The organism is Pseudomonas entomophila (genome assembly GCF_029478665.1).
GTDB classification, from domain to species: Bacteria; Pseudomonadota; Gammaproteobacteria; order Pseudomonadales; family Pseudomonadaceae; genus Aquipseudomonas; species Aquipseudomonas entomophila_F.
Window position 1 is genome coordinate 56,256 of the sequence record NZ_JARPQB010000015.1, and the last position, 115,343, is coordinate 171,598.

Consider the following 115,343-nt stretch of genomic DNA (forward strand, 5'->3'; position numbering starts at 1 on the left):
TGGTCGTGACCAATGACGACGAAATGTCCGAGTTGGTGCAGACACTGAAGAACCTGGGTTACCAAGTTCCCATCAATCCACTTTGGAGCGAGCAACTGACGCGTATTCGCCGCGACGATTTCAATTCGGTGAGAGACATGTTCAACCAGATGAACAACGCTGATAACCGTGGTGAATAGCATGCACGCTGTCGGCCATCCCGGTTCAGCCCCCTGCAACTATTGCGAACGGCGGCAGCACCACAGCCCTTTTCTTCCTGGCGGTGCCTTGCGCGGAATTACCCTGCCTTGATGGGTTCTGGAGCAAGTCGGCCGCACCGGCCGACTTTTCGACGAAAGGCTTCTGCTCAGCGTGCCGCCATCAACGCCATCGCCCGGAAATCCTTCGGCGACTGCTCGAACTGCTTCTTGAACGCCCGGCTGAAATGCGCCGAATCGGTGAACCCCCACTTGTAGGCGATGGAGGTGATCGACTCGCGCTTGAGGAACGGGTTGGACAGATCATCCGCGCTGCGCTTGAGCCGTGAACGCTGGATATACCGGCAGACGCTGTCCCCCTCCTCCTCGAACAACCGGTACAGGTGCCGCACCGAGATGCTCAGGCGTTCGGCCAGGTTGGCAGGCGTCAGGCCGGGCTGGCCCAGTGACTCGTCTATTACCTTTTGCACATAACCGCGCAGGTTGTCGCCGCTCAGACCCGACAACGCCCCAGGGTTGTCGTCGGCCCGTTCGAAGCCCGGCTCCAACAGGGCAATGAAGGCCGCCTGCAGGGCTTCGCCTTGCGTGCCACCCGCGTCGTCCCCCTCACGGCACAGCTGGTCCATCAGCAGGTGCAGCATGCGCCCGCAGGCGTTGGTCGAGGAGATCTTGCCGAAGGTCGCTCCCGGCCCGGTCACGTGTTTGCGCACCTGTTCGCGGGACAGCGCCAGCGACACATGCTCGATCAGCCCGAACGGGGTGATTTCGCACGGTCCCACCGAGTCCATCAGCAGCAGCTCGCCGGGCGACAGCTGGATGCTCACGCCACCCTGGGTGATCTGCGAGTAGCCCATGCGCTGGCTGACCAGGAAACAGTGCTGGTCGTCGTCGCGGTCAGGGTTGTCGCCCAGGCGGCGGATATTGCCGGCGTTGGTGCGCAGGTTGGCCAGGGCCAGCCCGGCGCGGTTGAAGGTCGAGACCTCGCCGATGAACAGCGAGCGGTTGAAGGCGAGCTCGGTCTGGAACTGGCCACAGACCTGCTGCATGGCCATGGTCCAGCGCTCCAGGCCGTCGTGGGCCGGGTTTGCGCGATGCACTGAAGCGGACTGGGGCAAGGACATGACAACCTCCACTCGCAACGATTGTTGTTATGGAGGCAATTGTTAACATGTTATCAATGAACGTACAACTGTCATCTCTTGTAGGAGCGGCTTCAGCCGCGATGCCGGTATCGCGGTGCCTGCCACCCGCTTTGCGGGTGATCGCGGCTGAAGCCGCTCCTACCCAGAGGGCGTTGGATTCAGAGGCCGCGCAGGGCGTGCGCGAGGGCGTCGAAGGCCTGCCAGAGGTGACAGGACTGCTCGCCAGAGAGGGGGATGTAGCGACGGAAGGCCGGCATGCGGTTGACCACCTCACTGGCGCCCATGTGCTCCAGGGTCACCTGCCATTGGCCATCGCGGCACTCGATGGCCAGGCGCTTGAAATCCAAGGGCATCAGGGTGGCGTGTGCCTCTTCGAGGCGTGAATCGAGCGCCTCGAACAATCCCTGGTCGCCGCCACGCCGTCGGCACGCCAGGCCAGTGCGGCGCAGCACGCCCGTATGATGCAGTTCGGCCCGCAGCGTGCCCTGCCCCAAGGCCGGCACGCGCAGGATGAACTCGCACATCACCAGATGCATCAGCAGGTGACTCTCGGTACGCTCGCGCACTTCGATCCGCGGGCCACCCTCGCGGTAGGTAAACGATGCTGCGGATTGCAAATCCGTCAATCCCAGGTTTCGCCACAGCCGCTGCAAGGTCGCCCCCGGCCGGTAGCCAGCCGGGGCACGCGGCCCTGTCAGGCGCTCAAGCCAGCTTGCCGACATGCCGCACCTGCTCGCTGTGGGATTGGCCGGGTTCGGCGGCGAACTCTTTCTCCAGCACATCCTCGACCCGCGCCGGCTTGAACGGATTGACCTTCTGCACGCACAGGGTCCAGAACAGCGCGTAGGCTGCCGTGGCGCCAAGCATGGCCGCAAACGGCACATACACCTCGGCGGGGTTCATGCCCGGTGGCGTAATGAACCACATGCCCAGCAGGATACCGATGCTGGAGACGATCTGCGGCAGCGGGAACAGCGGCGAACGGTAGGCGCGCGGCAGGTCGGGGCGACGGATGCGCAGGATCACCACCGACAGGGTCACCAGCAGGTAGGCCGTGCTCCAGGCACACACCGCAGCCAGCACCAGGTGCAGGATATTGTCGGTGTTGCCGCCCAGGTACCAGGCGTGCAGGCACGGGATCAGCGCCACCACCAGGATGCACAGCAGCGGCGTCTTGAAGCGCGGGTGCAGGTAGGTGAAGACCTTGGGCAGGGCGCCGTCCACGGCCATGCCGTAGAGGATCCGCGGCACGCCGGCCATCAACGTGTTGATGGTGGCGGCCCCGGCGAACAGGAAGCCGATGCCCAGCCACACCGGGCCGATATCGCCCATCACCTGCTCGGCGAAGCGTGGAATGGCCATGGGCGTGTCCAGCAGGTGCACGCCGCTGGCCGCGTCGAGCACCACGTTCTCCACCTGGCGCTTCATCGCCGCGCCATAGATGAACATGCAGCTGGCCACACCAAACAGCCCGAGGGCCATGGCCTTGGGCATGACCCAGGCCGAGCGGCGCAGCTCAGGGGCCAGCGGGGTGACGAACTCGCAGCCGACGAACATGAACATGGCCATGCCCACCAGCGACAGGATGGTCATCAGGTCGGTCCCCACCAGCGACACCCCGAACGGCCCCTCCAGCTCGACGGCCGGCGCGGCGATCAAGCCAAGCACGCCGAATACCATCAGCGTGGTCCACATACCGAAGGTCAGCACCACCTCGGCGCGGCCGAACGCGCTGACGCCGAAGGCGTTGAGCACGCCGAACACCAGCACGAAGCCCACCCCCAGCAGCCACGAGCCACCGGCCGATTCGGCGAGGGTATTGAGGTGCTCGAAGTTCACCAGGGCCATCACTCCGGACAGGATGGTCTCGGCGGTGCCGGCGAACACATGCACGATCAGGTAGGCCGACAGGGTACCGGTGATGGCGAAGAAGCGGCCCAGGCCGCAGTTGATGTAGTCGTACACGGAGCCGGTGGTCGGCAGGATCGCCGCGGCTTCGGCGAAGGTGGTCGATTGCGCGAGCATCATCACCGCGGCGATCACCATGGCCACGGCGAAGGCGCTGCCGCCGATGCCGAAGCCCATGGTCGCGGTGAGGATGACCGGGCTGGCCATGATCAGGCCGACGGTGCTGGCCAATGCGGTGGGGAATCCGACGGTGCCGCGGTTCAGGTGCTCGGTGAGCTTATTGTTGATTGTCATGGGCGGGCCCTGGCTGGACGAGGAAGGTGCTATGCCGGGTTACTGTGGCCTGTGTCCATGGCGCTGTCTTGCTCCTGCCTGCCGCTGGCCTTGCAATTCTCTGCCAGCGTCGGCGAAAACCGATGACTCATCGATATCGCTCACCGCATTGCCTGGCACCGGCCTTGCCGGTGTTCGCCAGCAAGGCTGGCTCCTACAGGTTTACAGCCAGGCGCAAGTTGCACGGGATACCTGTAGGAGATCATTCCAGATCAACGGGCAATGATCGCCTTGAGCACGGTCTTGAAGGTCTCCAGCTGTTCGTGGCTGAACTGGCCGAACACTTGTTCCTGCTGGGCCTGGGCAATACCCCACAGCCCCTCGGTTGCCTCACGACCGTCCTCGGTCAGACAGACCCGGCCATTATCCTCAGCCACCAGCCCCTTGCGCGCAAGGTTGGCCACGGCTTCGCCCACCTCGCGCTCGGGCATCGCCACTTCCCGCAAAAGGTCGGCTGGCGACAGGCCTGCGTCGTGCTCCAGCACCAGCAACATACGGGCCTCGCTGGTGCGCAGGCCGGTGGCCAGTTGCCGGGGTTGGTAATCACCCTGGTAAGCGCGTAGCGCCTGGGTCATCAGGTAGTACAGGTTGTGTTGCAAGCGGCCCTGGAAATGACTGCGGCCATCGCCACGCGGGGCCATGCGCGGGTGTGGCAGGACCATGGAATAGGCGCCCTGGTGATAGAGCAAGGGCGAGCGACCGAGGTCGTCGAACGCCAGGACCCTGCCCACCAGGATCCAGTGGTCGCCGCCATCGAGTTGCTGGAACGTCTGGCACCGAAAGCGCGCCGCACAGTTCGCCAACAGCGGTGCACCGCCCTCGCCCACTTCGTACTCGATACCGGCGAAGCGGTCATCGCTGGGGCGGGCGAACGTGTTGGACAGATCGATCTGATCGGCGGCCAGCACATTGACCGCGAAGTGCCCGGCGGCCTCGAACACGGCATGGCTGCTGGAGCGCTTGTCGATGCTCCAAAGGACCAGCGGTGGGTCGAGGGACACCGAGTTGAAGCTGTTGGCGGTGACACCGACCTTGCGGCCAGCGGCATCGGCGGCGGTGATCACGGTCACGCCGGTGGCGAAGTTGCCCAAGGCGCGACGGAAGGCGCGCGAGTCGAACGAGGTAGTCATGCAAGGCTCCGGATTCATTGTTGTTCTAGGGCTCAGGTCATTGCCGGGTCCGGCTCCAGCCCCATCAGCTCACGGCCGAGGATCTGTGCGCAGACGTCGTAGTCGGTGTAGGCATGGGCACCAGTCATGTGGGCGTCGCGGAACAGCCGCTGCAGTTCGCTGCTGTCGAACCAGGCGCCACCACCGGCGGCTTCCATCAAACGGTCCACCGCCTGGATGCACAGTTTCACGGCATACCCCTGGTGGGTGCGCCAGAACGCCAGTTCCATGCGCGTCGGGTACTGGTGGCGGGCGCTGTAGTCGGCGATCTGTTCCCAGCTTTTTTCCAGCAACGCCCGGGCCGCGGCAACCTGGTGGGTGGATTCGGCCAGGCGCATCAATGCCGGCGTGGCGGCACCGACGGCGGCACCGGTGTAGGCGCGCACGCGGTGGCGGGTCTTGTCCTTGAACGCTTCAAGCATCCTTTCAGCGATGCCCAGGCTGACCGTCGAGAAACCGCTGGCGAAGTACGGGCGGTAAGGGTTGAAGTAGAGGGCGCTGTCCGGGTACAGGCCGAACCCCGCCGACTGGCCCTCCATCATGTCCCGGGCCTTCTGGATGCGATGCTCGGGCACGAAGGCGCGGTCGACCACCAGGGTGCGGCTGCCACTGGCGCGCATGCCGGCCGCGAACCAGTCGTCGCGGATCTGGTAGTCACTGCGCGGCAGCACGGCAAAGCAGTAATCCTGCCCGCCCTGCGGGTTGGCCCGGCGAAAGCCCATGATCGCCCACTCGGCGTGGTCGCAGCCGCTGCTCCAGCCCATCTCGCCACTGAACAGCACACCACCCTCCACTTCTTCGGTGCGGCCGAACGGGGCGATGCTGCTGCTCGCGGTGGCGTCCGGGTCGTCGCGCCAGAGCTCATCCTGCAACCTGGCCGAAAACATCGCCAGCTGGTGGCTGTGGGTGCACAGCAGGCTCATGGCCCAGGCCGTGCTGGCGCAGGCGCCGGCCAGGGCGGCGATGCATTCGGCGAACTGCGGCAGGCTGATTTCCAGGCCGCCGTAGTGCCGGGGCTGGAAGGCCTTGTGCAGGCCAATGCCCTTGAGCAGGGCGATGTTCTCGGCGGGCACGCTGCGCTCGCGCTCGGCCTGGTCGGCGCGGGCGGCGATGGCGGGCAGCAGGGGCTTGAGGTCTTCGAGCAGGGAGTTTGGCTTTTTCATGGTCTGGCTCATTGTTATTGGACCCTGGCGAGCGCGGCCATCAGGTGGCGGCTCGCTGATGAATGCCGGGTCAGTATGGGAGCCGTGCCGCGGCCGGAAAATGCAACTTCCACACCTCGAATTGCATTTTTCGTGGGTTGTTTCGGGCTGGCAGGCTGGGTCATGCGGGTGGCATGGGCAGACAAGATTGCGGCGGCTCAAGCGCATTAAGCTCGGACACCGCCGCCCCTCCTGTAGGAGCCAGCTTTGCTGGCGAACCGTGCCACGAAAGCGTCAGGCCAAGGTTCGCCAGCAAAGCTGGCTCCTACAAGGGGCAATCATTGCCCGGAGCCGAAGCATGAGCGACATCCCACTCCTTTCCTGCGTCACCGCGTTCCTCGCCCGCGACCACCGCCTGTACATCCATGGCCAGGCCGTCGCCAGCCAATCCACCGCACGCATCAGCGTGGTGAACCCCGCCAACGGCGAGCCCATCACCCAGGTCGCCGACGCCAATCAGGCTGATGTCGAGCAGGCCGTGGCCTCCGCCCGCCAGGGCTTCCTCACGTGGTCACGCACCAGCCCCGCCGCCCGCGCTGCGGTATTGTTCAAACTGGCCGACCTGCTCGAAACCAATCGCGAGGAACTGGCCCAGCTGGAAACCCTGCAGTCGGGCAAGCTGATCGGCATCGCCCGCGCCTTCGAGGTCGACCAGGCCGCGCACTTCCTGCGCTACTACGCCGGCTGGGCGACCAAGATCAGCGGCCAGACCCTCACCCCGTCGCTGCCCTCCTTCGCCGGCGAGCGCTACAGCGCCTTCACCCTGCGCGAGCCGGTGGGCGTGGTGGTGGGCATCGTGCCGTGGAATTTCGCGACGATGATCGCCATCTGGAAGCTGGCCTCGGCGCTGACCACCGGTTGCAGCATCGTGCTCAAGCCCAGCGAGTTCACCCCGCTCACCCTGCTGCGCATCGCCGAGCTGGCCGGTGAGGCCGGCCTGCCGCCGGGCGTGCTCAACGTGCTCACCGGCGGCGGCCTGGTGGGCAAGGCGCTGGTCGAGCACCCGGGCACCGACAAGGTGTCGTTCACCGGCTCCGTGGCCACCGGTATTGCCGTCGGCCAGGCCGCCATGGGCGCCAAGCTGACCCGCGCCACCCTGGAGCTGGGGGGCAAGAACTCGGTGGCGTTCCTGCCCGACGTGGGCATCGACAAGGCGGTCGACGGCATCATCGAGGCCGGTTTCCTGCATTCGGGGCAGATCTGCGCCGCGGGTGAGCGGTTCTTCGTCCATCGTTCTCGGATCGAACCGCTGCTCGATACCCTGACGCAACGCCTGGCCCAGCTCAGGACCGGCTCGCCGCTGGACGAAGCCACCCAGTTCGGCCCTGTGGCCAACAAGCCGCACCAGCAGAAGCTCGCCGAGCTGTTCGCCCTTGCCCGTGCCGAGGGCAGCCAGATCATCCACGGCGGGCGCATCGGCGAAGGCCCCGGCTGTTTCGTCGAGCCCACGGTAATCCTCGCCAACTCGGCCCAGGACAGCTTGCTCAACCAGGAAACCTTCGGCCCGGTGGCGACCTTCCTGCCCTACGACGACGAAGACGAGCTGCCACAACTGATGAACGCCACCCCCTACGGCCTGTCCGCCAGCCTGTGGAGCAATGACCTGGGCAAGGTCATGCGCCTGATCCCGGAGGTCCAGGCCGGCACCTTGTGGGTGAACATGCACACCCTGCTCGACCCCGCCGTGCCGTTCGGCGGCATCAAGGCCTCCGGCATCGGCCGCGAGTTCGGCTCGGCCTTCATCGACGACTTCACCGAGCTCAAGTCGGTGATGATCCGCTACTGACCATGACCAACGCCCTGGACCCGCTGGGACGCTACTGCCTGCTGGCGTTCAGCCAGCAGGTGCCGGCGTCCCTGGCGGCGTTCTACCGCATCGACGCCGGGCAGCAGGCTTGCGACTTCCTGCTGCAGGACCTGCAAGCGCCCATGCACGCACGCTACCTGGCGCGTTACCGGGCCTTCGACCCACTGCAGCCCGGGCGTTGTCTGGCCATCGGCAGCCCCGTGGTATCGCTGCGCCAGGGCCTGGCCCACCTGCCGCAGGACCAGGGCCGCACCTATCGCCAGTTCCTGGCAGAGCATCAGGTGGTGGATGTGGTGGAGATCATCGCCCAGGTGCGCGGCCAGCCTCGCGCGGGCGTTTCATTGCTGCGCTGCGCCAGCCTGGGCGAGTTCCGTGACGTCGAGCTGCAACGGCTGCTGCCGTTGCATGGGTTGATGCAACTGGCGGTGGCCAGCCAGCCGCTGGCGGAGAACGCCGTGCCCAGCGCACTCACCCCACGGGAGCGACAGATCGCCGAGCTGCTGCGCCAGGGCGCCAGCAACAAGCTGATCGCCCGGGCACTGGGGGTTGGCCTGCCAACGGTGAAGACCCACCTGATCAACCTGTTCCGCAAGCAGGGGGTCAGCAACCGCACCGAACTTGTGGCCAGCCTGTTCCTGTGACTCAACCTTCCGGTTGATACCGGGCCTTTGCGTGGCAATGCACCCTGTGGCCAAGCCAACCACAGGAGTCACCACCATGAGCAAACCCGCCGACTGGATCACCGTGGGCGCCCTCGCCGAGGGCTTCGCCCCGCAAGCGTTCATCCTGCCGCAACGGGCCGACCTTGCCGGGCGCACGCTCACCCTGCACTTCGCCAATGGCTGGGTCATCGAGCACCGCTTCGATGCAGACCAACTGTACTGGCACGCCGCCGACGGCCACAGCAGCGGCACTGCCAGCTACCGCGCCACGTCGGTGCGCGATGGGCTGTACCTGGTCGATTTCATCAAGCACGAAGGCGACCGGGCCTGGTCGATCTCACTGGTGCTCGACACCCTCAGCCAGGCCTTCACCGCCGTGCTCGGTCGCTTGCCCGACCAGGCGCAGGCCGAACGCGGCCTGTACACCCGCGCCCTGGCCGGCGAACCCTTGACCGGCGTCGAGGCGACCTTCCTCCACGGCACCCTCGACCGCCCCTGGCAGGACGGCGCCTGCCCCCACGCGCCGACCACCGAGCTGGTGGGGCTGCGCAATCATTACCGCTACAGCCCGACCGAGGAGTACGAGCATCTCTACCTCAACGCCGACTACTACAGCTGGCAGTGCCTCAAGGGGGTCGAGCAAGGCCTGTGCGACACCGACCGCGCCTACTACTACAAGATCGCCGAGCAGCTGTACCTGTTCGTCTGGTGCGAGAAGATCGTGCCGACCCTGGGCCTGGTGATGATCGACCTGCTGCAACACCGCAGCGACGGCAAGATCTTCGGCTACGCCGGCGCCGGCTTCGATACCCTTGCCAACTTCCCGGTGTCCTCGTACTGCCGGGTGGTCAACCGCACGGAGTACCCACGGTGAGCCGCCGCGTGCTGGTCACCGGTGCCGGCAGCGGTATCGGCGCGGCCTGCGCCCTGCGTCTGGCGCGCCAGGGCTGGCAGGTGGCGCTGGTGGGGCGGCGCCCGGCGGCGCTCGAACGGGTCGCCGAGGCAACGGGGGGCCTGGTGCTGGCGGGCGATGCGGCAGACAGCGCCACCTGGGGCGGCTTCATCGAGCAGGTCGAGGCGCGCTTCGGCGGCCTCGACGCGGTCATCGCCTGTGCCGGTGGCCACGGCCTCGGGCGTGCGGGCGACACCAGCGACGACGCCTGGCGTGACGCACTGCGCGGCAACCTCGACAGTGCTTTCCACACCGCCCGCGCCTGCCTGCCAATGTTGCAGGCCAGCCGGGGCAGCCTGGTGCTGCTCGGCTCGATCGCCTCGCTGGCGGCCGGGCCCGAGGTGTGCGGCTATACCACCGCCAAGCATGCCCTGGTCGGCCTGACCCGCTCCCTGGCCCGCGACTATGGCCCTTCGGGCGTGCGGGTCAACTGCGTGTGCCCGGGCTGGGTGCGCACCCCGATGGCGGACGCGGAAATGCAGGCGCTGATGGCCCACCACGACGAGGACCTGGAGGCCGCCTATCGGCGTGTCACCCGCGACGTGCCGCTGCGCCGCCCCGCGGACAGCGACGAGATCGCCGCCGTGTGCCAGTTCCTGGTCAGCGCCGAGGCAAGCATCGTCACGGGCGCGGTGCTCACCGCCGACGGTGGCTCGACGGTGGTCGATGTGCCGACCTTGGCCTACGCCCGCCTGGAGCCCCAGCCATGAGCGCACGCTATGACTTCGTCGGGCGCACGGTGCTGGTCACCGGGGCGGCCCGGGGCATCGGCCAGGCCATCGTCGAGGGTTTTGCCGGCAATGGCGCGCGGGTGGTGGCCGTCGATGTCGAGCCCGTGGCGCTGGCATCCATGGTCGAGGCGCAGCGTGCACGGGGCCATGACGTGCAGGGCCAGTTGCTCGACCTGGCAGACGACCAGGCCATCGGCTCAATGCTCGAGGCGATGCCGCGCCTGGACGTGCTGGTGCACAACGCCGCGTACTTTCCGCTCACGCCATTCGCCGAGATCACCCCGGCGCTGCTGCAGCGCACGCTCGCCGTGAACCTTGGCGCGCTGTTCTGGCTCACCCAGGGCGCCTTGCCGCTGTTTCGCCAGCAGGCCGGAGGCTGCGTGCTGGCGACCTCGTCGGTGACCGGCCCACGGGTGGCCTACCCGGGCCTTGGCCATTACGCCGCGTCCAAGGCCGGGGTCAACGGTTTCATTCGCAATGCCGCGCTGGAGCTGGCGCCGTTGAACGTGCGGGTCAACGGTGTCGAACCGGGCATGGTGCGCACGCCGGCCATGGGCAATCTCGGCGATGCCGCGCTGAATGCGCGGATTGGCGCAGGGGTACCGCTGGGACGCCTGGGTGAGCCGGCCGATATCGCTGCGGCGATGTTGTTCCTGGCGTCCGATGCAGCCAGCTACATCACCGGCCAGACCTTGATCGTCGATGGGGGCGCCACGTTGCCGGAACACAACAGCGCCGACTGATGCGAGCCGGGCACAAGCCATGGGCCCATTCGCCGGCAAAGCCGGCTCCTACAGGTATATCCACAGCCACACGTCCGTGGCGGCCAGGTGCAAGCGCGCTGGCAGCCACGGGCAAGACCCTCCCCCCTGTTCCACGCGCTAATGCCCCAGTCGCCCTGCGACACCTGCCTCCACAACGACGCGGCCCCAAGACCGCACATAACGAACGAGGAACGATCCATGCGTCTCACCCCACGCCGTACCGTCCTGGCCCTGACCTTGCTGGCTTCGACCCAGGCCACGTCGGCCCACGAGCTGTACGCCGACGACGACACCCACCTGAACGCCGACCTGCTCGCGGTCTGGGGCATGTTCAACAGCCGCCACAACTATGACGGCACGCCCGGTGGCTCGACCTGGCGTGAGGGCTTCATCAAATACGGCCTGAGCGGCGACCAGGGCCTGGCCGGCAATGGCAGCCTGTATGGCACGCTGAACTGGGTGAGCTCCGGCGCCTGGGGCGACGGCGATGCCGGGGGCAACCAGGATGGCTCCGAACGCACCACCAAGATCGAGGACGCCTACCTGGGCTGGCGCTCCGGCACGCTGTTCCCGTTACTGGGCCAGGATGGCGTGGACATTTCCGGGGGGCGCCAGGTAATCCGTCTGGGCAGTGGTTTCCTGATCAACGACGATGGCCCCAACCTCGGCAAAGGCCCGGCCGAGGGCCACCTCAACCGCGGCGGCGGTTTCTACCTCGGCGCCCGACATGCCTTCGACCGCACGGCGGTGCTGCGCCTGGGCGGCAAGGAGGGTTTGCACGGCAGCGTGCTCTGGCTCAAGTCCGACAACCGCGCCCAGGCCGAGACCGAACTGGCCGCCGGCACCCTGGACTACACCCATGTGCTCGGCACCCTGGGCCTGACCTATATCCACGGCATTGACGTCGCAGACCCGTGGGCCAGCGACTTCCAGAAGGCCCGCGAAGGCATGGATGTGTACAGCCTGCGCGGTGAGGGCAACGCCGGCTTGGCCAATACCCGCCTGGCCTTCGAATACGCCTGGCAGGACAAGCGTGGCGGCCGGGAAACGGCCTGGTACGCCGAGGCCGGCTACACCTTCGCCGAAGCGCCGTGGGCGCCGCAGCTGACCTACCGCTACACCCGCTACTCAGCGGGTTGGGACCTGCTGTTCACCGGCCTGTCCGGCGGCTACGGCACCTGGATCCAGGGCGAGGTGGCGGGCAACTATGCCGGGCCGTTCAACACCAACAGCGGCATCCACCATGTCGGCCTGAAGGCCACGCCACGGGACGACGTCACCCTGGGTGCGCTGTTCTTCGACTTCAATACCGTGCGCACCCGCGACACCCTGAACCTGGATGCCCAGGAACTGGACCTGTATGTGGAATGGGCGGTGAACGAACACCTGATCGTCACCCCGCTGCTGGGGCTGTTCAAGCCGCGCAAGGATCAGAGCAATGGCGGCAATCAGGTGGGGAGCGGGACCAATGTGTACAGCCAGCTGACGGTGGCGGTGCCGTTCTGAGCAGCGGTTCGCCAGCAAAGCTGGCTCCTACAGGTTCATGCGTACGTGTAGGAGCCAGCCTTGCTGGCGAACCGGCCGCAACTAGCCCAGCAGTAGTTGCAGGTCAGCACCCGCCTCGCTCAACGGCGGGCACCAGTAGTACCCCCCGCTCAGCGGCCGGCTGAAACGGTACAAACCATCGATCACACCATCTTCCAGCCCGCTCATACGGCGCAACTGCACCTCGAACGCCTCGAACGAATACCCCAGGGCCACGAACGCAAGACCCGCGCCACGCTCGTCGGCCCAGGCCAGCGAACGGCGGACGATGAACGCCTCGGGCTCGAAACTCTCCTGGGCGGTGCGCTTGACGTGGGCCGACTCCGGCGCGTCGTCGAGCTCTTCGTTGTCGCTCAGGCGGCGGCCGATGATGTTGTCCTGTTCTACCTGGGGCAGCGACTTGAAGTAGTTCAGGTCGTGCTTCCACAGCTGGAAGGCGGCAAAGCTCGAACCCGCCAGGCCAGGCACATCGCCCGGCACGATGGCGGCGGCGACGGCGTCTTCGTCCACCGGGTTCTCGGTGCCGTCTTCGTAGCCGGTCAGGTCATGGCCACCGCGGTGCAGGAAACCCTCGACGCTGTCCACCAGGCGCAGGGCCGGCGCCAGGGCCTGTTGCAGCGCCTGGGCGCGCAGGAACAGCTCGCCGCGCTCCTCGCCGCGCAGCCACAACCACAGGGCGTGCTGGGTGGCCGGGTTCTCCACCACCGCGTCCAGCTGCGGGAAGCTGCGCAGGCCAGGTACTTCACGGCCCAGGGCCTTGGCCAGCGGCGCGCCGACGGCGAGGACCAGGGTCTTGCCGTCGACCTGCGGCAGCAGTTGGTCCAGGACGGCGGGCAAGGCCTCGACCGCGTCGAGGGCGAAGAACAGGTGGCGGGCATGGGCCGGCACCGGTGTGGCAAGCAGACCTGGCTGGAACGGCATGGCAGGCTAATCCTCGGCAAAAGCGGGAATGCTACTGCGCCGGGCGCGGCATCGCAACGCGACCCGGGGCCGCTGCTCTCGCTGGGCTTAGTAACAAACGGTTACCAAGAAAGGCCTATTGCGATTAGCTATCGTTCCAGTGCCACCTAGACTCCCGGGATCCTTCGCCCGAGAGACCGCCCATGACCGCCTCGCCGCTGCTCACCGCCGTCCTGCCCCTCGCCCTGGGCATCATCATGCTGGGCCTGGGGTTGTCGTTGACCCTGGCCGACTTCGCCCGGGTGGTCAAATACCCGAAACCCGTGGTGATCGGGCTGACCTGCCAGATCCTGCTGCTGCCGCTGGTGTGTTTCCTGATTGCCAACGGTTTCGGCCTGGAGTCGGCGCTGGCGGTGGGCCTGATGCTGCTGGCGGCCTCGCCGGGCGGCACCACCGCCAACCTGTTCAGCCACCTGGCCCATGGCGACGTGGCGCTGAACATCACGCTTACCGCCGTCAACTCGCTGATCGCCATCCTCACCATGCCGCTGCTGGTGAACCTGTCGCTGGCCTGGTTCATGGCATCCGACCAGGCCATCCCGCTGCAATTCGCCAAGGTCATGCAGGTGTTCGCCATCGTCCTGCTGCCGGTGGCGCTGGGCATGCTGATCCGACACTTCGCGCCACGGTTCGCCGCGCGCATGGAGAAGCCGATGAAGCTGGTGGCGGCATTGTTCCTGGCCTTCACCATCGTGCTGGCGCTGGCCAAGGACTGGCAGACGGTAGTCGAGTACGCGCCGGTGGTGGGTGGCGCCGCGCTGCTGTTCAACCTGCTGAGCCTGGGGGTGGGCTACTGGGTGCCGCGGCTGCTGAGCATCCCCCGGCGCCAGGCGATCGCCATCGGCATGGAGATCGGTATTCACAACGGCACCCTGGCCATCGCCCTGGCCCTGAGCCCGACGCTCTTGAACAACGCGACCATGGCGGTGCCGGCGGCGATCTACAGCCTGATCATGTTCTTCACGGCGGCGGGGTTTGGCTGGTGGGTGAGCCGCGGGCAAAAGGCCGGCAGCACCGTCGCTCGGTCTCTGTAGGAGCGGCTTCAGCCGCGATACTGGCAACGCGGTGATGGCACCCGCTTCGCCGGTGTTCGCGGCTGAAGCCGCTCCTACAGGCCCCTGCGCCGCTTCAGCTGTTGCTTCAACACCCGCAACGGTGGCGCATAGAAGAAGCCGAACGACACACTGCCCTCGCGCCCCTTCACCGCGTGGTGCAGCCGGTGCGCCCGGTACAGGCGCCTGAGGTAGCGATTGACCGGCTTCGGCGCCCGTGGCCAGTGGCGGTGAAAAAAACCGTCATGGGCCAGCACATAGGCCACGCCATACCCGGCCACGCCGCCGCCGACCCACTGCAACGGCGCATGCCCGGCCTTGCCCAGCGCTACCAGCGCCGTGGCGATCAGCCCCAGGGCGACGAGATACAGGTCGTTGGTCTCCAGCATGCCGAGGTGCGGTTCATGGTGCGAGCGGTGCAGCCACCAGCCCCAGCCATGCATGACGTACTTGTGGGCCAGCGTGCCGACGCCTTCCATGGCCACCAGGGTGCCGAACAGGATGGCGAGGTTGAACAACATGAGACGATCCGGGGGGTTGGCAACGAAAGGCGCAAGGGTAACATTGCCGGCAGGTCATTCGGAGGGATTTTCCATGAAGGATGTACACGCCTCGGTCAGCACCGGCTACACCCGCCAGTCAGGCAACTACGAGCAGGGCCGGCCGGACTACCCCATCGCACTGCTGGGCTGGCTGCGCGACACCCTGGGCGTGAGCAACGGCACGACAGTGCTGGACCTGGGCGCCGGCACCGGCAAGTTCACCCGCCTGCTCACCCCGCTGGCGCCCCGCCTGACGGCGGTGGAGCCGGTGGCCGCCATGCGTGAGCGCTTCCATGAGCAACTGCCCGATGTACCCGTGCTCGAAGGCTCCGCCCAGCACATGCCGGTGGCCGACGCCAGCCAGCAGGTGCTGGTTTGCGCCCAGGCCTTCCACTGGTTCGCCGACACCATCGCCCTGGCCGAGATGCACCGGGTGCTGGCACCCGGCGGCCGCCTGGGGCTCATCTGGAACGTGCGCGACGAAACGGTGGACTGGGTGGCGCGCATCACCGAGATCATCACCCCCTACGAAGGCGACACGCCACGCTTTCACACCGGCCGCTGGCGCGAGGCTTTCGACGGCCGCTGGTTCAGCGCGCCAACCCTGACCACCCTGCCCCATATCCACGAAGGCAGCCCGCAGACCGTGATCATCGAACGGCTGCGCTCGGTCAGCTTCATCGCCGCCCTGCCCCAGGCCGAACAGGACGAGGTCATGGCGCGCCTGCAGGACCTGATCGACCACCACCCCGACCTCAAGGGCCGCGAGCGCATCGCCTTCCCCTACCAGACCCAGGCCTACCGCTGCCAACGCCTGGATTAACCGGATTGTCATGTTTCGCGCCTTGACCCGATGGCGGTCGAGGCGTATGGTCCGCCGCGCACTCAAGCATCCCCTCAACAGGAGTCCCCTGCATTGGACAGTAGCCCCAGTCGATTGCGACAGGCCCACACGGCGAGCTAGTCCGGCAGCGTTCCTGCCACTGTCTCGCCGCACACGGTAGACGGTGGTTTCCTCCAGCCCTCCACGGCTGAGCATCCCCCTTCCCCAGCAGCGTTGCCATCCGGCATCGCGCGTGGTCCTGCGCATTCCTCGTTTTCAATCGCGCCGCCTTCGGTTGGCGCCAGTGCGGGCCATCGCCCGCGCAACGGAGTTCGCTATGGATTGGAAAATCTTCCTGCTGCGCGTGAGCGTGGCCCTGCTGCTTGGTGCCGTGATCGGCGCCGAGCGTCAACTGCGCCAGCGCCTGACCGGCCTGCGCACCAACGCGCTGGTGAGCACCGGCGCCTGCCTGTTCGTGCTGATGACCCAGGCGGTGCCGGGCATGGCGCCCACCGATGCCTCGCGCATCGCCGCCTACGTGGTGTCGGGCATTGGCTTCCTCGGTGGTGGCGTGATCATGCGCGATGGCTTCAACGTGCGCGGCCTGAACACCGCCGCCACCCTCTGGTGCACCGCGGCGGTGGGGGTGCTGTGCAGCCTCGGGCTGCTGCTCGAGGCATCGCTGGGCAGCCTGGTGGTGCTGTGCGCCAACATCCTGCTGCGCGATATCGCCCAGCGCCTGGACCGCCAGGACATGGTGCCGGCCAGCGAGGTCGAGCAGCGCTTCGAGGTGCGCATCGTTTGCCGCGCCGAGGATGAGATCCAGGTGCGCAGCCTGATGCTGCACAGCCTGAGCGACCCGGGCCTGCGCCTGCAGTCGCTGCACAGCGAGGACCTGGCCGACCCCATGCGCCTGGAAGTGCGCGCCGAGTTGCTCGGCACGCCCCAGGCGCCGACTTCGCTGGAGCGCCTGGTCAGCCGGGTCAGCCTGGAGAAGGGCGTGAGCTCGGTGCGCTGGCAACTGCAGCGCCCGGTGCTGGAGGCCGACTAGCCGTCGCTGCGCAGGTGGCGCTCCCTGAGTTCCTGGCGCTCCTTGGCCTCGATGCTCAGGGTCGCGGTGGGGCGCAGCAGCAGGCGGCGCAGGCCGATGGGCTCGCCGGTTTCGGCGCACCAGCCGTAGTCGCCCCGGGCCAGGCGTTCCAGCGCCTGGTCGATCTTGTCGAGCAGCTTCTTCTCGCGCTCCAGCGAGCGCAGTTGCCAGTGGCGTTCCTCTTCGGCGCTGCCCAGGTCAGCCGCATCGCTGTGCACTTCCTGTTCACGCAGGGCGCGGAACTCCTGTTCGATGCGCGCTTGCAGCTCGCGCCGTTGGATCAGCAGCAAGTTACGGAAGAACTGGCGCTGGGGTTCGCTCATGTAGGCGTCGGTGGGTTGGTGTAGCAGTTGGTCTTCGGTCATGGTGGTTCTCCTGGCGGGTTCGCCGGCAAGCCGGCTCCTACAGAGGGCGGGGACGATCAAACATCAGTGGCAGGCCCTGGCAATGTGGTTGCACGCGTCCTGCATGCCAAGCCAGTTGCCCGGACACCACGGTGCTGCGCACCACATGGTGGAAGCCGCGCGCCTGGAACGGCGTCCAGCCGCAACGGGCCAGCACCGGGTCGTCGGCCACCGCGCGCGGCGTGTCCAGGCGCTCGACCAGGGCAAGGTCCGCCCAGTAGCCCTCGCGCAAGAAACCACGCTCGCGGATGGCGAACAGCTCGGCCACCGCGTGGCTGGTCTTGGCCACCACCTGCGCCATGCTCAATACGCCTTCACTGACCAGCTCCAGCGCCGCCGGCAATGCATGCTGCACCAATGGCAAGCCGGACGGCGCGCGGCTGTAGCGCTGGCGCTTTTCCTCCAGCGTGTGCGGCGCATGGTCGGTGCCGATCACATCGATGCGATCGTCGACCAGGGCCTGGCGCAAGGCGTCACGGTCGCTGCGGGTCTTGATCGCCGGGTTGCACTTGATCAGGTGGCCGAGGCTGGCGTAGTCGCCGTCGTCGAACAGCAGGTGATGCAGGCACACCTCGGCGGTGATGCGCTTGCCCGCCACCGGGCCCGGCTGGAACAGTTCCAGTTCGCGCGCGGTGGTCAGGTGCAGCACATGCAGCCGCGTGCCGAAACGCCGGGCCAGCGCGACCGCCAGGCTGGACGAGCGATGGCAGGCCTCGGCGTCACGGATCAACGGGTGCGCCGCGGGCGGGATGAACTCGCCGTGGTGCGCCTGCCACCTGGCTTCGTTTTCCAGGATGCTCGGGGTGTGCTCGCAGTGGGCGAGCAGCAGGGTCGGGGTATGGATGAACAGCTTTTCCAGCACCTGCGGGTCATCCACCAGCATGTTGCCGGTGGACGCGCCCATGAACACCTTGACCCCGGCCACCTCGCGCGGGTCCAGCGCGGCGATGGTGTCGAGGTTGTCGCGGCTGACGCCGAAGTGAAAGCCATAGTTGGCCAGGGAACTGGCCGCCGCCCTGCGCTTCTTGTCCGCCAGGGCTTCGAGCGTCAGGGTCGGTGGATGGGTGTTGGGCATGTCCATGAAACTGGTGATGCCCCCCGCCACCGCCGCCCGCGACTCGCTGGCGATGCAACCCTTGTGCGGCGCGCCCGGCTCACGAAAGTGCACCTGGTCGTCGATCATCCCAGGCAGCAGCCAGGCGCCCTTGGCATCGATCTCGCAACGCGCCCGGGCGCCTTCCAGGCTGCCGGCGATGCGCTCGATCCGGCCATGGCGCACCAGCAGGTCGCCTTCGAACTCACACCCTTCATTGACCATGCGCGCATTGCGCAGCAACAGCTCGTCCATGGTCAGAACTCGTTGCGCAGGGCCTTGTAGCCCTGCACCAGGTCGATATTGGTGCGCGCCACGTCCTCGGAGAACTCGGACGCCGAGACGCTGACCGGTGGATAGCGGCCCAGATCGGTATGCGGCCCGATATGCTCGGTGGGCGGTACGTAGAAGCGGGCGGGCAGGTCACGGCCATCGACCACCGAGTTATGCCGCACCACGCAGCCATCGCCGACCTGGCAGTTGAACAGCACGCTGTTGAAGCCGATGAACACCCGGTCGCCGACCTGGCAAGGGCCATGCACGATGGAACGGTGGGCGATCGAGCTGAACTGGCCGATACGCACCGCCGCGCCGGACTTGGAGTGGATGACCACGCCGTCCTGGATATTGGAGTTGGCGCCGATGACGATCGGCTGCATGTCGCCGTCGGCATCCACCTCGTCGGCGCGGATCACCGCGTAGGGGCCGACGAAGACGTTGTCGTGGATGACCACCTTGCCGCAGATGATCGCGGTCGGGTCGATGTAGGCCGACTCGGCGATGTCGGGGAGATGGCCGGAGGGGTTTCTGCGGATCACGGGAGAAGTCCTGAGGCAAAGAAAGACAATTTATTGTTATATTATAACATTTAATTTACAAGCATCTTTGCCCTCTGTAGGAGCGGCTTCAGCCGCGATAAAAGCACCGCGCTGCCTGGCACCCGCTTGGCGGGTGATCGCGGCTGAAGCCGCTCCTACAGGGGGGGGGCGTATCAGATCAATTGCGTGCCTGCGAACATCGGCCACTCGCTTTGCGGCACAATCGCCAGGCAATCCCGTGCCCACGTAGCGAGTACCGTTCATGACCATCCGCCCCACCCTCGCCCAGGAACTACCCTTGCTCCCCGCCCTCGAGCGCTCCGCCGCCCAGGCGTTCAGGCAATACCCTGCCCTGGCCTGGCTGGCTGACAGCGAAGTGATGGATGAGACGGAACATGCACGATTCCAGACCGCGGGCAGCAGTTGGGTCGCGGTGGATGAGCACGACCAACCGCTGGGCTTTATCTGCGCCGCCGTGGTCGGCGACACCCTGCACATCCACGAACTGTCGGTGTGCCAGGAAGCCCAGGGCCAAGGGCTCGGCCGGCAATTGCTCGACCAGGCGATCCAGACGGCCCGGGCAGCCGGATTGCGTGCGGTGACCCTGACCACCTTCACCGAGGTGCCCTGGAATGGGCCGTTCTATGCCCGCCTTGGCTTCGAGGTGCTGACGGCCGGGCACCTGGACGAGCGCTTGACCGCGATCCTTGCCGAGGAACGCGCGCACGGCCTGGAGGGGCGCTGCGCCATGCGCCTGCCCCTCGGCATCTAGGGGCTGCTGCGCCCCCCGACCTGCACACTCCCAGCCACGCAGTACCGATCCCGCCCCTGGCGTTTTGCCGTGTACAGCGCCTCGTCCGCCGCCGTGATCAGGTGCTCCGGGGTGACGCTCTCCAGCGAGGGCGCCACCACCGCGATACCGGCGCTGGCGGACACCCGCCCCAACGGGCTGCCCAGGTGCTCGATGGCCGCACGGCGCAGCGCCTGCAGGATTTCCTGGACGATCAGGCCGGCGCCCTGGGTGTCGGTGTCCGGCAGCAGCAGCGTGAACTCCTCCCCGCCATAGCGCACCGCCAGGTCGCCCGGGCGCTTGAGCGACTGGCGCAACAACTCGCCGAAACGCCGCAGGCAAGCATCCCCCGCCGGATGACCATAACGGTCGTTGTAGGGCTTGAAGTGGTCCAGGTCGAGCATTACCAGCGCCAGTGAATGCCCCTGGCGCCGCGCACGGCGAATCTCGGGCTCGAGCACCGCATCAAGCCGACGCCGATTGCCCAGGCCGGTGAGGCTGTCGGTCAGGGCCATGGCCTTGAGCGTCTGGTGCGCCTGGTGCAGGGCGCGCTCGATGGCGATCCGCTCGCGCAACTGACGCAATACCACCCAGCCAAAGCCGGCCAGGCCGATCAGCAGCAGCACCAGCACCGCCATCGACTTGAGCATGTCGTGGCGCCAGGGGGCGATGATCGATTCACGCGACAACCCTGCTTCCACCACCAGCGGATAGCTCGACAACACACGGAAGGCATACAGCCGCGGCGTCCCATCAACCACCGCCACCGCCTCGGCCACGCCTTCGCTGGCATAGGGCAAGTGATTGCGGAAGATCTCGCTGGCCGCCAGGCTCCTGCCGATCACCTGTTCGACGAACGGCCGGCGCACGAGGATGGTGCCGTCGCGCATGGCCAGCACCAGCGCGCCGCGTTCGTCGATCTTGAAGTCGCCGTAGTAGCGCACGAACCAGTCGACCTTGATGGTGCCCAGCAGCACCCCGGCGAAACTGCCGTCGGGGTAGTCCAGGCGCCGCGAGATGGGGATGATCAGGTCGCCGGTGGAGCGGCTGCGCACCACCGAACCAATGCGCACCTCGCGGTCCGGGTGGGTGCGGTGGTAGATGAAATAGTCGCGGTCGGCGTTGTTGGCGCCGGGGGGCACCGCGTCCTTGTCGGTGACGATCCAGCTGCCGTCGGGGGCGTAGACGAACAACCCGTGCAGTTGCGGGATGATCGCCGCCTGCTGCTTGAGCAAGGCATGCAGCCGGGGCCGGTCGATATGCTCGAAACCATCGCCCTCCAGGCGTTCGGCCAACGCGGCGGTGATGGCGTCGACCTGGCGGATGGCATCCTCGGCGTGCTGGGCGGTGGCCCGGGCCAGGTTGGTCACCGCACGGTCGGCGTTGATGAACGCCTGGCGATAGTCGCGCCAGATCCGCCAGCCCTCGATCAGCACGAAGGCCAGCATCACCACCGCCATGAAGCACAGCACCAGGCGGAACAGCGCCGTCGCCCTGCCCTCGCTGGTCACCGCATAGACACCGTCCTCGGTCGTTTTCCTGGCTGCACCCATTGAAATCCCTTGCCCTCTCGCATTTGCCGCCCCTGACTATAGTCCAGGCGCCCGAGGGAAAAAAAAGCCCCGGGACACGCGGTCCAGGGGCCGAGGTGGCTGGAATGCCCAACCAAAGGAGGTCTTCAGGGCGATGCCCTTGACTGTCTGTAGGAGCCAGCCTTGCTGGCGAACAGACCGTACCGGCGACCGGCAAGGCTGCGCCTTGCATCGCCAGCAAGGCTGGCTCCTACAGGTTTTGCGTTGGCCAGCCGCCGCCCAGGGCGCGGAACAGGTCGACCAGGGCCAACTGGTGCTGGGTGCTGGCCTCGATGTAGGTCGCCTCGTTCACATAGTTGCTGCGCTGGGCGTCGAGGTAGCGCAGGTGGTTGTCCACGCCGCCCTCGTAGCGCGCCTTGGCCAGTGCCAGGGTGGCCTGGCTGGTGTCGGCCAGGGCCCGGCGCGCGGCCTCTTCGCGGCGCAGGGTGTCGGTGGCGGCCAGGGCGTCGGCCACTTCGCGGAAGGCGGTCTGGATGGTGCCTTCATAGGCGGCCACCGCCGAATCCTTGCGCGCCTCGGCCAGGCTCAGGCCGGCCTTGTTGCGCCCGGCGTCGAACAGCGGCAGCGACAGTTGCGGCATGAAGCTCCAGCTGCGCGAGCCGCCATCGAACAGGCCGGACATCTGCGCACTCGAGGTGCCGAAGCTGCCAGTCAGGCTGATACGCGGGAAGAACGCCGCCCGCGCCGCGCCGATATCGGCGTTGCGCGCCCGCAGCCGGTGTTCGGCGGCGAGGATGTCCGGGCGCCGCTCGAGCAGCGCCGACGGCGCGCCCGGGGCGATGTCCTGCAGCACCATGGGCGCGGCGGAACGTTCGGCCGGTATGGCCTTGGCCGCGTCGCTGCTGCCCAGCAACAGCACCAGCGCGTTGAACGCCTGGCGCTGCTGGCGCACGGTGGTTTCCAGCTCGGCCCGCGACTGCTCGACCAGACCCAGGGCTTCCTGGTGGTCCAGGGCGGTCGCGGTACCGGCCGAACGGCGCTGGCCGACCAGGGCCAGCGAGTCCTCGCGGCTGGCCAGGGTCTGGCGGGTCAGGGCCTGGCGGCGTTCGGCGCCGTCAAGCGTCAGGTAGGCCTGGCTGACTTCGGCGACCAGGGCGACGCGCGCGGCACGCCCGGCCTCTTCGGTGGCCAGGTACTGCTCCAGCGCCGCGTCACTCAGGCTCTTCACCCGGCCGAACAGATCCACCTCGTACTCCGGCAGCGACAGCCCCACCTGGTAGGTGCTGCTCACCCCTTCGCGGCCATTGCTGGCCAGCTCCGCCGGCAGGTGCTGGCGGTTACCCGAGGCCCCGGCGTTCAGGCCCGGCACCCGGTCGGCGCGCTGGATACGGTACTGCGCGCGGGCCTGCTCGATGTCCAGCAGGGTCTGGCGCAGCGAGCGGTTGTTGTCCAGCGCGGTGGCGACCAGCTGGCGCAAAGTCGGGTCGACGATGAACGCCTGCCAGTCCAGTTGCTCCACTGCCCGGCCCTGATGGGCCGCCGCGTCGCCCCACTGGGCCGCGACCGGCGCCTCGGGGCGCTGATAGGTCGGCGCCAGCGAGCAACCGGCCAGGGCGAAGGCCAGCGCACAGGGCAAAACGAAATTACGCATGTCCATCACTCCACGGCCTCGACCGCATGTTTCACAGGGGCAGGCTTGCGCTTGAGCAGCGTCAGCACGAAGACGAAGCAGATCGGCACGAACACCACGCCCAGCAAGGTGGCGCTGAGCATGCCGCCGATCACCCCGGTACCGATGGCGCGCTGGCTGGCCGCGCCGGCGCCGGTGGCGATGGCCAGCGGCACCACGCCGAGGATGAAGGCCATGGAGGTCATCACGATCGGGCGGAAACGCAGGCGCGCGGCCTCGATGGCGGCGTCACGCAGGCTGTAACCCTTTTCCCACAGTTCCTTGGCGAACTCGACGATGAGGATGGCGTTCTTCGCCGCCAGGCCGATGATGGTGATCAGGCCGACCTTGAAGTACACATCGTTGGGCATGCCGGTGAGCATCACTGCCCACACCGCGCCCAGGGCACCGATTGGCACGATCAGCATCACCGTCAGCGGGATCGCCCAGCTTTCATACAGCGCCACCAGCAGCAGGAACACCACCAGGATGGCCAGGGCGAACAGGCCGGCGGCCTGGCCGCTGGAGACCTTCTCCTGGTACGACAGGCCGGTCCAGGCATAACCGATGCCAGGCGGCAGCTCGCTGACCAGGCGCTCCATCTCGGCCATCGCCTGGCCAGTGCTGGAACCCGGGGCGGCGTCGCCGGCGATACGGATCGACGGGTAGCCGTTGTAGCGCACCAGTTGCACCGGGCCCTCTTCCCACTTGGTGGTGACAAAGGCGCTGAACGGCACCTGCTCGCCACTGGCGTTGGGCGCATACAGGCGCAGCACGCTTTCCGGGGTCATCCGCTCGCCTTGCTCGGCCTGCACCACCACGCGTTGCTGGCGCCCGGCATTGGTGAAGTCGTTGATCACCGCCGAACCGAAGGCGGTGGCCAGGGTGCTGTTGATGGTTTCGAAGCTCACGCCCAGGGCGCGGGCCTTTTCACGGTCGATCTGCACCCGCAGCTGCGGCGCCTCGGCCAGGCCTTCCATCATTGCGTAGAGGATCACCGGGTTGCCGTTGGCGCGGGCCAGCAGTTGGTCACGGGCCGCCAGCAATGCTTCGCGGCCCAGGCCGCCCCGGTCCATCAGGCGCAGGGCGAAACCGCCGGAGTTGCCCAGGCCGTCGATCGGCGGCGGCATGACCGCGGTGATGGTGCCGTCGCCGTTGGCCGCGAACTGGGCGTTGATCGCCGCGGTTTCCGCCTCGGCCGACTGCTCCTGGCCACGCACGGACCAGTCTTTGTAAGTGGGGAATGCCAGCGCGGCGTTGTCGCCCTGGCCCGAGAAACTGAAACCGCTGACGATGAACGAGCTGGCCACCGCCTCGCGGGACATCAGGAACTTCTCCAGGCCTTCGGCGGTGTGGTCGGTACGCACCCGGCTGGCGCCCGGTGGCAACTGCACGTCGACGATGCTGTAGCCCAGGTCCTCGGATGGCACGAAGGCCTCCGGCAGGCGCAGGTAGGAGTAACCAAGCACCACCAGGATGCCGACGTAGGCCAGCATCCAGCGGCCGGCGCGGGCCACCAGGGCGCTGTTCATCACCGAGTAGCGCTCGGTCACGCGGGCGAAGGCGCGGTTGAAGGCACCGAAGAAACCGCCCTTCTCGTGGTGGCCGTGGGGCACCGGCTTGAGCAGCGTGGCACACAGCGCCGGGGTGAAGGTCAGGGCCAGGAAACCGGAGAACAGGATCGACACCGCCAGCGACACGGAGAACTGCTGGTAGATCACCCCCACCGAACCGGACATGAATGCCAGCGGCAGGAACACCGCCGCCAGCACCATCGTGATGCCGATGATCGCCCCGGACACCTGCCCCATCGCCTTGACCGTGGCCGCCCCCGGCGACAGGCCTTCCTCGGCCATCAGCCGCTCGACGTTCTCCACCACCACGATGGCGTCGTCCACCAGGATGCCGATGGCCAGCACCATGCCGAACATGGTCATCATGTTCACCGAGAAGCCGAGCAGCTTCATCACCATCAGCGTGCCCAGCAGGCACACCGGCACCACGATCGACGGGATCAGGGTGTAGCGCACGTTCTGCAGGAACAGGAACATCACCAGGAACACCAGCACCATGGCTTCGATCAGGGTGTGGATCACCTTCTCGATGGCCACGTCGACGAAGCGCGAGGTGTCGTAGGGCACCGAGTACTCGACGCCCTCGGGGAAGAACTGCGACAGCTCCGCCAGGCGCTCCTTGACCAGCGTCGCGGTCTGGATGGCGTTGGCGCCGGGCGCCAGCTGCACCGCGCCGGCCACGGCCGGGTGGCCGTCCAGGCGCGAGGACAGGTTGTAGTTCTCGCTGCCGATGGCCAGGCGCGCGACATCACCCAGCAGCACGCGGGAGCCGTCCGGGTTGGCGCGCAGGACGATGCCGGCGAACGCCTCGGGGGTGTCGAGGGTGCCCTGCACCGCCAAGGTCGCGGTCAGCTCCTGCTCGCTGGCCCCCGGGGTGCTGCCGAAGCTGCCGGCCGGCACCTGGACATTCTGGCCACGGATCGCGTTGTTGATGTCGTCGATGGACAGCCCGTAGCCCACCAGCTTCTGCGGGTCGACCCAGACCCGCATGGCCGCCTCTGAAGCGAAGAACTGCAGCTTGCCCACACCGGGCACGCGCCGCAGTTCGTTGTTGATATTGCGCGCGGCGTAGTCAGCCAGGGCCGTGGTGTCGCCACTGTCGCTGGACTTGCTGGTCAGGGCGTAGATCAGCAGGAACCCGGCGCTGGCCTGCTCGACCTTCAGGCCCTGGGACAGCACAGCCTGGGGCATGCGCGCCTCGGCCTGCTTCAGACGGTTCTGCACGTCCACCTGGGCCATGTCCGGCTTGGTGCCGGGCTCGAAGGTCACCAGCACCTCGGCGACGCCGTTGGAGTTGTTGGTGGACTCGTAGTACAGCAAACCCTTGGCGCCGTTGAGCGACTCTTCGATGATGCTGGTCACCGACTCCACCAGCACCTTGGCCGAAGCGCCCGGGTAGCTGGCGGTGATGGAAATCTGTGGCGGTGCCACGCTAGGGTACTGGGCCACCGGCAGCGCCGGGATCACCAGCAGGCCGGCCAGGGAAATGAACAGCGCCATGACCCAGGCGAAGTTCGGCCGATTGATGAAGAACTTGGACATCTCGCTACCCTCGCCTTATTGCGCCGCGGCCTGTTGTGCCTGGGCCAGGCTGACCGGCGTGCCCGGAACCAGGCCCGCCGGGCTGCCGACGATGACCTGGTCACCGGCGCGCAGGCCCTCGGTGATCTGCCAGCGCGCGCCCTGCATCACGCCGGTGCGCACGCTGCGCGCCTCGGCCAGGTTGCCGGTGCCCACCACCATCACCCGCGCCTCGCCATCGCTGCCGCGCTGCACGGCGCGTTGCGGCACGAGGATGGCCTGCTGATCGGTGCCCTGGGGGGTGCGCACGCGCACGTACATGCCGGGCAGGAGAATGCCGTCGGCGTTGTCGAAACGACCACGCAGGCTGACCTGGCCGGTGCCACGGTCGACCGCCACGTCGGTGAACATCAGCGCGCCCTGGCGCTGGTAGTCGGTGCCTTCGACCTGGGCCGTCAGCGCCTTGTCGTCGCCACCGGCCAACGCGCCGTCCTTCAAAGCCTGGCGCAGGCGCAGGGCATCGGCGGCGGACTGGGTGAAGTCGACATAGATCGGGTCGAGCTGCTGGATACGCGCCAGCAGCGTGGCATCGCCCTGCCCCACCAGCGCCCCTTCGGTGGCCAGGGCGCGGCCGATGCGCCCGGAGATCGGCGCGGTGACCGTGGCGTAGCCAAGGTTCAGGCGCGCGGTCTGCACGTCGGCCTGGGCTGAACGCACGGCGGCCTGGGCGCTGCGCAGCTCGGCGGTGGCGCTGTCGAAGTCCTGCTGGCTGACCGCTTCGATCTTGACCAGCGGCGCGTAGCGCTTGACCCGCGCCTGGGCTTCCTGCTGCACCGCCTGGGCACGGGCCTGGTCGCCCTCGGCCCGCGCCAGGGCGGCCTTGAACGGTGCCGGGTCGATCTGGAACAACACGTCGCCGGCCTTGACGTCGGCGCCCTCTTCGAAGCGCTTGTGCAGGACGATGCCAGCCACCCGCGCGCGCACCTCGGCGACCCGCATCGGCTCGACCCGGCCCGGCAGGGTCGAGGCCAGGGCCAACGGCTCGCCAGCCACGGTCACCACCTCCACCGGATACACCACCTCGGCCGCAGCCTGGGGCTGATCCGCCCCGTCGCAGCCCGACAGCGCGATCGCCGCCGCCAGCAGGCCGACCACCCCAATTGCACGCAAGTTGCCCATGAATTTCACCCGAGCCTTTGATTTGAAAACGGCGCGAATGGTACTCACGAAGCCTTATTGAGTCAATTTAGTCTCATTTGATTCTCTTGTTAAAGATTGTAATCACGGTAGCCGGTCGTCACCTCGTGGCACCCTTGACCTTGGGCAGGCGTCAAATGAGCACACTGGATTCAAGGAGAACGCCCATGGCCCTGCACGCCGTCGCCCCCCTCGCCGAGTTGAATGAACAGCGCCCGCTACGGGTCCAGGCCGGCGCCGAAGAAGTCATCCTGGTACGTCACGGCGACCAGGTGCGCGCCTACCAAGGCAACTGCCCCCATGCCGGCGCGCCCCTGGAGGAAGGGGTGGTCTGCGCCGGCCTGCTGGTCTGCCCGTGGCACAAGGCGGCGTTCGCCGTGGACGAAGGCGCCGTGTGCGAGCCTCCGGCGCTGGTCGACCTGCGCCGCTACCCGGTGCAGGTCAAGGATGGCCAGGTCTGGGTGGACGACCAGCCGCTGCCCAGGGCAGACCCACCCCTGCACAGCGATGCCCGCACCTTTGTCGTCATCGGCGCGGGCGCGGCGGGCAGCGCCGCCGTGGCGACCTTGCTCGGCCATGGCTTCGGCGGGCGGCTGGTGTGGATCGACCATGAGCCGCAAAGCGCCTACGACCGCACTGCCCTGAGCAAATTCGTCATTGCCGGGCAGATGCCCCCCGACGAAGTGCCTTCGTTGCTGGAGCCTGACGCTCTGCGCCGGGGCCAGTTGCAGCGCCTGCACGCCAAGGTCCGCTCATTGGATGTCGACAAGCGCGAGATCGCACTTGCCGACGGCAAGTCGCTCAAGTACGACGCCGCCTTGCTGGCCACCGGTGGCAAACCCCGGCGCCCGGACCTGCCTGGCGTCCAGTTGCCCGGCATCTGCGTGCTGCGCTCGCGGGAAGATGCCGCGCGCCTGCTCGACCTGGCCGAGCCCGGCCAACCGGTGGTGATCGTCGGGGACGGGTTCATCGGCCTGGAAGCCGCCTCGGCCCTGCGCAAGTACGGCTTGCAGGTGCATGTGGTCACGCGCCATCCGGTCCCGCTGGCCAAGCAACTGGGTGAGCGCATTGGCCGAACGCTGCGTGAGCTGCATGAACGCAAGGGCGTGGTGTTCCACGGCCCGACCGAAGTGACCGCCTTCGAGGGCAAGGAACGGGTCGAGGCGGTAGTGCTGGCCAATGGCGAACGGCTGGCCACCCCGCTGGTGCTGCTGGGCACCGGCGTCGCCCCGGCCACGCGCTATGTGCAGGGTTTGCCCCTGGGCGAGGACGGTGCCATCGAGGTCGATGCCCATCTGCAAGCCGGCGACGGCCTGTGGGCGGCCGGCGACATCGCCCGCTTTCCCCTCGCCGGCCGCACGGTGCGCATCGAGCACTGGCGCCTGGCCCAGCAGCACGGCGTGATCGCCGCCGCCAACATGCTCGGTGAGCGGCGCCGCTATGACGACGTGCCGTTCTTCTGGACCTACCAGCACGGGCGCACCTACGAGGTGCTCGGGCATGGCCGCTACTGGAACCGCATCGAGTTCGTGGGCGAGCCGGAACAGGGTGACTTCATCGCCTTGCAATGCATCGACGACGAGGTCGAGGCGGTGATCGCCAAAGGTTACTCGGATGCCATGGCCAAGTTGTCGCAGCGGATGAAGCGACCGCTGTCGAGCCGCGAAGCCCGCGAACTGATCGACACCGCTCAATCGTAGGAGCCAGCCTTGCTGGCGAACACCGGCCACGCCGGTGCCAACCACCGCGGCGCCTGCTTCGCCAGCAAGGCTGGCTCCTACAGAACGGTGGCCCTTTCAAACAGGGGCGGTTATGTGTAAAACCACTGGTTCACATCGCCTGACAAGGACCCGCGAGCATGATCTACCGCCCCCTCGGCCACTCTGGCCTGCAAGTCTCGGCCCTCACCCTGGGCAGCATGATGTTCGGTGAGCAGACCAGCACCGAAGACGCGCTGCGCATCATCGACAAGGCCTGGGACCAGGGCATCAACTTCATCGACACCGCCGACGTGTACAACGGCGGGCGCTCGGAAGAGATCGTCGGCGAGGCGGTGGCGCGCAACCGGCAGGACTGGATCGTCGCTTCGAAAGCCGGCTACGGCCCGGCCGATGGCGTACCCAACCGCAGCGGCCTGTCGCGCAAGCACCTGTTCAATGCCCTCGAAGCCAGCCTCACGCGCCTGGGCAGCGACTACCTGGACATCTACTACCTGCACCGCGAGGACCACGCGGTGCCACTGGAAGAGACCGTGCGCGCCATCGGCGACCTGCTGGCCCAGGGCAAGATCCGCTACTGGGGCGTGAGCAACTTCCGCGGCTGGCGCATCGCCGAGATCTGCAACGTCGCCGAGCGCCTGGGCGTGGCCAAGCCGGTGGTCAGCCAGCCGCTGTACAACATCGTCAACCGCCAGGCCGAGCCCGAGCAGCTCACCGCCGCCGCCTACCACGGCCTGGGCGTGGTGCCGTTCAGCCCCCTGGCCCGAGGCGTGCTCAGCGGCAAGTACGCGCCGGGCTCGACACCGGATGCCGGCAGCCGCGCCGGGCGCCAGGACAAGCGGATCCTGGAGGTGGAATGGCGCCAGGAGTCGCTGGCCATCGCCCAGAAGATCCACGCCTACACCGAGGCCAAGGGCGTTGGTATCGTCGAGTTCGCCATTGCCTGGGTGCTGAACAACCGCCTGGTCAGCTCGGCCATCGTCGGGCCGCGCACCGAAGCGCAGTGGGACACCTACGCCGGCGCGCTGGAGGTCAAGGTCACGGCGGAAGATGAAGCCTTCATCGATTCGCTGGTAACGCCGGGGCATGCCTCGACGCCGGGGTTCAACGACGTGGCGCATTTCGTGACCGGGCGCTTGCCGCGGGCATGAGGCTTACGCAAGACCTGTAGGAGCGGCTTCAGCCGCGATGCGGCCGTCGCGGTGTGTGGCACCCGCTTTGCGGGTGATCGCGGCTGAAGCCGCTCCTACAGGGGCCACGCCAATTGGGGAGCCATGCGCCGGGGTATCGGTCCCCCCTTTCCCCAATCACCTCGGTATCGTGCGCACCATCGAATCACCTTTCCGATGGAGCCCCGATGAAACTCTTCGAACCCCTCAAGCTCGGCCCTCTGACGCTGCCCAACCGGGTGTTCATGGCCCCCCTGACCCGCCTGCGCAGCCTGGAACCCGGCGATGTGCCAACACCCCTGATGGCCGAGTACTACCGCCAGCGCGCCAGCGCCGGGCTGATCATCAGCGAAGCCACGCAGATCTCCTTCCAGGCCAAGGGCTACTCCGGCTCGCCGGGTATCCACACCCCCGAGCAGATCGCCGCCTGGCGCCAGGTCAACGAAGGCATCCATGCCGACGGCGGCCACAGCGCGGTGCAGGTCTGGCACACCGGCCGCGTGTCGCACACCTCGCTGCAACCGAACGGCGACGCGCCCGTGGCGCCTTCCGCGCTGCCGGCCAACGCCCGGACCTCGCTGCGTGACGAAAACCGCAAGGTGATCCGCGTCGAGACCTCCACGCCACGCGCCTTGAGCGAAGCCGAAATCGCCGCGATCATCGCCGACTTCGGCCAGGCCGCCGCCAACGCCCGCAAGGCCGGCTTCGACTTCATCGAACTGCACGCCGCCCATGGCTACCTGCTGCACCAGTTCCTCACCCCCAGCGCCAACATCCGCGACGACCGCTACGGCGGCAGTGTCGAGAACCGTGCGCGCATCGTGCTCGAAGCGGTGGACGCCGCCATCGCCCAATGGAGCGCCGACCGGGTGGGCATCCGCATCTTCCCGCTGGGTGGTTTCAATGGCGTCGACAACGGTGAAGATCAGGAAGCTGCCGGGCTGTACCTGATTGGCGAGCTGGCCAAGCGCAACCTGGCCTACCTGCACCTGTCCGAACCGGACTGGGCCGGTGGCCAGCCGCTGCGCGAGGAATTCCGCGAGGCGATTCGCGCGGTGTATCCAGGGGTGATCGTGGCGGCGGGCGCCTACACGGCCGAAAAAGCCGAAGACCTGCTCAGCCGTGGGCTGATCGACGCGGTGGCATTCGGCCGTGCGTTCATCGCCAACCCGGACCTGGTGGAACGCCTGCGGCTGCGGGCGCCGCTGAACGAACACCGGGCGCAGTTCGACTATTCCAATGGGGCCGAGGGGTATACCGACTACCCCGTGCTGAAACAGGCTTGAATGCAGCAAGGGCGCCGCAAGCGCCCTCTTCTCCTCAGCCTTGCGCGACCTTTGTAGGAGCCAGCCTTGCTGGCGAACACCGGCAAGGCCGGTGCCAACCGTGGTGAATCTGTCAGATTGCTGGCATTGTGCATCTTTCCCCGCGCAAAGGACGCGCTCCATGGCCCTGCACCTCTGGTTGACCTTCTCCTTCGCCTACCTGCTTACCTCGCTCATCCCCGGCCCCAACGTCCTGCTGACCGTGCGCAACGCCCTGCGCTACGGCCCCTCCGGTATGGGCATGACCCTGTTCGGCAACCTTACCGCGCAACTGCTGACCATCACCGCCGTGGCCATGGGCGTGGGTGCCCTGCTGATCTCGCTGCCCACGGCGTTCCTGGTGCTGAAGCTGGCCGGCGCCGGCTACCTGATCTACCTCGGCCTGCGCCAACTGCTGACACCCAGCGGCCCCGCCGCCGCGGCCACCTCCACGGTCGCGACGCCGCCCCAGACGCAATGGCGCATCGCCGTGGAAGCCTTCCTGGTGTCGGTGAGCAACCCCAAGACCCTGGTGTTCTTCTGCGCCTTCCTGCCGCAGTTCCTCGAGCCTGGGCGGCCGCTCTTCGGCCAGTTCGCGGCGATGTACCTGAGCGGCTCGCTGATCGTCTGCCTGGTGCATTCGTTCTACTGCTTCACCGCCTACCGCTTCGGCCTGCGCCTGAAGGCTTCGCCCCTGGCCGCCTGGATCAAGCGGGCCACCGGCGCGCTGTTCATCGGTTTGGGCGTGCGCCTGCTCAACGTCAGGGCGGTGTAGCCCCACTGGCTCGCTCAGCAGACTCAAGCGTCAATGCAGACGAGGCTCGTCGACAACAACGATATTGACGGCGTACCACAGGCCATCCGCGCCTTGCACCAGCTCATAGCTGACATGCTGGCCTTCGCGGATGATGGAGGTACCGTCACCCACCGCGCCCTTGAGAAAAGCCACTTCACGCTCGCCTGGCGCGGTGAACTCAGGGTCGGCTTGGGCAAGGATGGCAGGGGGTTGATGCCGAGATTTTCTGGTCATGAATAGCGCTTCCCAATAGGTATAGGCAGGCTTCATGCCGCTTCGATACAACGGCAGCACAGGCGGGTATGGTTGAATTTGCTCACCTGAACAGGCCTGAACTGGTGGACAGTTCAGGCCGCGATGCAAGGGCTTTCCGCCGGGTCAGATAATTTGCACTTCTTCGGCTTGCATACCCTTTTGCCCTCTTACGACTATGAAGCTGACTTGCTGACCTTCTTTCAAACTCGTGAAGCCATCCGCCTGGATCGACCTGAAGTGAACGAACAGGTCATCGCCACTTTGCGGAGTAATGAACCCAAATCCTTTTTCATCGTTGAACCACTTCACGGTTCCTGTTTGTCTATTGGACATGCTCTGAATCCTCGCTCGTTAACGGCGTGCTTTAGGACGGGTCCTGCTGGTGGACAGCCCCCGGTAAGATGCATGTTGCGCCCGTCCGGATAAGGGTTCCACTGGCATTTTTACCAGTACCGCCAACCGTGGCGGCCCTGCACGAACAGTCAACTCAAATGGGGGAAGCTGCGCTGTCGCGCAGAAATCAACGCCCCCTGTAGGAGCGGGTTCACCCGCGAAGCAGGCACCACCGTGGATGGCACGGGCTTCGCCCGTGTTCGCGGGGCAAGCCCGCTCCTACAGGGGGTTGCGCAGGTTTCAGATAGGCGAGCAAGGCATCCTGCTAGACCTCCCAGGGTACACCGCTCTCCCAGCGCGCAACCAACAGGTCGATAAAGCCACGCACCCGCGGCGACAGGTGCCTGCGGCTCGGGTAGACGATACGGATCGGGTCCGCAGGCGGACGGAAGTCGTGCAGCACCTCCACCAGCGCCCCGCTGCGCAGGTCGTCCCCGGTGATGTAGGTCGGCAGGTGAATCAGCCCGAACCCCGCTCGCGCGCCTTCGAGCATTGCCTCGGAACTGTCGATATTCAGCCGCCCCGGCTCTTCGCACAGGTGCAGGCCTTCCTCGGTGCGAAAGCGCCAGGGGCTGGCCTTCTCCCCCGCCAGAAACGCGATCTTGTCGTGCCCGTACAAGTCCGCCGGCACCTGCGGCGTGCCATGTTGACGCAGGTAATCGGGCGAAGCGCAGGTGACGAACTGCTGCCAGGCCACGGTACGGGTCAGCAGCTGCGAGTCCTCCTTGGGCGCGCAGATGCGCACGGCCACGTCAATGCCCTCCTCGACCAGGTCGACGAAGCGGTCGGTGAAGCGGATATCCGCGCGCAGCTGCGGCCACTGCTTCAGGTAGGCATCGAGAATCGGCAGCACGTGGCGTTGGCCGAACGACAACGGCGCGGTCAGGCGCAGGGTGCCGGTGGGCTGGCTGCGGCGCTGGGCCATGGTGGTCTCGACCTCGTCCAGGTCGTCGAGGATCTGCCGCCAGCGCTCGAACGCCACCTGCCCCTCGTCGGTCAGGCTCAGCTTGCGCGTGGTGCGGTTGAGCAGGCGCACCGCCATGCGCGCTTCCAGGCGAGCGATGCTCTTGCCCACGGCCGAGCGAGTCAGCCCCAGGCTCGCCGCTGCCGCGGTGAAGCTGCCGGCCTTCGCGGCGCTGACGAAGGCGGCGATATCGCCGAAGCGGTTGGGTTCCATGCTGGGCTCCTGGACAAGACAAGGCCTGCTAGATGGGTGCGCTTGGGCCTATTGCAAGGGCTGGTGTGTCTGGGACAGGTATTTTTCCATCCAGCTGGCCAGCGGCAACGGCGGTTGCGGCTCGAGGATGCGCCGCCAGATCAGCTTGAGGTCCTCGGCATTGAACATAGAACTGACCCCGGCGCCCGTCCACGGCCGTGGCTGGATCGCGGCCCACTGCCCGGCCCCGTCGCGGCGGGCCATCTCGAAGCGGAAGCTGTAGTTGCCGGGGGTGCCCATGCGCAGGTCACTGACCACCAGCGAGTCGCCCACCATGTCGTAGCGTAGCCAGTTGCCGGTGAACCAGCGCAGGCGTTCATACAGTGGTACGCCTTCGAGCACCTTCGCCGCCGCCAGGTTCAGCGGCTGGCGCTGCATCTCTGGCGGCGCACGGTCGAACCAGCTGCTCACGCCCTCGTAGTAATCACCGTCCGGCGTCTTCGCCAGCACTCGCCAGATCAGGCTGTTGAAGGCGAGTGGCACCGCGCGTACTTCGCTCACGGCGATACCCTGCTGGACTAGCGCCTGCTGGAAGCGATGCTCGGCGACGACGCGCCCGGCCAGGCCGAAGCCCAGGTAGGCGGTGCTGAAGGCCAGTGCCAGCGCCAGCATCGGCATCGCCCTGCCGGCCAGGCCGCGAACCAGCGCGTAGCCTACTGCCAATAGCAACGGCACGGTGTAGACCGGGTCGATGATGAACACTGCCGCCCAGCTTGCCGGTATCGGCTGCAACGGCCAGAACAGCTGGGTGCCGTAGACGGTGAATGCGTCGAGAATCGGGTGGGTGACCAGCACCAGCCAGAACGCCAGGAAAGCCCTCGGCCAGGTGTAGCCCTTTTCGGGCCACCGTCTCTGCCCCAGCCAGGTGACCAACAGGGCCAGCAGCAGCGCAAGGCCGGTGAGCACGAACAGCGAATGGGAGAACCCGCGGTGATAGGTCATCCGTGACACCGGGTCGGCATAGCGGATGACTACGTCGAGGTCCGGCAGGGTGGCCAGGGCGGCGCCGTAGAACAGCGAGCGACGGCCCTGGATGCGGCCCAGCACGGTGCCCTGCAGGGCGGCGCCGAGGACGGCTTGGGTGAGTGAGTCCAAAGGGAGGCTCCACGACAATGATTCGCGGAACCTACCTGCATACCGCCAGCCAGTGCAAATCGGGATGCCTGCGCCGGCCCTGTTCGCCGGCAAGGCCGGCTCCTACAGAGATAGCACCAACCTCTAGACCAACGCCGTACCTGTAGGAGCCGGCTTTGCCGGCGAACAGGGCCGGAGGGGTCAGAACAACTGCCAGGTGTACACCAGGATCAGCCGGTTCTCGTCGATATCACTGCGGTAGTTCGACCGCGCCATGGCGTTCCTCACCCGGATCCCCAGCCCCTTGAGCACCCCGCCCTGCACCGCGTAGCCCAGGTCGATGTCGCGCTCGCGGTCCTTGCCCTCGAAGCCCTGCCCGGTGTCGACGTTGTTGCCGGTGATGTAGCGCACCGTCGCCGTCAGCCCGGGGATGCCCAGCGCGGCGAAGTTGTAGTCGTAGCGCAACTGATAGGAGCGCTCGTCGGTGTAGGCGAACTCATACGTCGGCACTTCGTTGCCCAGCGGCGTGATGTTGGCGAACACCCGAGGGAACGGGCTGTCGCCGTACATGGCCTGGTAGCCGGCGCCGAAGCTGTGGCCACCAAGCCGGGCGGTGAACATCGAGAAGAACGCCTGGTTGTCGATATTGCCCAGCAGCGCATCGCCGTCTTCGCGGGCGCTGAAGTAACCGAGGTTGGCGCCCAGTACCCAGTCGCCCAGCGCCTTGCTGTGCTTGAGGCCGACGAAACCCTGCTGGTAGATATCCTCCAGCTGGCCATACCACAGGCTCAGGCTGCTCTGGCTGGCGTTGAAGGCATAGTCGCCGCCCACATAGTTGAAGGCATCGCTGGCGACCTGGCGCTGGGGCACATGGCCGAGCATGGCGTTGAGCTTGCCGTCGCCCGCTTCATTGCGCAGGTGGCTGGAACTCAGGTGACCGGTTTGCAGGGTCAGGCCATCGAGTTCAGCGGAACTCAGGCTCACGCCCTGGTAGGTGGGCGGCAGCAGGCGGATATCGCTGAAGGTCAGCACCGGCAGGTTCGGTTGCAGCTCACCGACGCGCAACTCGGTTTTCGACAGCCGCGCCTTGAACGTCGGCGCCAGGCGGCTGTACTCGCCAGCGGCGCGGCCATCGCCATGCACCGGCAGCAGCCCGGTATTGACCCGGTCAGGGCTGCTGTCGAGCCTGATCCCCAGCAGGCCCAACGCATCCACGCCAAAGCCGACGGTGCCCGGGGTATAGCCGGACTTGAAGTCGAGGATGAAACCTTGGGCCCACTCCTCGGCCTTGGATTGCCGATTGGCGCCGACGATATCCGAGAAGTCCCGGCTGAAGTAGTAGTTGCGGGCGCTGAGGCTGGCCTTGGCGTCCTCGAAAAAGCCGCCGTCGGCGGCCAGCAAAGGTTGGCTGAGCAGGCTCAGGCCGATGGCGACACAAGGGGTATGGTTCATTCCGAAGCTCTCTGATCTTGTTGTTATGTGATGAAGCACTGAACCGTGGGGGTGATGCCGAAGTGGGACTCCTTACTTGGCGGTTGCGGCTTGTGCTCGAGGGCGACGCAGGCTGCCCAGGGCATGGGCCAGCAGCCCGAACAGCAGGCCCCAGAACGCCGCCGACAAGCCGAGGAAGGCCACGCCCGAGGCCGTGACCAGGAAGGTGAACAACCCGGCATCGCGTTCGCCGGGGTCGGCCAGGCTGCGTGTCAGGGCCTCGCTGATCGCGCCATACAGGGCAAGGCCGGCGAGCGTGGCCACCAGCGCGGCGGGGAACGCCGCGAACAGCGAGATGAGGGTGGCGCCGGCGATGCCCAGCACCAGGTACAGCACGCTGCCCGCCACCGCGGCCACATAGCGGCGGCGCGAATCTTCATGGGCCTCGCGCCCCGTGCACAGGCTGGCGGTGACGGCCGCCAGGTTCAGCCCATGGCAGCCGAACGGCGCAAGCAAGGCGCCCACCACCGCGCTGGCACTGATCAAAGGGCTGGCAGGCGTGCCGTAGCCGGCGTTGCGCAGCACCGCCATGCCCGGCATGAACTGGCCCGTGAGCGCCACCAGCACCAGGGGCAAGGCCAGGTTGAGCGTCGCCAGCAGGCTGAACTGCGGCGCGACCCATTGCGGCGAGGCCAGGGCCAGGACCAGTTCGCCGCCATGAAACTCGCCACTGGCCAGGGTCACCAGCGCGCCGACCGCCAGCACCGCTGCCACGGCGTAGCGCGGTTGCGTGCGACGCATCAGCACATAGGTGACAAACATCGCCAGCACCAACAGGGGTTGCACCGGCAATGCACGAAACACCTCGATGCCGAAGCTGAACAGGATTCCGGCCTGCAAGCCGGCGGCGATGGAACCCGGTAGCCGGGCGACCAGGCGGTCGAAAGCACCACTGAGGCCGATCAGCAGCAGTATCAGGTTGGCCACCAGGTAGGCGCCCACCGCCTGCGCCAGGCCCAACTGCGGCAAGGCGGTGACCAGCAACGCCGAACCCGGGATCGACCAGGCGATCACCACGGGAGCCCGGTAGCGCAGGCTGAGCAGCAGGCCGAGCGCGCCGCTGCCCAGGGACACCGCCCACACCCACGAGGACAACCGGGCATGGGACAGGCCGGCAGCTTCGGCGGCATGGAAGATGATCACCAGCGGGCCGGCGTAGGAGATCAGCGTGGCAATGCAGCCGGCGACCACGGCGGACAGGGAGCAGTCCTTGGACAGGGCTTTCATGGCGGCTCGCTTCTCGATTGAATGGCAGGATTCCTTGTTCGCCAGCAAGCCGGCGCCTACACGAAACCCCGTAGGAGCCGGCTTGCCGGCGAACCCACCTCAAGCCTGCTGCAAGGCCCGCGGCCGCCCGCTGCGCTGCTCGGCCTCGCTGCCCTGTGCCTTCTGCAACTGGAAGTCGAACTTGAGCTCGGCAACACGCCCCTGCTCACCGTCACGGAACACCACCTCCCCCACCAGCCCGTCACGGGTGGCATAGGCGAAGTCATCCCACAGGTACTGGTCGCCGGCCAGGTTGATCTGGGTGGTCAGGTGCCGGTGCCCCGGCGCCGAGATGAAGAAGTGGATATGCGCCGGGCGTTGGCCGTGGCGGCCGAGCAGGTCCAGGCATTCCTGGGTCGGCCCCTGCGGATCGCAGCCATACCCCGACGGCACGATGGAGCGCGCGCGGTAACGGCCGTCCGCGTCGGTGACGATGCGCCGGCGCAGGTTGTATTCGGACTGGCTCTGGTCGAAGAACGAGTAGGTGCCACGGGTATTGGCATGCCACAGGTCGACGGTGGCGCCGGCCACCGGCTGGCCGCTGGGGTCGAACACCTGCCCTTCGAGGAACATCAGCGTGGCCACGCCCTCCTCGCTGCCATCGTCCATGCGCGCCTCGCCCTGGGCGATCGGCGCATCGGCCACGTACAGCGGGCCTTCGATGGTGCGCGGGGTACCGCCGGTGAGGCCGGCCTGTGCATCCTTGGCATCCTGCAGCAGGTCGAGGAAGTGCTCGACGCCCAGCCCCGCCACCAGCAACCCGGCCTCGCCGCGCCCGCCCAGGCGGTTGAGGTAGTCGACGGTGTGCCAGAACTCGTCCTCGCTGATCTCCAGGTCCTCGATCAGCCGCGCGGTGTCCTGCAGCACGCGCTGGACGATGCGCTTGAGGCGTGGGCTGCCGTTGTCGTTGCCGAAACCAGCGACCTCTTCGAAGAACGCTTGCACGTCAGGGGTATGGGAAATCTTCACGGTCATGATCAGGTACCTCGTGTTGTTCTTGTCGTATGGGGTTCAGCGGTCGTCGGCGTGGATCGACGAGGGGTGGCGGCACAGGCCGTCGACCTCGATATCCATGTAGGGGAACAGCGGCAGTTGCATCAGGGTGTCGTGCAGGGCCTCGACGCTGGGCACGTCGAACACGCTGTAGTTGGCGTAGTGCCCGGCGATGCGCCACAGGTGGCGCCAGGTGCCTTCCTGTTGCAGGCGCTGGGCCAGAGCTTTCTCGTCGGCCTTCAGTTGCGCGGCCTTGGCCGGGTCCATGTCCAGCGGCAGCTTCACGGTCATCTTCACGTGGAACAGCATGTCTCTCTCCTTGCGTATGTCGTTGATTTGGCGGGCGCCGCGAACACCGGCTGGCCGGTGCCATCCACCGCGTCGTCTGTATCGCGGCTGAAGCCGCTCCTACGGGGGGTCAACAACTGCGGGCGAAGCGCTTCAGTTGCGCTTCGTCCAGGGTCAGGCCCAGGCCGGGCGTGGTCGGTACATGCAGCTGGAAATCGCGATACAGCGGCGGCTCGCAGACAATCTCCTCGGTCAGCAGCAGCGGCCCGAACAGCTCGGTGCCCCAGGTCAGCTGGCGCAACGTGAGGAAGGCGTGGGCCGAGGCCAGGGTGCCGACCGTGCCTTCGAGCATGGTCCCGCCGTACAGGGCGATGCCCGCGGCCTCGGCGATCTGCGCGGTGCGCAGCACGGCGCGGGGGCCGCCGTTCTTGGCGATCTTCAGGGCGAAGATGCTTGCCGCGCCGTCGGCGGCCAGGCTGAATGCGTCCTCGACGCCTTCGATGGATTCGTCGGCCATGATCGGCGCCGGGCTGCGCTGGTTCAGACGGACCTGGCCGGCGCGATTGATCCGCGAAATAGGTTGCTCGATGAGATCGATGCCGTTGTCGCCCAGCACCTGGCAGGCACGGATGGCCTGGGACTCGTCCCAGTACTGGTTGACGTCCACCCGCACGCTGGCACGCTCACCGAGCTCGCGCTTGATCGCCAGCACGTGCCTGAGGTCCTGCTCCAGCGGGTTGGCACCGATTTTCAGTTTGAACACGCGGTGGCGACGCACTTCGAGCATGTGCTCGGCCTCGGCGATGTCCCGCGCGGTGTCGCCACTGGCCAGGGTCCAGGCCACCTCCAGGCTGTCGCGCACCCGCCCGCCCAGCAGCTCGCTGACCGGCAGCCCCAGGCGCTTGCCCTGGGCATCGAGCAGCGCGCTCTCGATGCCGGACTTGGCGAAGGTGTTGCCCTTGGCCAGCTTGTCCAGCGTGAGCATGGCGGCGTTGATATTGCCTGCCGGCAAGCCGACCAGCGCGGGCGCCAGGTAGGCGTCGATGTTGGCCTTGATCCCTTCCGGGCTTTCATAGCCGTAGGCCAGGCCACCGATGGTGGTGGCCTCGCCGATGCCCTCGATGCCATCGCTGCAGCGCAGGCGGATGATCACCAGGGTCTGCCGCTGCATCGTGTGCATGGCCAGCTTGTGCGGGCGGATGGTCGGCAGGTCGACGATGATCGCCTCCAGCCGGTCGATGGTCGGGCTTGTCATGCCAGGCTCCAGTTCAGTCAATGTAAGTTTCAGGCCGCCGCGGCCAGGGCGTGGCGCCGGCCGCTGGCCAGGTGCACGGCCATGGCCAGCGCGGCGACCGCGCCGGGGATGGCGAAGGCGATGAAATTCAGTTGCAGCGGCAGGTTGATGCCCATCAGCGCGCCACCGAGCAGCGGGCCGACGATGGCGCCGTTGCGGCCGATGCCGGAGGCCCAGCCGAGGCCGGTGGAACGCACCGAAAGGCCATAGAGCTGGGCCGCGCCGGCATACAGCAGGATCTGCGTGCCGATGGTGCTGGCGCCGGCGACGAAGATCAGCAGGTACAGCACCGGCATCGGGCTGTTCACCCCCAGCAGGCTGATCGACAGCGCGGCGGCGATAAAGAACGCCACCTTGACCTTGACCAGGTTGTAGCGGTCGCCCAGCCAGCCGCCGAAGATCGCCCCGGCCATGCCGCCGAAGTTCAGCACCAGCAGGAACGACAGGCTCGAACCCAGGCTGTAGCCGGCGTTGGCCATCAGCTTGGGCAGCCACGAGCTCAGCGCGTAGACCATCAGCAGGCAGCAGAAGAACGCCAGCCACAGGGCCAGGGTGCGCACCGCCAGGCCATCGCGGAACAGCGCCAGCACCGTGGTGCCCTGGGCTTTCCTGTCCTGCGCCTGAAGCTGGTCGTCGGCTTGCACGTCGCAGGTCGGATCGAGGCGCTTGAGCAGCGTGCGAGCCTCTTGCTGGCGACCCTGGCGCACCAGGAAACCGATGGACTCAGGCAGGTAGTAGAGGATCACCGGCAGCAACAGCAATGGCACGGCGCCGGCGAAGAACATCGACTCCCAGCCTAAGCGCGGCAGCAGGAAAATGCCGACGCCCGCCGAAAGCATGCCGCCCAGCGAATAGCCGCTGAACATGATCGCCACCAGGGTGCTGCGCAGGCGCTTGGGCGCGTATTCGTTCATCAGCGCCACGGCATTGGGCATCAACCCGCCGCAGCCCAATCCGGCGAAGAAGCGATAGATGCCGAACTCGCTGGGGCTGCTGGCAAAGCCATTGAGGATGGTCGCCCCGGAGAACAGCGCGAAGCAGATGGCGATGCCTTTCTTGCGCCCGATTCGATCAGCCAGGCTGCCGAACGCCAGCGCGCCGAACATCATCCCGAACAGCGCGTAGCTGCCCAGGGCGCCGGCCTGCAACGGCGTCAGTCCCCATTCCTTCATGATCACCGGCAGCACCACGCCATAGATGAACAGGTCGTAGCCGTCGAAGATCAGCAGCAGGCCGCACCAGGCCATGACCATCCAGTGGAAGGGGGTGAAGCGGGCGTTGTCGATGATCGGGTGGACGTCGAGTGTTCGCATGGCATCTGTCTCATTTGTTTTTGTTGTGTGATGAGCAAACCTTGCCGGGGCGGCCTTCAGCCGAGGTCGCCACCGCCCACCGGCAGGGTCACGCCGGTGATGTACGAGGCCTCGTCGGAGGCCAGGAAGAGGATCGCGCCGACCTGTTCGTCGAGGCTGCCGTAGCGCTTCATCAGGCTGCTGGCCACGGTCTGGTCGACGATCTGCTGATACCAGCCCCGCTCCTGTTCGCTCTGCTGGGCTTCGTTGCGGGGAATGCGCCGGGGCGGCGCCTCGGTGCCGCCGGGGGCGGTGGCATTGACCCGGATGCCGCGCCCGGCGGTCTCGAACGCCAGGCACGCGGTAAGCGCGTTGACGCCGCCCTTGGCCGCGCCGTAGGGCACGCGGTTGACGCCACGGGTGGCGATGGACGAGACGTTGACGATGGCGCCGCTGCCGCGTTCGAGCATGTACGGCAGCGCGGCGTGGCAGCACCACAACGTGGGGAACAGCGAGCGGCGCACTTCGGCCTCGATCTGCTCGACCTCATAGTGTTCGAAGGGCTTGGCCCAGATCGTGCCGCCAACGTTGTTGACCAGGATGTCGAGGCGGCCGAAGGTGTCCACCGCGTCGGCCATGACCCGGGCGCAGTCGTCGTGGCGCTCCAGGTCGGCGGTCAGGGTGAGCACGCCTTCGCCGGCCAGCTCGTGGACCAGCTCGGAGCGGTCCACCGCCACCACCTGCGCGCCTTCGGCCTTGAGCCGCCAGCACACGGCGCGGCCGATGCCCTGGGCGGCGCCGGTGACCAGGGCGACCTTGCCTTGGAATCTTGGGTTCATATGTCGTTCTCCATCGCCACGCTGTTGGACCTGCTGGCCTCTTCGCGGATGAATCCGCTCCTACAAGGGCCGCGCCGGCCTCAACCGTAGGAGCCGGCTTTGCCGGCGAATGGGCCCGTGCAGTCAACGCAAGACAGTGGCGTTGTTGCATGAGAAAAAAGAGGCCGCCCTCACCCGCACGATGCGGACAGCCCCGTGAAAACCTCAGGCCGCCGCGGCGAACTTCTCGAAGTAGAAGTTGGCCGGGTTGATGCCCTGCTCGCGCAGGTATTGGCTGACCGCCTCGACCATCGGCGGCGGCCCGCACAAGTACACATCCACGTCGCCGTCGTTGAGGTGGCCCGGCGCGATGTGCTGGGTCACATAGCCCTTCTGCGGGTACTGGCTGTCGGGGTTGGCCACACAGGCGCTGAAGGTGAAGTTGGCAATCCGCGCGGCCAGGGCCTGCAGGCGGTCCAGCTCGACCAGGTCGAAGTCGTTGGTGACGCCGTAGATCAGGTGCAGCGGGTGCGCGCTGCCCTGCTCGGCGATCTTCTCCAGCATCGCGGTGAACGGCGCCAGGCCCGTGCCGCCGGCCAGCAGCAACAGTGGGCGCTGGATCGGACGCAGGTAGAAACTGCCCAGGGGGCCGGCCAGGGTCATGCTGTCGCCGGCCTTGGCCAGGCCGGTCAGGAAGCTGCTCATCAGCCCCCCTGGCACATTGCGGATCAAGAAGCTGACCTCGCCATCCTTCTGCAGCGAGCTGAACGAATAGGCGCGGCTCTGCTCGCTGCCCGGCACCTTGAGGTTGACGTACTGGCCCGGCAGGAACGCCAGCCGGCTCAGCGCCTCGCCCTTGATCGACAGGGCGATGGTGCTCGCCGACAACTGGCGCACGTCGCTGATGGCCGCCTCGAAGCTGGCCTGTTCGGTCTTGCACACTTGCGATGAGGCAGGGATGCGCACCACGCAGTCCGACTCGGCGCGCATCTGGCAGGTCAGCACGTAGCCCTCGGCGATCTCGTCCTCGCTCAGGGCGTCCTCGATGAAGTTGTCGCCCAGGTCATAGCGCCCCGATTCAGCCCTGCACTTGCAGGTGCCACAAGCGCCGTCACGGCAGTCCAGCGGAATGTTGATGCCCTGGCGGTAGGCGGCGTCGGCCACGGTCTCATGGCCGTCGGCGTCGATGAAACGGGTGACCCCGTCTTCGAAATTCAGTGCGATCTGGAAGCTCATGTTGCACCTCGCGGGCGAGCCTGCCCGCGGCGCGCCGCAGGGCACGCCGACAGGCTCGGCCTTGGATCAGATGTGGTAGATGTCGATGACCTGGCGCACGTAGTCGTTCTTCAGCACCACCTTCTTCGCCTTGATCAGTGGCTGCTCGCCGCGCAGGTCGAGGGTGTAGAAACTGCTGCCGAAGTAGCTGTCGGTGGTCTTGTAGCGAAAGCTCAGGGTGTGCCAGTTGAAGCGCACCTGGCACATGCCCTCGCCCGCCTCGACGACCTCGATGTTGCTGAGGTTGTGCGAGGTGCGGGTGTCCGGCACGGTGGCGCTGGAGCGCTCGGTCTTGATGCGGAACACCCGGTCTTCCAGGCCGCCACGGTTGCCGTACCAGATCAGCGAGATCTCGCTCTGCGGGTCCTCGGTCAAGCGGTCGTCGTCATCCCAGGATGGCATCCAGAACGTCGCGTCGCTGGCGTACAACTCCAGCCACTGGTCCCACTGGGCGTCGTCCAGGTAGCGCGCCTCGCGGTAGAGGAAATCGCGCACGGTGTCATGCAGGCTCATTGCACGGCCTCCACGGGGATCAGTCGGGTTTCCTGTTCCAGGGCCTTGAGCATGGTGTCCTGCCAGTACTTGTGCTGCAGCACGAACAGCCCTTCGTCCTCGGTGCGCACACCCGACAGCAGCGGTTTCAGTGCAATCTCGCGGGCCGCCTCGTCGGCGCCCTCGATCCAGTGCCGGGCGCCGCGGGACATGTCGTTCCAGCCGGCGCCCGCGCCGTAACCGGTCTGGCACGAGCGGAACTCCTCCAGGTCGTCCGGGGTGGCCATGCCGCTGACGTTGAAGAAGTCCTCGTACTGGCGGATACGGCTGGCACGGGCCTCGGGGCTCTCGCCCTTGGGCGCGATGCAGTAGATGGTGATCTCGGTCTTGTTCACCGAGATCGGCCGGGCGATGCGGATCTGCGAGCTGAACTGGTCCATCAGGTACACGTTCGGGTACAGGCACAGGTTGCGCGAGTTCTCGATCATCCAGTCGGCGCGGGCCTGGCCGAAGTCGGCGGCCAGTTGCTCGCGGTGCGCGTAGGCCGGGCGATCCTCGGGGTTGGCCCAGCGGGTCCACAGCAGCAGGTGGCCGTGGTCGAAGGAGTAGAAGCCCCCGCCTTGCTTGGCCCAGCCGCCGGCGCTCATGGTCTTGATCTCGTCACCCGCCTCGCGCTGCTTGCGCTGGTTCTGGGTGGCGGCGTAGTTCCAGTGCACGGAGCTGACGTGGTAGCCGTCGGCGCCGTTCTCGGCGGTGAGCTTCCAGTTGCCTTCGTAGATGTAGGAGCTTGCGCCGCGCAGCACTTCCAGGCCTTCGGGGGACTGGTCGACGATCATGTCGATGATCTTCGCCGACTCACCCAGGTGCTCGACCAGCGGCTTGACGTCGGCATTGAGGCTGCCGAACAGGAAGCCCCGGTACGACTCGAAACGGGCGACCTTGGTCAGGTCGTGGGAGCCGTCGCAGTTGAAGCTGTCGGGGTAGCCGGCGTTGCTCGGGTCCTTGACCTTGAGCAGCTTGCCGCTGTTGTTGAAGGTCCAGCCGTGGAACGGGCAGGTGTAGCTGGCGCGGTTGCCGCGCTTGTGCCGGCAGAGCATCGCGCCGCGGTGGCTGCAGGCATTGAGGAAGGCGTTGAGCACGCCGTCCTTGTTGCGCGCGATGAAGATCGGCTGGCGCCCCATGGTCAGGGTGAGGAAGTCGTTGTTCTCGGGGATCTGGCTTTCATGGGCCAGGTAGAGCCAGTTGCCCTCGAAGATGTGCTTCATCTCCAGGTCGAACAGGCGCGGGTCGGTGAACATCTCCCGCTTGCAGCGATAAACGCCCTTCTCCCGGTCATCCTCGAGCAAGGCGTTGAGATAGTCGATTCCCAGGGACATGGCCAGGGCCTCCATTGTTATTGTTCAGGCCGGGTCAGGTTAGGTCCGAGGATGAGGCGCCGATATCCGGATCGTGCAGAGTGCTATCCGTTTTGTGCAGTCATCGCCCAGCACAATCTGTTCTGAACCAACGTCTGCCCCTGTAGGAGCGGCCTTGTGCCGCGAAAGGGCCGCATAGCGGCCCCGGCGATCTTTGCTGGACACTGGAATCCTGGGGCCGCTGCGCAGCCCTTTCGCGGCACAAGGCCGCTCCTACAGGGATCGCGTAAGGCTCAGGGAGAGCGGGTTTACCCGCGAATCAGGTGACACGGTGCAAGAGGCAATCAGCGCGATAGCAATTACCCATTGAACGCCAAGGCCAAGGTGCAGTAAGCTCGGGCACATTCACTGGAGAGCAACATGTCGAAACAAACCCGCAACCACGCCAACCACACCGGTCGCACCGCGCGCCCTGTGCTGGCCGTTGCCGGTCGTAACGCCGTTGCCAGCTTTTATTTTGGGTATTGGTTTAGCCACTAGGCGCCGCTGATACTCAACCGGCGCCCACCTTCGAGGGGCCGCCGAACATGAGAATACTCAAACCCCCGGTCGGCTCCCCGACCGGGGGTTTTGCTTTTCCAGGCCAACGAAAAACACCGATTCAGACTGAGGACCGATTCATGAACTACGCCAACTACTGCTACGCCAACACCTATACCTGGCGATTTAGCCAATCCCGTTCGGGCCAGCCTGCCGCCTCCGTTCGGTCGATTTCCGGTGGCATTGCCGCACAACAACCCCATTTGACGATCAGTCGAACACCTCGATAGGGCCGACCGCGCGGGCCAGAACCCGCCGTCCGCCCAGGGAAATACACGCCATGCAAGCCACCCACCTCGCCCTGCCCCTGACTCAACCGCAAGCGGCCAACACCACCGTCAGCCAACGCTTGCCCAGCCCGCACCTGCTCAAGCAGCAGATGCCGCTGCCCACCGAACTCGCCCAGCAAGTCCAGGCGCACCGCCAGGCGATCCGCGCCATCCTCGAAGGCCGCGACGAGCGCCTGCTGGTGGTCGTCGGCCCATGCTCGATCCACGACCCGCGCTCGGCCCTGGAATACGCCGACCGCCTGGCCGCCCTCAGCCGCGAAGTCGACGACAAGCTGCTGCTGGTGATGCGCGCCTACGTCGAGAAGCCCCGCACCACCGTGGGCTGGAAAGGCCTGGCCTACGACCCGCACCTGGATGGTAGCGACGACATGCACGCCGGCATCGCCCTGTCCCGCGGCCTGATGCTGAGCATGATCGAACGCGGCCTGCCGATCGCCACCGAGCTGCTGCAACCGATGGCCGCCGGCTACTTCGACGACCTGCTGGGCTGGGCCGCCATCGGCGCGCGCACCACCGAGTCGCAGATCCACCGCGAGATGGTCAGTGGCCTGGAGCTGCCCGTGGGCTTCAAGAACGGCACCGACGGCGGCATCGGCATCGCCTGCGACGCCATGCGCAGCGCCGCCCACCCACACCGGCATTTCGGCATGGACGCGCAGGGCCATCCGGCGATCATCGAGACCCTCGGCAACCCGGACACGCATTTGGTGCTGCGCGGCGGCCACCAGGGCCCGAACTACGACGCCACCCGCATCGCCCAGGCGCGCCAGGGGCTGGCCAAGGCCGGGCTGCAGGCGCGGATCATGGTCGACTGCAGCCATGCCAACAGTGGCAAGGACCCGGCGCGCCAGCCGGCGGTGTTCGAGGAGGTGCTGCAGCAACGCCTGGCCGGTGACCGCTCGATCGTCGGCATGATGATCGAGGGGCACCTGTTCGAGGGCTGCCAGGCGCTGGGCAAGGGCGCGCTGAAATACGGGGTATCCATTACCGATGGCTGCCTGGGCTGGGAAAGCACCGAGCACCTGCTCAAGCACGCTGCCGAACAGCTGCGTCGGTAGCGCTACGCGTGCGCAGTCAGTGGCGCCCGTCAGCCGACGCCACTTACTGCACTTCTTGCTCCTCTGGTACATAGGTCACCAGCACATTCCCCGGTGCAGACGGGCGCAAACTCAACACAGGTAAATAGCGCCCAGTCTCCTGCACATATTGGCGCTGGAACTTCCTCGCCCCCACCAGCCCGTTCGCACCAGAGTATACCGCGTCACTATGGATGAACGCCTGTATGGGCAACTGCGCGGGGATGTTCTGCGCCCAGGCCCCGAGCATCAGCTCGTTCCAGCCATAAGCATCGCCTACCCCTGCCGCCCGAGCCTGGTACCGGGTCTCGACGCTCAGCTGGAACTGCGTTTCATCGACCAGATAAGCGCAGCTTTGATACGGCCTGCCTCGATAAGTGGCAAGCCAGCTCTGTGGCTGGAGTGCGCCACAACGTCCACGAAAACTGCAGACTTCGCGATTGAGCCGCGTCCCAGCATCGAAAGGGTACACGCACATCGGCAGAATAGGCGTTGTCACTGGGTACTCCGAGGCGAACAACACAAAGCCTTGTGCCTTGTAGGTCTTGAACACACTCGTGTCGTGGGCGAAATAGGCAAACGACACGCCTTGCTCCTTGGTGAAGTCGGTCGGCACCGGGTTCCAGGCCTTGTACTGGTCGTTATCGACTGTACGCACCCATACGCCGTTGCAGTAGAAGCGGGCACGGCCACCCGCACACACGGTATCCTTACTGGTGTACCTTTCATTGATCGCCTTGGCGACCGCGTAGCCGTTGTACAACTGCTCGCTTTGGGCGAAACCAAAGGGCAAGTCCCCGGCAACATAGCGCAGCACCGGCAACCACTGGCCGGTGGCCTGGAACCAGGCCAACTGGCTGCGCTGCGCACGCAGCAGGGCTTCAGGCAAGCCTGGTTGGTAATAGATAGCCTGCACCGCCAACTGCTTCGGCTGCTTGTCATCCCAGTACGCCACGCGAACCTCGTTGCCCTCGCGCGCGACGACCTGGTACGGCTTGTCCAGGGTCGAGGCCTCAATCCCCGCATGCAGGATATAACCGCTACGCTCGGGATTGGCGACCCCCTTGCCATCCCGGCGCAAGAGCTGGAAAGCCTCGTATTGCTGCCACTGAGCCAGGGAGTCGTGTCGCCAGAACTCGCGCTGATGCGCCTCGCTCATCGGCCGCATCAACACGCCACTGCAGGCGTCCTCTGGGGTATTGTTCATACATCGCTCGGGGGTTGCCGCCACCCGTTGGTTGAGGGCAATAGCGGTTTCCAAACCACTCATGGCATAGGCATCCGGCATCGGCAACAAGCCGATTACCCAGGCCATCGCCGCCTTGCTCAACATTTTGCCAACCACCGTTCTGCAGCGCATGCCTGCACTCCTGATTAGACCAATACACCGCCTACGCCAACGTGTAGGGAACCATGCACACCGCCGCATACTTGGCGCTGATTGCCGGCATCATCATGGCGCCGTCACTCTTGCGTAACGCCACTGCCTGCTTGTAACCGGTGTACTGAGCGGCGGGTTCGCACATCCAGGTATATCCCTGCCCAAGGTAGGGCACCAAGGGGCCATAACGGTGCCGATAGTCGATGTAAGCCGCGTGGCTGAAGTTTGTGCCGCCGCAAGTGCGGCACCAGGCCAGCGCACCTGCAAGGTCGGTCGCTGCGGACCTGACTTCCAGGCGATAGACCTGGGTCACTTCCACAGTGAAACTGACCTGTGTGCCGAGACTGTCGATGATCGAGATCACGGCAGTGCCATTACTCTCGCCAACGACCGTACCCTCGATCACCGAGGCCACAGCCGGCTTGCTGCTGACGTATCGATAGGGAGGCAGCCCACCCACTGCATGCCTCACGGCGCTATTGCCTATCGACTCGTTCAGCGGCTTACCACGTGCCAGGTGCTTGACGGTGATGCCATCAAGCTTCATCAGGCTTGAGTCCACACTCAAGTAGTAACGCACCGCATGCCTGGCGACCGGCGAGTGGCCTATCTCGCGTCCACCTCGTAGGACGCTGTAGTAAAACGCCAGCTCACCGCCGAGGCTGTCCGTCAGCAAGCGTGCGGCAACCAGAAAGCTCAGGGGTTGCCGGCCATCGTAACGCTGCGGTTGACTGTCGTATGGCTTGCCGCCCCGGACATGCAAAGCCACGCTATCTCCGGGCCGTAGGCCTTCTGCCTGATGACCTGCCCGTACGGTAATGCCCTGTGGCGGGGACTTCGACGGATCGAGGCTGCCATCCCCAAGCACTTCCATGACCTGCGGTTTCTCCAGCCGCAACGGCAAACCCGCGGTCAAGGTAAGCGCCAGCCTGACTGACAAGCGTACGCGCTGGTCGGCCGGGCGTGTCACCCGGTAGTACAGCACTGCCCCGCGCTCCAACACCGTGTTCGCGACCTCAGGCGCAATGCTCCAGCTGTTGCCACTGCCAGCAAGGCTGGCGCGAGCGCCGGTATCCGCCACCTCCAAGTAGACTTCGACACCGTCATCGGGCTCGGCCTCTGGGTAATCCAGTTGCACAGCCACGGCCTGGTTAGCGTCAACCCGTACGTCACCCAGCTCATCCCGACCTGCTACCCAGGCAGGTGGCAAGGTCGGTTGCAGCGCCCCCATCCCTAGCCACAGGCGCGGTGAATGGCGTGCAGCAGCCGGCCCGGCACTGGCGATGCGGTAGTGCAGTTGCAGGCTGCCCTGAGCGATAGCCTGGAGATGTTCGCGTGCCACCAGGAACACTTGGCTGCCCTTTTCGGCCGCTGACCGGTTGACAGTGCGCGTCACCTCCCAGACATAAGGTACCCCGCAAACAGAGAGACCATGCCAGCACAAGGTTACCCGCTGGCCGTAAGCCAGGCTGCGATCGCGCACGGTAACGGCCAGACTGGTCCCCATCGAGACGATGCATCCGTCGGTGACAACGCCAGGGTCGGGGTAGGCCAGGCTGGTGACGATGCCCGGCACCTCCAAGTAGCGCGTCGATGAAACTGCCACCACCTCACCGCCGCGCAGCACATCGTAGGCCAGTGACAACCAGCCTGCGGCCAGTTGCGCCAGCCAATCGTCCGGGAGTTGGAAGTAAAAGCCCTTCGCAGTCTCGTCGATCACTTGCTCCAGGCTCAGGGAAGCGGCTTGGGCACTGAAGCCAATACCGTTGACGCGCAACCTGACCCTGTCGCCGATCGCCATCTGTTGCGCCGTCGCCCAAACCAGGACCTGCACCCCCCCCGCCACCAGATCGATCTCCTGCGTCTCGATCGGGCCATGCAACCGGGGGGGATCGCACAGGTTGGCAGGCCCCGATTCCCGGCCCATCTGCGGTGGCACGGCGACCCAGGTGACGGGTGACCACTTCTGCGATGGATCGCCCACCACGTCGATAACCCGATAACGCACCGGTACCAGGCTGGCGCAACCTGCCGCGACGATGCAGGCTTCTGGCACCTTGATTTCCACTGCCCGCCCCACTTCCTCGTCAGTGAAGCGGTACCCTAGCAGTTGGTTACCCCACGCCAGCTGCAACAACCCACCCGCTTGCATGAACAACCACGGTAGTACCCGTACCACGGCCGCCGCACCTGGGGCTACCGATGATTTCAGCTCAGGTGCGGCAAGCCCGCCGTGCCAAGGTGTCTCAGGGGTGGGGTCGGGGCCGCCGGGCAAGCTTGGCTTGCACAACAGCGTCAGCGGCGCCGAGCGCCCCACCTGCTCCTGTTCATTGTTGCGGGTCACTTCGCAATACAGTTCACTGATACCTGTCACCACCTGCTCGGCTGGCAAGTAGAGCGCAATATCGCCACCCTCCTGCTCTGCTGCCACAAGGATTTGATGGATCGCTACAGGTGCTTGGTCAAGCCTTTGGTTGAATACCTTGACAAGATCGCCGGCACGCAGCCGCTCATGGCGCTGTAGCACAGCCACCAAGCCTTGCGGGTGGGGCTGGAGCAAGCTGCTGTAGATGCCCACATCCGCCAGGTGCTCAAGCACCACCGCCCCCGGGATGAACAAGTGCGGCAACGTCAGCGCGTCAACGCCCATGCCGCCCTTCGCCGCAAAACGCTCATTGGAACGCCTGAGCGCCAGCTCCAGGGTTTCTTCGTCGGCCTCTGTCACTGCGATGTCACTGTCCATCTCACACCCCGTTTGCATTTGCAGAAAAAGCCCGCTTGCCCCATCGAGCGACACACGGGCCTCAGTTCATCACACACCCCGGTGGCATCGCCTCCTCCCCCAGGGGCGGGCAGGATTCCGACTTCTGCTGCATGGGCGCACGCTCCTGCAGGTACTGATCATCAGGCAAGTAGCTGAACACCCTGGCCCCAGGGGCCAGGTTGACCTGCACTATCGGCACGCGCTTTTTAGTTTCCCGGAAGTAGTCCCATTGGATGTACTGGGCACCGGCGAGGCTAGGGCGGCTGCCAGTGGGGTAGTAGATTGCCTCGATCGGCAATTTCTCCGGGATGTTCGGCGGCCAGGCACCGATGATGATTTCATTGTGCGCACCGGCACTGGCTCGCACATCGATGTTCAGTTGATACTGTGCAGCGCTGGGCGTGGGTTCCATGCTAAAAGCGCAACTCGACGCTGGGTTTCGGCCGTAGGACCTTTGCCAGGCTGGAACCGTCGTGATGTTCTGCGACAGGCAACTGGCGCGGCAGCTGTTGGGTACACTGTTGGTACCTGCATTGGCGGGATAGGCGCAGCGCATCCTCACCTTGTGGGTGAAGGGTATCTCGAGGCGGTTGAAGATCAACCCCGGTGCATTGCTCGCCAGGCGCAAGATCCCGGTGTCGGCACGTAAATAAGTCCATGACACGCCATCGCGCCGGTTGGAAGCTTCTGTAGGGTTCCACGAGTGGAACCCCGTCGATGCCGAGGTGGCCCGGATCAGCACGCCGTTGCAGTTGTAGCTGGGGCTGCCATCCGCGCATTGGGCCTGGGTGTCGGCGTAGCGCTGGTTGAGCCGGGCGGCCACCCGTTCACCGGTATCCAGTTGCTCAGCCAGGTCGAAGCTGAACATCCTGCCTGGCGGCGAGGCCGAATCGAACCGCAGCACCGGCAGCCAGGTACCGGTTGCCATGAAGTAGTCGCGCTGGTCCTTCTGCGCCGCCGGCAAACCGTTGATATCGCGGGTGGTGTAATACAGTGCCAGCACGGGGATAAGCTGGGGGCGTGAGCTGTCCCAGTTGACCACCTGCAATTCACTGGGTCGATGACTGCCGTCATCGCCCCGGAGCTGGTAGTCCTTGCCCTGGGTCTGCGCCTCGAAACGCCTGGCGAAGATGTAGCCATTGCGCGCCGTGATACCCGAGCCTTGCACATCGTGACGCAACCAGTCGAAGCGCTCCGCGCCCAAGGCAATTGCCTCGGTGCCATGCTCCCAGAACTTCGCAGCCGCGACAGCAGGTTGCTGGCGCAGCATCACGCCGCTACAGAAATACGCAGGGTGATTGTTCAGGCAACGGCCCGCGTCACTCTGCTGCGCCTGGTTGAGGCTTACCGCCAGTTCCGGCCCCGAGATCGCCCAGGCCAGCGCCGGTAACAAGCCCGCGATTGCTATCAGAGAAACACGCAGGTACGCCGAAAGCGCCCGCGCGAGCATATGTGGTGCCGTCATCACAGTGCCCTTGAAGATGGAATTCAGCTTTTGAAACAGATCACCTGGCGCAACAGGTTGGGGTCAGTCGCCTCGGAGGTCACTTCATCGGTGCGGGGGTCGAAGGTGGTCGCAATATTGCTGTTGACCTCGGCCCCCCAGGCCGGGTAGTTAGGCAGTCCCAGGGTACGCATCTGTGCCGGGAACCGTCCCTTTAGATCATTGAAGTCCACCGCTTGCGCCAACCGCCAACCAAGCCTCATGCATTGCGTGCTGGCCTGGTTCCAGGTACTACCGTCACTGGCCACGACGTCGAATTGATGAATGCCCAGCACCGTCAATTGGTAGGCCTGCGCTTGGCCAGCCACTTGGGCGGTAATCGTGGCAGTGCCGTTGCGCAGCGCAGTGACCCGGCCCTGGGTCTTATCGACAACAGCGACACTCTCATCGCTACTTTTGTAGTCCGTCCCACCCGGTGCCTGGCGGACGAAGCTGAATGCCTCACGCTCTGGTCCCTCCTTGGGTAGCTGTATTTCGCCATCGCGATAGACCGCCACCAACCCTTTGCCGGTCAGGTCATGGCTGTAGCTGCCGGCGAAGCCCTGGACCACCCGAAACGACAGTGGTGGGCTGGCCAGCTGGGCGCACACCTGTGCATCTTGCAGCGCAGGACTGCCGACACAGTAGCGAATTTGCATCGGGCTCCCCGCGTGGGAGGCGAAATGAGCCTTGTCCAGCGACAGCCGGATTGGTCGGGTCGACAACCCAACTACGGTGCGCTGACTGACGACCACCGTGCCATTGGCCAATAACTGCAGCACCAAGGCTTGCTGGTTGTATGTCGGCCCACCCGTCATTGTCTCGACGTTCAGCCCATTGGCAGGAATGTCGTTCGGGTCCAGCGTTCCGCCTTCCTTGACCTGCACGGTCGTCGGTGCTGGCAAAGCTGCCCACGCCGGGCCAACAACGGCACTCAACAGCACGCCTGACAGCCATGCCCGGCCACCGTTGGCCAGGCCCAACTTGAATCTATTGCGCATACAGGTTCTCCTCGGCAACCAGGGCCGGCCGGCCCTGGTTGCACGCTTGGACGCAAGTGGGATATCAGCCGTGGCGCAGTTCGTTTTCCGCCGCCACCTTGACGCCAGGCGTGGTGTCCGGATGGCCGGTCACCAGGCGGCCGTGCAGCAGGCGCTGCGCAGCTGAGCTGTCACCGCCGCCAGTGGCATGGCCCCAGGTCACCACTCGGCCGTCCGAAGTCAAAGCCGTGAACCCATTGCTGTTGGCGTAGATCGCCCGCACATTGTTCAACCCTGGTACCTGGGAGACATCGCCCCCTGAATCCGCGTGCCCCCAAGCCACCACGGCGCCATTGCTGCGTAGCGCAGCGAAACTCCAGGCACTGCCCACCACCTGGACGATGTCGCTCAGTTGCTGGATGGCGGCCGGCACTGTGCCGCCATTGTTCCTGTTGCCCCAGGCCACTACTTGCCCGCTGCGTCGGCGGGCGCAGAAGGCATGCCAGGTACTGGTCACCTCGACGATGTCGGTCATTAGCGCGATGTCCGCCGGTACGATGCCGCCATGGCTGTCTGGGCCCCAGGCCAGTACCTGGCTACCCGTGGTCAGCACCGCGAAGGCCCGGGCGGTGGCGCCTTCGAGTGTGGCGATATCCCGACGATTCTTGATCGCCTGCGTGATAACTCCGCCGTAGCCGGTGTTGCCCCAGACTTCCACGCTCATGTCGGCGCGCCGCACCACAAAGGCGGCGTAACTGCCTTTGACATGAATGTTGTCAGTACGGTTGGCGATGGCCGCAGGGATGGCGTCACCATTGCCGGATGCCCCCCAAGCGACCAGGGTACCGTCACGGCGCTTGGCAGCGAACGCCTGGCCCGCGCCGTAGACGTCGACGAAATCACGATTGTTCCTGACGTTATTGTTGAACGAAGCAACATTATGGCCCGTGCCCCAACCCACCAGGCTCCTATCGCTTTCACGGCAACCGACAAAGGCGGTCGAATTGCTGCGCAGGAAGCGGAATCTGGTGCTGTCCCCGTTAGGGTACGCATTACCCTCTGCGGCATTGCCCCAGGTGAGGATGGTTCGGTCGCTCAATATAGCCGCGCAGGCACTGCGGGTCGCACACAAGCCGACCACGTTGTTGGGCGAGCCGCCCGCCGGCCCACGCCCGCCCCAGCCCACCATGCCCCAGTAAGCCAGCGCAAAGCGCCCAGGCGTGCGGGGTTGATTCTCGATCAATGCGACGAATGCCGCCGTGCCGTTGACGTTCGTATCGTTACCGGTGCCGAACACATTGGCGGGGTTGAGCGCTATGGCATCGTCCTGGTTGCGCACCCGCAGCACCTTGTGCGGCTCCTTGTCTAGCCAGCTAGTGCCTGCGATCCAGGTGGTATCGCCCTGGTACTGCCATTCCACCAGGATCGGCCGTGGTTGCGCCTCGGCGCTGTACGCACTAAGCACCCGGGGCGAGCTCGAGGCCCGGTAGGTGGTAGCGTTGTAGCGGGCACCGAACACACGTATCGTGCCTTTGCTGAGTACTCGGCTGACGGTGTAGGGGTTAGACTCCGAAGGCCCCTCCGGCGCACCGGAATCACGGAACAACGTATAGGACAGCTCAATGTCCTGGTTGAGCCATTGCAGGATATCCCGCTTAGGCACGCGGCGTCGCAGTTGTCCGCCCGCTTCATGCGGTTCCACGGTCCACGCGTAATTCTTGCCGGTTCCATTCGAACCCATGACCCTCAGGGTGACCAGATCGCGGTTGCGCAACTGTGCCGCAGCGGCAATCAGCACCGTGGCGCCACCCGGTACAGTCTCCGATACATCCTCCGGTAAATCATCCGGGTTGAGCTTGCCGTTGACCGCCTCGACAAAGATCGGCAGTGGCAGCGTAGAGCCCTGCACCCGCAGCGTGATGGGGTCGGAATTTTGCTCACGGCCGCTGAGCCGGAACACGTTGTAATGCACCACCACATCACCGTTGTTGCTGGCCCTGACGAAGTCCGCCGGGATGGTGTGCTCCCGCGCCAGGCCTTGCTGGCCTTCGATGATGGTCTTCCCATGCACATGAACACTACCCGGATGCTGCCCGGCCCAGTTGATCTCCCACGCGTCGCCGAGCTCGAAGCCGACGGCGGCCACCATCCGCAGGGTGACCGATTGATTGGCCGCGACCGGTGCGTAGGGTTCGGGCCAGAGCTTACCATCGACGAGGATCTGCAGCGGGGGCAGTTTCTGGCTTGGGACTACCCCTATGTTCAGGGTCAGCGGTTCCGAGGTGCCAACCTCCACACCGCCCTCAAGAATCGTGTAGGTGATCTCCACTGTGGAGTTGTCGTTGGCAAGCAACTGCGCCTGGTCGATGTAGAAGTAGGCGGCCTCGCTCAGTTGCGGTTCTTGCACAAGGTCCTCGACCGCGCCTTGCCAGTTGGGCCAATTCAAGCGGATTCGCTTACCCGATGCCGGGTCGGCAAAGAAACTCACCTTAACTTCGATGGCCGCATGGTCCCGCGGATTGACATTGCCGTCGGCAAATACAGGCTCTGTTTCCGGTGCTGGCAAGTCATTCAACCCTCTACCGACCCCCACGAAGGTCGATTCAGACTCCAGCGGTACCGGCAGGCCAGCCCGCTCGACCTGATAGCTAAGCTGCAGGCTGCCGTGATCAAGCGGCGCGAGGTTCCCAGCGACAGGGACGATGAGCAGGAAGTCCTTGCCTACCTGTGCCGGCCGCACTTGGCGACGCTGGGTATAGAGCAGTTGGCTACCATCCGCCCGGGTCCCCTCCCAGCGCAATCTCACCCAATCGCCTGCCAGCAGGCCGACGGCAGCCTCGATAAGCACCGTGGCGGTCTCGCTGTCGGCCTCGACCCTGTCATCCTTGGCCTCGACCAGGATCGGCCTGGCCAACCCTCTGGCCTGGCCGATGAAGGAGACGAACGTGCGTTTGGAGAGAAAGGTCTCGCTGCCTCGGGTGACCTGGTAAAAGGCAATCCCGCTGCCCATCCCCAACGCCAGCAAACGCAGGTTGGGAATGGTGAACTTCAACACATCGCCAATGTGCTTGTCCTCGACCGTTTGTGCCGGGGGCTTAAACTCGAGTAGCTGCCCTGCCGCCGTCATGCCGCGCCAGACAAGCTGTACAACATCATCCAAGGCCAGTTCAAATGTATCGCCAAGTGTATTGACGATGATGGAAAGGTCTGCGGCAGCCAATTTGCCAAGGTCGATCACATCTCGTTGCGGGGGCCTTGGATCCGGGTTCCTGATCAAAGGCGCGCGCAATGAGCCATTGTCAAATTCAACCTTGATGAACGCACGCAGCGACCAATCGCTGGACTGGCGCTGGACCTCATCGGTGATTCGATAGCTGACAATCAGGTTGTCACTCTCACCAGCGTCCCGGATCACCGCCTTGCTTACCGTGATGACCAATGGCTTGCCGACTTCTGCCGGCAGAACCTCACGCTTGACAAATATACCGCCCCAACTCAACACGATGAGGTCGTAAGCCCGCATGTAGAGGTATGGCTTGAGGGTGACCTGGATATCCTGCTTACCCGTCACGCCCCCCGCAGGCACCGCTACCTGGGCTGGCTCCAAGCGGAAATGACCAGGCCTGTCGGGTTCAGGATCAACGCCCCCTGGCTCTACCATTCGGCTCAACACGTTCAAGCGCTTGCTCGATTCGGCGTTCGTCGAACCTAGGCGTTTGACGGTGTACCACAGTTCGGAGACCACCCCTTGAATCTGCTCCGGCGAAGGCGGGATACCGGACCGGACGAACCCCGGGACTTTCTCCGCCGCCACATACAGGAGGAAATGGGCGCCCGGCTGACCGGGATTCGGCGCTTGCCCGTCGGCAGGCGGCGCTGCGACAACGCCGCTGGCCACTTTCAGGTTGCGCCAGAACACATCGATGATATCCCCCATCGCCATGTTGACGTAGGCTTGCACGATGACTTCCAGGCCGGCGATGCCCGCCTTGACCATATGCCAGTTGACCCCGACATCCGCGCCTTCTGTCTTCAAGGGGTATATGTGACGAGGGATATAAAGGCGATCAAGGGTACCCGCATCATTGATCGACGGCGTGAAACGGCGCTTGTTGTAGGCGTCCAGCAGATCCTGCAGAGAATCCTCGCTGTCCTGCGCTGCGCTGATACCCGCCTGTGCATCATTAGCCATGCTCGAACTCCTATGCAAATGGGAGGTTGGGTCTACGGTCACCCGATTGAACGGCAGCCCATAGCGGCGGCACAACTGGTAATAATGCTAGGTCGCGCGCCATGGCCCAGGTGCTGGGGACAGACAGCGCACGCGCTTTGCGCTAGGCTTGCGGCTTTACCTCAAAGGAGCAATATCCATGGCCCGCGCCACTGCCCGCCACATCCTCGTCAGCAGCGAAGACAAGTGCAACGAACTCAAAGCGCAAATCGAAGCCGGTGCCGACTTCGCCGAAATCGCCAAGGCCAACTCCACCTGCCCGTCCAGCCGCCAGGGCGGCGACCTGGGTTCGTTCGGCCCGGGCCAGATGGTCAAGGAGTTCGACACCGTGGTCTTCAGCGCGCCGCTGAACGTCGTCCAGGGTCCGGTGAAGACCCAGTTCGGCTACCACCTGCTGGAAGTGACCAGCCGTCAGGACTAAGTCATCGCCGACGATGACCGCACCTGTAGGAGCGGATTCATCCGCGATAGCGCCGGGTCAGGCAATGTTGTTGCCTGGGAGGGCGCTATCGCGGATGAATCCGCTCCTACAGGGTCTCTTTTGGCTGATGTTGTCGTGCATGGCCAGCGCCGCCCCGACCCACGCGCTCACCGTCTACGGTGAGGCCCCCCGCTACCCCGAACGCTTCCCGCACTTCGCCTACGTCAACCCCGACGCCCCCAAGGGCGGCAGCCTGCGCCGCTCGGCCCTCGAGATCGGCCAGTTCGACCATGTCCTGCCCTACATCGACAAAGGCATCGGCGTCAGCCAGGTCGATGGCTGGCTGTACGCGCCCCTGGCGCTGCGTTCGCTCGACGAGCCCTACAGCGTCTATGGCCTGATCGCCCGGCGCATGGAGCGTGGCCCGGAGGATGCCTGGCTGCGTTTCGACATCGACCCGCGCGCCACCTTCGCCGATGGCAAGCCGGTGCGCGCCGAGGACGTGCGCTTCACCTTCGAGCTGCTGATGAGCAAGGGCAGCCTCAAGTACCGCACCCAATTCGCCGACGTGGCCGGAGTGATGGTCGAGGGCCCGTTGCGCGTGCGCTTTGACTTGAAGCAGCCCCACGGCCGCACCCTGCCGCTCGACCTCGCCAGCCTGCCGGTACTGCCCGAGCACGACTGGCAAGAGCGCGACTTCGCCAACGGCGCGGGCTTCGACAAGCCGGTGGGCAGCGGCCCCTACCGCATCGAGCGGATCGACAACGGCCGCAGCATCACCTTCGCCCGCGACCCGAACTGGTGGGCCAGGGACCTGCCGGCCACCCGTGGCCTGTACAACTTCGAGCACCTGCGCATCGAGTACTTCGGCGACACCGAGGTGGCGCGGCAGGTGCTCAAGGGCGGCGGCTACGACTACAACCGCGAGTTCTCCGCCACCGCCTACACCCTCGGCTACAACGGCGCGGCGCTGGACGACGGGCGCCTGCAACGCGCCCAGCTCGGCCCGGCCAAGCCCCAGGTTGCCCAGGGCTTCGTGTTCAACCTGGACCAGCCGCAGTTCAAGGACCGCCGCGTGCGCCAGGCCCTGGCCCTGCTCTGGGACTTCGAATGGAGCAACCGGCAGATGATGCGCAACCTGTACATCCGCCAGCAGAGCCTGTTCTCCAACACCCCGCTGGCGGCCCGCGCGCTGCCCGACGCGGACGAGCTCAAGCTGCTCGAACCGCTGCGCGGCCAGGTGCCGAAGGAAGTGTTCGACCAGGTGTTCACGGCACCGGTCACCGACGGCTCGGGCCTCATCCGCCCGCAACAGTTGCAGGCTCTCGCCCTGCTTCAGGCAGCAGGCTGGCACCCGGATGGCGACCGCCTGGTCAACGCCCAGGGCGAACCGCTGAGCTTCACCTTCCTCAACGGCCAGTCGGGCATGGAGCGCCTGCTGCTGCCATGGAAGCGCAACCTGGCACAGATCGGCATCGAGCTGAATATCCGCAACGTCGACTCGGCGCAGTACGTCAACCGGCTGATGGCCCGCGACTATGACATGATCGTCGCCGGCTACCCGGTGACCCTGTCGCCGGGCAGCGAGCTGTACAACTACTTCGGTTCGGCGGCGGCCAACGACCCGGGGTCGAACAACCAGATGGTGCTCAAGGACCCGGCCGTGGACCACCTGATCGATGGGCTGGTACGCGCCAACACCCAGGCCGACATGCTGCGCCACGCCCATGCCCTGGACCGGGTGCTGCAATGGAACTGCTACTGGATCCCCAACTACTACCCACCCGGCAGCTCCACCGTGTGGTGGAACCGCTTCGGCCGGCCCAAGGTGCAGGCCACCTATGACGAAGGCCTGGACACCTGGTGGGAAGTCAGCCCCACGGCGCTGACCAACCGGCAGATGGACGCGCTGCGGAACACCTCACCATGACCGCCTATATCCTGCGCCGCCTGCTGCTGATCATCCCCACGCTGCTGGCGATCCTGCTGGTCAACTTCGCCATCGTCCAGGCCGCCCCCGGCGGCCCGGTGGAGCAGGCGGTGGCACGCCTGCAAGGGCTTGGCGGCGGCGCGCCCGGCGCGCGGGTCGAGGCCGTGCACAGCGAGTCCCGCGCTACCCGCGGCCTGGACCCGAAGCTGATCGAAGAGATCAAGCGCCAGTACGGTTTCGACAAGTCCGCCCCCGAGCGCCTGTGGCTGATGCTCGGCCAATATGCGCGGCTGGACTTCGGCCAGAGTTTCTTTCGCGGCGCCAAGGTCACCGACCTGATCCTCGAGAAGCTGCCGGTGACCTTGTCGCTGGGCTTCTGGGCGACGCTGATCACCTACCTGGTGTCGATCCCGCTGGGCATCCGCAAGGCGGTGCGCCATGGCAGCCGCTTCGACGCCTGGAGCAGCGCGCTGATCGTGATCGGCTACGCCCTGCCCTCGTTCCTGTTCGCCCTGCTGCTGATCGTGCTGTTCGCCGGCGGCACCTCGCTGAACTGGTTCCCGGTGCGCGGGCTGGTGTCGGACGACTTCGACCAGCTCAGCCTGCTGGGCAAGCTCGCCGACTACTTCTGGCACCTGGTGCTGCCAGTGGGCGCCCTGGTGATCGGCGGCTTCGCCACCCTGACCCTGCTGACCAAGAACGCCTTCCTCGACGAGATCGCCCGCCAGTACGTGGTCACCGCCCGGGCCAAGGGCCTGAGCGAGCGCCGGGTGCTGTACGGCCATGTGCTGCGCAACGCCATGCTGCTGGTGGTGGCCGGCCTGCCCCAGGCGTTGATCACGGTGTTCTTCGCCGGTTCCCTGCTGATCGAGGTGATCTTCTCCCTCGACGGCCTCGGGCGCATGAGCTACGAGGCGGCGGTGTCGCGGGACTACCCGGTGGTGTTCGGCACGCTGTTCATCTTCACCCTGGCCGGGTTGCTGATCCGCCTGGTCGGCGACCTGTGCTATACCGCGCTCGACCCGCGCATCGATTTCGACGCGAGGGCGCACTGATGCTCTCCCCCATTTCCCTGCGCCGCCTGCGGCGCTTTCGCGCCAATCGCCGGGGCTGGGTTTCGCTGTGGCTGTTCACCGGCCTTCTGCTGCTGAGCCTGGGCGCCGAACTGGTGGCCAACGACAAGCCCCTGCTGCTTGCCTACCAGGGCGAGTTGTACACCCCCGCGCTCAAGCGCTACACCGAGCAGCAGTTCGGCGGCCAGTTGCCGTTCCAGCCCGACTACCGCAGCCAGTACGTGCGCCAGCTGATCGAGGGCCAGTGTGGCTGGATGCTGTTCGCGCCGATCCCGTTCAGCGCCGACACCCCCAACTACGACTTGCAGGTGCCGACCCCGAGCCCACCCAGCGCGAGCAACTGGCTGGGCACCGACGACCAGGGCCGTGATGTGCTGGCCCGGGTGCTGTACGGCACCCGGGTGTCGCTGCTGTTCGCCTTCGCCCTGACCGTGCTCAGCGTGCTGATCGGCGTGACCGCCGGCGCCCTGCAGGGTTACCACGGCGGCTGGGTCGACCTGCTCGGGCAACGTTTGCTGGAAGTGTGGTCAGGGTTGCCGGTGCTGTACCTGCTGATCATCCTGTCCGGTTTCGTCGAGCCGGATTTCTGGTGGCTGCTGGGGATCATGGCGCTGTTCTCGTGGCTCGCCCTGGTCGATGTGGTGCGCGCCGAGTTTCTCCGCGGGCGCAACCTTGAGTACGTGAAAGCCGCGCGGGCACTGGGCTTGCCGGACACCCAGGTGATGCTACGGCACATCTTGCCCAACGCCATGAACGCGACGCTGACCTATATCCCCTTCATGCTCACCGGGGCGATCACCACCCTCACCGCGCTGGACTTCCTCGGTTTCGGCATGCCGGCCGGCAGTGCCTCGCTGGGCGAGCTGGTGACCCAGGGCAAGCAGCACCTGGAAGCGCCGTGGCTGGGCTTTACCGCGTTCTTTGCCCTGGCGCTGATCCTGTCGTTGCTGGTATTCATCGGCGATGCGCTGCGCGAGGCGTTCGATCCACGAAGGTAAGTCGCCTGCACTGGCCCTTTCGCCGGCAAAGCCGGCTCCTACAGAGGATCGCATCAACCTGTAGGAGCCGGCTTTGCCGGCGAAAGGGCCGGCCAGGGCGACACAAAAAGGTATACCCATGCACGACAACCTCAAGGACTACCCCCAGGTCCGCCAACTGGCGATCCGCTCGTTGTTCGAGATCATCGAGCAATCCAGCGAGGGCACGGTGATCGTCGACCGCCAGGCGCGCATCGTCTGGATGAACGAGCGCTACGCCCGGCGCTTCGGCCTGGCCGACGCCGCCAGCGCCATCGGCCAGCCCTGCGAGGCGGTGATCCCCGGTAGCCTGATGCGCGAAGTGGTGAACAACGGCAAGCCCATCCTGCTGGACATGCTCGACACCCCCAACGAACCGCTGGTGGTGATGCGCCTGCCGATCCACGACGACCAGGATAAATTGATCGGCGCCATCGGTTTCGCCTTGTTCGATGAGCTGCGTAGCCTGTCGCCGTTGCTCAAGCGCTATTCGAGCATGCAGCAGGAACTGGCCTCGACCCGCTCGCAACTGCGCGCCCGCCAGGCCCGCTACAGCTTCGCCCAGTTCGTCGGCAGCAGCGCCGCGTGCCTCGAAGCCAAGCGCCTCGCACGCCGTGGCGCGGGCAGCGACTCGCCGCTGCTGCTGCTCGGCGAGACCGGCACCGGCAAGGAGCTGCTGGCCCACGCCATCCACGCCGCTTCGGCTCGAGCACACAAGGCCTTCGTCAGCATCAACAGCGCGGCGATCCCCGAGACCCTGCTCGAAGCCGAGTTCTTCGGCACCGCCCCCGGCGCCTTCACCGGCGCCGAGCGCAAGGGCCGCAGCGGCAAGTTGCAGCTGGCCGAAGGCGGCACGCTGTTCCTCGACGAGATCGGCGACATGCCCCTGGCGTTGCAGAGCAAGCTGCTGCGGGTGCTGCAGGAAAAAGAGTACGAACCGGTGGGCTCCAACCAGATGCTGCGCAGCGACGTACGCATCATCGCCGCCACCTCCATCGACCTGCAGGCGGCCATGGCCCGTGGCACGTTCAGGGCCGACCTGTACTACCGGTTGAATGTGCTGCCGATCGACGTGCCGCCATTGCGTGAACGGCTGGAAGACCTGCCGGCGCTGTGCGAGGCGATCCTCGCCGAGCTGGGCAGCCAGTACGAGCTGGATGCCGAGGCCCAGGCGCTGCTGGGGCGGCATGCCTGGCCGGGGAACATTCGTGAGCTACGCAACGTGCTGGAACGGGCGACGTTGCTGGCGGACCAGCCGCGCCTGGGGGTGCCGGAGCTGACGAGTGCATTGGGGCCGTTGAGCCCGGTGGCGATCGCGGCCGACCCTCTGGACTATCGTGAGGCCTGTGCACGGTTCGAGCGTGGGTTGCTCGTGGATGCCTTGGCGCGGCATGCGGGGAATGTGCCGGAGGCCGCGCAAGCGTTGGGGTTGGGGCGGTCGACGTTGTACAAGAAGATGGTGGCGCTGGGAATTTAGTCTCAATAGTGAGATTTTTATTTCTATTTTGAGATTTTTACCTTGAGAGCTGCAGGGCGTTTGAAATCGAGCGCCGCCCAAGCGGCGTATCGCGGATGAATCCGCTCCTACAGATGCCCGAAAAGCCATGGTAATCCGCGCGACGCGGGCAACCATTCCCTCACAGGTGCGGCACGTTGCAACAAACGTAGGAGCGGATTTATCCGCGATGCGCCGCGCGGGCGGCGCTCGATCTTGAAAGCGCAGCAAAGCTACCGCCAGGCCAAAAAGTCTCAAGTTCGAGACAATATTTGTTTAAACGTCAATATCACCCAATAAAATCAACAACTTAACAATTGGCACGATTCCCGCTATCTCCCCCGGCAACCATAAAAACAATACCCTGGAGACCCTCGATGACCGTGCTCATCGCCCTGGCTGCCCTCGCCCTGCTGATGCTCGCCGCCTACCGTGGCTACAGCGTCATCCTGTTCGCCCCCATCGCCGCCCTCGGCGCCGTGCTGCTCACCGACCCCGCCGCCGTGGCCCCCGCGTTCACCGGGGTGTTCATGGAGAAGATGGTCGGCTTCATCAAGCTGTACTTCCCGGTGTTCCTGCTCGGCGCCGTGTTCGGCAAGCTGATCGAATTGTCCGGCTTCTCGCGCTCGATCGTCGCCGCCGCCATCCGTCTGCTCGGCACCCGCCAGGCCATGCTGGTGATCGTGCTGGTCTGCGCCCTGCTCACCTACGGCGGCGTGTCGCTGTTCGTGGTGGTGTTCGCCGTCTACCCGTTCGCCGCCGAGATGTTCCGCCAGAGCGACATCCCCAAGCGCCTGATCCCGGCGACCATCGCCCTGGGCGCGTTCTCCTTCACCATGGACGCCCTGCCCGGCACCCCGCAGATCCAGAACATCATCCCCAGCACCTTCTTCAACACCACCGCCTGGGCCGCGCCCTGGCTGGGGCTGATCGGCACGCTGTTCGTGTTCTGCACCGGCATGCTCTACCTGCAGCGCCAGCGCAACAAGGCCCTGCGCCGCGGTGAAGGCTACGGCAGCACCCTGCGCAACGAACCGGAAACCGCTGACGACATTGCCCTGCCCAACCCCTGGCTGGCCCTGGCGCCATTGATCCTGGTGGGGGTGATGAACCTGCTGTTCACCCACTGGATCCCGCAGTGGTACGGCGCCAGCCACACCCTGCAATTGCCGGGCATGGCCGCGCCGGTGCAGAGCGACGTGGCCAAGCTCACGGCAATCTGGGCGGTGCAGGCGGCGCTGCTGGTGGGCATCCTGCTGGTGCTGGTGTGCGCCTTCGGCACTATTCGGCAGCGCCTGGCCGAAGGCACCAAAAGCGCGGTAAGCGGTGCCTTGCTGGCGGCGATGAACACGGCTTCGGAGTATGGCTTCGGCGCCGTGATCGCCTCGCTTCCAGGCTTCCTGGTACTGGCCGACGCCCTGCGCGGCATCCCCAACCCGCTGGTCAACGAAGCCATCACCGTGACCCTGCTGGCCGGCATCACCGGCTCTGCCTCCGGCGGCATGAGCATCGCCCTCGCCGCCATGAGCGACAGCTTCATCGCCGCCGCCAACGCCGCGCACATTCCCCTCGAAGTGCTGCACCGGGTCGCGGCCATGGCCAGCGGCGGCATGGACACCCTGCCGCACAACGGCGCGGTGATCACCCTGCTGGCGGTGACCGGGCTGACCCACCGTGAGGCGTACAAGGATATTTTCGGTATTACCCTGATCAAGACCCTGGCCGTGTTCGTGGTCATCGCCACGTTCTACGCCACCGGCATCGTATGAAGGAGAACGGCATGACGCTCAAAGGCAAGACCGCACTGGTCACCGGTTCCACCAGCGGCATCGGGCTGGGCATCGCCCAGGTACTGGCCGAGGCCGGCGCGAACATCCTGCTCAACGGCTTTGGCGACCCGGCACCGGCCATCGCCGAGATCGCCCGCCACGGCGTGAAAGTCGCCCATCACCCCGCCGACCTGTCCGACGTGGCGCAGATCGAGCAGCTGTTCGCCCTGGCCGAGCGCGAGTTCGGCACGCTGGACATCCTGGTCAACAATGCGGGCATCCAGCACGTGGCGCCGGTCGAGCAATTTCCGGTCGAGGCTTGGGACAAGATCATCGCCCTCAACCTGTCGGCAGTGTTCCATGGCAGCCGCCTGGCACTGCCGGGCATGCGCGCACGCGGTTGGGGGCGCATCGTCAACATCGCCTCGGTGCACGGTTTGGTGGGGTCGACCGGCAAGGCCGCCTATGTGGCCGCCAAGCACGGTGTGATCGGCCTGACCAAGGTGATCGGGCTGGAGACGGCCACCAGCAACGTCACCTGCAACGCCATCTGCCCAGGCTGGGTGCTGACCCCGCTGGTGCAGAAGCAGATCGACGATCGTGCGTCCGAGAGTGGCGACCCGCTGCAGGCGCAGCACGACCTGCTGGCCGAGAAGCAGCCTTCACTGGCCTTCGTGACGCCCCGCCACCTCGGTGAACTGGTATTGTTCCTGTGCAGCGAGGCCGGCAGCCAGGTCCGCGGCGCTGCCTGGAACGTCGATGGTGGCTGGCTCGCCCAGTGAGGGTGGGCCGTGCGGCTTGATCCCCTATGCAGCGGAGGTTCCCATGAACGATGTACTCTGGCGCCCCAGTATGTCCCGGATCGAAGCCAGCCGGATGGACGCCTTCCGCCGCCGGGTCAACCTGCGCTTCAACCTCCAGCTGGACGACTACGCGGCCCTGCACCGCTGGAGTATCGAGCACCGTCCACAGTTCTGGCAGACCCTCAGCGAGTACTTCCACGTCCGTTGGCACAAACCGCACACCCACGTGCTGGAAGAAGGCCCACGCATGGCCGATGCCCGCTGGTTCACCGACGCCACCCTCAACTTCGCCGAACACGTGTTGCAACGGCGTGATGATCGCCCCGCAGTGATCGCGGTGCGCGAAGATGGCAGCCGTCGCCAGCTCACTCACAACGAACTTGCCAGCCAGGTTGCGGGCTTGCAGCGCGCGTTCCGGCAAGCCGGCATCCAGCCCGGCGACCGCATTGCCGCCGTGATGCCCAACACCTGGGAAACCCTGGTGGCCATGCTCGCCACCACCAGCCTGGGCGCGGTCTGGTCAAGCTGCTCGCCCGAGTTCGGCACCCACGGCATCATCGACCGCTTCGGCCAGATCGCCCCACGCTTGCTGATCGTCTGCGCCGGTTGCGAGTACGCGGGGAAAGCGCTCGACCTGGTGGAGAAGATCAACCAGGTCACCGAGCAATTACCGAGCCTGGAAACAGTGCTCGTCGTGCCCTACACACGCTCTCATACCCGGGCAGACGAGTTTACCCACGCTAACGCCAGGCTATGGGACGACTTCTACAAACCCGGTGGCGCACCGACCTTCACCGCACTGCCCTTCGACCACCCGCTGTACATCCTCTACTCCAGCGGCACCACCGGCGTGCCCAAGTGCATTGTCCACCGCGCTGGTGGCGTGCTGCTGCAACACCTCAAGGAGCACGGCCTGCACAACGATCTCAAGGCCGACGACGTGCTGTTCTACTACACCACCTGCGGTTGGATGATGTGGAACTGGCTAGTGAGCGGGCTGGCGGTCGGGGCCACCGTGGTGTTGTATGACGGTTCCCCCTTCCACCCCGGCCCCGAGCGGCTGCTCGACCTGATTGACGCCGAAGGCATCCACGCCTTCGGCACCAGCGCCAAGTACCTGGCGGCGCTGGAGCAGGCCGGGGTGGAGCCTGCGAAGTCCCATCGCCTCGACAGCCTGCGCCTGCTGCTCAGCACCGGTTCGCCGTTGTCGCCGCACAGCTACGACTATGTGTACACCCGGGTGAAACCCGATGTGTGCCTGGCGTCCATGTCCGGCGGTACGGATATCGTCGCCTGCTTCGTGGCGGGCAATCCTCTGCTGCCGGTACGCCGTGGCGAAATCGCCGGCAAGGCGCTGGGCATGGCGGTCGAAGTGTGGAACGCGCACGGCAAGCCGGTGATCGGCGAGAAAGGCGAGCTGGTCTGTACCCAACCGTTCCCGTCGATGCCACTGGGGTTCTGGGGGGATGCCGATGGCAGTCGCTACCACGATGCCTATTTCAGCCAGTTCGAAAACGTCTGGTGCCAGGGTGACTACGCCGAGGAGTATCCCGGCGGCGGCCTGGTGATCCATGGCCGCTCGGATGCCGTGCTCAACCCCGGCGGGGTGCGCATCGGCACGGCGGAAATCTACCGCCAGGTGGAAAAGGTCGAGGAGGTAGTGGAAAGCGTGGCCATCGGCCAGGACTGGGGCAACGACGTGCGCGTGGTGCTGTTCGTGCGCCTGCGCGAGGGCCTGCAACTGGACGACGCCCTGCGCCAGCACATCCGCCAGGTGATCCGCCAGTACGCCACGCCGCGCCATGTGCCCAGCGTGATCGCCCAGGTCACCGACATCCCGCGCACCCTCAGCGGCAAACTGGTGGAACTGGCGATCCGCAACGTGGTGCACGGCCTGCCGGTGAAGAACACCGATGCCCTGGCCAACCCCGAGGCGCTGGAGCAGTTCCGTGACCGCCCGGAGCTCAAGCTGTAGGAGCGGCTTCAGCCGCGATGCAGGCACCGCGGTGCCTGGCACCCGCCTCGCGGGTGATCGCGGCTGAAGCCGCTCCTACAGAGAGGCCATCGTCAGGCATAATGGCGGCCTCCATCTGCCGTCCGAAGTACAGGTACCTCGCCATGAAAGCCCAAGCCCGCCACATCCTGGTCAAGACCGCTGACGAAGCCGAGAAGCTCAAGCAGCGCATCGCCAACGGCGAGGCCTTCGACGTGCTGGCGAAAAAGTTCTCCACCTGCCCCTCCGGCAAGCGCGGCGGCGACCTGGGCGAAGTGCGCCCGGGCCAGTTGGTCGGCGCCATCGACCAGGTGATCTTCAAGAAACCCCTGCGCGTGGTGCACGGGCCGATCAAGAGCAAGTTCGGCTATCACCTGGTGCAGACGTTCTACCGCGACTGATCGCAGCGGATCACCTGGTATTTCTGCCAGTTGCCCGGCAACGGTTATTTACTTAAAACACAGGCAGTTCCGAATGGACACGGAGACCTGCCAATGCGTTATCTGCGCCTGCTTGCGCCTATCACTCTGGCCCTGCTCACACTGCCACTGCTCGTTCATTCCCAGGACCTCAAGGTTTCACCGGGCGATAACCTGGGTGAGGTGGTGCAGACCGTGGCCATCGACGACTTCACCATGACCGGCGGCACCGTCCAGTCCCTCGACCAGCGCGATGGCCACGATACGTTCAAGATGACCGACGGACATATTGTCGGTGTCTTCAAAAATGGTGACTTGGCCTATTTCGAGGGCGGCACGATTGGAGAGGTGGACCTCAATCAAGCGAACAACGAGTTCATCATGTCCCAGGACACGGCCGTCAAAACGCGCATCGAAGGCGACCTGCTGAGTGACCGTGGCAACGACACGTTTACCCTCCGTGGCGGCAGCATCGGCGGCCGGGTCTTCACCGGTTCGGGCGAGGACCGGGTAACCGTCAGCGGCCTCGGCAGCAAAACCCAGGTCAAGCGCCTCGACGGTGGCGCCGGCAATGACAGCCTGGTCTTCCAAGGCAGCCAGGTCAGCATAGGCGCCTACTACATCAACTGGGAGACGATCAGGCTCAACGACAACAGCCATCTGCGCCTCGATGACACCCTGACCCTGGGTGACGCAACCAGCGCCACCGGGCTTCTGGCCATCGATACCGGCAGTTCGCTGTCCTCACGCCAAGGCACGGTGACGGCGTTCACCGCAGGCCAGAAAGCAACAGTAAGCAACGCAGGGTTGATTGACCTGAGCACTGGCAACGATGCCCAAGGGCGCCTCACCCTGAACGGTGACTACCTTGGCGACAACGGCACGCTAAAACTCAAAAGCGTGCTGGCAGGTGACGACGCGGCCTCCGACCGACTGATAGTGAGCTTGGGCAACCTGTCCGGCAGCACCAACCTGCAAGTCGCCAATTTCGGCGGCGTGGGCGCAGCCACGGTTCACAACGGTATCCAGGTGGTGGAGGCCCGCGAAGGCGCCACCAGCAGCGACACGGCATTCGTCCAGACCCAGACGCTTTCAGCGGGGGCCTACGACTATCGCCTGTTCAAAGGTGGCGTGACCGCTGGCAGCGAGAACAGCTGGTACTTGCGCTCCACCCTGGTGGCGCCACCGGCACCCAATGCGGGTGAGCCCGCCATTCCCGTCCCGGTCGCCGCGCCAGCCCCAGGCCAGACCGCGCTACCCTCGCTGTCGCCAGGCCAGAACCTGCCTTTGTATCGCCCCGAGGTACCGGTCTATGCCACGGCCGCCCGAGGCGCCGCGATCATCGCTCGACAGGCACTGGGTACCTTCCACCAACGCCAGGGTGACCAACGCTTGCTCGCCGGCAATGGCGCGCTGCCCGCAAGCTGGGGCCAAGCCTACGGTGGCAATCTGCGCCAACAGTGGAGCGGCACGGTCAGCCCGAGCCTGGATGGCAACCTGTATGGATTCAAGGTGGGCCAGGACCTGTATGCCCAGGCCAGCGACAGCGGCTATCGACAGCACATGGGCCTGTACCTCGGCCACAGCCGGCTGGATGCCGACGTCAAGGGGTTCGCCCTGGCGGTGAAGGATCGCCGTGTCGGCGACCTGAAGCTCGATGGCGACAGTGTCGGCGCCTACTGGACCCTGGTCGGGCCACAGCGCTGGTACCTCGATAGTGTGCTGCAGTACACCCGCCTCGACGGCCGCGCCCGCTCCGAGCGGGGCGACAAGCTCGATATCGAAGGCCATGCCTGGACGGCCTCGGTCGAAACGGGCTACCCCATCGCCTTGTCGCAGCATTGGACGCTGGAGCCCCAAGCCCAGTTGATTGCCCAGAAGACCGCGCTGGACAGTGCCAGCGACAGCGTTTCACGCGTCAGCCACGACGCCCAGGTCGAATTGACCGGTCGCCTGGGCGTACGCCTGGAGGGTGCTTTCGAGCAATTGGCTGCGCGCCTGCTGCAACCCTATGTCCAACTCGACCTGTGGCATGGGGACGGTGGCCGCGACACCCTGACTTTCGATCGTGCGGACAAGATCAAGACCGACTATCGCTACACATCTCTGCAGTTTGAAGCCGGCCTGGTGGCCCAGCTCAGCAATGCCCTGAGCGTGCACGGCGGCGTGTGGTACAGCGGCAATCTCGACAGCCGCCAGCAGGAAGCCAGCGGTATGAACCTGGGGGTACGCTGGCAGTTCTAACGACGGGCAGCCAACAACCCCAGCCCTGCGGCGCCCAGTAACGAAGCGCTGACCCGGTTGAACACCCGGCGCGGCCCGGGGCGCTCGAACCAACGCTGCAAGTAGGCGCCCAACCCGGCGTAGATGGCGATGGCCGCCCACTCCAGCAGCAGGAACAGCACGCCCAGTTGCAGGAACTGTTCGCTGACTGGCGTGGCACCGCCTACGGTGACGAACTGCGGCAGGAAGGCGGTGAAGATCAGGATCGCCTTCGGATTGCCGGCCGCCACCCAGAACTCCTGGCGCGCCAGCTTCCACGTCCCTCGCGGCTGCTCCCCCGTCACCTGCGCCTCGCCCACCGGCGCTCGCCACAGCTGCCAGGCAATGTAGAACAGGTAACCCGCGCCCAGCACCTTGATCGCCAGGAACAGGTACTCGCTGGTATGCAACACCACCGCCAGGCCCATGGCGGCCAGGGCGATCATGCCGCTGAACGCCAGCAGGCGCCCGCCACCGGCCACGCAGGCGGTGCGCAGGCCATAGCGGCTGGCGTTGTGCAGCGACAGCAGGTTGTTCGGCCCGGGGGCCATGTTCAGGGCAAAGCAGGCAGGGATGAACAGCAACAGGCTCGACAGGTCCATTCTTCTTCTCCTTCAAGGACCACGCAGCGTCGCGCCCGGCCAGTGCTTGCGTCAAGCACAGTCACACGGCAAATGGCCGCAACAGTCGCCAGCGATTACACTGCTGCCGTCTTCGGATACCCCTGGCCCTTGCCATGCCTTCTTCGAGCAGTGAAATCTGGCACGACCCGGCCCTGCCCCATGTCGAGAGCCGACGCGCCTGCCACAGCCGCGCCTGCTACAAGGCCCACAGCCATCCGACCTTTTCCATCGGCGCGGTGGATGCTGGTTTCAGCCGCTTTACCGGCGCGGGAGAAGGTGAAGCGCGCCTTACGCCCGGCACCCTGGTGCTGGTCCCGGCGCAGCGGGTGCATGCCTGCAACCCAGAACCTGGCCAGGCCTGGAGCTACCAGATGCTGCACCTGGACGCCGACTGGCTGCGCGACCTGCGCCTGGAGTCCGGGATCGCCGCCGGCGAGCCTGGGGCACTGGCGCGGATCAGTCGTTCGCGGGTGCTGTATCGGCAGTTCTGCGCGCTCAATGCACTGCTGTTTTCACCCGTCACGCCAATCGAAAAGGACGCGGCGTTGGTGACGTTCATCGGCGACCACGACTTCTCCGGACATCCTGCGTTGCAGCCAGCCCCGCCGCTACCGCCCTCGATCCTGCAGGAGTTGATCGCACGTGTCGATGACAACGACCTGGCGACTTTGAGCCTTGACCGCCTGGCACAACAGGCGCGGTTGGGGCGTTATCAACTGATCCGCGCATTCAACGCCGCGACCGGCATGACACCCCACGCCTACCTGCTCAATGCGCGGGTGAACAAGGCGCGCCAGCTGTTGCGCCAGGGGCATGGGTTGGCGGAGGTCGCCTATCGACTGGGCTTCGCCGACCAGAGTCATTTTCAAAGGGTGTTCAAGGCCCACGCGGGTGTGACACCCGGCACCTACCGCCGCGCCCACGGGTAGGAGCCAGCCTTGCTGGCGAACGCAAGGCGCAGCCTTGCCTGCCAACACCCTGCAATGCCCTTCGCCAGCAAGGCTGGCTCCTACAGGGGTCAGGTTTGTGCAATTTTCTTCAATACCCCCTGAAAGGCCGTCGACAGACTACGGCTTTCCCTTCACACGAAAACCGCCCCATGGAACAGTTCCTGCTCATCGCCGCCGCCCACTTCCTCGCCCTGCTCTCCCCCGGCCCGGACTTTTTCCTGGTCGCCCGCACTTCGGTCAACGCCGGTTGGCGCGTGGCCAGCGGCGCCTGCCTGGGCATCGCCCTGGCCAATGGCCTGTTCATCTGCGTGGCCTTCGCCGGGGTGTCCATCCTGCACGATGGCAGCGCCTTGTTCATGGCCCTGCAACTGGCAGGCTGCGGTTATCTGATCTACATCGGGCAGCTGTTCCTGAGGCATGCCGGGCACAGCAGCCTGGCCGGTGCGCAAAGAACTGGCGCGGGATCACCCGGTGACTGGCTTGCCAGCCTGGGCATGGGCCTCGCCTCGGGCGTTCTCAACCCGAAGAACGCGCTGTTCTATGCCAGCCTGGCGAGCCTGGTCGCCAGCGAAGGGGCCTGGCTCAAGGTCGGCTACGGTCTCTGGATGTTCAGTATCGTCCTGGCCTGGGACCTGCTGGTCGCCCTGGCCATCGGCAACCCGCGGGTACTGCGCCGGTTCGCCCGGCTGCTGCCGTGGCTTGAGCGGGCGTCCGGAATGATGCTGATCCTGCTGGCAGGCGGCGTGCTTATTCACCTGGCATGGGGTTGACCAGTGTCAGCGATGCGAGGTCGAGCAAGCTGAAGTGACCACTGCCCCAGCCGCCGGTATCGAGGTGCCAGACATTGCCAAGCACTTTCATCCGGAGCAGCGGCGTATGCCCGACCACCAGGGCACGCAGCCCTTCGACCCACTGCTCGTCACCCTCCCGCAGCCGCCGCCGCGACCACTGGCAGATTTCCCGCACATCAGGGTCGTCGTCGTTCTGCAGGCTCTCCTTCAGTGCCGCCCAGTCACTGAACGGGCTGTCGGCATGCAGCAGGCCGATCGGCCCATGGAAGGTTTCGACCTCCAGCGCGATGGGCATCGTCAGGAACGCTTCCACGAAAGGCTCCTGCTCATGCTCCGGCAGGTCGATAAACCAGCCACCCCCCGCCGCACGGTACATGTCCAGGTCAACCCGCCCGCCATACAGGTGATTGATTGCCAGTGTCTCGTGGTTGCCCTGCACCGCATGAAACCAAGGCTCGGCCAGCCATTCCAGGGCTTTCTCGCTGTCCGGCCCACGGTCGACCAAGTCGCCCACGCTGAACAGGCGATCGACCCGCGGATCGAAACCCACGTCCTCCAGGCAGGCTTGCAAGCGCTGGAAATGCCCATGGATATCGCCCACGGCCAGGTCGCGCCCGCGGGTGTTGGCGGCTATCCGCCGATAACGGCTCATTGCATCGTCCTCTGCGACTTCCCCGGCACAGGCGTAAAATGGTCAGGCAGACCGTCCACACCCGGAGGTGCAGCATGCGTACCACCCTGGCCTGTGCCGTACTGATGGTGCTGGCATTTGACAGCATGGCACAGGGCACCCCGGCCGCACAGGTCGAGGTGCAATTCGAACACCCGGAGAACTTTCGCGATGCCAGCCTCGACAGCGCTGGCTACGAGCATGGCGCCGAGACCCAGGTGATGCAGGCCATCACCACCCACCTGCAGAAGCTCGGCCAGCGCTACCTGAAACCCGGCCAACAGCTGGTCATCGATATCCGCGACATCGACCTGGCGGGGCGTTTCGAACCCTGGCACAGCCGCGCCTACGATGTGCGTTTCATGCGCGATATCACCTGGCCCAGCATCGACCTGGTCTACACCCTCACCCAACCCGGCCACCCCGCCGTTCAGGCGCAGGAACACCTGAGCGACAAGATGTACCTCAGCCGCCCCGGCCGCCAGGCCAGCGGTGACCGCCTGTTCGCCGAGAAGGCCCTGCTCAGCGACTGGTTCCGCCAGCGCTTCGCCCAGTTGCCGCCCTCCTGAACTCAATCGCGCAAGCGGGCCAGCGCCAGCGGTGCGATCAGCCTGTGGAACGGCGCCACGGGCAGCATGTAGAGCCACCCCAGCAGGTTATGGGTGCGCACCACCGTGCTCACCAGCACCTGGCACCGGCCGTCGGCCATGGGTCGACGCTTCAAGGCGATGTGCACATCCAGATGCCGATCACAGTGCCATCGCCCCGAAGGCCCGCCTCCTGGTCAGTACCTGCGTGAAGTGCAGGCCCATGCCCGCCGTGCTCATCGCCACTACGGCCTGTTCGCCGGGACACTGCTTACCGTCGTGCTGGGGTTGCTCTGCGCCTGGCTCGGTTGAGCCCTCAGAAGTCCAGTGCCAGGCTCTGTCGCCCTTCCAGCGCCAGCAGGAACTGTTTGGCCGGCAGCCCACCCGCAAAACCCGTGAGGTTGCCGGACGCGCCGATCACCCGGTGGCACGGGGCGATGATCGAGATCGGGTTGCGCCCGTTGGCCGCGCCAACCGCCCGCACCGCGTCGGGGTTGCCGATCTGCCGGGCGATGTCGCTGTAGCTGCGGGTCTCACCGAAGGGGATGGTCAGCAGCGCCGCCCAGACCTGGCGCTGGAACTCGGTGCCGGCGAAGTCCAGGTCCAGCTCGAAATGCTGCCGCGTGCCGGCGAAGTACTCGCCCAGTTGGCGGGCGGTTTCACGCAGCACGGGATGATGATCATCGCGGTGCAACTCGCCCAGCCGCACGCGGTTGCTGTGCTCATGCTCCCAGAGCACGGCGGCCAGGCACTCGCCACGGGCCACCAGGGTGAGGGTGCCGACGGGGGAAGACTGTAGCGTGAAAGCGTTCGACATGGCGGGCTCCTGCCGGGAAAAAACGATGGCCCACTCTACGCATCCCTTCGCGGCGATGCATCCGCATTCTTGCCCGCTTCTTCATGCCCGGGCCGAAACTTGGCCCAGGCATGAATAAGTTGGCTAGGCCCGCGAACACATGAGCGCGGCGTCGAGCAGGCGCCCATTGTCGTACCAGGCATCGCGCTGGTAGGCGAGGAACTTGTACTGCCCATCCACCTGCCGCATCTCGACCAGGCCAGAGGCTTTGTGAGGGTCGGTGCTGTCGACGAAGAGCTCAACCGTGTTGTTGCTTTGCTGCAGGTAAGTCTTTGCACCACCTTGCAACTCACCTTGTACGCAGCCCAGGTACTGCGGCGGGTTCTTTGCGGTCATGCCGGACGTGTAGTCATGCCCTGCGCGAACATCCGTGTTGTTCGCGCAACCGTCCAGCAACAGGCTGGAAACACTGGCCAGCAGCAACACCGTGAAAACCGCCTTCGACCGCTTGACCCTCACTGAGCCTTTCATGCGACACCTTCCGATCCCCCACCGAGAAACATTGGAAGCTGAGAACCGATTGCCCTTTTTAGTTATGAAGTCGCGGTAGACACCCAAATGCTACGCTAGCTAACTATTTTAGCCGCGCTGGGTCGCCACGCTATGCAGATTCGCGATAGCCATCGGGTGGCTTGAAGGGGCCAAAGGCGTGACTGCAACGTTCATCCGCATGGGCCGCACCGCTGGTCTGCCATGCCACTCAGGTCAGCGAAACAGGCGTCTACTGGTGGGCAGTCCCTGTGGCACGACCAAGAAGACACCCCCGAGGTGCACGCCCATGAAACACATCCATAAGTTGGTGCAGCAACGTCGTCGACAATTGCATGTGCATATGTCGCCCAGCGGGTTGCAATCCACACCAGACGAAAGCTGGCCGATGTCGGCACGCAGTGCCCCGGCGCAGGAAGGTCGCAAGACCATGGATAAAAGACAGGCACTCGAAGCGCTCGACCATGGACTGAACAACATAGCCAGCTTGCACGCCGCCAAATTGACCGCCCGGAAGGTAAAATCCACGGCCGCTGTACAAACCTGAGCGTGTTGCCGTCAGGTTCTTTATTGTCAGTGAGCACTCCAGGTTTGCTATCGTGGCGCCTCAGAACTTGGCGGCACGGAAGCAGCACGCATGGCGGCATGGAAAACCCTGGTCGTTGCCCTCCTGGCAACGATCACCGCACAAGGTTTGGCGGACGAAAAAAAGGTACATACGAAGGGGTCATGTTGATGATAACGATACTCCCTTTCACTCCCTTGACAGCAACCACCGCGCTTTCCGAATCGGCGAAGGACAACTTCAAGCCCGCCAAGGCCGATGCACTCACCTTCATTGGCTCAGGGGGCGAGATACGAGGGGCGCAGTTCGAGCAGGCCGTCCGTTACTATCACGCTGCCCACGACCCTGCGCCCATGACGGATGATCAGCTGGCCCTCGCGATAGTGACGGCATTCTGAGCCATTGCTGCCCTCTGCCAAGCGCCCCCTGTATCGCCTGAACAACCAGGCAACGCCCTCGCCCGGTAGTACCCCAGGCTCAATAACGGCGATGAGGATCGTTGTAGGCGCTCCAGTCGAAGCCGAAGTGCCCACTGTTACTGCCCGGATTGTAGTTTTCCATCAACACGTTGCGTTGCACCGTGTCCCAATCCAGCGGCGGGACGGCATTGCCCGACGGAACGATGACCCGCTTGCGCTGGGTGATTGCCGACAGGTAGTACAGGTCGACCCGCGAGCCCACCGGCTGGGTCTTGCTGTAGGCGAACACGTTGGCATTCTGCCGCCCAGCCGAAGTGGCGTTATGCGCATAGACCAGCACGACCTGGTAGATGACAAAAGTCCCAGGCCCCTTCATTTCAGTGGTATCGGTAAACGACTGCGTGGTGGACCAGGACTCGCTGCGTGTAAACCCGGTGGAAATCTCCGAACCCACGTTGACGATATCGATGTTGGCGCCAACGCTGTACTTGGCGTTGACACTGGATTCGAAGGATTGGGTGTGGCCCTTGGTCAGCTGATAACTGAGCGTGGTGGTCACATTCTGGGGAATGGAGATGGTCTCCACATATTGCAGATAGGCAAACACAGGGCGGGTATAGGTGCCCCAATTCTGCTTGCCGATATAGATATCGCCATAAACGGTGATACCGTCCACCCAGCAACCTTGCTTGGGTGAGCTGTAGTCCAGCAGATAACCATCGATTGCAAAGTCGCCCTTCTTGGTCGGGTACTGATCGAAGCTGCCAGACAGGTTGGAAGTCAACGCGGCGCGAGTGCTTACAGCCTCCTTGCTCACCTCGTCAAGTTCGATCGAATGGCTCTGAGGCTGGCCCAACTCTTCCTTGATCGTCATCGTCCTACCCTCGTTGAATGAGTTCAAAGTGCCAGATGGCGCTGCGAAGTATCGAAGGTTGCACAGGATGCTCAAGGCCGTTTTGCCGCGTCGCACATGCAGTGATTGGCGCCGGCAGGCGTAAGCACACCGCCCGCCTTCATTTAATTCAACGACTTGCAACGAGATGTACCCCGAAAGATTTGGCAACATTTCCAGATCGCCAGATTGCCAGGTCCGTGAAACTGAACGTGACGGATGCTGTCTGTTTGCCATCGGTCAGACTAGGGTTTGTACGAAAAGTCGTCGAGCGGCGATCAGGCAAGGCGAAAACAGGCGAGGAACGGTCGGAGTCGCGCACGACTTGACTGGTTGTCAATGAGCATTCCGAGCCTGTTTTCAACGCAGCATGATCGTCGCGCAGACACTTTTCGTACAAAGCCTAAGGTCGCCCGACTCGACTTGCGGGCTGACAGGATCCACATCGCGGCTCCCTTCCAGGACGGCCTCGACTTCCCAGTTCACCCGCGCGCCCCCTCTGCGGGGGCAGCTACCACTTATCAAGGCTGAAAGAGCGAACCATGAAACACAACATTCTCCTTGTTGCCGTCTGTGCAGCCCTGCTTCAGGCGTGCACCCCGGCTACCACTTCCCATGAAGGGTCGCCTTCCATGCCCACCACTTCCTCGTCTGTCGCAGCCCAGCCAGCACTCTCGGCCTACTACTGGAACCTGGCATCCGCCAAAGATGCTTCCGGCAATCCAATCGCCAGCCTGGACAATGGCGTCGAACGCAAGCTGCGGCTGAACTTCTTCGACAAGAAACTGAACATCAGCGGCGGCTGCAACGCTCAGTTCGGAGGCTACAGCTATCAGGACGGTTTACTGAAGGTGCAGCCACTCGCCTCGACCCTGATGGCCTGCGACAAGCGCCTGATGGACCTGGATGCCCAAGTCGGCCGCCTGTTCAAGGGTGACCTGCGCACGGTCATCACCACGACCGGCCCGGAGCCTGAGCTGCAGCTGACGGCTCAGGACGGCTCGGTGCTGAAGTTCCAGGGTGAAGCCACCCCAGAGACCCGCTACGGGAGCAAGGGCGAGATCAAGTTCCTGGAGGTGGCCGCCAAGCAGGTCAAGTGCAGCCACCCGCTGATCCCGAACTACCAGTGCCTGCAGGTACGCGAACGCCGTTATGACGACGCCGGCCTGCAACTGCCGACCGAAGGCACCTGGCATCCGCTGTACCAGTCCATCGAAGGCTATGAGCACCATGACGGCGTGCGCACCGTGTTGCGAGTGAAGCAATACGAATGGAAGAACCCACCCGCCGATGCTCCATCGCAAGTCTACGTGCTGGACCTGATGGTCGAGCAGGACGCTTCGGGCAAAGGCAAGTAAGCGCACCGTTGGTTGCAGGCTGATGTCAATCTGCCTGCAACCTGATAATCATGCCGAGCAGTCATCCGATCGATGCCTGTGGTGAAAGAGCATGGGCTCAGCCGTCAGTCCCCATACAACTGTCTTCATACCTATGCGACAATGCGCGCAATGTTCGGCCTCAACCCCCGCATTTTTCGCCCAACAGCTCGGGCACAGCGTGCAAATGCTCTCATCGGCGTATGCACGCTGGATCAACTCGTCAAGCGACTGGCAGGAGCTCGAAAAGCTCCAGATTGGTCCGAAATTGCTCCGTAGCTGCAAAGACGCCACGTAAGTTATTGATAGGTAAGGCACTTGATCTCCACCGCTAATATCACCATGCAGTTCGGCTCCAAGCCGCTGTTCGAGAACGTCTCGGTCAAATTCAACAACGGCAACCGCTACGGCCTGATCGGCGCCAACGGTTGCGGCAAGTCGACCTTCATGAAGATCCTCGGCGGCGACCTGGAGCCCTCCGGCGGCCAGGTGATGCTCGAGCCGAACACCCGCCTGGGCAAACTGCGCCAGGATCAGTTCGCCTACGAAGAGTTCACCGTGATCGACACCGTGATCATGGGCCACGAGCAGCTGTGGAAGGTCAAGGCCGAGCGCGACCGTATCTACTCGCTGCCGGAAATGACCGAAGAAGACGGCATGGCCGTCGCCGAGCTGGAAACCGAGTTCGCCGAGATGGACGGCTACACCGCCGAATCCCGCGCCGGCGAGCTGCTGCTGGGCCTGGGTATTCCGCTGGAGCAGCACTTCGGCCCGATGAGCGAAGTGGCCCCGGGCTGGAAACTGCGCGTGCTGCTGGCCCAGGCGCTGTTCTCCGACCCGGACGTGCTGCTGCTCGACGAACCGACCAACCACCTGGACATCAACACCATCCGCTGGCTGGAAACGATCCTCACGGCGCGTAACAGCACCATGATCATCATTTCCCACGACCGTCACTTCCTCAACAGCGTCTGCACCCACATGGCCGACCTGGACTACGGTGAGCTGCGCCTGTTCCCCGGCAACTACGACGAGTACATGACCGCCGCGACCCAGTCCCGCGAGCAGTTGCTGTCGGACAACGCCAAGAAGAAAGCCCAGATCGCCGAACTGCAGACCTTCGTCAGCCGCTTCTCGGCCAACGCCTCCAAGGCCAAGCAGGCCACCTCGCGCGCCAAGCAGATCGACAAGATCCAGCTGGCCGAGGTCAAGCCGTCGAGCCGGGTCAGCCCGTTCATCCGCTTCGAGCAGACCAAGAAACTGCACCGCCAGGCGGTGATCGTCGACAAGATGGCCAAGGCCTTCGACGACAAGGTGCTGTTCAAGGACTTCAGCTTCACCATCGAAGCCGGCGAGCGCGTGGCCATCATCGGCCCCAACGGCATCGGCAAGACCACCCTGCTGCGCACCCTGGTCGGTGAAATGACCCCGGACAAGGGCGAAGTGAAGTGGACCGACAGCGCCGAAGTGGGCTACTACGCCCAGGACCACGCCCACGACTTCGAGGACGACGTCACCCTGTTCGACTGGATGGGCCAGTGGACCAGCGGCGAGCAGGTGATCCGCGGCACCCTGGGGCGCATGCTGTTCTCCAACGATGAGATCCTCAAGTCGGTGAAGGTGATTTCCGGGGGTGAGCAAGGCCGCATGCTGTTCGGCAAGCTGATCCTGCAGAAGCCCAACGTGCTGGTCATGGACGAACCGACCAACCACCTGGACATGGAGTCGATCGAGGCGCTGAACCTGGCGCTGGAGAACTACCCGGGCACCCTGCTGTTCGTCAGCCATGACCGAGAGTTCGTGTCGTCGCTGGCCACTCGCATCATCGAGCTGACGCCAGATGGGGTGGTGGATTTCAGCGGCACTTATGACGACTACCTGCGTAGCCAGGGTGTGCTGGTCTGATCTGAAGCGAACAGCGGCCTGCACTGCCGGTCGCGTAGCTTGACCCCGCCGCTCGCCGGCAAGCCGGCTCCTACTGACCTCGTAGGAGCCAGCCTTGCTGGCGAACACCGGCAACGCCGGTGCCATACACCGAGTTGTCTGACTCGCCGGCAGGCCGGCTCACAGGGAACGGCTTTGCCAATGGGGGCTGTCCTCAGAGCAGCAGATTGCCCCGCTCCTCTTCGGTCAACTGGGCCTTCGCCCGCTCATCCAGCGCTCCGGCGCCCAGCACCTGCACCGGGCTCTGACGGTTGTACTGCGGGTTCAGGCTTGCCCCGTCCTGCCTCGGCACCAACCTTTCCCCCCCAAAACCCAGCACCTGCACGGTGATCACCGACGGCTGCCGCGCCCTGGCCGCCGACTGCTGCTGACGGCCAGCCTCCTCCGCCGCCTGGGTGGCCGACGAGGCCGCCGCGCTGGCCGAGGCGATCGCCCCGGTATTCACCGAGGCCACCACCGGCATGCCCTTGGCGTCGCCCTGGACCTGGATGTTGGCGGCGTTGACCACCTGCAACGCGGCGATGTTGACGTTGCCCGACACGCGGATCCCGGCCTCGCCGGCATCGATGGTGCCCAACGGCGCGATCAGGTCGATGTCGCCCGGCGGCACCTCGGCGATCGGGTTGAGCGTGGCGATACCGGCACCGGTGCTGGGTACGCTGGGCGCCAGGCCGACGTTGCCCCACAGGTCGTAGGTGCGTTTGGGCGGGGTGTAGACCACGGTGGTCTTCGAGCCGCGGCCGGCATTGATGTCGCCGCTGGCCGACCAGCCGAGGATCGAGCCGCCGAAGGTGGTCATGATGCGGCTCTGGCCAAGCAGGATGCTGCCCTGGGCATACAGCTGGATATCGCCGCTGCCCTGGGTGATCACCCCGGCGCTGGCCGGTGGCGCCGCGCCCTCGATACCGAACACCTGCTGGCCGCCTGGTGTCAGCACCTGGATATCGCCACCGAAGTCGGTGTGGATACCGGAGCCGCCGTGGAACGTAGCGTTGCCGCCGTAGCGGATCAGGTTGCCAGCCACGTCGCGCTCGGGGAACAGCGCGGCGATGGCCTGCCGCCCGCGCAGGTAGCTACTGGTGCGTGGACCGTCGACGTCGTTGTATTCGCGCCCGCCCTCGCGCAGTTCTGCGAAATACACCTGGCGGGCGAAGATACGCTGCTGTTCGGCGGGCAGCGTGGCGAACAAGGCGCGTGCCGCTTCGCCGTCACCCTCGAAGGCATGGCGCTCGCGCAACCAGCCCTGCAACGCGTGCTCGTAGACTTTCGCGACCTTGTCCGGTTGCCCGCCCAGTGGCTGCGACGGGTCGGCCAAGCGTGCCGGGTCCAGGTAGCGGCGCAGCAGGCCAGCGTAGTCGGGGCCGTGCTCGCCGGCACCGACGATCAGCGCGATGGAGGCGCCATCGCTGCCGCCGCCACCCACCCGGCCGATGCTGTTGATCGCCGCTTCCTGGTAGGCCGAACCCACACCCTGCCCCGACTGGAACAGGTTGCGCCCGGCTACCACTTCCAACAGCCCGGGGCCTGCGACGTTGAAGGTGCTCAGGCGAATATCGCGCCCCGCGCTGACCAGCGACACGTCGTTGCGCTCGCCATGGATGATCAGGTTGCCGGTGGACTGCACCGTGCCCTGGTTGCTGAACCGTGAATGGGCAAGCTCACCCGGTGCGTCACGCCGCCCCTCCAGGGGCACGCCGGCATTGACGATGTCGCGCCCGGCCATGATCCGCGTCGGCCCTGCGCCCTGGTACAGCTTCAGGCCGCTGCCGCTGAAGGTGATCAGCTCGCCGGTGTTCAGGCCGACGATGTCGCCTTGCAATGCGTAGAAGCGCGAAGGCGCGCGCGGATCCGCCGCCACGAGCGAGTAGGTGTTCAGGCCATAGGTGTACAACGGGTAGCTGCCCCGCTCGCCGGCCAGGTCGCCATGCAGGTTGCCGGCCTTGGTCTGGCCATTGGTCAACCGGCCCAGGAACGCCGGGCGCTCCGGTGTGGCGAGCGGCGTGCTGTCGGTGCCGGCCTGGCTGATCACATAGCCACCGGCATAGATCGAGTTGCCGGCCAGCAGTTGCAGTTCGCTGTTGGCCGACGGCGCGGTCATCAATGAGTAGGGCGAACTCTGGGCAATGCCCATATCAGCGGCGGAGCTGCCGTAGTACAGGCTGCCATTGGCCGCGACCGCGCGCAGGGCGGTCGGATAGAACAGGCGCCCGCCGTCGAGCGACAGGTTGACGCTGGCGCTTCTGCTTTCATACGGCGCCACCACCGGCACCAGGTTGCCGCCCGCGCTGAGCAGGTCGACCGCGGTGTCCGCCCGCCACAGCGAGAACCAGCTGAAGCCATCGGCCTTGTAGGCCCGGCCATCGTCGCCGGTGAACGGCAAGGTGTTGTACTGCGCTACCCGGCCAGCATCGCCGACACCTTGCACCACCACATCGCCGCGCGCCTGCAGGCGCACCGCGCTGTCACCCGGCGCCAGCAGCAACCCGCCAAGCGCGCTGGCACGGGTGGCGGTGTAAGGGTCGTAGGCGCGGGACTCGTGGGTATCGTGGAAGTTGTTGTAGCTGCCGTATTGCGGCTGGATCACCCCGACGCTCGCCGCCTCGACGCCCAGGGCGCCGCGCAGGTTGACCAAGGTGCCGGCCAGGTCCGTATTCACCTTCGCGGCCGCGACTGCGCCCAGCCCCGGGTTGAGGCCGCCACCCACGCGCAGGTCGAGGTCGCCGCCACCGGTCTGCACCACCTGGCCATCGGCAGCGACCCGGCCACTGCTGGCCACCACCAGGTTCAGGCCCTGGCTGCGCTCGATGGCGGACAGCTGCGCGTCGCTGGCCTGCAGCAAACCCGCATCCCCCGCCACCGAGACGGCCAGGTTGCCGCCGCCCAAGGTACCGATGCCGGTGAACCCGACCAACCACGGGTCGACGGGGTCTGCGCCCGGCTTCTGCGCATAGGTGCCGAAGTTGATGCCCCAGGCCGCCGGCGTTCCCGCCTCGCGCTGGCCCTGGCGCCACAGCCAACTGCCGACGCCGGCCGTGACCTGCTGTGGACGGACACCGCCCGCCTCCTGCTTGCCGACCATCAGGTTGCCGGTCAGGTTGCCGCCCGCCTCGATGCGCACGTTACCGCCCTGCTCGGGGTACCAGGCACGGAAATTCTGCGCGGTCACCGCCTCATAGGTGGCACCGGGCGCGCCCAGCAGTGAACCGTCGGCTTGCTGGCCGCGGGCGATCAGGTACGGGTCGCGGCCGTCGACGAGCAGCGCCGGGGCCTGGGTGCCGGCGGTGTAGACGCCGAACAGCGAATCCATGCGCCAGTCGCCGGCACTGATCAAGTCCAGGTCACCGGTGCCGGTACGCAGCACGCTGAACAGCTGGGTGGTCGGCGTGACCACGATGCGCTCGGGCTCAGGCTTCGGCTGGCCGGGGTCGTCGATTTCGCGACACCAGTCAGGCACCAGCTGGCAGAACACCAGCTGGTCCTCGGTCACCGGGTCGCCGGCCGGGAAGCCTGCGCCGTTGTCCGGCGCCCAGACGATGATCTTCTTGGGTGGCGCGGCCACGCACCAGTCGGGCACCAGTTCGCAGAACACCAGTTGGTCCTCGGTTACCGGGTCGCCGGCCGGGAAGCCCGCGCCGTTGTCCGGCGCCCAGACCAGGCCCGGCTTGGGCGTAGTCGCCGGCACGCACCAGTCGGGCACCAGCTCGCAGAACATCAGCTGGTCCTCGGCCACCGGCTCACCCGCCGGGAAGCCCGCGCCATTGTCCGGCGCCCAGACCATGCCGGTGCCCGGCGCGGGGCCGCCGCCACCGGTCTTGACCTGGCCGGCGATGTAATGCTGGTCGGCCAGGCGCAGCAGGCCGGCATCCGGTTCCGGACGGGTCAGACGATTGTCGGCGGCGTCCAGGTCGGCACCGGCCACCAGGCGCATCGACCACGACTGCGTGCCTTGCGGCAACATCTGCGCCAGGGCCCAGTTGCGCCCCTGCTGGCCATTGACCCTGGGGCGCAACTCGATCAGGTCGACGCCTTCGGCCAGTTTCACTTCGGTGCCGGCCGGCAGCCGCGAACCTGCCGCCAGCGGCAAGACGCCCCGCTGGCCGAGGCCGCCCTCGGGCAAGGTGACGCCCTTGTTCCAGGTGCCGCCCTGCACCGCCACCGCCACCGGCAGGCGGCTGCCGGCTTCCAGGCGGCTGCCCTGGGCCAGGGTGACCGCCTCCTTGAGCAAGGTACCGGCGGTGTACAGCAGGTTGCCCGCCTTGTCGTACACCGCCGCGTCGAGCACGGTGCCGGCAGGCAGGTTCAGCGCCGCCGCCAGGTACAGCGCGCTGGGCAGGCGGGTGTTGGCGGGCAGCGTGGTGTCGGCGAACGGCAGGTCGAAGTTGAGCACGCTGCCCCCCGGGTAGCGGGTGCCGTCGGCCAGCTCGATGCCGCTGCGCGGGATCACCAGGTCGCTGTCGAACGGCTGCTTGCCCGGCAGCAGCAACCAGCCGCGGCCATCCATGCGCGCCTCGTCGCTGGCGAACTCAGGCGGCGCGAAACCGTCGTTGATGCTGCCGTAGACTTCCAGGTTGCCGCCGGCACGCAGCACCAGGTTGCCGACCTCGCCCGAGCCGTAGGCCAGGGTTTTCTGGAAGGCCGGGTTAAGGCTGGCGTAGCGATGGCCGGACAGATCCAGGTCGCCCTGGACGATCAGGTCGGTAGCGCTGTCGACGGTGGCGATCTCCACCCCCGGGCGCAGGTGCAATGCCTGGGCATAGGTGCTGTTGTTCAGGCCGGCCAGGCGGTTGTCGAGCAGGTCGCGGTTGCCCAGCAAGGCATTGATGAACAGCTCGCTGCGCTGGTGCTTGGCGTCGAGGTAGGCCTGGTCGATGAACTGGAACGGCCTGCCGCTGGCCGCGATGCCGCCATTGGGCGCATCGGTGTAGCGCTGGCTGCCCACCACCGCGATGCTGCGCGCCCCGAGAATGTTCAATGGCCCCCGGGCCTCGAGGGCAATGTCGCCGGCAATGTCGCTGACCTGACGCGGGGCGGTCAGTTGCAAGGTACCGAGCGCACGCCCGTCATGCTGGCCCGGGCCGCTGCCGGTGCTGGCCGTGGTGCCATGGCGCAGGTCGAAGGTCGCCCCGCTGGCCAGGGTCAGTTGCCCATTGCCGCTGTTCAGCTCGATCAGCGCCCGGTTCGGCGCCTCGATGATCGCGCCGCGGCTGTCGACCCGCAGCACGCTGCCATGGGCGTCCAGTTGCCCCGTGCCGGTCACGGTCAGACCTTGCTTGGCGGCCAGGCGAATGCTGCCGACCTGCTCGCCGCTGGCATCGATCCGGCCGGCGACGGTCAACTGGCCGTTATCGAGGGAGACACTGATGTCATGGGCCTTGAGCTCATTGCCGATGACCAGGTCGCCCTGGCGGATCTGGAATGCACGACCACCGAACACCTGGTCACGGTTCAGGCGCTGGTTAAGGCCGGCGAAGTCGTCCAGTTGCCGGGCGCGGATGTCCACCGCGCCCTGGGCGTAGGGCACCAGGGTGCCACCGGCGTTGTAGCGGCCACTGGCGGCACCCAGGTTCTGCCCGAGCAGCTCGACGCGCCCGCCCCGCTCGCCCAGGGCGATCGCGCTCAGGCGCCCGGCGCGGTTGTTGCTGGCGCTGAGGTCGACCTGAGCGCCGGCAGCCTGGCGAATATCACCGTCGCGGCTGCGCAGCGCCAGGTCGCCGCCCCAGCTGTAGCGGGTCACGTCGTTGAAGGTCAGGGCACGGCCCGCCAGGTCGATGCGCGCGTGGTCGCCCAGGCGCAGATCGTCGTTGGCCTCGAGGGTCAGCTTGCCGCTGGGCAGGCTGAAGGTGCCGTCGATGGACAGGCGCTGGCCGCTCAAGGCCAGTTCCGCACCCAGGCTGTCACGACCACTGGCCAGGGCCGTGCCGCCATCCAGCACGGTCAGCTGGCCACCCGCGACGATGCGATTGACCGAGCCGGCGGCGCCGGTCCACAGCGGGGTGCTGACCAGCAGGTCGCCGCCACTGTATTGGAAGCCGCCGTCCACGAACGCGCCGCGCTGGTGATGGACGCGCAGGCTGCCCTTGTGGTTGGCGCTGATCTGGCGGCTGGCCTGCAGGGTGACGCCAGTGAAACCCAGCACCTGGCGCGCCATGTCGTCGCTGCCCTGGGGCTGGCTGTTGGGGCCATGGCCGAACGCCAGGCTGCCGACCTGGATGTCCAGCACCCCATCGCCACTGCCGGCGCCCCCGGCGATAGGCGTGCCCGGCAGGTGGCGTGCGCCGTTCCAGATCAGGCTGTCGGTACGCAGGGTGGCCCGGTCGCTGGCGCTGCCATGGCCGTAGATGGCCGGGGTGCCGAGGATCAGGTCGTGCAGGCGATTGCTGCCGGTCTGGCGGTCGTAGGTGTCCAGGGCGGTGGTGCCAAAGAAGTTCAGCGAGTCGGCGGCCGACAGGCTCAGGGTCTCCAGGGCCGGTACCCCTGCCTGGGTGTCGCCGCGCAGCAGGCGGTCGAGCACGGCCTGGTTCAGGGTCAGCCCGTCACCCAGGGTGCCAGTCGCTTTCGCAGCCGCCAGGGCCTCGGCGGAACCGACGTTGATCCGGCCCACCGCCAGCCCCAGGTGCCGGGTACCGAAACGCACCTGCTCATCCAGGCTGAAGCGCTGGTCGGTGGCGGCGAACAGCGAACCTTCCGAATACAGCCGGGTGGTGCCCTGGCAGGCCCCGCTGGGGCAATCGCCGATCAGGATGCTGCCTGGCGCGAAGAGCTGTCCGGCCACTGCCGGCAAGACATCGAGGCGCCCGTTGGATACCGCCAGCAGGCCATGCTGGCTGGGGTCGATGAGGAAACCGTCATTGGCATCGTAGGGCACCCGGCCCTGGCCCAGGGTGTCGATGGCCGCGCCCTGCTCGACGACGATGCCGCCGCCGCTCCTGCTGGTCGAGAGGAACACCTCGCCCGCCCGCAGTTCGGCGCCCGAACGCACGCGGATGGCCGTGGTGTTCTCGGTCAGGCTGAGCAGGTTGCCGCCCTGGCCATAGCTCACCTGCGGACGGGCGCCGATGCTCAGGCGCGGCGCCTTCAGGGCGTTGAGCTCGCTGGCGAGGATCCGCGTCAGGTCAGCCGTGTCGGCCCGGCCGCCGGCCCCGGGGCCGAGGATCTCCAGGTGCTCCGCGCCCATGACGGTCGCACTGCCCGGGCGCCCGCCCTCGGCGGCGGCGAAGTTGGCCTGCCCTGCAAAGCGCAGGGTGCTGGCCGCGTCGTCGTTGGCCCGCAGGCGCAGGGTCAGCCATTTGCCATCGGCTTCGGTCGCGGCGCGCGGCACGCCCTTGGCGGCGGCATCGGCGACGACGAAACGGGCATAGGCGGTCTCGTTGTACTGGGCGTAGCGCCGCAAGGTGTCGGCGGCGGTGAGGATGACCTGGCTGGCGAGCGGCTGGCGGATCGTGGTGTTGGCCACCGACAGGCTGCCCGAAGTGGTCCAGGAACCGTTGCGCATCGCCAGGCTGCCGGCTTGCGTTCCCGCCTGGGCCAGGCCGTTGAGTTCGACGCGGTAGGCGCCCGGCAACAGGGCATAGCTGGCCGGCAGCAAGGTGTAGGTGCCAGCGGCGAGGCCTGGCACGCCGTGGTCGAGGGTGATCCGCTGGCCGATGGCCGGGTCGGCCGCGCCGGAGGCACCCGCCAGGGGCGCATAGTCCTGGGCCAGCCCCGGCACGATGGCGTAGACCGGGTTGCTCGCCAACGACGGCAGCAGCAACCGGCCATTGCCGTCCAGTTGCACCAGTGGGTGGTAACGCGCGTCGGTGGAGCCACCGCGCCCCGAGACGAAACCCGCGCCGGTGAGCTCGCCGCCACCGGACAGGTCGACCAGCGCCCCGGCCTGCACCTCGACTTGCCGGGCACCGAGCATGATCCCGTGGGACGTGTCGCCCGCCGCGCCAATCAAGCTCACCGCCTTGCCGCCATACAGGTAGCTCAGCCCGTCGAGGGTGCCGCCGTACGGCATTACCAGGCCGGCGGCGCTGACCGAGGTGATGCTGCCCGGCAGCAGGCGCAGCCGTTGCACATCTCCCGCCGCGCTGCGTGCCTCGATACCCAGGGCGACTTCACCGAGCGGCGCGCGAACCACCCCGCCCTGCTCCACGGTGCCACCCTCCAGGCGCACGCGACCGAATACCGACTGCGGTACCGCAGGCGTGGCGGTGCCGACCCTGCCGATACGCAGGGTCGCATCCAGGCCCGCCGCGACGGCGCCGAACGCGCCCGTGACCGGGTAGATCTGCGCGGCGAGCAGTTCAAGGTCGGCGTTGCTGGTGAAGCGCCCGCGATCGACGGCCGGGTTGGAACTGCCCAGCAAGCGGATATCGCCTTCGCTGCGCAGGCGCCCCAGGGCGAAACCGCGCCGGTCGAACTGCAGGCTTTGGCCACCGGCCAGGTTCAGACGCCCATGCGCGCCCAGGGTGACTTCGTCGCGCAGGTCGAGCAGGTTGGCCTCGACCTGCAACAGCGCTTCGCTGGCGCGTTGCGACTGCCCGCCCTTGACCGTGGGGCGCGTGGCCAGGTCGCTGCTCTGGTGCGTGCTGCCGGCCAGGCGTACGTAGGGCGCGTGCAAGCGCACCCGGGTGTCGCTGGCCGCGCCTTCGGCGAGCACCAGGGAGCCGGCGTACAGACGCAGGTCCTGGGCCAGCCCCAGGTCGACATCACCGGCAAATGCCAGCACGCCGTCGCTGAGCAGCGCCAGGCTGCCGAAACCACCGGCCTGGACGCGTTCGATGCTCAAGCGCCCCTGGCCATACCGCAACGGCCCTTGCGCGGCCGGGCCGGCGTGCTGCTCGAGCACCAGTTCACGGGGCGCGACCAATCCATCCAGCAATGCCCGGTTGAGGTAAAGCCCGGTGTCCAGCGCCACCGCCAGGCTGCCCGCCGCCGCGCCCTGGCCACCGGAGGCGGCGCTGAACTCGCCGTCCAGGCGCAGGCCATTGTTCGATGCCAGGCTGATGCTGCCACCCGCGCTGGCGACCTGCAGCGGCCCCTGGCCGCGTATGTCGAGGGTCGCCTGGGCACCGTCGGCGCGCAGGCGCGAGCCCTGCTCGAGGACCACGAACAGGTCGGCCGCCTCACTGACACCCTTCGTTTGCTCGAGGTTGCCACCCATGACGATGCTGCCGCCGGCATCCACCCGGCCGTAGCGTCGCCCTTGGCTGTCCAAAGCGGTGTAGGCGCGACCGCCGACGTCGATCAGCGCCTCGCCACCCAGGTGGATCGAACGCTGATGGGGAGCCTCGGAGATACCGGAAGCCGCCAGTGGCGCACGCTCCTGCAACAGGCTCACCGCGCCGCCCGGTGCTTGCAGGCTGCCGTCCAGCGTCAGTTGCGCGGTGCTGCGCAAGGCGATCGATTGCAGCGGGTCGACACGGATCGCGGCGCCTCGGCCAACCACCAACACCGCCGCTTCGCGCTTGGCCTGGCTCAGCAGCACATCACCCGCCGCCAGGCTCAGGCTGGCACCGCCACGTTGGCCAAGGCGGCCCTTGAGCGCATCCTCCTGCAACAGCGGTGGCAACCACAGTTTGGGCTGGTCGACCACCGCGTCACCGGCATCCAGCTGCTCCACCGGCCGGGTCACCTTCACCTGGCTGCCCTCGACCACCCTCAGGCTAGCGCTCGCCCGCACGTTGTACTGGGCAAAGCCCAGGGCGAAGAAATCTTCGGGGAGATAGACACCGGTGGTATCGCCGCGCGGTCCGCCGATCTGCACATGGCCACCGCGGATGTCGAGGGTGCCGGCCCCCGTGCTGCCATACCCTCGCAGCTCGCCACCGAGCTGCAATCGGCTGTTGCCGTCGCTGCTCCCGGTGCTGTCGAAATACGCCGTCTGCAAGGTGAGATTGCCGCCACTGCCACCGAGCAACCGATTGCCATCGCCGCGTACCACGCCACCCGACACATCGAGCAGGCTGCCCTGGCCCAGTAGCAGGTCGCCGGTGCCGCGCAGCACCAGGTTGCCGCCATTGCGCCAGGCGCGTTCACTGGCCTCGCCGTGCTCGCTGCGCACGCCACTGGCATCCAGGCGCACGCCCGCCGCGACCACCACCTGCGCCCGCAGCCCCGCCGGCGTTGCCAGCGCCTGGTCGATCACCGCGCCGGCATTGAGCTGGCCCAGCACGTTGCCCAGGCGCAGCGTGCCGCCCCGGGCGACCAGGTTGGCGTCGACCTGCACCTGGCTGCCATGCAACGCCAGTTGCCCGCCATCGGCCAGGCGCAACGCATCGGCGACCTCGACCCGCTCGCTGGCGGCCACGCTCAGGCCGCCCAGGGCGAAACCGTTGAGCAAGCCGGTGTCCAGCACCAGGCGACCACGCCGTGCCTCGTCCAACGGCGCCAGCAAGGCCACGCCCGCGCTGTCGCCACGGGCACCGTCGCGCAGCAGCACCTGGCGCAGCACCGGGTACAGGCCATGGACCAGCTCCTTGCTCGACGCCTGGTACAACGGCACCTGCTGGCCAATGACCAGCTGCGCGCCACGCGCCTGGGCGGTATGCGCCTGCTGGTAGCCATCCAGCCCGGCCACGGGGGCCTGCTGCTGGCGCTGGTCGCGCCAGGTCTCGCCGATCAACTGGCCATCGAGCAGCGCGGCCTGGGTGGCGACCACCAGGCTGCCGGCATCGCGGCCCACGGTGTAGCCCTGTTCGAAACGCTGCCCTGGGGCGATCAGCGGGTTGTGGAACAGGCGGGTCTGGTTCCAGCGCGCGCTGGTCTGCTCGAAACCCTGGTAGACACCGCTGTACAGCAGGTCGCCCGGCGCGCGGGACAGCTCGTACAGGTGGCCATCCTCGCCGCGCAGCCAGCTCTGGCGGATGACGCCGTCCTGCACGGCCAGGGTGCCGCCGGACAGGTTGAACCGGGCACCGGCGCGGGTCACCAGGTCCTGGCCAGTGAAGGTCAGCGTGCCGCCCTGGGCCATCCATTCACCGACGCTGTGGTTGCGCGTGCCCAGATAGCCGCCGACCTCCAGCAGGCCGCCCGCCGTGTACCAGCGCTCGCTGGCATAGCCATTGACCCCGGCGGCGACATGCACCAGCTCACGCACGTCGACCCAGACATCGCTGTTGATCAGGCCGCCCTTGTCGCGGTTGCCGGCCGCGTCGCGCTGTTCGTTGCCCTGCACATTGATCTTGATGAGGTTGCTTTGCATCGCCACCTTGACGCCCAGGGCGCCGGCCACGTCGATGCCCGCGCCATCCTCCACCAGGCTGCGGCGGCCCGCGCTGACGGCTACCTGCCCGCCCGTGGCGAGAGTCAGCGAGCCTTCCTCGAAGTGCACGGTGCCGCCGCTCACTGCCTCCACCCGCGATTGCTCGGGACGGTCGACGACCGTGCTGAGGTTGTCGAAACGACCGGTCGCCAGGTTGCCTGTGCTGCCATTGAGCAATGCCCGCGAGGCTTCGCGCTGGCTGTCCAGGGCGCTGCTGTCGTCGAGCAGCACGGCGGTCACGCTGCCCTGGCCGAAGGTCACGCTGCCTGTGCTGTCGCTGGCCGCGTTGAGCAGGTGGATACTGCCACGGCGGTCCACTGCGGTACTGGCCAGGGCCACGCCCTCCTGGCGCACCTGATGGCCGGTCAGGGTGATATCGCCGCCTGCGGCCTGGATCAGGCCACCGTTGACGACCGTGCCTGCGCCACTGTCGCCGCGCCGGCTGCTGGCCACCTCATTGCCCCGGGTGGTCGAGAACTGATTGGCCTCGGTGCCGCGCCCCCGACGGATGTAGAAGTCGTCACCCGCCGCCAGGGTGGCCTGGCCCTTGGGGCTGGCGATCTGGCCGTCGTTACGTACCTCGCTGCCCAGCAGCAACACATAACCGCCACCTGCGGTGGAGGTCGCCGGCTCCCGAGTGTGGATCTGCGCGCCGCGCTCGACCACCACCTTGCCACCGGCATTGACGAAGGTGGCCTGGCTGCCGCTGTTGTCGACATACAGCCCGCGCTGGCTGAACTGCTCGTCGCTGACCTGGGCCGCGGCGGCCACCAGGTTGCGCACGTTGACCTGGCTGGCGCCGTTGAACACCACGCCGTTGCGGTTGACCAGCATCACCGTGCCGGCGGCTTCGATCTGGCCGTGGATCTGGCTGGGGCGGGCGTTGGGATCGTTGACCCGGTTGAGCACGGCCCACTGCGCCTGCTGGTCGAAGGTCACCGTGGTGTCGCGGCCGACGTTGAATGTCTCCCAGTTGAGGATGGCCTTGTCCGCGGTCTGCTCGATGCGCACCTGGGTCTTGCCGCCGCTCTGGGCCTGCTGCGGCGCCTTGGCGTTGAGCCAGCCTTGGGTCAGCGGGTTTTCATCGACCTTCAGGCCGCCCTCGCCCAAGCCATTGGGCACCACCTGAGGCTGGACCTGGGCCAGGGTTCGCCCATTGGCCTGGGCCGCCTGCTGGGCGGCGATGGCGGCGACCGTGTTGTTGAGGTTGCTGACCGAGTGCTGGAACTGCTGGTTGATGCGCTGCTGCTGGGCCAGGGGCGGTGGCGAGCCCGGCTGCGGCAGGCCACCCGTACCACCAGAGGTCGCGGCCGGTGCGGTCGAGGCGCCCTTGGCGGCGAACCAGGCCGAGCTGAACGCCTGGCCCGCCTGGGCGCTGCCCGCCAGCAGGCACAAGGCAATGGCCTGGGCCAGGGGCTTGAGCAGCAGAGGTTCGCCGCAAGACTTGCCACGCGGTTGCACGGCTGGGGCTGGAGAGGCTGGCTGGGGCATGCCGCGCGACATCGCTTCGGTTCCTTGTGCTGGGTGATGGCGGCGGTGATGCCGCTTTGCCATAAGGCGCTTGGGGCGGTGGCGGACCGAAGGTTTGTCATGCAAAGTTCATGTGCTTGCGCTAAGGGGGCTTCGAGGTGTTCGGCGGGGGGGCTTGCAGTGCTCTGGAGATCGAGCGCCGCCCGCGCGGCGCTTCGCCGGCAAAGCCGGCTCCTACCGTTTGTTTCGGGCCAGTTATGCCTGTGAAGGTACCGGGGACCGCCTTGTTGGCACGACGCAGTTTCAGCATGGGCGCTGCCGCCGCTGCGCATGAAGGGAGACAGGCGCCAAAGCGGGCACCACCTCTGGCACAGGCATGACTGGCCCGAAACAGATGTAGGAGCCGGCCTTGCCGGCGAAGCGCCGCGCGGGCGGCGCTCGATCTCCAGGGCGCTGCAAGCCCCCCGCCGAACACCTCGCAAGGCCAACACAAAAACCGGCAGTGCCCTACAGGCCACTGCCGGTTCAAGACCAACGGGCGGTTTCAGCTACCCGTCTTACAGGCGGCCAATCCCGTTGCACACCGCGCTGTTGTTGATGTCCAGGCCATCACCATAGGTGTTGTCCAGGAACACCTTCTTGATCTCGGCGGCGTAGGTGGCCGGCAGATTGACGAAGGTGTGGGCGGTGATCAGGGTCGACTTGCTGCCGCTGTACAGGTCGTTCAGGAAACCGCGTACGGCGGTGGCGTCGGCGGCGTCCTTGTAGCACTGACCCACCAGCAGGTTGGTGTAACCCACGATCGGGTAGCCGGAGGTCGGCACCGGACGGTCACCCGCGGCGGAGCCGAAGGTTGGCACCCACTTGCTCGGCTGGGCACGGTCGGCAAACGTCGCCGGGGCCACGGCGGTGCCGAGTGCGGTCTGGGCGTTGACGGCGGTCGGCAGCGGCGCGGTGCCAGCGGCTACCGGGTTCTTGCTGACGCGGGCGACCACGGCGTTGTTGCCTGGGTTGACGTAGTCAGGGCTGATGTAGCCGATGCTGCCATCGGTGGCGTTGACCTGGGTCATGACGTCGCCGCTGCCGGCGACACCTTTCCAGGTGGCAGGCACGGCAGTGAGCTTGGCGCTGGAGAAGGTGCTGCCGACCTTGAACTGAGTCGGGCAGGAATCGTTCAGGAAGCGGGTCAGCAACTCGGTGGTGCCGCTGCTGCCGGAACGATAGACGATGGTGATCGGGGTGTTGTCGGCGGTGTTGAGCAACTGGCCCCAGGTGGTGGCCGAACCCGAGAACGCGGCGCACAGCTGGGCACCGCTCAGCTGCAGGGTGGTGTTGCCGGCTTTCTTGTAGGGAATGGTCACCGAAGTGCCCACCGACGGGATCTGGATCAGCTTGCCCCAGGCACCACCGCGCGCGGCGTCGGCGGTGTAGTCGTTGATCTCGGTGGCGCTGAGCACCGAGTCGCTGCCGGCGTATTCGACGTTGGCGCCGGCCTGGTTGACCGCACCGCCGTTGTTGAACAGGAAAGCGGTCTTGCCGCCGCCGCTGCCAACGCCGACGTAGGTGAAACCGGCGGGGAGGATGCCGGCCAGGGCGCCTTTGCCGTTGTACAGCGGCTCAGGCAAGGTGGCACCGCCACCGACAACGGCGGCCATGGATTGGGCCGAAGCCAGGGTAGCAGCCACCAGGGAGGCGGCGATCACAGTACGCTTAAACATGAAGCAATCTCCTATCGTCGTGTTCATACGTTGAGTGGGTCGCGCATTGCATGGCCACAGGCCGCATACCCCGATCCAGAGGGGCTAAAGGCCTGTCCACGGGGCCAACATTCGCAGCTTGTGGTGACAGGGAAAGGAAAAAACATCGGGAGTTGCGCGAGGTTTTCCTCGGGTCCATGACACGGGTCGCCGGCTGTTTTCAAGGGTGTTTCAGGCAAGCGCAGGCACGCCGGGCGTGTCGCCTCCAGAGGATCGCCTCGAGAGACTCGGGAGGTCGGCAAGTCCACAGCGCGAAGCGAAATTCGTTTACCATCGCCACCTTGTGCAAACCGGTGGTCCGGCACCGAACGAAGTGGCGAAAGGAACCTTGAAGATGCAGCGAATGATCCAGTTCGTGGCGGTGGTCGTGGCATGCACGCTCATCGGCGTGGCATGCGAGCACTACGGCGTGAACCAGTACCTGAAATGGCTGTTGATGAGCCTGCCGGCGATTGTCTGGGTACGCCTGCGCAACCCGGCGAAGCGCTGACCCATGCCGCGCCTGTTGAAGCTGCTGTTCCCCGTGCTGGTGCTCGCCGCCCTTGCTGCCTGCGACCAGAAACCTTCCCGCGAGGAAAAGATCCTCGCCAACCTGCCGCTTCAGGAAGCCTACGACCACAACATCGAGCGCATGGCCCAACTGCTGTCGATGACCCACGCCCAACTGCCTGAAAGCACGATCAAGGAAGTCCTGCGCAAGCACCTGACCGTCGAGGATCAACGCCAGGACCTGTTCAAGCTCTACAGCGAGGCGCATTTCAGCGATACCGAGTTCGACCGCATCGTCGAAGTGACCCGCGACCCGGCCAAGGCCAAGGCGCTGGCCGAGACCGACGAAGGCAAGCGCCTGAGCGACAAGCTGACCGGTTTCATGCGCGAAAGCGCCAGCGACCCCAAGGTGCAGGCGATCGCCGAGGAACGCATGCAGCAGGTGGAGGACGAACTGAAATCCCTGGAGCAGGCACCTTGACCCCACCCAGGCCTTGAAGCGGCACATCCGCCTTTTCCTGCATCGCGTGGCCGCTGATTCCCATGGCCGAATATCACCATTACGCGTAAGGTTGATCACCTTTTGCGCCCGCCAGTGAGACCAGGATTGCCACACGCCAAGCACGGACTGCGCCTGGACCTGCGCACGCTCATCTTCGTTCTCTGCGCCCTCACCGCCTTGGTGATGCTGTTGACCAGCTATTTCGCCAGTTTTCAGGTGCAGCGCCAGTTGCTGATCGACCACTCGCTGGAAGCCAACCGTGTGTATGCCGCCAAGCTGGCGGCGATCACCGAGACTTTCCTGGGCAACGCCCTGCAACAGCTGGCCTTCAGCGCCGACGTGCAGGGTCGCCAACTGGCTGACAGCGCCGCCTTGCAAGCGGAGACCGATCGCGTGCTGCACCAGAGCAACGCCTTCAATTCCACGTTCCTGATCGATGCCCAGGGCACCCTGCGGGCGATCTCGCCGGCCCCGCTGCGCCACCTCGTCGGCACCCTGTCCACCTCGCCCGGCGCCCAGGAGGCGCTGCGCGAACGCCGCACGCTGGTGTCGACGGCCTTTCTGTCAGCCGCCAACAACCTGGTGGTGGTGCTGTCGCAACCGATCTACGATGCCAACGGCCAGTACCTGGGCTATGTTGGTGGCAGCCTCTACCTGCGCGAGCACAACATCCTCACCAGCCTGCTGGGCGAGCACTACTACCAGGATGGCTCCTACCTCTATGTGGTCGACCGCAACCGTCGCCTGCTGTATCACCCCGAGACAGGGCGCGTGGGCACGCAGGTGACCGGCAACACGCTGGTCGACCAGCTGGGCGAATTGCACGAAGGCACACGCCGGGTCGTCAACAGCCAGGGCGTGGAAATGCTCGTCGGCTTCGCCACGGTGCCCAGCACCGGCTGGGGCGTGGTGGCGCAGCAGCCACTGACGGCGACGGTCGCCCCGCTACGCCACCTGGTGCTCAGCGTGGTCGGTATTTCCGCGCCACTGGCGTTGCTCGGTTGCCTGCTGCTGTGGTGGCTGGCGCTGGTCATCGTGCGCCCGCTGTGGCAACTGGCCGCGGCGGCCCGCGGCCTGGACCGCGCCGGCACCGCCGAGCGCATTCACCGGGTGCGCGCCTGGTATTTCGAGGCCGCCGAGCTCAAGCGCGCCCTGCTGTTCGGCCTCAACCTGCTGCAGGAGCGCATCGGCCGGCTCAACCGCGATGCCCAGACCGATCCGCTGACCGGGCTGGTCAATCGCCGGGGGCTGGAGTTCGCCTTGTCGCTGCTGCAGGCCGAAGGGCGCGATTTTTCCGCCATCGTGCTCGATGTGGATCATTTCAAGCGGGTCAACGATGGCCATGGGCATGAAGTCGGCGACGCCGTGCTGCGCCGCCTGGCCGAATTGATGCGCGGGGCCTGTCGCGAAGGCGATGTGCTGTGCCGGACCGGGGGCGAGGAGTTCCTGATGCTGCTGCCGGGCGCCAGCCTGGAGGCGGCCGTGACCGTGGCTGAACGCCTGCGGCTGGCGGTGCAGAACACCGCCATCGCGCCGGTGGGCGGGATCACCGTTTCCCTCGGCGTCGCCCGCTGGCGAGCCGTGCCCGACAGCGAGCCGGGCGCTACCCTCAAAGAAGCCGACCGGGCGTTGTACCAGGCCAAGCGCGCGGGTCGCAACCGGGTTTGCAGCCTTCAGAACGAACGCTGAGCCGCTGTGGGGGTGGGCTCACCTGATCGGCGGCAGGTGACATGTAACAAGCCTTGTCTTAAAACTGTCATGTCATGGTCATAGGATTGACCTCGAACTGACATTTTCCTTCAAGGATGACCCACCATGCGCCGTGTCGTGTTCAACCAGAAAGGCGGAGTCGGCAAGTCCAGCATCGCCTGTAACCTCGCCGCCGCCAGTGCCGCCGAAGGCTACCGCACCTTGCTGGTGGACCTCGATCCACAGGCCAACGCCACCTGCTACCTGACCGGCCTCACGCTCGACGCCATCCCCGCCGGCATCGCCGATTTCTTCCGCCAGACCCTCGCCCCAGACCCCGCCACCGGCAAGAAGCACCGCGTGGCCATCACCGAAACCCGCTACGACAACCTGCACCTGGTCACCGCCAGCCCGGACCTGGCCGGCCTGCTGGGCAAGCTGGAAAGCAAGTTCAAGATCAACAAGCTGCGCAAGCTGCTGGTGACGTTGTCGGCGGACTACGAACGGATCTATATCGACACGCCGCCCGCGCTGAACTTCTACACCATCAGCGCCCTGGTGGCCGCCGAACGCCTGTTGATTCCCTACGACTGCGACAGTTTCTCGCGCCAGGCCCTGCACGCGGTGATGGCCGAGGTAGAAGCGCTGCGCCATGACCACGATGCCGCGCTCGAAGTCGAAGGTATCGTGGTCAACCAGTTCACCGCGCGCACCGCGCTGCACCAGGCCCTGGTGGATCAGTTGCGTGGCGAAGGGCTGCCGGTACTGCCGGTGTACCTGAGCAGTTCGATCAAGATGCGCGAGTCCCACGAAGCGGCGACGCCACTGGTGCACCTGGCGCCTCGGCACCGGCTGGCGCAGGAGTTCGTCGAATTGCTGGATGTGCTGGAGCGGGCGGCCTGAGAGCCTGCGATCGAGCGCCGCCCGCGCGGCGCATCGCGGATGACCGCAGGCGCGGCACGTTGCAATCGATGTAGGAGCGGATTCATCCGCGATGCGCCGCACAGGCGGCGCTCGATCTCATGGGCGCGGAAACCCTCCCGGCGAACACCTTGAAAAGGCCAGGATTCGTCAATCCAAAACTCGACGAAATCGCTTTTCGCGCCCAGTCTGCTGGGGTGACCAGCAACGACAGGAAGCCACCGAGCGAGCCCATGAACATCCTCTACGACGAGCGCATCGACGGGCCATTGCCCAGCGTGGACAAGGCCGCGCTGTTGGCCGCCCTGCGCGACGCCCTGCCCGACCTGGACATCCTCCACCGCGTCGAAGACCTCAAGCCCTACGAGTGCGACGGCCTCTCGGCCTACCGCACGGTACCGCTGCTGGTGGTACTGCCCGAACGCCTCGACCAGGTGCAGGCACTGTTGCGCCTATGCCACCAGCGCGGCGTGCCGGTGGTCGCACGCGGTGCCGGCACCGGCTTGTCCGGTGGCGCGCTGCCCCTGAGCCAGGGCATCCTGCTGGTGATGGCGCGCTTCAACCGCATTCTCGAAATCAACCCCCAGGGCCGCTTCGCCCGCCTCCAGCCGGGCGTGCGCAACCTGGCGATCACCCAGGCGGCGGCACCGTTCGGGTTGTACTACGCCCCCGACCCGTCCTCGCAGATCGCCTGCTCGATCGGCGGCAACGTCGCCGAGAACGCCGGTGGCGTGCATTGCCTGAAATACGGCCTGACCGTGCACAACCTGCTCAAGGTCGAGATCCTCACGGTCGAAGGCGAGCGCCTGGTGCTCGGCGGCGACACCCTGGACAGCCCGGGCTTCGACCTGCTGGCGCTGTTCACCGGTTCAGAAGGCCTGCTCGGAATCGTCACCGAAGTGACCGTCAAGCTGCTGCCCAGGCCACAGGTGGCGCGGGTGCTGCTGGCCAGTTTCGACGATGTCGGCCAGGCCGGCCGCGCGGTGGCCGAGATCATCGCCGCCGGGATCATCCCCGGCGGCCTGGAGATGATGGACAGCCTGGCGATCCGCGCCGCCGAGGACTTCATCCACGCCGGCTACCCGGTGGATGCCGCGGCGATCCTGCTGTGCGAGCTGGACGGCGTCGAGGCCGACGTGCAGGACGACTGTGCCCGGGTCGACGCCGTGCTGCGCGCCGCCGGCGCCCGCGAGGTGCGCCTGGCCTGCGATGAAGCCGAGCGCGTGCGCTTCTGGGCCGGGCGCAAGAACGCCTTCCCGGCGGTGGGCCGGATTTCGCCGGACTACTACTGCATGGACGGCACCATCCCGCGCCGCGAACTGGCAAGGGTGCTGCAAGGCATCGCCGCGCTCTCCCGCGAATATGGGTTGCGGGTGGCCAATGTGTTCCACGCCGGCGACGGCAACATGCACCCGCTGATCCTGTTCGACGCCAACCTGCCCGGCGAGCTCGAGCGGGCCGAAGCCCTTGGCGGGCGAATCCTCGAGCTGTGCGTGGCGGTGGGCGGCAGCATCACCGGCGAGCACGGTGTGGGCCGCGAGAAGATCAACCAGATGTGCGCGCAGTTCAACGCCGATGAAATCACCCTGTTCCAGGGGGTCAAGGCGGCCTTCGACCCCCATGGCCTGCTCAACCCCGGCAAGAACATCCCCACCCTGCACCGCTGCGCCGAGTTCGGCGCCCTGCACGTGCACCATGGGCATCTGCCCTTCCCTGACCTGGAGCGGTTCTGATGAGCATGGACCGCGACATCAGCCAGGACCTGCTGGCACAGGTCAACCAGGCGCTGAACCAGGGCAGCGCACTGCGCATCCAGGGGGGCAACAGCAAAGCCAGGCTCGGCCGCCCGGTCGACGGCGAGGTGATCGATACCCGCGGCCACCGTGGCATCGTCAGCTACGACCCGACCGAACTGGTGCTGACCGCCCGTGCCGGCACGCCGCTGCACGACATCGAGGCCACCTTGCAGGCGGCCGGGCAGATGCTGCCCAGCGAACCCCCGCACCTGGGGCCCCACGCCACCCTCGGCGGCATGGTTGCGGCAGGCTTGTCGGGGCCTCGCCGCCCTTGGGCCGGCGCGGTACGCGACCACGTGCTGGGCACGCGCCTGATCACGGGCCACGGCAAGCTGCTGCGTTTTGGCGGTGAGGTGATGAAGAACGTCGCAGGCTTCGATGTCTCACGCCTGATGGCCGGCAGTTTCGGCTGCCTCGGGCTGATCACCGAAGTGTCGCTGAAGGTACTGCCCCGCCCGCGCCAATGCCTCAGCCTGCGCCTGCAGTTGCCGCTGCGCCAGGCCCTGGCCGAACTGGCCGAATGGGGTCAACAACCCTTGCCGATCAGCGCCGCCTGCCATGACGGCGAGGCGCTCTACTTGCGCCTCGAAGGCGGTGAAGGGTCCGTGCGCTCGGCCCGCGAACGCCTGGGCGGCGATGAGGTGAACAATGGTTTCTGGCGCGACCTGCGCGAACAGCGCCTGGCGTTCTTCCAGGCTCCGGCGCCGCTCTGGCGGCTGTCGCTGCCCAACGCCACGCCCGAATTCGAGCTGCCCGGGCAGCAATTGCTCGACTGGGGAGGCGCCCAGCGCTGGCTGACGTCCGATGCGCCGGCGGCGGTCATTCGCGCGCAGGTAGCGCGGTTCGGTGGCCATGCCACCGCCTACGCCCCCGGTGACGACAGTGCCGCCCCGCTGCCCGCGGCATTGATGCGCTACCACCAGGCGCTGAAACGGCAACTCGACCCCCGGGGCATCTTCAACCCTGGGCGTCTGTACCCGGACCTGTGAGGCCACGCCATGCAAACCCACCTGAGCGATGCCGCCCGGCAACTGCCCCGTGGCGAAGAAGCCGAAAGCATCCTGCGCAGTTGCGTGCACTGCGGCTTCTGCACGGCCACCTGCCCCACCTACCAGTTGCTCGGCGACGAGCTCGATGGGCCGCGTGGGCGCATCTACCTGATCAAGCAGGTGCTCGAAGGCGAGCCGGTCACCGCCAGCACCCAGCTGCACCTGGACCGCTGCCTGAGTTGCCGCAACTGCGAGACGACCTGCCCATCCGGGGTGAAGTACCACGACCTGCTCGATATCGGCCGTGCCGTGGTCGACCGGCAGGTGCCACGCCCCCTCGGCCAGCGCCTGTTGCGTGGCGTGCTGCGCGCAGTGGTGCCTCGCCCGGCTGCGTTCAAGGCGCTGATGCGCGCCAGCCAGGCCTTGCGCCCGCTACTGCCAGCCGAGCTCGAGGCCAAACTGCCCGCCGTGATCGATGCGCCAAGGCAACGCCCACCCGTGCGCCACAGCCGCCGCGTGTTGCTGCTCGAAGGTTGCGTCCAGCAGGCCTTGTCACCCAGCACCAACGCTGCCGCCGCGCGCCTGCTCGACCGCTTGGGCATCAGTGTCGAGCCCGCCCGCGAGGCCGGTTGCTGCGGTGCGGTGGACTATCACCTGGATGCCCAGGCGCAGGGACTGCAACGCGCCCGGAACAATATCGACGCCTGGTGGCCCGCCATCGAGGCCGGCGCCGAAGCCATCGTGCAGACCGCCAGCGGCTGCGGCGCCTTTGTGCGCGACTACGGGCACCTGCTGGAGAATGATCCGCGCTATGCCGCCAAGGCGGCGCGGGTCAGTGCGCTGTCCCGCGACCTGGTGCAAGTGCTGCAGGCCGAGCCCCTGGAGCACCTTGGCCTGTGCGCCGAACAGCGCCTGGCCTTCCACTGCCCCTGCACCCTGCAGCACGCCCTCAAGCTGGGTGGCGCGGTGGAAAGCCTGCTGGCCCGCTTCGGCTTTCACCTCACCCCAGTGCCCGATAGCCACCTGTGCTGCGGTTCGGCGGGCACCTATTCGCTGACCCAGCCGGCCCTGGCGCGCCAACTGCGCGACAACCGCCTCGCTGCCCTGGAAAGCGGCAAGCCCGAAGTCATCGCCACTGCCAATATCGGCTGCCAGCTGCACCTGGACGGGGCCGGGCGCACGCCCGTGCGGCACTGGATCGAAATCGTCGAGGCCGCCCTCGACCCGGAGGCAACCCATGCGTAGCGCGCCCGCCTGCTCGTCGCCGCCCGCCACGAAACCCTGGCCCTGTAGGAGCGGCTTTAGCCGCGATGCAGACACCGCAGTGTGCGGCACCCGCTTCGCGGGTGATCGCGGCTGAAGCCGCTCCTACAGAGGTCGCGCCAAATCAACCGGCCATGAGGATGCGCACGCCCGCACCTGGCCACCAGCGTCGCGCCGAGCTGACGCCGATCAAAGCGTCGAGCACATGCCTGCTTGTAATTTAGGAAACTTCCTACTGCGATCACGGACGCTTCGTAATTGTCGCCCCCTATTGGCGACACCATCATCCGACCTGGAGACGCTACGGCCATCAGGTAGCCAGCCCTTTCCAGACGAGGCCAGACCATGCCCAGACACGACCAGCCCACCCGCGAACTGCGCCACACCCTACGCCAACTCATGGCCCACGAAGTCAGCAACCCCGACGACAACCCGCACCTGTCCGGCGTGCGCTTCTTCTGCGCCACCGATGAACACACCCGGCAACTGATCGAGCGCGTCGAACTGCTGGCCAGCGAGGCGTTCTTCGACCCCCATGGCCGCGCCATCCCGGCACGCATGCGCGACGCCGCGATCGATGGCGTGTGCATCCGGCAGAAGCGCAAGGCGCCCGCCGACGAAACGGTGATCCGCATCGCCCTGCCACAGAAGGGCTACATCACCGTCAGCGCCGCCAGGCTCTGATCACCGGCCCTCTTGCAGCTTGCGCCGTGAACCCCGAAGCTTGGACATCCCCGCGCTTCGGACCCACCCCCGATGGAACTGCATATCCGCCTCGAAGGCCGCAAAGGCCTTGCCGACCAGCTTTACCAGCAACTGCGTGCCAGCATCGACAGCGGCCACCTGGCCGCCGGCACGCAGCTGCCGCCCACGCGCCTGCTGGCCGAGCAACTGGGCGTCTCGCGCAAGACCGTGGCCGAAGCCTATTCACGGCTGACCTACGACAACCTGCTCAGCGGCGTGGTCGGCCGCGGCACCTTCATCACCCCGCGCCAGCCCATCCGCCCGAGCGACGCCGAAGCCGTGCCCCTGGCGGCCGCGGGCTCACTCGAGCGCTGGCGCCAGCGCGCCACGGTGCTGGGCCGCCGGGCACTGGAGGCGCCATCGCGCTACGACTTCGTCGGTGGCGCTCCGAGCAAGGCACAGTTCCCCTACGACCAGTGGCGCAGCTGCATGCAGTACGCCCTGCGCCGCAGCCAGCGCCACAGCGAACGCCACTTCACCTCCCAGGGGCTGCCCGAACTGCGCGAGGCCATCGCCCACCACATCGCCTTCGCCCGCGGCGTGCATTGCAGCGCCGCCGACGTGATGGTGTGCAATGGCGCCCAGCAGGCCCTGGACCTGATCGCCCGGGTGCTGGTCGAGCCCGGTTGCAAGGTGGCGATGGAGGACCCCGGCTACCCGCCCGCACGCCAGCTGTTCCTGGCCCTGGGCGCCCGCCTGCAGTCGGTGCCGGTGGATGATGAAGGCCTGTGTGTCGAGCAGATCGAGGACGGCACGCAACTGATCTACGTCACCCCATCGCACCAGTTCCCGCTGGGCATGCCCATGGGCGAGCGGCGACGCCAGGCTTTGCTGACCCGGGCCGCCGAACTGGGCGCGCTGATCATCGAGGACGACTACGACTGCGAGTTCCGCTACCAGGGCCCGGCCGCCGAAGCGTTGCAACGCCTGGACCGGCACGGCCTGGTGGCCTATGTCGGCACCTTCTCCAAGACCCTGCTGCCCGAGCTGCGCCTGGGCTATGCCGTGCTGCCGCCCGCCGTGCTGCAGGCCGCCTGCGTGGCCAAGCACCTGACCGACTGGCACAGCCCGAGCCTGCAGCAGTGGGCCCTGGCCCGGTTCATCGGCGAGGGCCACCTGAACAAGCACATCCGCCGCTGCCATGAAATCTACAGTGCCCGCCGCGAGCGCATTCTCGCCCGCCTGGGCGACGACCTGGCGCCGTGGTTCAGCGCCGTGCCGGCCAGCGCCGGCTTTCACTTGAGCGCCCTGGCCAGCCCCGGTGTCGACGTCGAGCTGCTGGTCAACCTGGCGCGCAAGGTGGAGGTGGGGATCTACTCGCTGGCGCCGTTCTTCAGCGAGGCCCCGGTGCGTCCGGGGCTGCTGCTGGGTTTCGGCGCCATCGAGCTGCTGGATATCGACCCGGCGCTGGACCGGGTGCGCGACACCTTGCAGCGCCTCAGTTGACCGCTGTCACCCTGCCCGCCCCGTCAACACCAGCGATGGCCCTGGCATAACCTCGCGGAGCAAAGCACGCGGTCACCAGCAACATGGCCAGCACGGTGCAGGTGAGCAGGGTCCAGGACGCCTGGAAGTCGCCACTGACCTCCCGCAGCCAGCCGGTGATATACGGCACGATGCCGGTGATGATGAAGCCCACCCCTTGCACGAACGCCGCCAGGCTGCCGGCCTCGGCCGGGGTGCGCAGGTGCTCCAGGGTCAGCGTGAGGCTGAGGCTGAAGCACGCCCCCAGACCCAGGCCGATCATCGCCACCCACAGGCCCATGGCGCTGGCGGGGGCCAGCAACAGCCCCAGGAAGCCACACAACTGGATAGCCAGTGCCAGCCAAAGCCCCGGCCGGCGATCGGCCAGGCGGCGCAGCAGCAAAGGCAAGCCGAGCGCGCCGGCGACCTGAAAAATGGTCATCAACCCCACCAGCTCACCGCCGCCCTGGGCCGTGCCGCCATGCTCCAGGTGATAGGCCGGCAACCAGGCCACCATGCTGGTGTAACCACCGTTGATCAGGCCGAAGTACAGTGCCAGCAGCCAGGCGCGACGGTTGCCGAACCAGTGCCCACCACCGCCCCCGGCCAGCGCGGGAGCCTCCTGGCGGGGGCGCAGCGCGATCCAGGCCAGCAGCGCCAGCACGGCGGGCACTGCCCAGACGCCCAGGCCTGCCTGCCAGTGCCCGAAATGCGCGCTGATCCCTGGGCCAAGCACCGCCGCCAGGCCGCCACCGCTCATCAACGCCGCCGAATACAGGCCCATGGTCGCTGCCAGGCGGGTGGGGAACCAGCGATTCACCAGGCCCGGCATCATGCCCTGTACCACCGCCACGCCCAGGCCGGCGACCACGGCGCTGGCGATCAGCGCCCAGGCGCTGTCCAGTTGCAGTCGCCACAGGCAGGCGACGGCGATGGCCGCGAGGCCCGCGAGCATGCCACCGTGTTCGCTCAGCCAACGGCGCAACCAGGGTTGCAGCAGAGGCACCAGGCCCATGCACAGCACCGGCAGCGCGGTCAGCAGGGCCGCCTGCTGGTAGCCCAGGCCCGTGCCCTGGCGCATGGGTTCGAGCAACGGGCCGATGCTGGTGAGGATCGGCCGCAGGTTCAGCGCCAGCAGCATGACCAGCATCAGGTTCAGTGCCGCCCTCATACCTGGCCAGCCTGTTTCCATTCAAGGTACAGGCCAGCTTCGCCTGCCGGTTTGAGTGGCCGCAGCGGCAAGCTCTGCTGCTGTGGCGGGCGCGCCATCTGCGCGTAGATCGCGGCGGTGGACAGCCCGTAGGGCTCGCCCTCCTCGTTGTCGTAGGCGAACCAGGCGCGCTCGATGCCGCACAGGTGCATCGCCGCCAGGCACATCGGGCACGGGTGGCCGCTGGCGTAGATTTCAGCGCCGTCCAGGCGCGCGCGCCCCAGAACCTGGGACGCCTGGCGGATGGCCTGCATCTCGGCGTGGCTGGTCGGGTCCTGGGTGCTGTGAATCTGGTTGACGGCGCGGGCGATCACCTGGCCTTGATGCACCAGCACGGCGCCGAAGGGGCGGCCGCCGGCCTGGATATTGGCACGGGCCAGTTCGAGGGCCTCGCGCATGTAGGTTTCTGCGGACATGAAGCGGTTCTCCGGTAAAGACCCGGGCATTATCCCGGCAGCGGCGCGCGGGCTGAAATGAAGAGATTGGATGCACGTCAGTGGCCACCTGAATGTGCGGATTGGCCTCCTGGCAAAGCGCGGGATTGGCTATTCGGCGGTGCCAGCGGTGGCGCTAAGGTAGCGCCATCCCCACCCACTTGGAGAAACACCATGCACGACCGTATCGAATGGGCCAAGCACGCCCCCGAAGCCTACAAAGCCATGGTCGGCCTCGAGCAGGCGCTGATCAACTCGGGCCTGGAACACTCGCTGCTTGAGTTGGTGCGCCTGCGCGCCTCACAGATCAACGGCTGCGCCTACTGCGTCAACCTGCATGCCAACGATGCGCGCAAGGCCGGTGAAACCGAAGCCCGCCTGCAAACCCTGAGCGTGTGGCGGGAAACCCGTTACTTCACCCCGCGCGAGCGTGCCGCGCTGGCCTGGCTGGAAAGCCTGACCCGCCTGCCCGAGCGCGGCGCGCCGCAGCCTGAGTACGAGGCATTGCTGGAGCATTTCGAGCCCAGGGAGGTTGCCAACCTGACCCTGGCCATCGCCACGATCAATGCCTGGAACCGCTTTGGCGTGGGCTTTGCGATGGTGCCGGCCTGATACACAGATCCAGGTAGGAGCCGGCGTTGCCGGCGAACACCGGCAACGCCGGTGCCAGCCACCGCGGTGCCTGGTTCGCCGGCAAAGCCGGCTCCTACAGGAACGGGTCAGGTCGGTTTGAGCTTCGCCCGGTAGCTGCCCGGGCTTTGCCCGGTCCACTTCTTGAACGCCCGGTGAAACGCGCTGGGTTCCTGGAACCCGGTCTGCTCGGCAATCTCGGCAATGCTCAGGCAGCCTTCGCGCAGCAGCTCGAAGGCCATGGCCCGGCGCACCTCGTCCTTGATCTGCTGGTACGAACGCCCCTCCCTTTCCAGCTGCCGACGAAAGCTGCTGGCGCTGAGCCGTTGCCGCTCGGCCATGGCGTCGAGCGTCGGCCATTGCCCGTAATGCCGGGCACGCAAGTGGCGATAGACCTCGGCGACCATGCCGTTCTGGTTGCGAAAGCGGATCACCAGCCCTTGCGGCGCGCTGCGCAAGAACGTCTTCAGGGCCGCCAGGTCCTGCATCACCGGCAGGCGCAGCCAGGCGCTGTCGAACTCGACCTCGGTGCGGCCACTGCCCAGGCGCAGGTCCGGCCCCCACAGCAAGGCATCGTCGTCCTGGGCCGGGCGCGCCAAGGCGAGCTCGGTGCGATCGATGGCGATGCGCCGCCCGGCCAGCCAGCACAACAGGCCCACCACCAGCACCAGGAAGGTCTCCTCGGCGTAGCTGCGCGTCAGTGTGTCGTCGATGCTCGCGTGCACGCTGATCACCGCGCGCGCCCCTCGCACCGTGAGCGTGCCTTGCAGGTCGCGCAGGAACAGGGCGAAATTGCCCAGGCACTGGCGCAGGGCTTTCTCCAGGTTCGGTTCCTGGATCAGCCCGCGGCAGATCAGGGCGAAGCTGCCCAGGGGCATGCCATGGCTGTCGAGGCGGAAGAACTCGTCGTGCAACTCATCGATCAGCGCCAGCCACAACTGGGCGAAGGCCTTGGCCGGCACCCGCGCCTGGGGCTGCGCCAGCACCGCCGGGTCGATGCCCACCGCGCGCAGGTGGGCGTCGCGCGCCTGCGGGCGGTCGCGCAGGGCGTGGACCATGGCATTGAGGAAGTACACCGCGACCGAATCGCTATCGCGCATGGCAGGCATCCGCTGTCTATGCTGAGTGGCAAAAAATGCCAGGTTGACTGAACAGATCCGGCATAGGCCGTCTGAAGGCCTTTGCCTAGACTCGATCCAACCCGGGGTTCTGGGCCGCCATTCTCGCAGAGCCGCCCCCACCCCGCCACGCCTTCGCATACGGAGCCAGCATGAGCAGCACAGAAATCTACGTCGTCAGCGCGGTACGTTCGGCCATCGGCAGCTTTGGCGGGTCGCTCAAGGACCTGCCCCTGGCCGACCTCGCCACCCAGGTGAGCCGCGCCGCCATCGAGCGCTCGGGCCTGACCGCCGAGCAGATCGGCCATGTGGTGATGGGCACCGTGATTCCCACCGAGCCCCGCGACGCCTACCTGGGCCGGGTCGCCTCGATGAATGCCGGGGTGCCCAAGGAAGTCCCGGCCTTCAACGTCAACCGCCTGTGCGGTTCGGGCCTGCAGGCCATCGTCTCGGCCGCCCAGGGCCTGCTGCTGGGCGACAGTGACATTGCCCTGGCCGCCGGCGCCGAGAACATGAGCCGCAGCCCGTACCTGCTGCCCCAGGCCCGCTGGGGCGCGCGCATGGGTGACCTGCAAGGCGTCGACTACCTGGTTGGCGTGCTGCAGGATCCGTTCGAGCACTTCCACATGGGCATCACCGCCGAAAACGTCGCCGCCGCCGAAGGCATCACCCGCGAGATGCAGGACGAAGTCGCGCTGACCAGCCAGCGCCGCGCCGCCCGCGCCATCGCCGAAGGCCGCTTCGCCGGGCAGATCGTGCCGATCGAGATCAAGACCCGCAAAGGTCCCGTGCAGTTCACCGTCGACGAGAACGTGCGCGGCGACGTCACCGCCGAGCAACTGGCCGGCATGAAGCCGGTGTTCAAGAAGGACGGCAGCGTCACCGCCGGCAACGCCAGCAGCATCAACGACGGCGCCGCCGGCCTGGTACTGGCCACTGGCGACGCCGTGCGCCGCCTGGGCCTCAAGCCCCTGGCGCGCCTGGTGGCCTATGCCCATGCGGGCGTGGAGCCTGAGCTGATGGGCCTGGGCCCGATCCCGGCCACGCAGAAGGTGCTGCAGAAAGCCGGCTTGAAGGTGTCCGACCTCGACGTGATCGAGTCGAACGAGGCCTTCGCCTCCCAGGCCTGCGCCGTGTCCCGCGCCTTGGGTTTCGACCCGGAGAAGGTCAACCCCAACGGCTCGGGCATTTCCCTGGGCCACCCGGTGGGCGCCACCGGCGCGATCATCGCCACCAAGGCGATCCATGAACTGCAGCGTGTCCAGGGCCGCTATGCCCTGGCCACCATGTGCATCGGTGGCGGCCAAGGCATCGCCATCGTCTTCGAACGCGTGTGACAGGAGCCAGCAACGTGAGCATTGAACAAATCGCCGTGATCGGCGCCGGGACCATGGGCAACGGCATCGCCCAGGTGTGCGCGCTGGCGGGCTACCAGGTGTTGCTGGTGGACGTTTCCGACGCCGCGCTGGAGCGTGGCGTGAGCACGCTCGGGAAGAACCTCGAGCGCCAGGTCGCCAAGGGTACCGTCGAGGCCGACAAGGCCGCGGCAGCCAAGGCGCGTATCCGCACCAGCACCGACTACGCCCAGCTCGCCGGTGCGCACCTGGTGATCGAGGCGGCCACCGAGAACCTGCCGCTCAAGCAGCGGATTCTCCAGCAGGTGGCAGCCAATGTCAGTGCCGAGTGCCTGATCGCCACCAACACCTCGTCACTGTCGGTCACCCAGCTGGCGGCGAGCATCGAGCACCCGGAGCGGTTCATCGGCGTGCACTTCTTCAACCCGGTCCCGATGATGGCGCTGGTGGAAATCATCCGTGGCCTGCAAACCAGTGATGCCACCTACGCGCAGGCGCTGCTGGTCACCGAAAAGCTCGGCAAGAGCCCGATCACCGCGGGCAACCGCCCGGGTTTCGTGGTCAACCGCATCCTGGTGCCGATGATCAACGAGGCGATCTTCGTGCGCCAGGAAGGCCTGGCCAGCGCCGAGGACATCGACACCGGCATGCGCCTGGGCTGCAACCAGCCGATCGGCCCGCTGGCCCTGGCCGACCTGGTTGGCCTGGACACCCTGCTGGCGATCATGGAGGCTTTCCACGAGGGCTTCAATGACAGCAAGTACCGCCCCGCCCCGCTGCTCAAGGAGATGGTTGCGGCCGGCTACCTGGGGCGCAAGAGCGGCCGCGGCTTCTTCACCTACTGAGGCGCGCACGCTATGCCCCCGGTCAATGCGGCGATGCGCTGCGCCAACTTTGAAGAGCGGCGTGACAAGGCGATGGCGTTGTTCGCCGAGAAGGGCTTCGGCCAGGTCAGCATGCGTGAGCTGGCGGCGCACGTCGGGTTGACCGCGGGGTCGCTGTACCACCACTTCCCGAGCAAGCAGGACCTGCTGTACGACCTGATCGAGGAGTTGTACGAGGAACTGCAGGCGACCCTCGACCAGGGACGGCGGGCGTTGGCGCGGGGCAAACCGGTGTTGGGCTGCCTGATCAGCGCGCACTGGCAGTTGCATGGGGAGCGGCCGTTGCAGTTTCGCCTGGCGGAGCGGGATTTCTGCTGTTTGAGCGAGGTGCAGCAGGCGCGGCTGGTCGGGCTGCGGGAGCGCTATGAAGCCGGGCTGCTGCGGTTGATTGCGCCACAGGCGCGGTTGGCCGGGGATGCGCTCGCGGCGACTGGGCATGTGCTGGCGACGTTGTTGAACCAGTTGCCTGGGATGTTGCGGGGGAAGGGGCTGGACGAGGTTGAGGGGGTTGGATTGATGGAGAGTCTGGTGGTGGGGGCTGTGGAGCGGACGTTGGGGTAGGCTTCGGCTTCGGCTTCTCGGCTTCTCGGCTTCTCGGCTTCTCGGCTTCTCGGCTTCTCGGCTTTCAGAGTTTGGGTTCCGGCTTTTGTAAGCATATCCATTGGCGATGGAGACGCTGATTCACCTTTCCGCCCTTACGGCGGCCTACTTTGGTCTTGGCCAAAGTAGGCAAAGCCGCTTGCTCCATCATACGGCCCCTGCGCTTCGCTCCGGGGTCCCCTCGCTCCGTTCTTGCTCCCGTGGGTACCGCGCTGAACGCCCCATCCTGGGGCGCAGCGCTCGACGGCCATCCATGGCCGTCGCCCCACTACGCAAGAACTCCGCTCGGCCTCCTGAAGTCGCAATGGGCGGCGCCTGAGCTACCGCGCATAAAGATCAAAAGCCGGGCGAGGCGCTGCGCGCTCGCAACAGCAAAGAGCAAAGAGCAAAGAGCAAAGAACGGAAGGTTTTATAGCTATGTAGTGCAGTGATGATTGTGGTGTTTGTGCCATTGGTTCGCCGGCAAAGCCGGCTCCTACAATGGAGCGGCGTGTACCGTCCGGTAGGAGCCGGCTTTGCCGGCGAATGTGTACTCAAGGCCACGAACAAGCAGCTAGCGACAGCTGCGCCAGCCCAGGCGCCGCCCGTAACTTCGCGACTTCAGGACGTATGATGGAGCGAGCGGCTTTTGGTTACTTTTGGCCAAGACCAAAAGTGACCCGCCGTAAGGGCGGAAAGGTGAATCAGCGTCTACATAGCAAACGGATATGCCCACAACCCAAAAAACCAACTAACCAACTAACCAACTAACCAACTAACCAACTAACCAACTAACCAACTAACCAACTAACCAACACCACAATTCACGAATCCACCCCCTACCGCAACAACCCCTGAATCTCCTCCCGCAACCTCTCCAGATCAAACGGCTTGGCCAGAATCGGCGCCCGCCGCGCAATCGGACTCCCCGATTCAACAATCTCCGCCGGATACCCACTGATGAAAATCACCTTCAGATCAGGCCTCAACCTCACCGCCGGCTCGGCAATCTCGACCCCCGATATCCCCCCAGGCAAACGAAAATCGGTCACGATCAAATCCAGGTGCGGCTTGCTCGCCAGAATCTCGAACGCCTGCTCGCCATCCTCGGCCACCAGCACGTGATACCCCTCGCCCGCCAGGTAATCCCGCAGGATCATGCGAATCGCCGGCTCATCCTCGACCACCAACACCACATCTTGCGCATCTTCACTCATGACAACGCCTTCGAATCCAGCACCATAGCCATCAGACCCCAACCCTACGCAGAGGTTGCCTGCGCCTGGTCACTTTGGCACTGCACCGTCGGCAGCGGCAGATACACACTGAACGTAGCCCCGTGCCCCTCCTCGCTATCGACCTGGATCCGCCCGCCATGGGCCAGCACGATCTGCTCGGAGATATACAGCCCCAGCCCCAATCCGCCAGTGGCCTGCTGCGCCGCCACCCGCTCGAACTGCTGGAAGATCCGCTGCTGGTGCTGCGCACTGATGCCAATGCCCGCATCCTGCACCTGCACACAGGCCATCGCGCCCTCTTCATACACCCGCACCCGCACCGGCTTGCGCTCGCCATAGCGCAGGGCATTGGACAGCAGGTTGGCCAGCACCTGTTCGATGCGGAACTCGTCCCACTCCCCCTGCAAAGCCTGGCACCGCTCCAGCTCGATATGCGTCTGCAGGGCCCCCGCCTGCGCGGCGAAGGTCTCGACCAGCCCCCGCACCAGTTGCCCGAGGTCGAAGGCCTTGGGCCGAATCGACAACTTGCCGGTGCGGATCCGCGACACGTCGAGCATGTCCTCCACCAAGCGGATCAGGCTGTTGATCTGCCGCTCGTCGCGCTCGACCATTGCCGCGAGCTTGTCCTCGCTGAACGCCCCCAGGTTGCCCCGGGAAAGGTGCATGCGCCGCAGCTGGGTTTCGAGAATCAAGCCATTGAGCGGTGTGCGCACTTCGTGGGAGACGATCGACATGAAGTCATCGCGCATGCGCACCGCCCGCTCCAGCTCGCCACGCGCCACCTGCAACTGCGCCAGCAACTGCGCCTGCTCCTCACGGCTGCGCTCCAGCGCCTGGAGCTGGCGGTCGAGGGCCTTGCGCTGGCGGAACAGGTCGACGAACACCGAAACCTTGCTCTTCACCGCCAGGGTGTCCAACGGCTTGTGCAGGAAATCCACCGCCCCGCTCTCGTACCCCTTGAAGGCGTAGTTCATCTCGCGCCCGGCGGCACTGACGAACACGATGGGGATGCTGCGGGTCTTTTCCATGCCGCGCATCAGCTCGGCCAGTTCGAAACCGTTCATGCCCGGCATCTGCACGTCGAGTATCGCCAGGGCGAATTCGTGCTCGAGCAGCAGCGACAATGCCTGCTCGGCAGACTGCGCCTGGTGCACCTCGCGGTCCGCGCCCTGGATCAGGGCATCGAGGGCCAGCAGGTTCTCCGGCAGGTCGTCGACGATCAGCAATTTCGCGGTGATATGGCTTAGCATGCGCTGGGTTCCAGGGTCGCGAGCAACTGCCCGATACCACTCAGGGAAAGAAGATGGTCTGGCTGCTGCAGGGCCAGGGCGGCCTCCGGCATCAGCGCGACCTGTGCGTCGCGGGGGTCCTGGACCACGGTCCGGCCACCGCTTTGTCTGATGCGTAGAAGCCCCCGGGCACCATCTTCGTTGGCCCCGGTGAGCAGCA

General features: G+C 66.2%; 92 protein-coding genes and 2 pseudogenes (2 of these 94 cut by a window edge). 47 read left to right on the top strand and 47 right to left on the bottom strand.

The features are described from left to right. Positions 1–179, top strand: the end of a protein-coding gene (locus P5705_RS10120) for an anthrax toxin-like adenylyl cyclase domain-containing protein (protein WP_277460689.1). The gene continues 1,093 nt to the left of window position 1, outside the view; the window shows 179 of its 1,272 coding nt (coding positions 1,094–1,272); its start codon lies beyond the left edge, outside the window; it ends in the stop codon at positions 177–179. A gap of 167 nt (positions 180–346) precedes the next feature. Here P5705_RS10120 and feaR read toward each other — a convergent pair whose 3' ends face one another. The 5 genes from feaR to P5705_RS10145 form a co-directional block, all read right to left on the bottom strand. Next, positions 347–1,318, bottom strand: a complete 972-nt coding sequence (gene feaR, locus P5705_RS10125) for a transcriptional regulator FeaR (protein ID WP_277460690.1) — start codon at positions 1,316–1,318, stop codon at positions 347–349. Between the two features lie 179 nt (positions 1,319–1,497). Continuing rightward, positions 1,498–2,061, bottom strand: a complete 564-nt coding sequence (locus P5705_RS10130; RefSeq protein WP_277460691.1) for a DUF3156 family protein — start codon at positions 2,059–2,061, stop codon at positions 1,498–1,500. Then, positions 2,042–3,541 (bottom strand): APC family permease, encoded by a 1,500-nt coding sequence (locus P5705_RS10135; protein ID WP_277460693.1) that lies wholly within the window; start codon positions 3,539–3,541, stop codon positions 2,042–2,044. The genes P5705_RS10130 and P5705_RS10135 overlap by 20 nt, the downstream gene beginning before the upstream one ends. Before the next feature lie 251 nt (positions 3,542–3,792). Beyond that, positions 3,793–4,710 carry a p-hydroxyphenylacetate 3-hydroxylase reductase component gene (locus P5705_RS10140; protein ID WP_277460695.1) on the bottom strand — a complete coding sequence of 306 codons (918 nt, stop codon included), beginning with the start codon at positions 4,708–4,710 and terminating at the stop codon, positions 3,793–3,795. A gap of 32 nt (positions 4,711–4,742) precedes the next feature. Then, positions 4,743–5,912, bottom strand: coding sequence for a p-hydroxyphenylacetate 3-hydroxylase oxygenase component (locus P5705_RS10145; protein ID WP_277460696.1), 1,170 nt, complete (start codon positions 5,910–5,912; stop codon positions 4,743–4,745). 337 nt (positions 5,913–6,249) lie between these two features. Between P5705_RS10145 and P5705_RS10150 the strand changes: the two genes are divergently transcribed. The 6 genes from P5705_RS10150 (at position 6,250) to P5705_RS10175 (ending at position 12,373) form a co-directional block, all read left to right on the top strand. Beyond that, the gene (locus P5705_RS10150; protein ID WP_277460697.1) at positions 6,250–7,737 is read left to right on the top strand and encodes an aldehyde dehydrogenase family protein; all 1,488 of its coding nucleotides are present in this window, start codon (positions 6,250–6,252) and stop codon (positions 7,735–7,737) included. Positions 7,738–7,739: 2 nt separating this feature from the next. Further along, complete coding sequence (locus tag P5705_RS10155; protein WP_277460698.1) at positions 7,740–8,399, top strand: helix-turn-helix transcriptional regulator; 660 nt, start codon at positions 7,740–7,742, stop codon at positions 8,397–8,399. A gap of 76 nt (positions 8,400–8,475) precedes the next feature. After that, positions 8,476–9,294, top strand: coding sequence for a molybdenum cofactor biosynthesis F family protein (locus tag P5705_RS10160; RefSeq protein ID WP_277460699.1), 819 nt, complete (start codon positions 8,476–8,478; stop codon positions 9,292–9,294). Next, positions 9,291–10,082, top strand: coding sequence for an SDR family NAD(P)-dependent oxidoreductase (locus P5705_RS10165; protein WP_277460700.1), 792 nt, complete (start codon positions 9,291–9,293; stop codon positions 10,080–10,082). Before P5705_RS10160 ends, P5705_RS10165 begins: the two co-directional genes overlap by 4 nt. Beyond that, the gene (locus P5705_RS10170; RefSeq protein WP_277460702.1) at positions 10,079–10,846 is read left to right on the top strand and encodes an SDR family oxidoreductase; all 768 of its coding nucleotides are present in this window, start codon (positions 10,079–10,081) and stop codon (positions 10,844–10,846) included. The genes P5705_RS10165 and P5705_RS10170 overlap by 4 nt, the downstream gene beginning before the upstream one ends. Before the next feature lie 219 nt (positions 10,847–11,065). Continuing rightward, positions 11,066–12,373 (top strand): hypothetical protein, encoded by a 1,308-nt coding sequence (locus P5705_RS10175; protein WP_277460704.1) that lies wholly within the window; start codon positions 11,066–11,068, stop codon positions 12,371–12,373. 81 nt (positions 12,374–12,454) lie between these two features. Here P5705_RS10175 and P5705_RS10180 read toward each other — a convergent pair whose 3' ends face one another. Next, on the bottom strand, positions 12,455–13,333 hold the full coding sequence (locus P5705_RS10180) for a Dyp-type peroxidase (RefSeq protein WP_277460705.1): 879 nt from the start codon (positions 13,331–13,333) through the stop codon (positions 12,455–12,457). Positions 13,334–13,515: 182 nt separating this feature from the next. On the opposite strand from P5705_RS10180, the gene P5705_RS10185 reads away from it, so the two are divergent. Then, positions 13,516–14,406 carry a bile acid:sodium symporter family protein gene (locus tag P5705_RS10185; RefSeq protein ID WP_277460706.1) on the top strand — a complete coding sequence of 297 codons (891 nt, stop codon included), beginning with the start codon at positions 13,516–13,518 and terminating at the stop codon, positions 14,404–14,406. Between the two features lie 74 nt (positions 14,407–14,480). Here the strand turns inward: P5705_RS10185 and P5705_RS10190 are convergent, their stop codons facing one another. Next, positions 14,481–14,945 (bottom strand): sterol desaturase family protein, encoded by a 465-nt coding sequence (locus tag P5705_RS10190; protein WP_277460707.1) that lies wholly within the window; start codon positions 14,943–14,945, stop codon positions 14,481–14,483. A 73-nt stretch (positions 14,946–15,018) separates the two neighbouring features. Here P5705_RS10190 and P5705_RS10195 point away from each other — a divergent pair, with 73 nt between their 5' ends. Beyond that, the gene (locus P5705_RS10195; protein ID WP_277460708.1) at positions 15,019–15,789 is read left to right on the top strand and encodes a class I SAM-dependent methyltransferase; all 771 of its coding nucleotides are present in this window, start codon (positions 15,019–15,021) and stop codon (positions 15,787–15,789) included. 337 nt (positions 15,790–16,126) lie between these two features. After that, positions 16,127–16,840: an MgtC/SapB family protein gene (locus P5705_RS10200; RefSeq protein WP_011534272.1), complete on the top strand. Its 714-nt coding sequence runs from the start codon at positions 16,127–16,129 to the stop codon at positions 16,838–16,840. Here the strand turns inward: P5705_RS10200 and dksA are convergent. The 3 genes from dksA to P5705_RS10215 are packed head-to-tail and all read right to left on the bottom strand — an operon-like array spanning position 16,837 to position 19,194. After that, positions 16,837–17,244: an RNA polymerase-binding protein DksA gene (gene dksA, locus P5705_RS10205; RefSeq protein ID WP_277460710.1), complete on the bottom strand. Its 408-nt coding sequence runs from the start codon at positions 17,242–17,244 to the stop codon at positions 16,837–16,839. The two genes, P5705_RS10200 and dksA, sit on opposite strands and share 4 nt — an antisense overlap. A 37-nt stretch (positions 17,245–17,281) precedes the next feature. Next, positions 17,282–18,631, bottom strand: coding sequence for a dihydroorotase (locus P5705_RS10210; RefSeq protein ID WP_277460711.1), 1,350 nt, complete (start codon positions 18,629–18,631; stop codon positions 17,282–17,284). Positions 18,632–18,633: 2 nt separating this feature from the next. Beyond that, a complete protein-coding gene (locus P5705_RS10215; RefSeq protein WP_277460713.1) occupies positions 18,634–19,194 on the bottom strand; it encodes a carbonate dehydratase in 561 nt (186 codons plus the stop codon). Between the two features lie 262 nt (positions 19,195–19,456). Between P5705_RS10215 and P5705_RS10220 the strand changes: the two genes are divergently transcribed. Next, positions 19,457–19,966 (top strand): GNAT family N-acetyltransferase, encoded by a 510-nt coding sequence (locus tag P5705_RS10220; protein WP_277460714.1) that lies wholly within the window; start codon positions 19,457–19,459, stop codon positions 19,964–19,966. Here P5705_RS10220 and P5705_RS10225 read toward each other — a convergent pair. The 4 genes from P5705_RS10225 to P5705_RS10240 form a co-directional block, all read right to left on the bottom strand. After that, entirely contained in the window at positions 19,963–21,537 is a 1,575-nt protein-coding gene (locus tag P5705_RS10225; protein ID WP_277460715.1) for a sensor domain-containing diguanylate cyclase, read from the bottom strand. The genes P5705_RS10220 and P5705_RS10225 overlap by 4 nt on opposite strands. A gap of 229 nt (positions 21,538–21,766) precedes the next feature. Continuing rightward, positions 21,767–23,173: an efflux transporter outer membrane subunit gene (locus tag P5705_RS10230; protein ID WP_277460716.1), complete on the bottom strand. Its 1,407-nt coding sequence runs from the start codon at positions 23,171–23,173 to the stop codon at positions 21,767–21,769. Continuing rightward, positions 23,173–26,301, bottom strand: coding sequence for an efflux RND transporter permease subunit (locus P5705_RS10235; RefSeq protein WP_277460717.1), 3,129 nt, complete (start codon positions 26,299–26,301; stop codon positions 23,173–23,175). Before P5705_RS10235 ends, P5705_RS10230 begins: the two co-directional genes overlap by 1 nt. A gap of 15 nt (positions 26,302–26,316) precedes the next feature. After that, complete coding sequence (locus tag P5705_RS10240; RefSeq protein ID WP_277460718.1) at positions 26,317–27,459, bottom strand: MexC family multidrug efflux RND transporter periplasmic adaptor subunit; 1,143 nt, start codon at positions 27,457–27,459, stop codon at positions 26,317–26,319. Positions 27,460–27,644: 185 nt separating this feature from the next. Between P5705_RS10240 and P5705_RS10245 the strand changes: the two genes are divergently transcribed. The 4 genes from P5705_RS10245 to P5705_RS10260 all read left to right on the top strand — a co-directional run bounded on the left by P5705_RS10245 (position 27,645) and on the right by P5705_RS10260 (position 32,443). After that, complete coding sequence (locus tag P5705_RS10245) at positions 27,645–29,177, top strand: FAD-dependent oxidoreductase (RefSeq protein ID WP_277460719.1); 1,533 nt, start codon at positions 27,645–27,647, stop codon at positions 29,175–29,177. Positions 29,178–29,335: 158 nt separating this feature from the next. Next, positions 29,336–30,346 carry an aldo/keto reductase gene (locus P5705_RS10250; protein WP_277460720.1) on the top strand — a complete coding sequence of 337 codons (1,011 nt, stop codon included), beginning with the start codon at positions 29,336–29,338 and terminating at the stop codon, positions 30,344–30,346. A gap of 206 nt (positions 30,347–30,552) precedes the next feature. Then, complete coding sequence (locus P5705_RS10255) at positions 30,553–31,650, top strand: alkene reductase (RefSeq protein ID WP_277460721.1); 1,098 nt, start codon at positions 30,553–30,555, stop codon at positions 31,648–31,650. Between the two features lie 160 nt (positions 31,651–31,810). After that, positions 31,811–32,443, top strand: a complete 633-nt coding sequence (locus tag P5705_RS10260) for a LysE family translocator (RefSeq protein WP_277460722.1) — start codon at positions 31,811–31,813, stop codon at positions 32,441–32,443. Positions 32,444–32,473: 30 nt separating this feature from the next. Here the strand turns inward: P5705_RS10260 and P5705_RS10265 are convergent, their stop codons facing one another. The 14 genes from P5705_RS10265 to benA all read right to left on the bottom strand — a co-directional run bounded on the left by P5705_RS10265 (position 32,474) and on the right by benA (position 45,987). Further along, positions 32,474–32,698, bottom strand: coding sequence for a hypothetical protein (locus tag P5705_RS10265; protein WP_277460724.1), 225 nt, complete (start codon positions 32,696–32,698; stop codon positions 32,474–32,476). A gap of 144 nt (positions 32,699–32,842) precedes the next feature. Then, the gene (locus P5705_RS10270) at positions 32,843–33,052 is read right to left on the bottom strand and encodes a cold-shock protein (protein WP_277460725.1); all 210 of its coding nucleotides are present in this window, start codon (positions 33,050–33,052) and stop codon (positions 32,843–32,845) included. Between the two features lie 325 nt (positions 33,053–33,377). Beyond that, a complete protein-coding gene (locus tag P5705_RS10275; RefSeq protein WP_277460726.1) occupies positions 33,378–34,289 on the bottom strand; it encodes a LysR family transcriptional regulator in 912 nt (303 codons plus the stop codon). Between the two features lie 48 nt (positions 34,290–34,337). After that, positions 34,338–35,423, bottom strand: coding sequence for a metal-dependent hydrolase (locus tag P5705_RS10280; protein ID WP_277460727.1), 1,086 nt, complete (start codon positions 35,421–35,423; stop codon positions 34,338–34,340). A 180-nt stretch (positions 35,424–35,603) separates the two neighbouring features. Then, entirely contained in the window at positions 35,604–36,854 is a 1,251-nt protein-coding gene (locus P5705_RS10285) for an OprD family porin (protein ID WP_277460728.1), read from the bottom strand. Between the two features lie 72 nt (positions 36,855–36,926). After that, a complete protein-coding gene (locus P5705_RS10290; RefSeq protein WP_277460729.1) occupies positions 36,927–38,120 on the bottom strand; it encodes a benzoate/H(+) symporter BenE family transporter in 1,194 nt (397 codons plus the stop codon). Positions 38,121–38,219: 99 nt separating this feature from the next. After that, a complete protein-coding gene (gene catA, locus P5705_RS10295) occupies positions 38,220–39,134 on the bottom strand; it encodes a catechol 1,2-dioxygenase (RefSeq protein WP_277460731.1) in 915 nt (304 codons plus the stop codon). A gap of 36 nt (positions 39,135–39,170) precedes the next feature. Next, a complete protein-coding gene (gene catC, locus P5705_RS10300) occupies positions 39,171–39,461 on the bottom strand; it encodes a muconolactone Delta-isomerase (RefSeq protein WP_240065731.1) in 291 nt (96 codons plus the stop codon). A 109-nt stretch (positions 39,462–39,570) separates the two neighbouring features. Beyond that, complete coding sequence (locus P5705_RS10305) at positions 39,571–40,695, bottom strand: muconate cycloisomerase family protein (protein WP_277460732.1); 1,125 nt, start codon at positions 40,693–40,695, stop codon at positions 39,571–39,573. Between the two features lie 29 nt (positions 40,696–40,724). After that, positions 40,725–42,047: an MFS transporter gene (locus tag P5705_RS10310; RefSeq protein WP_277460733.1), complete on the bottom strand. Its 1,323-nt coding sequence runs from the start codon at positions 42,045–42,047 to the stop codon at positions 40,725–40,727. A 56-nt stretch (positions 42,048–42,103) separates the two neighbouring features. Then, positions 42,104–42,865 carry a 1,6-dihydroxycyclohexa-2,4-diene-1-carboxylate dehydrogenase gene (locus P5705_RS10315; RefSeq protein WP_277460735.1) on the bottom strand — a complete coding sequence of 254 codons (762 nt, stop codon included), beginning with the start codon at positions 42,863–42,865 and terminating at the stop codon, positions 42,104–42,106. Between the two features lie 204 nt (positions 42,866–43,069). Continuing rightward, positions 43,070–44,080, bottom strand: coding sequence for a benzoate 1,2-dioxygenase electron transfer component BenC (gene benC / locus P5705_RS10320; protein WP_277460736.1), 1,011 nt, complete (start codon positions 44,078–44,080; stop codon positions 43,070–43,072). A gap of 66 nt (positions 44,081–44,146) precedes the next feature. After that, on the bottom strand, positions 44,147–44,632 hold the full coding sequence (benB, locus tag P5705_RS10325) for a benzoate 1,2-dioxygenase small subunit (protein WP_277460737.1): 486 nt from the start codon (positions 44,630–44,632) through the stop codon (positions 44,147–44,149). Next, the gene (benA, locus tag P5705_RS10330) at positions 44,629–45,987 is read right to left on the bottom strand and encodes a benzoate 1,2-dioxygenase large subunit (RefSeq protein ID WP_277460739.1); all 1,359 of its coding nucleotides are present in this window, start codon (positions 45,985–45,987) and stop codon (positions 44,629–44,631) included. The genes benB and benA overlap by 4 nt, the downstream gene beginning before the upstream one ends. 859 nt (positions 45,988–46,846) lie before the next feature. On the opposite strand from benA, the gene P5705_RS10335 reads away from it, so the two are divergent. Next, positions 46,847–47,914, top strand: coding sequence for a 3-deoxy-7-phosphoheptulonate synthase (locus P5705_RS10335; protein WP_277460740.1), 1,068 nt, complete (start codon positions 46,847–46,849; stop codon positions 47,912–47,914). A gap of 43 nt (positions 47,915–47,957) precedes the next feature. On the opposite strand, the gene P5705_RS10340 is transcribed toward P5705_RS10335, so the two are convergent. The 5 genes from P5705_RS10340 to P5705_RS10360 form a co-directional block, all read right to left on the bottom strand. Continuing rightward, the gene (locus P5705_RS10340) at positions 47,958–49,292 is read right to left on the bottom strand and encodes a hypothetical protein (RefSeq protein WP_277460741.1); all 1,335 of its coding nucleotides are present in this window, start codon (positions 49,290–49,292) and stop codon (positions 47,958–47,960) included. A 31-nt stretch (positions 49,293–49,323) separates the two neighbouring features. Next, the gene (locus tag P5705_RS10345) at positions 49,324–52,056 is read right to left on the bottom strand and encodes a hypothetical protein (protein WP_277460742.1); all 2,733 of its coding nucleotides are present in this window, start codon (positions 52,054–52,056) and stop codon (positions 49,324–49,326) included. 61 nt (positions 52,057–52,117) lie between these two features. Then, the gene (locus tag P5705_RS10350) at positions 52,118–53,542 is read right to left on the bottom strand and encodes a hypothetical protein (RefSeq protein ID WP_277460743.1); all 1,425 of its coding nucleotides are present in this window, start codon (positions 53,540–53,542) and stop codon (positions 52,118–52,120) included. A 23-nt stretch (positions 53,543–53,565) separates the two neighbouring features. Continuing rightward, entirely contained in the window at positions 53,566–54,561 is a 996-nt protein-coding gene (locus tag P5705_RS10355) for an Ig-like domain-containing protein (protein ID WP_277460745.1), read from the bottom strand. 64 nt (positions 54,562–54,625) lie between these two features. Continuing rightward, complete coding sequence (locus tag P5705_RS10360) at positions 54,626–58,732, bottom strand: RCC1 domain-containing protein (protein ID WP_277460746.1); 4,107 nt, start codon at positions 58,730–58,732, stop codon at positions 54,626–54,628. Between the two features lie 178 nt (positions 58,733–58,910). Here P5705_RS10360 and P5705_RS10365 point away from each other — a divergent pair, with 178 nt between their 5' ends. The 10 genes from P5705_RS10365 (at position 58,911) to P5705_RS10410 (ending at position 71,934) form a co-directional block, all read left to right on the top strand. Then, positions 58,911–59,192, top strand: a complete 282-nt coding sequence (locus P5705_RS10365; protein ID WP_240065740.1) for a peptidylprolyl isomerase — start codon at positions 58,911–58,913, stop codon at positions 59,190–59,192. 13 nt (positions 59,193–59,205) lie between these two features. Beyond that, the gene (locus P5705_RS10370; protein WP_431196938.1) at positions 59,206–61,122 is read left to right on the top strand and encodes an extracellular solute-binding protein; all 1,917 of its coding nucleotides are present in this window, start codon (positions 59,206–59,208) and stop codon (positions 61,120–61,122) included. After that, the gene (locus P5705_RS10375) at positions 61,119–62,177 is read left to right on the top strand and encodes a microcin C ABC transporter permease YejB (RefSeq protein ID WP_277460749.1); all 1,059 of its coding nucleotides are present in this window, start codon (positions 61,119–61,121) and stop codon (positions 62,175–62,177) included. Before P5705_RS10370 ends, P5705_RS10375 begins: the two co-directional genes overlap by 4 nt. Then, positions 62,177–63,193: an ABC transporter permease gene (locus P5705_RS10380; protein ID WP_277460750.1), complete on the top strand. Its 1,017-nt coding sequence runs from the start codon at positions 62,177–62,179 to the stop codon at positions 63,191–63,193. Before P5705_RS10375 ends, P5705_RS10380 begins: the two co-directional genes overlap by 1 nt. A gap of 118 nt (positions 63,194–63,311) precedes the next feature. Then, positions 63,312–64,688 (top strand): sigma-54 interaction domain-containing protein, encoded by a 1,377-nt coding sequence (locus tag P5705_RS10385; protein ID WP_277460751.1) that lies wholly within the window; start codon positions 63,312–63,314, stop codon positions 64,686–64,688. Positions 64,689–65,083: 395 nt separating this feature from the next. Further along, positions 65,084–66,475, top strand: coding sequence for a GntP family permease (locus tag P5705_RS10390; RefSeq protein WP_277460752.1), 1,392 nt, complete (start codon positions 65,084–65,086; stop codon positions 66,473–66,475). 11 nt (positions 66,476–66,486) lie between these two features. Continuing rightward, positions 66,487–67,257, top strand: coding sequence for a 3-hydroxybutyrate dehydrogenase (gene hbdH / locus P5705_RS10395; protein WP_277460753.1), 771 nt, complete (start codon positions 66,487–66,489; stop codon positions 67,255–67,257). Between the two features lie 43 nt (positions 67,258–67,300). Continuing rightward, entirely contained in the window at positions 67,301–69,253 is a 1,953-nt protein-coding gene (locus P5705_RS10400) for an acetoacetate--CoA ligase (protein ID WP_277460754.1), read from the top strand. Between the two features lie 143 nt (positions 69,254–69,396). Continuing rightward, positions 69,397–69,672: a peptidylprolyl isomerase gene (locus P5705_RS10405; protein WP_008095636.1), complete on the top strand. Its 276-nt coding sequence runs from the start codon at positions 69,397–69,399 to the stop codon at positions 69,670–69,672. A gap of 93 nt (positions 69,673–69,765) precedes the next feature. After that, positions 69,766–71,934, top strand: coding sequence for an autotransporter outer membrane beta-barrel domain-containing protein (locus P5705_RS10410; RefSeq protein ID WP_277460757.1), 2,169 nt, complete (start codon positions 69,766–69,768; stop codon positions 71,932–71,934). Here the strand turns inward: P5705_RS10410 and P5705_RS10415 are convergent. Next, positions 71,931–72,554, bottom strand: coding sequence for a LysE family translocator (locus P5705_RS10415; protein WP_277460758.1), 624 nt, complete (start codon positions 72,552–72,554; stop codon positions 71,931–71,933). The genes P5705_RS10410 and P5705_RS10415 overlap by 4 nt on opposite strands. Positions 72,555–72,688: 134 nt before the next feature. Here P5705_RS10415 and P5705_RS10420 point away from each other — a divergent pair, with 134 nt between their 5' ends. Further along, complete coding sequence (locus P5705_RS10420; protein WP_277460760.1) at positions 72,689–73,504, top strand: AraC family transcriptional regulator; 816 nt, start codon at positions 72,689–72,691, stop codon at positions 73,502–73,504. A gap of 170 nt (positions 73,505–73,674) precedes the next feature. After that, a complete protein-coding gene (locus P5705_RS10425; protein WP_277460761.1) occupies positions 73,675–74,295 on the top strand; it encodes a LysE family translocator in 621 nt (206 codons plus the stop codon). On the opposite strand, the gene P5705_RS10430 is transcribed toward P5705_RS10425, so the two are convergent. After that, positions 74,273–74,968: a metallophosphoesterase gene (locus P5705_RS10430; protein ID WP_277460762.1), complete on the bottom strand. Its 696-nt coding sequence runs from the start codon at positions 74,966–74,968 to the stop codon at positions 74,273–74,275. The genes P5705_RS10425 and P5705_RS10430 overlap by 23 nt on opposite strands. A gap of 74 nt (positions 74,969–75,042) precedes the next feature. Here P5705_RS10430 and P5705_RS10435 point away from each other — a divergent pair, with 74 nt between their 5' ends. Next, a complete protein-coding gene (locus tag P5705_RS10435; RefSeq protein ID WP_277460763.1) occupies positions 75,043–75,555 on the top strand; it encodes a DUF3016 domain-containing protein in 513 nt (170 codons plus the stop codon). A gap of 2 nt (positions 75,556–75,557) precedes the next feature. On the opposite strand, the pseudogene P5705_RS10440 reads toward P5705_RS10435, so the two are convergent. The 3 genes and pseudogenes from P5705_RS10440 to P5705_RS10450 all read right to left on the bottom strand — a co-directional run. Continuing rightward, positions 75,558–75,737: pseudogene (locus P5705_RS10440) on the bottom strand (DUF2867 domain-containing protein); the annotation flags it as partial. Positions 75,738–75,889: 152 nt separating this feature from the next. Further along, the gene (locus tag P5705_RS10445; RefSeq protein ID WP_277460764.1) at positions 75,890–76,390 is read right to left on the bottom strand and encodes a methylated-DNA--[protein]-cysteine S-methyltransferase; all 501 of its coding nucleotides are present in this window, start codon (positions 76,388–76,390) and stop codon (positions 75,890–75,892) included. Between the two features lie 123 nt (positions 76,391–76,513). After that, positions 76,514–76,900, bottom strand: a complete 387-nt coding sequence (locus P5705_RS10450; RefSeq protein WP_431196939.1) for a hypothetical protein — start codon at positions 76,898–76,900, stop codon at positions 76,514–76,516. Positions 76,901–77,207: 307 nt separating this feature from the next. Between P5705_RS10450 and P5705_RS10455 the strand changes: the two genes are divergently transcribed. After that, positions 77,208–77,465, top strand: coding sequence for a hypothetical protein (locus P5705_RS10455; protein WP_277460765.1), 258 nt, complete (start codon positions 77,208–77,210; stop codon positions 77,463–77,465). A gap of 182 nt (positions 77,466–77,647) precedes the next feature. Continuing rightward, the gene (locus tag P5705_RS10460; protein ID WP_277460766.1) at positions 77,648–77,881 is read left to right on the top strand and encodes a DUF2388 domain-containing protein; all 234 of its coding nucleotides are present in this window, start codon (positions 77,648–77,650) and stop codon (positions 77,879–77,881) included. A gap of 79 nt (positions 77,882–77,960) precedes the next feature. Here P5705_RS10460 and P5705_RS10465 read toward each other — a convergent pair whose 3' ends face one another. Then, complete coding sequence (locus tag P5705_RS10465) at positions 77,961–78,776, bottom strand: beta-barrel pore-forming toxin monalysin (protein WP_277460767.1); 816 nt, start codon at positions 78,774–78,776, stop codon at positions 77,961–77,963. 650 nt (positions 78,777–79,426) lie between these two features. Here P5705_RS10465 and P5705_RS10470 point away from each other — a divergent pair. The 3 genes and pseudogenes from P5705_RS10470 to P5705_RS10480 all read left to right on the top strand — a co-directional run bounded on the left by P5705_RS10470 (position 79,427) and on the right by P5705_RS10480 (position 82,075). After that, the gene (locus P5705_RS10470; RefSeq protein WP_277460768.1) at positions 79,427–80,152 is read left to right on the top strand and encodes an META and DUF4377 domain-containing protein; all 726 of its coding nucleotides are present in this window, start codon (positions 79,427–79,429) and stop codon (positions 80,150–80,152) included. Between the two features lie 102 nt (positions 80,153–80,254). Beyond that, positions 80,255–80,468: pseudogene (locus tag P5705_RS10475) on the top strand (site-specific integrase); the annotation flags it as partial. Between the two features lie 20 nt (positions 80,469–80,488). Next, the gene (locus tag P5705_RS10480) at positions 80,489–82,075 is read left to right on the top strand and encodes an ABC-F family ATPase (RefSeq protein ID WP_277460769.1); all 1,587 of its coding nucleotides are present in this window, start codon (positions 80,489–80,491) and stop codon (positions 82,073–82,075) included. 193 nt (positions 82,076–82,268) lie between these two features. Here P5705_RS10480 and P5705_RS10485 read toward each other — a convergent pair whose 3' ends face one another. Both P5705_RS10485 and P5705_RS10490 read right to left on the bottom strand, forming a co-directional pair. Further along, positions 82,269–94,865, bottom strand: a complete 12,597-nt coding sequence (locus P5705_RS10485) for a filamentous haemagglutinin family protein (RefSeq protein ID WP_277460770.1) — start codon at positions 94,863–94,865, stop codon at positions 82,269–82,271. Between the two features lie 524 nt (positions 94,866–95,389). After that, positions 95,390–96,550, bottom strand: a complete 1,161-nt coding sequence (locus P5705_RS10490; RefSeq protein ID WP_277460771.1) for a substrate-binding domain-containing protein — start codon at positions 96,548–96,550, stop codon at positions 95,390–95,392. Between the two features lie 373 nt (positions 96,551–96,923). Here P5705_RS10490 and P5705_RS10495 point away from each other — a divergent pair, with 373 nt between their 5' ends. The 9 genes from P5705_RS10495 (at position 96,924) to P5705_RS10535 (ending at position 106,428) form a co-directional block, all read left to right on the top strand. Then, positions 96,924–97,079 (top strand): hypothetical protein, encoded by a 156-nt coding sequence (locus P5705_RS10495; RefSeq protein ID WP_158020261.1) that lies wholly within the window; start codon positions 96,924–96,926, stop codon positions 97,077–97,079. A 3-nt stretch (positions 97,080–97,082) separates the two neighbouring features. Further along, positions 97,083–97,559 (top strand): hypothetical protein, encoded by a 477-nt coding sequence (locus tag P5705_RS10500; protein ID WP_277460772.1) that lies wholly within the window; start codon positions 97,083–97,085, stop codon positions 97,557–97,559. Between the two features lie 126 nt (positions 97,560–97,685). Then, positions 97,686–99,269, top strand: coding sequence for a sensor domain-containing diguanylate cyclase (locus tag P5705_RS10505; protein WP_277460774.1), 1,584 nt, complete (start codon positions 97,686–97,688; stop codon positions 99,267–99,269). 126 nt (positions 99,270–99,395) lie between these two features. Continuing rightward, positions 99,396–100,172 (top strand): ParA family protein, encoded by a 777-nt coding sequence (locus P5705_RS10510; RefSeq protein ID WP_277460776.1) that lies wholly within the window; start codon positions 99,396–99,398, stop codon positions 100,170–100,172. 251 nt (positions 100,173–100,423) lie between these two features. Next, positions 100,424–101,923, top strand: coding sequence for a glycolate oxidase subunit GlcD (gene glcD, locus P5705_RS10515; protein ID WP_277460777.1), 1,500 nt, complete (start codon positions 100,424–100,426; stop codon positions 101,921–101,923). After that, positions 101,923–102,975 carry a glycolate oxidase subunit GlcE gene (glcE, locus tag P5705_RS10520; protein ID WP_277460778.1) on the top strand — a complete coding sequence of 351 codons (1,053 nt, stop codon included), beginning with the start codon at positions 101,923–101,925 and terminating at the stop codon, positions 102,973–102,975. Before glcD ends, glcE begins: the two co-directional genes overlap by 1 nt. A 9-nt stretch (positions 102,976–102,984) precedes the next feature. After that, the gene (gene glcF, locus P5705_RS10525) at positions 102,985–104,220 is read left to right on the top strand and encodes a glycolate oxidase subunit GlcF (protein ID WP_277460779.1); all 1,236 of its coding nucleotides are present in this window, start codon (positions 102,985–102,987) and stop codon (positions 104,218–104,220) included. Positions 104,221–104,583: 363 nt separating this feature from the next. Then, positions 104,584–104,922: a hypothetical protein gene (locus tag P5705_RS10530; RefSeq protein ID WP_277460780.1), complete on the top strand. Its 339-nt coding sequence runs from the start codon at positions 104,584–104,586 to the stop codon at positions 104,920–104,922. Positions 104,923–104,994: 72 nt separating this feature from the next. Further along, positions 104,995–106,428, top strand: coding sequence for a PLP-dependent aminotransferase family protein (locus tag P5705_RS10535; protein ID WP_277460781.1), 1,434 nt, complete (start codon positions 104,995–104,997; stop codon positions 106,426–106,428). On the opposite strand, the gene P5705_RS10540 is transcribed toward P5705_RS10535, so the two are convergent. Next, on the bottom strand, positions 106,421–107,617 hold the full coding sequence (locus P5705_RS10540; RefSeq protein ID WP_277460782.1) for a CynX/NimT family MFS transporter: 1,197 nt from the start codon (positions 107,615–107,617) through the stop codon (positions 106,421–106,423). The genes P5705_RS10535 and P5705_RS10540 overlap by 8 nt on opposite strands. Then, entirely contained in the window at positions 107,614–108,072 is a 459-nt protein-coding gene (locus P5705_RS10545) for a nucleoside deaminase (RefSeq protein WP_277460783.1), read from the bottom strand. Before P5705_RS10545 ends, P5705_RS10540 begins: the two co-directional genes overlap by 4 nt. 192 nt (positions 108,073–108,264) lie before the next feature. Between P5705_RS10545 and P5705_RS10550 the strand changes: the two genes are divergently transcribed. Further along, positions 108,265–108,702: a carboxymuconolactone decarboxylase family protein gene (locus P5705_RS10550; RefSeq protein WP_277460784.1), complete on the top strand. Its 438-nt coding sequence runs from the start codon at positions 108,265–108,267 to the stop codon at positions 108,700–108,702. Positions 108,703–108,809: 107 nt separating this feature from the next. Here the strand turns inward: P5705_RS10550 and P5705_RS10555 are convergent, their stop codons facing one another. Beyond that, positions 108,810–109,820 carry an AraC family transcriptional regulator gene (locus P5705_RS10555; RefSeq protein ID WP_277460785.1) on the bottom strand — a complete coding sequence of 337 codons (1,011 nt, stop codon included), beginning with the start codon at positions 109,818–109,820 and terminating at the stop codon, positions 108,810–108,812. A 170-nt stretch (positions 109,821–109,990) separates the two neighbouring features. Here P5705_RS10555 and P5705_RS10560 point away from each other — a divergent pair, with 170 nt between their 5' ends. The 3 genes from P5705_RS10560 to P5705_RS10570 are packed head-to-tail and all read left to right on the top strand — an operon-like array spanning position 109,991 to position 112,638. Continuing rightward, positions 109,991–111,175 (top strand): acetyl-CoA C-acyltransferase family protein, encoded by a 1,185-nt coding sequence (locus P5705_RS10560; protein WP_277460786.1) that lies wholly within the window; start codon positions 109,991–109,993, stop codon positions 111,173–111,175. A gap of 14 nt (positions 111,176–111,189) precedes the next feature. Further along, positions 111,190–112,038, top strand: coding sequence for a 3-hydroxybutyryl-CoA dehydrogenase (locus P5705_RS10565; protein ID WP_277460787.1), 849 nt, complete (start codon positions 111,190–111,192; stop codon positions 112,036–112,038). A gap of 12 nt (positions 112,039–112,050) precedes the next feature. After that, positions 112,051–112,638: a TetR/AcrR family transcriptional regulator gene (locus P5705_RS10570; protein WP_277460788.1), complete on the top strand. Its 588-nt coding sequence runs from the start codon at positions 112,051–112,053 to the stop codon at positions 112,636–112,638. A gap of 857 nt (positions 112,639–113,495) precedes the next feature. Here P5705_RS10570 and P5705_RS10575 read toward each other — a convergent pair. The 3 genes in view from P5705_RS10575 to P5705_RS10585 are tightly spaced (at most 44 nt apart) and all read right to left on the bottom strand, a layout consistent with a single transcriptional unit that may run on beyond the window. Continuing rightward, positions 113,496–113,873: a response regulator gene (locus P5705_RS10575; RefSeq protein WP_277460789.1), complete on the bottom strand. Its 378-nt coding sequence runs from the start codon at positions 113,871–113,873 to the stop codon at positions 113,496–113,498. A 44-nt stretch (positions 113,874–113,917) separates the two neighbouring features. Beyond that, a complete protein-coding gene (locus P5705_RS10580) occupies positions 113,918–115,144 on the bottom strand; it encodes a hybrid sensor histidine kinase/response regulator (protein WP_277460790.1) in 1,227 nt (408 codons plus the stop codon). Further along, a protein-coding gene (locus P5705_RS10585) for a chemotaxis protein CheB (protein WP_277460791.1) crosses the window boundary here: on the bottom strand, positions 115,138–115,343 show its final stretch. Its footprint extends 370 nt past the window's final position; 206 of the gene's 576 nt are visible here — the last part of the coding sequence; its start codon lies off the right edge, out of view; the stop codon is at positions 115,138–115,140. Before P5705_RS10585 ends, P5705_RS10580 begins: the two co-directional genes overlap by 7 nt.

Bases quoted from the DNA above. Each gene is read 5' to 3' on its own strand.
- P5705_RS10530 (WP_277460780.1), top strand. From the start codon at position 104,584: ATGCCCAGACACGACCAGCCCACCCGCGAACTGCGCCACACCCTACGC.
- P5705_RS10335 (WP_277460740.1), top strand. From the start codon at position 46,847: ATGCAAGCCACCCACCTCGCCCTGCCCCTGACTCAACCGCAAGCGGCC.
- P5705_RS10435 (WP_277460763.1), top strand. From the start codon at position 75,043: ATGCGTACCACCCTGGCCTGTGCCGTACTGATGGTGCTGGCATTTGAC.
- P5705_RS10485 (WP_277460770.1), bottom strand. From the start codon at position 94,865: ATGTCGCGCGGCATGCCCCAGCCAGCCTCTCCAGCCCCAGCCGTGCAA.
- P5705_RS10305 (WP_277460732.1), bottom strand. From the start codon at position 40,695: ATGACAAGCCCGACCATCGACCGGCTGGAGGCGATCATCGTCGACCTG.
- P5705_RS10465 (WP_277460767.1), bottom strand. From the start codon at position 78,776: ATGACGATCAAGGAAGAGTTGGGCCAGCCTCAGAGCCATTCGATCGAA.
- P5705_RS10365 (WP_240065740.1), top strand. From the start codon at position 58,911: ATGGCCCGCGCCACTGCCCGCCACATCCTCGTCAGCAGCGAAGACAAG.
- P5705_RS10245 (WP_277460719.1), top strand. From the start codon at position 27,645: ATGGCCCTGCACGCCGTCGCCCCCCTCGCCGAGTTGAATGAACAGCGC.
- P5705_RS10145 (WP_277460696.1), bottom strand. From the start codon at position 5,912: ATGAAAAAGCCAAACTCCCTGCTCGAAGACCTCAAGCCCCTGCTGCCC.
- catC (WP_240065731.1), bottom strand. From the start codon at position 39,461: ATGCTGTTCCACGTGAAGATGACCGTGAAGCTGCCGCTGGACATGGAC.
- P5705_RS10195 (WP_277460708.1), top strand. From the start codon at position 15,019: ATGAAGGATGTACACGCCTCGGTCAGCACCGGCTACACCCGCCAGTCA.
- P5705_RS10250 (WP_277460720.1), top strand. From the start codon at position 29,336: ATGATCTACCGCCCCCTCGGCCACTCTGGCCTGCAAGTCTCGGCCCTC.
- benB (WP_277460737.1), bottom strand. From the start codon at position 44,632: ATGAGCCTGCATGACACCGTGCGCGATTTCCTCTACCGCGAGGCGCGC.
- P5705_RS10150 (WP_277460697.1), top strand. From the start codon at position 6,250: ATGAGCGACATCCCACTCCTTTCCTGCGTCACCGCGTTCCTCGCCCGC.
- P5705_RS10540 (WP_277460782.1), bottom strand. From the start codon at position 107,617: ATGAGGGCGGCACTGAACCTGATGCTGGTCATGCTGCTGGCGCTGAAC.
- P5705_RS10235 (WP_277460717.1), bottom strand. From the start codon at position 26,301: ATGTCCAAGTTCTTCATCAATCGGCCGAACTTCGCCTGGGTCATGGCG.
- dksA (WP_277460710.1), bottom strand. From the start codon at position 17,244: ATGACCGAAGACCAACTGCTACACCAACCCACCGACGCCTACATGAGC.
- P5705_RS10380 (WP_277460750.1), top strand. From the start codon at position 62,177: ATGCTCTCCCCCATTTCCCTGCGCCGCCTGCGGCGCTTTCGCGCCAAT.
- P5705_RS10430 (WP_277460762.1), bottom strand. From the start codon at position 74,968: ATGAGCCGTTATCGGCGGATAGCCGCCAACACCCGCGGGCGCGACCTG.
- P5705_RS10170 (WP_277460702.1), top strand. From the start codon at position 10,079: ATGAGCGCACGCTATGACTTCGTCGGGCGCACGGTGCTGGTCACCGGG.
- P5705_RS10135 (WP_277460693.1), bottom strand. From the start codon at position 3,541: ATGACAATCAACAATAAGCTCACCGAGCACCTGAACCGCGGCACCGTC.
- P5705_RS10385 (WP_277460751.1), top strand. From the start codon at position 63,312: ATGCACGACAACCTCAAGGACTACCCCCAGGTCCGCCAACTGGCGATC.
- glcE (WP_277460778.1), top strand. From the start codon at position 101,923: ATGAGCATGGACCGCGACATCAGCCAGGACCTGCTGGCACAGGTCAAC.
- P5705_RS10410 (WP_277460757.1), top strand. From the start codon at position 69,766: ATGCGTTATCTGCGCCTGCTTGCGCCTATCACTCTGGCCCTGCTCACA.
- P5705_RS10230 (WP_277460716.1), bottom strand. From the start codon at position 23,173: ATGGACATGCGTAATTTCGTTTTGCCCTGTGCGCTGGCCTTCGCCCTG.
- P5705_RS10270 (WP_277460725.1), bottom strand. From the start codon at position 33,052: ATGTCCAATAGACAAACAGGAACCGTGAAGTGGTTCAACGATGAAAAA.
- P5705_RS10495 (WP_158020261.1), top strand. From the start codon at position 96,924: ATGCAGCGAATGATCCAGTTCGTGGCGGTGGTCGTGGCATGCACGCTC.
- P5705_RS10455 (WP_277460765.1), top strand. From the start codon at position 77,208: ATGAAACACATCCATAAGTTGGTGCAGCAACGTCGTCGACAATTGCAT.
- P5705_RS10310 (WP_277460733.1), bottom strand. From the start codon at position 42,047: ATGCGAACACTCGACGTCCACCCGATCATCGACAACGCCCGCTTCACC.
- P5705_RS10390 (WP_277460752.1), top strand. From the start codon at position 65,084: ATGACCGTGCTCATCGCCCTGGCTGCCCTCGCCCTGCTGATGCTCGCC.
- P5705_RS10460 (WP_277460766.1), top strand. From the start codon at position 77,648: ATGTTGATGATAACGATACTCCCTTTCACTCCCTTGACAGCAACCACC.
- P5705_RS10575 (WP_277460789.1), bottom strand. From the start codon at position 113,873: ATGAGTGAAGATGCGCAAGATGTGGTGTTGGTGGTCGAGGATGAGCCG.
- P5705_RS10560 (WP_277460786.1), top strand. From the start codon at position 109,991: ATGAGCAGCACAGAAATCTACGTCGTCAGCGCGGTACGTTCGGCCATC.
- P5705_RS10285 (WP_277460728.1), bottom strand. From the start codon at position 36,854: ATGAACCATACCCCTTGTGTCGCCATCGGCCTGAGCCTGCTCAGCCAA.
- P5705_RS10360 (WP_277460746.1), bottom strand. From the start codon at position 58,732: ATGGCTAATGATGCACAGGCGGGTATCAGCGCAGCGCAGGACAGCGAG.
- P5705_RS10130 (WP_277460691.1), bottom strand. From the start codon at position 2,061: ATGTCGGCAAGCTGGCTTGAGCGCCTGACAGGGCCGCGTGCCCCGGCT.
- P5705_RS10260 (WP_277460722.1), top strand. From the start codon at position 31,811: ATGGCCCTGCACCTCTGGTTGACCTTCTCCTTCGCCTACCTGCTTACC.
- hbdH (WP_277460753.1), top strand. From the start codon at position 66,487: ATGACGCTCAAAGGCAAGACCGCACTGGTCACCGGTTCCACCAGCGGC.
- P5705_RS10500 (WP_277460772.1), top strand. From the start codon at position 97,083: ATGCCGCGCCTGTTGAAGCTGCTGTTCCCCGTGCTGGTGCTCGCCGCC.
- P5705_RS10200 (WP_011534272.1), top strand. From the start codon at position 16,127: ATGGATTGGAAAATCTTCCTGCTGCGCGTGAGCGTGGCCCTGCTGCTT.
- glcD (WP_277460777.1), top strand. From the start codon at position 100,424: ATGAACATCCTCTACGACGAGCGCATCGACGGGCCATTGCCCAGCGTG.
- P5705_RS10550 (WP_277460784.1), top strand. From the start codon at position 108,265: ATGCACGACCGTATCGAATGGGCCAAGCACGCCCCCGAAGCCTACAAA.
- P5705_RS10450 (WP_431196939.1), bottom strand. From the start codon at position 76,900: ATGAAAGGCTCAGTGAGGGTCAAGCGGTCGAAGGCGGTTTTCACGGTG.
- feaR (WP_277460690.1), bottom strand. From the start codon at position 1,318: ATGTCCTTGCCCCAGTCCGCTTCAGTGCATCGCGCAAACCCGGCCCAC.
- P5705_RS10350 (WP_277460743.1), bottom strand. From the start codon at position 53,542: ATGACGGCACCACATATGCTCGCGCGGGCGCTTTCGGCGTACCTGCGT.
- P5705_RS10175 (WP_277460704.1), top strand. From the start codon at position 11,066: ATGCGTCTCACCCCACGCCGTACCGTCCTGGCCCTGACCTTGCTGGCT.
- benC (WP_277460736.1), bottom strand. From the start codon at position 44,080: ATGAGCTTCCAGATCGCACTGAATTTCGAAGACGGGGTCACCCGTTTC.
- P5705_RS10315 (WP_277460735.1), bottom strand. From the start codon at position 42,865: ATGAACCCAAGATTCCAAGGCAAGGTCGCCCTGGTCACCGGCGCCGCC.
- P5705_RS10370 (WP_431196938.1), top strand. From the start codon at position 59,206: ATGACCGCACCTGTAGGAGCGGATTCATCCGCGATAGCGCCGGGTCAG.
- P5705_RS10490 (WP_277460771.1), bottom strand. From the start codon at position 96,550: ATGTTTAAGCGTACTGTGATCGCCGCCTCCCTGGTGGCTGCTACCCTG.
- benA (WP_277460739.1), bottom strand. From the start codon at position 45,987: ATGTCCCTGGGAATCGACTATCTCAACGCCTTGCTCGAGGATGACCGG.
- P5705_RS10255 (WP_277460721.1), top strand. From the start codon at position 30,553: ATGAAACTCTTCGAACCCCTCAAGCTCGGCCCTCTGACGCTGCCCAAC.
- P5705_RS10425 (WP_277460761.1), top strand. From the start codon at position 73,675: ATGGAACAGTTCCTGCTCATCGCCGCCGCCCACTTCCTCGCCCTGCTC.
- P5705_RS10275 (WP_277460726.1), bottom strand. From the start codon at position 34,289: ATGGAACCCAACCGCTTCGGCGATATCGCCGCCTTCGTCAGCGCCGCG.
- P5705_RS10220 (WP_277460714.1), top strand. From the start codon at position 19,457: ATGACCATCCGCCCCACCCTCGCCCAGGAACTACCCTTGCTCCCCGCC.
- P5705_RS10345 (WP_277460742.1), bottom strand. From the start codon at position 52,056: ATGGACAGTGACATCGCAGTGACAGAGGCCGACGAAGAAACCCTGGAG.
- P5705_RS10340 (WP_277460741.1), bottom strand. From the start codon at position 49,292: ATGCGCTGCAGAACGGTGGTTGGCAAAATGTTGAGCAAGGCGGCGATG.
- P5705_RS10510 (WP_277460776.1), top strand. From the start codon at position 99,396: ATGCGCCGTGTCGTGTTCAACCAGAAAGGCGGAGTCGGCAAGTCCAGC.
- P5705_RS10210 (WP_277460711.1), bottom strand. From the start codon at position 18,631: ATGGACGAGCTGTTGCTGCGCAATGCGCGCATGGTCAATGAAGGGTGT.
- P5705_RS10580 (WP_277460790.1), bottom strand. From the start codon at position 115,144: ATGCTAAGCCATATCACCGCGAAATTGCTGATCGTCGACGACCTGCCG.
- P5705_RS10290 (WP_277460729.1), bottom strand. From the start codon at position 38,120: ATGAAAGCCCTGTCCAAGGACTGCTCCCTGTCCGCCGTGGTCGCCGGC.
- glcF (WP_277460779.1), top strand. From the start codon at position 102,985: ATGCAAACCCACCTGAGCGATGCCGCCCGGCAACTGCCCCGTGGCGAA.
- P5705_RS10470 (WP_277460768.1), top strand. From the start codon at position 79,427: ATGCCCACCACTTCCTCGTCTGTCGCAGCCCAGCCAGCACTCTCGGCC.
- P5705_RS10400 (WP_277460754.1), top strand. From the start codon at position 67,301: ATGAACGATGTACTCTGGCGCCCCAGTATGTCCCGGATCGAAGCCAGC.
- P5705_RS10265 (WP_277460724.1), bottom strand. From the start codon at position 32,698: ATGACCAGAAAATCTCGGCATCAACCCCCTGCCATCCTTGCCCAAGCC.
- P5705_RS10155 (WP_277460698.1), top strand. From the start codon at position 7,740: ATGACCAACGCCCTGGACCCGCTGGGACGCTACTGCCTGCTGGCGTTC.
- P5705_RS10545 (WP_277460783.1), bottom strand. From the start codon at position 108,072: ATGTCCGCAGAAACCTACATGCGCGAGGCCCTCGAACTGGCCCGTGCC.
- P5705_RS10190 (WP_277460707.1), bottom strand. From the start codon at position 14,945: ATGTTGTTCAACCTCGCCATCCTGTTCGGCACCCTGGTGGCCATGGAA.
- P5705_RS10405 (WP_008095636.1), top strand. From the start codon at position 69,397: ATGAAAGCCCAAGCCCGCCACATCCTGGTCAAGACCGCTGACGAAGCC.
- P5705_RS10160 (WP_277460699.1), top strand. From the start codon at position 8,476: ATGAGCAAACCCGCCGACTGGATCACCGTGGGCGCCCTCGCCGAGGGC.
- P5705_RS10535 (WP_277460781.1), top strand. From the start codon at position 104,995: ATGGAACTGCATATCCGCCTCGAAGGCCGCAAAGGCCTTGCCGACCAG.
- P5705_RS10240 (WP_277460718.1), bottom strand. From the start codon at position 27,459: ATGGGCAACTTGCGTGCAATTGGGGTGGTCGGCCTGCTGGCGGCGGCG.
- P5705_RS10185 (WP_277460706.1), top strand. From the start codon at position 13,516: ATGACCGCCTCGCCGCTGCTCACCGCCGTCCTGCCCCTCGCCCTGGGC.
- P5705_RS10415 (WP_277460758.1), bottom strand. From the start codon at position 72,554: ATGGACCTGTCGAGCCTGTTGCTGTTCATCCCTGCCTGCTTTGCCCTG.
- P5705_RS10570 (WP_277460788.1), top strand. From the start codon at position 112,051: ATGCCCCCGGTCAATGCGGCGATGCGCTGCGCCAACTTTGAAGAGCGG.
- P5705_RS10445 (WP_277460764.1), bottom strand. From the start codon at position 76,390: ATGTCGAACGCTTTCACGCTACAGTCTTCCCCCGTCGGCACCCTCACC.
- P5705_RS10555 (WP_277460785.1), bottom strand. From the start codon at position 109,820: ATGCGCGATAGCGATTCGGTCGCGGTGTACTTCCTCAATGCCATGGTC.
- P5705_RS10180 (WP_277460705.1), bottom strand. From the start codon at position 13,333: ATGCCGTTCCAGCCAGGTCTGCTTGCCACACCGGTGCCGGCCCATGCC.
- P5705_RS10140 (WP_277460695.1), bottom strand. From the start codon at position 4,710: ATGACTACCTCGTTCGACTCGCGCGCCTTCCGTCGCGCCTTGGGCAAC.
- P5705_RS10420 (WP_277460760.1), top strand. From the start codon at position 72,689: ATGCCTTCTTCGAGCAGTGAAATCTGGCACGACCCGGCCCTGCCCCAT.
- catA (WP_277460731.1), bottom strand. From the start codon at position 39,134: ATGACCGTGAAGATTTCCCATACCCCTGACGTGCAAGCGTTCTTCGAA.
- P5705_RS10225 (WP_277460715.1), bottom strand. From the start codon at position 21,537: ATGGGTGCAGCCAGGAAAACGACCGAGGACGGTGTCTATGCGGTGACC.
- P5705_RS10375 (WP_277460749.1), top strand. From the start codon at position 61,119: ATGACCGCCTATATCCTGCGCCGCCTGCTGCTGATCATCCCCACGCTG.
- P5705_RS10355 (WP_277460745.1), bottom strand. From the start codon at position 54,561: ATGCGCAATAGATTCAAGTTGGGCCTGGCCAACGGTGGCCGGGCATGG.